The sequence below is a fragment of the Pontibacter diazotrophicus genome, from assembly GCF_003367245.1.
GTDB lineage: Bacteria > Bacteroidota > Bacteroidia > Cytophagales > Hymenobacteraceae > Pontibacter > Pontibacter diazotrophicus.
In genome coordinates this window covers 1-115,343 of record NZ_QRGR01000019.1, presented here as the reverse complement: position 1 = coordinate 115,343, position 115,343 = coordinate 1, and the positions used below count along the sequence as shown (strand labels likewise).

At 47.6% G+C, this 115,343-nt stretch carries 95 protein-coding genes and 1 pseudogene (1 of these 96 running past the window's edge); 54 read left to right on the top strand and 42 right to left on the bottom strand.

Translation table 11 applies throughout. The features are described from left to right. Window positions 1–366: the 3' portion of a ferritin-like domain-containing protein gene (locus DXT99_RS16990; RefSeq protein WP_246000795.1), read on the top strand. It extends 84 nt beyond the left edge of the window; 366 of the gene's 450 nt are visible here — the last part of the coding sequence; the start codon falls outside the window, past its left edge; its stop codon occupies window positions 364–366. A 226-nt stretch (window positions 367–592) separates the two neighbouring features. Here the strand turns inward: DXT99_RS16990 and DXT99_RS16985 are convergent, their stop codons facing one another. Then, complete coding sequence (locus DXT99_RS16985) at window positions 593–2,413, bottom strand: DEAD/DEAH box helicase (RefSeq protein ID WP_115566777.1); 1,821 nt, start codon at window positions 2,411–2,413, stop codon at window positions 593–595. 671 nt (window positions 2,414–3,084) lie between these two features. Between DXT99_RS16985 and DXT99_RS16980 the strand changes: the two genes are divergently transcribed. The 5 genes from DXT99_RS16980 (at window position 3,085) to DXT99_RS16960 (ending at window position 13,376) form a co-directional block, all read left to right on the top strand. Further along, window positions 3,085–3,621 (top strand): hypothetical protein, encoded by a 537-nt coding sequence (locus tag DXT99_RS16980; RefSeq protein WP_115566776.1) that lies wholly within the window; start codon window positions 3,085–3,087, stop codon window positions 3,619–3,621. Between the two features lie 167 nt (window positions 3,622–3,788). Then, window positions 3,789–7,190, top strand: coding sequence for a UvrD-helicase domain-containing protein (locus tag DXT99_RS16975; protein WP_115566775.1), 3,402 nt, complete (start codon window positions 3,789–3,791; stop codon window positions 7,188–7,190). Window positions 7,191–7,454: 264 nt separating this feature from the next. Next, the gene (locus tag DXT99_RS16970; protein ID WP_115566774.1) at window positions 7,455–9,692 is read left to right on the top strand and encodes an ATP-binding protein; all 2,238 of its coding nucleotides are present in this window, start codon (window positions 7,455–7,457) and stop codon (window positions 9,690–9,692) included. A gap of 130 nt (window positions 9,693–9,822) precedes the next feature. After that, a complete protein-coding gene (locus DXT99_RS16965; RefSeq protein ID WP_115566773.1) occupies window positions 9,823–10,251 on the top strand; it encodes a VOC family protein in 429 nt (142 codons plus the stop codon). A gap of 218 nt (window positions 10,252–10,469) precedes the next feature. Beyond that, window positions 10,470–13,376 carry a PD-(D/E)XK nuclease family protein gene (locus DXT99_RS16960; RefSeq protein WP_115566772.1) on the top strand — a complete coding sequence of 969 codons (2,907 nt, stop codon included), beginning with the start codon at window positions 10,470–10,472 and terminating at the stop codon, window positions 13,374–13,376. Window positions 13,377–13,539: 163 nt separating this feature from the next. On the opposite strand, the gene DXT99_RS16955 is transcribed toward DXT99_RS16960, so the two are convergent. Then, window positions 13,540–13,932 (bottom strand): hypothetical protein, encoded by a 393-nt coding sequence (locus DXT99_RS16955; RefSeq protein ID WP_115566771.1) that lies wholly within the window; start codon window positions 13,930–13,932, stop codon window positions 13,540–13,542. 277 nt (window positions 13,933–14,209) lie between these two features. Here DXT99_RS16955 and DXT99_RS16950 point away from each other — a divergent pair, with 277 nt between their 5' ends. Both DXT99_RS16950 and DXT99_RS16945 read left to right on the top strand, forming a co-directional pair. Next, window positions 14,210–15,292: an FUSC family protein gene (locus DXT99_RS16950; RefSeq protein ID WP_115566770.1), complete on the top strand. Its 1,083-nt coding sequence runs from the start codon at window positions 14,210–14,212 to the stop codon at window positions 15,290–15,292. A gap of 171 nt (window positions 15,293–15,463) precedes the next feature. Beyond that, the gene (locus tag DXT99_RS16945) at window positions 15,464–16,420 is read left to right on the top strand and encodes a CvpA family protein (protein ID WP_115566769.1); all 957 of its coding nucleotides are present in this window, start codon (window positions 15,464–15,466) and stop codon (window positions 16,418–16,420) included. Between the two features lie 38 nt (window positions 16,421–16,458). Here the strand turns inward: DXT99_RS16945 and DXT99_RS16940 are convergent, their stop codons facing one another. From DXT99_RS16940 to DXT99_RS16920, 5 genes are all read right to left on the bottom strand, one after another. Further along, complete coding sequence (locus tag DXT99_RS16940) at window positions 16,459–17,661, bottom strand: GAF domain-containing sensor histidine kinase (RefSeq protein WP_115566768.1); 1,203 nt, start codon at window positions 17,659–17,661, stop codon at window positions 16,459–16,461. Window positions 17,662–17,873: 212 nt separating this feature from the next. Next, window positions 17,874–18,698: a ZIP family metal transporter gene (locus tag DXT99_RS16935; RefSeq protein ID WP_115566767.1), complete on the bottom strand. Its 825-nt coding sequence runs from the start codon at window positions 18,696–18,698 to the stop codon at window positions 17,874–17,876. Window positions 18,699–19,124: 426 nt separating this feature from the next. Next, window positions 19,125–19,715 (bottom strand): dioxygenase family protein, encoded by a 591-nt coding sequence (locus DXT99_RS16930; protein ID WP_115566766.1) that lies wholly within the window; start codon window positions 19,713–19,715, stop codon window positions 19,125–19,127. A 78-nt stretch (window positions 19,716–19,793) separates the two neighbouring features. Next, on the bottom strand, window positions 19,794–20,465 hold the full coding sequence (locus DXT99_RS16925) for a YceI family protein (RefSeq protein WP_115566765.1): 672 nt from the start codon (window positions 20,463–20,465) through the stop codon (window positions 19,794–19,796). A 91-nt stretch (window positions 20,466–20,556) separates the two neighbouring features. Further along, a complete protein-coding gene (locus DXT99_RS16920) occupies window positions 20,557–23,514 on the bottom strand; it encodes an outer membrane beta-barrel family protein (protein WP_115566764.1) in 2,958 nt (985 codons plus the stop codon). A 266-nt stretch (window positions 23,515–23,780) separates the two neighbouring features. Here DXT99_RS16920 and DXT99_RS16915 point away from each other — a divergent pair, with 266 nt between their 5' ends. From DXT99_RS16915 to DXT99_RS16890, 6 genes are all read left to right on the top strand, one after another. Next, window positions 23,781–24,845 (top strand): sensor histidine kinase, encoded by a 1,065-nt coding sequence (locus DXT99_RS16915; protein ID WP_115566763.1) that lies wholly within the window; start codon window positions 23,781–23,783, stop codon window positions 24,843–24,845. Then, a complete protein-coding gene (locus DXT99_RS16910; RefSeq protein WP_115566762.1) occupies window positions 24,842–25,591 on the top strand; it encodes a LytR/AlgR family response regulator transcription factor in 750 nt (249 codons plus the stop codon). The genes DXT99_RS16915 and DXT99_RS16910 overlap by 4 nt, the downstream gene beginning before the upstream one ends. 305 nt (window positions 25,592–25,896) lie before the next feature. Continuing rightward, window positions 25,897–26,922 carry an N-acetylmuramoyl-L-alanine amidase family protein gene (locus DXT99_RS16905; protein ID WP_115566761.1) on the top strand — a complete coding sequence of 342 codons (1,026 nt, stop codon included), beginning with the start codon at window positions 25,897–25,899 and terminating at the stop codon, window positions 26,920–26,922. A gap of 277 nt (window positions 26,923–27,199) precedes the next feature. Continuing rightward, window positions 27,200–28,534 (top strand): cytochrome P450, encoded by a 1,335-nt coding sequence (locus tag DXT99_RS16900; protein WP_115566760.1) that lies wholly within the window; start codon window positions 27,200–27,202, stop codon window positions 28,532–28,534. 41 nt (window positions 28,535–28,575) lie between these two features. Next, entirely contained in the window at window positions 28,576–29,964 is a 1,389-nt protein-coding gene (locus DXT99_RS16895) for an MBL fold metallo-hydrolase RNA specificity domain-containing protein (RefSeq protein ID WP_115566759.1), read from the top strand. 376 nt (window positions 29,965–30,340) lie between these two features. After that, window positions 30,341–30,958: a hypothetical protein gene (locus DXT99_RS16890; RefSeq protein WP_246000793.1), complete on the top strand. Its 618-nt coding sequence runs from the start codon at window positions 30,341–30,343 to the stop codon at window positions 30,956–30,958. A 101-nt stretch (window positions 30,959–31,059) separates the two neighbouring features. On the opposite strand, the gene DXT99_RS16885 is transcribed toward DXT99_RS16890, so the two are convergent. From DXT99_RS16885 to parS, 3 genes are all read right to left on the bottom strand, one after another. Beyond that, a complete protein-coding gene (locus DXT99_RS16885; RefSeq protein WP_115566758.1) occupies window positions 31,060–32,319 on the bottom strand; it encodes an alkaline phosphatase family protein in 1,260 nt (419 codons plus the stop codon). A gap of 158 nt (window positions 32,320–32,477) precedes the next feature. Next, entirely contained in the window at window positions 32,478–32,945 is a 468-nt protein-coding gene (locus DXT99_RS16880; protein WP_115566757.1) for an RES family NAD+ phosphorylase, read from the bottom strand. Beyond that, window positions 32,942–33,364, bottom strand: coding sequence for a type II RES/Xre toxin-antitoxin system antitoxin (gene parS, locus DXT99_RS16875; protein WP_115566756.1), 423 nt, complete (start codon window positions 33,362–33,364; stop codon window positions 32,942–32,944). The genes DXT99_RS16880 and parS overlap by 4 nt, the downstream gene beginning before the upstream one ends. A 207-nt stretch (window positions 33,365–33,571) precedes the next feature. On the opposite strand from parS, the gene DXT99_RS16870 reads away from it, so the two are divergent. The 4 genes from DXT99_RS16870 (at window position 33,572) to DXT99_RS16855 (ending at window position 37,258) form a co-directional block, all read left to right on the top strand. Next, window positions 33,572–34,300 carry a tetratricopeptide repeat protein gene (locus tag DXT99_RS16870; protein WP_115566755.1) on the top strand — a complete coding sequence of 243 codons (729 nt, stop codon included), beginning with the start codon at window positions 33,572–33,574 and terminating at the stop codon, window positions 34,298–34,300. 79 nt (window positions 34,301–34,379) lie between these two features. Beyond that, on the top strand, window positions 34,380–35,099 hold the full coding sequence (locus tag DXT99_RS16865) for a tetratricopeptide repeat protein (protein WP_115566754.1): 720 nt from the start codon (window positions 34,380–34,382) through the stop codon (window positions 35,097–35,099). 101 nt (window positions 35,100–35,200) lie between these two features. Then, on the top strand, window positions 35,201–36,079 hold the full coding sequence (locus DXT99_RS16860) for a bifunctional transcriptional activator/DNA repair enzyme AdaA (RefSeq protein WP_115566753.1): 879 nt from the start codon (window positions 35,201–35,203) through the stop codon (window positions 36,077–36,079). 300 nt (window positions 36,080–36,379) lie between these two features. Further along, the gene (locus DXT99_RS16855; protein WP_115566752.1) at window positions 36,380–37,258 is read left to right on the top strand and encodes an OmpA/MotB family protein; all 879 of its coding nucleotides are present in this window, start codon (window positions 36,380–36,382) and stop codon (window positions 37,256–37,258) included. Window positions 37,259–37,367: 109 nt separating this feature from the next. On the opposite strand, the gene DXT99_RS16850 is transcribed toward DXT99_RS16855, so the two are convergent. Continuing rightward, window positions 37,368–37,862: a DUF2062 domain-containing protein gene (locus tag DXT99_RS16850; protein WP_262511367.1), complete on the bottom strand. Its 495-nt coding sequence runs from the start codon at window positions 37,860–37,862 to the stop codon at window positions 37,368–37,370. A 447-nt stretch (window positions 37,863–38,309) separates the two neighbouring features. Between DXT99_RS16850 and DXT99_RS16845 the strand changes: the two genes are divergently transcribed. Next, window positions 38,310–41,102 carry a TonB-dependent receptor gene (locus DXT99_RS16845; protein WP_115566750.1) on the top strand — a complete coding sequence of 931 codons (2,793 nt, stop codon included), beginning with the start codon at window positions 38,310–38,312 and terminating at the stop codon, window positions 41,100–41,102. A 314-nt stretch (window positions 41,103–41,416) separates the two neighbouring features. Continuing rightward, complete coding sequence (locus DXT99_RS16840; RefSeq protein ID WP_115566749.1) at window positions 41,417–42,202, top strand: hypothetical protein; 786 nt, start codon at window positions 41,417–41,419, stop codon at window positions 42,200–42,202. Window positions 42,203–42,208: 6 nt separating this feature from the next. Here the strand turns inward: DXT99_RS16840 and DXT99_RS16835 are convergent, their stop codons facing one another. Continuing rightward, on the bottom strand, window positions 42,209–43,312 hold the full coding sequence (locus DXT99_RS16835; protein ID WP_115566748.1) for an AI-2E family transporter: 1,104 nt from the start codon (window positions 43,310–43,312) through the stop codon (window positions 42,209–42,211). Between the two features lie 256 nt (window positions 43,313–43,568). Here DXT99_RS16835 and DXT99_RS16830 point away from each other — a divergent pair, with 256 nt between their 5' ends. From DXT99_RS16830 to DXT99_RS16815, 4 genes are all read left to right on the top strand, one after another. After that, the gene (locus DXT99_RS16830; RefSeq protein WP_115566747.1) at window positions 43,569–44,948 is read left to right on the top strand and encodes a DEAD/DEAH box helicase; all 1,380 of its coding nucleotides are present in this window, start codon (window positions 43,569–43,571) and stop codon (window positions 44,946–44,948) included. Between the two features lie 90 nt (window positions 44,949–45,038). Then, window positions 45,039–46,031 (top strand): zinc dependent phospholipase C family protein, encoded by a 993-nt coding sequence (locus DXT99_RS16825; protein WP_115566746.1) that lies wholly within the window; start codon window positions 45,039–45,041, stop codon window positions 46,029–46,031. A 238-nt stretch (window positions 46,032–46,269) separates the two neighbouring features. After that, window positions 46,270–47,604 (top strand): DNA recombination protein RmuC, encoded by a 1,335-nt coding sequence (gene rmuC / locus DXT99_RS16820; protein ID WP_115566745.1) that lies wholly within the window; start codon window positions 46,270–46,272, stop codon window positions 47,602–47,604. Window positions 47,605–47,759: 155 nt separating this feature from the next. Further along, the gene (locus tag DXT99_RS16815) at window positions 47,760–49,589 is read left to right on the top strand and encodes a M2 family metallopeptidase (RefSeq protein ID WP_115566744.1); all 1,830 of its coding nucleotides are present in this window, start codon (window positions 47,760–47,762) and stop codon (window positions 49,587–49,589) included. Window positions 49,590–49,721: 132 nt separating this feature from the next. Here the strand turns inward: DXT99_RS16815 and DXT99_RS16810 are convergent, their stop codons facing one another. The 10 genes from DXT99_RS16810 to DXT99_RS16765 form a co-directional block, all read right to left on the bottom strand. Then, window positions 49,722–50,990, bottom strand: a complete 1,269-nt coding sequence (locus DXT99_RS16810) for a pyridoxal phosphate-dependent aminotransferase (RefSeq protein ID WP_115566743.1) — start codon at window positions 50,988–50,990, stop codon at window positions 49,722–49,724. A gap of 121 nt (window positions 50,991–51,111) precedes the next feature. Further along, the gene (locus DXT99_RS16805; RefSeq protein ID WP_115566818.1) at window positions 51,112–51,558 is read right to left on the bottom strand and encodes a bifunctional polynucleotide phosphatase/kinase family protein; all 447 of its coding nucleotides are present in this window, start codon (window positions 51,556–51,558) and stop codon (window positions 51,112–51,114) included. A 189-nt stretch (window positions 51,559–51,747) separates the two neighbouring features. Continuing rightward, window positions 51,748–52,092 (bottom strand): 50S ribosomal protein L20, encoded by a 345-nt coding sequence (gene rplT / locus DXT99_RS16800; RefSeq protein ID WP_115566742.1) that lies wholly within the window; start codon window positions 52,090–52,092, stop codon window positions 51,748–51,750. Window positions 52,093–52,177: 85 nt separating this feature from the next. Beyond that, a complete protein-coding gene (rpmI, locus tag DXT99_RS16795; protein ID WP_115566741.1) occupies window positions 52,178–52,372 on the bottom strand; it encodes a 50S ribosomal protein L35 in 195 nt (64 codons plus the stop codon). A 24-nt stretch (window positions 52,373–52,396) separates the two neighbouring features. Next, the gene (gene infC / locus DXT99_RS16790) at window positions 52,397–52,921 is read right to left on the bottom strand and encodes a translation initiation factor IF-3 (protein ID WP_115566740.1); all 525 of its coding nucleotides are present in this window, start codon (window positions 52,919–52,921) and stop codon (window positions 52,397–52,399) included. Between the two features lie 119 nt (window positions 52,922–53,040). Then, window positions 53,041–54,978: a threonine--tRNA ligase gene (gene thrS, locus DXT99_RS16785; RefSeq protein WP_115566739.1), complete on the bottom strand. Its 1,938-nt coding sequence runs from the start codon at window positions 54,976–54,978 to the stop codon at window positions 53,041–53,043. Between the two features lie 4 nt (window positions 54,979–54,982). Then, window positions 54,983–56,056 (bottom strand): tetratricopeptide repeat protein, encoded by a 1,074-nt coding sequence (locus tag DXT99_RS16780; RefSeq protein ID WP_115566738.1) that lies wholly within the window; start codon window positions 56,054–56,056, stop codon window positions 54,983–54,985. A 163-nt stretch (window positions 56,057–56,219) separates the two neighbouring features. Continuing rightward, window positions 56,220–56,999 carry a tetratricopeptide repeat protein gene (locus DXT99_RS16775; protein WP_181885155.1) on the bottom strand — a complete coding sequence of 260 codons (780 nt, stop codon included), beginning with the start codon at window positions 56,997–56,999 and terminating at the stop codon, window positions 56,220–56,222. A gap of 83 nt (window positions 57,000–57,082) precedes the next feature. Beyond that, window positions 57,083–59,845 carry a DNA gyrase/topoisomerase IV subunit A gene (locus DXT99_RS16770; RefSeq protein WP_115566737.1) on the bottom strand — a complete coding sequence of 921 codons (2,763 nt, stop codon included), beginning with the start codon at window positions 59,843–59,845 and terminating at the stop codon, window positions 57,083–57,085. Further along, window positions 59,838–61,703 (bottom strand): DNA topoisomerase IV subunit B, encoded by a 1,866-nt coding sequence (locus DXT99_RS16765; RefSeq protein WP_115566736.1) that lies wholly within the window; start codon window positions 61,701–61,703, stop codon window positions 59,838–59,840. Before DXT99_RS16765 ends, DXT99_RS16770 begins: the two co-directional genes overlap by 8 nt. A 347-nt stretch (window positions 61,704–62,050) precedes the next feature. Between DXT99_RS16765 and DXT99_RS16760 the strand changes: the two genes are divergently transcribed. The 5 genes from DXT99_RS16760 (at window position 62,051) to fbaA (ending at window position 68,642) form a co-directional block, all read left to right on the top strand. Beyond that, window positions 62,051–63,190, top strand: a complete 1,140-nt coding sequence (locus tag DXT99_RS16760) for an AI-2E family transporter (protein ID WP_115566735.1) — start codon at window positions 62,051–62,053, stop codon at window positions 63,188–63,190. 101 nt (window positions 63,191–63,291) lie between these two features. Further along, entirely contained in the window at window positions 63,292–64,743 is a 1,452-nt protein-coding gene (locus tag DXT99_RS16755; RefSeq protein ID WP_246000791.1) for an exonuclease domain-containing protein, read from the top strand. 78 nt (window positions 64,744–64,821) lie between these two features. Further along, complete coding sequence (locus tag DXT99_RS16750) at window positions 64,822–65,799, top strand: ABC transporter ATP-binding protein (protein WP_115566734.1); 978 nt, start codon at window positions 64,822–64,824, stop codon at window positions 65,797–65,799. Beyond that, window positions 65,796–67,355: an ABC transporter permease/substrate-binding protein gene (locus tag DXT99_RS16745; protein WP_115566733.1), complete on the top strand. Its 1,560-nt coding sequence runs from the start codon at window positions 65,796–65,798 to the stop codon at window positions 67,353–67,355. The genes DXT99_RS16750 and DXT99_RS16745 overlap by 4 nt, the downstream gene beginning before the upstream one ends. Before the next feature lie 207 nt (window positions 67,356–67,562). After that, window positions 67,563–68,642 (top strand): class II fructose-bisphosphate aldolase, encoded by a 1,080-nt coding sequence (fbaA, locus tag DXT99_RS16740; protein ID WP_115566732.1) that lies wholly within the window; start codon window positions 67,563–67,565, stop codon window positions 68,640–68,642. Window positions 68,643–68,730: 88 nt separating this feature from the next. Here fbaA and DXT99_RS16735 read toward each other — a convergent pair whose 3' ends face one another. From DXT99_RS16735 to DXT99_RS16705, 6 genes are all read right to left on the bottom strand, one after another. Further along, window positions 68,731–69,693 carry a 1-phosphofructokinase family hexose kinase gene (locus DXT99_RS16735; protein WP_181885154.1) on the bottom strand — a complete coding sequence of 321 codons (963 nt, stop codon included), beginning with the start codon at window positions 69,691–69,693 and terminating at the stop codon, window positions 68,731–68,733. 70 nt (window positions 69,694–69,763) lie between these two features. After that, window positions 69,764–72,166 (bottom strand): glycoside hydrolase family 65 protein, encoded by a 2,403-nt coding sequence (locus DXT99_RS16730; protein ID WP_115566731.1) that lies wholly within the window; start codon window positions 72,164–72,166, stop codon window positions 69,764–69,766. Continuing rightward, window positions 72,159–72,992 carry a trehalose-phosphatase gene (otsB, locus tag DXT99_RS16725; protein ID WP_115566730.1) on the bottom strand — a complete coding sequence of 278 codons (834 nt, stop codon included), beginning with the start codon at window positions 72,990–72,992 and terminating at the stop codon, window positions 72,159–72,161. Before otsB ends, DXT99_RS16730 begins: the two co-directional genes overlap by 8 nt. Before the next feature lie 6 nt (window positions 72,993–72,998). After that, complete coding sequence (locus DXT99_RS16720) at window positions 72,999–73,751, bottom strand: HAD family hydrolase (RefSeq protein ID WP_115566729.1); 753 nt, start codon at window positions 73,749–73,751, stop codon at window positions 72,999–73,001. A 230-nt stretch (window positions 73,752–73,981) separates the two neighbouring features. Continuing rightward, window positions 73,982–74,761: a beta-phosphoglucomutase family hydrolase gene (locus tag DXT99_RS16715; protein WP_115566728.1), complete on the bottom strand. Its 780-nt coding sequence runs from the start codon at window positions 74,759–74,761 to the stop codon at window positions 73,982–73,984. A 614-nt stretch (window positions 74,762–75,375) separates the two neighbouring features. Beyond that, window positions 75,376–75,555 (bottom strand): hypothetical protein, encoded by a 180-nt coding sequence (locus DXT99_RS16705; RefSeq protein ID WP_115566726.1) that lies wholly within the window; start codon window positions 75,553–75,555, stop codon window positions 75,376–75,378. A 240-nt stretch (window positions 75,556–75,795) separates the two neighbouring features. On the opposite strand from DXT99_RS16705, the gene pgi reads away from it, so the two are divergent. Together pgi and DXT99_RS16695 are read left to right on the top strand one after the other, a co-directional pair. Beyond that, the gene (pgi, locus tag DXT99_RS16700) at window positions 75,796–77,442 is read left to right on the top strand and encodes a glucose-6-phosphate isomerase (RefSeq protein WP_115566725.1); all 1,647 of its coding nucleotides are present in this window, start codon (window positions 75,796–75,798) and stop codon (window positions 77,440–77,442) included. A gap of 152 nt (window positions 77,443–77,594) precedes the next feature. Further along, a complete protein-coding gene (locus tag DXT99_RS16695; protein WP_181885153.1) occupies window positions 77,595–79,145 on the top strand; it encodes a hypothetical protein in 1,551 nt (516 codons plus the stop codon). Between the two features lie 296 nt (window positions 79,146–79,441). On the opposite strand, the gene DXT99_RS16690 is transcribed toward DXT99_RS16695, so the two are convergent. Beyond that, the gene (locus tag DXT99_RS16690) at window positions 79,442–80,527 is read right to left on the bottom strand and encodes a DNA topoisomerase IB (protein ID WP_246000789.1); all 1,086 of its coding nucleotides are present in this window, start codon (window positions 80,525–80,527) and stop codon (window positions 79,442–79,444) included. A 153-nt stretch (window positions 80,528–80,680) separates the two neighbouring features. Here DXT99_RS16690 and DXT99_RS16685 point away from each other — a divergent pair, with 153 nt between their 5' ends. From DXT99_RS16685 to lepB, 5 genes are all read left to right on the top strand, one after another. Further along, the gene (locus DXT99_RS16685) at window positions 80,681–81,085 is read left to right on the top strand and encodes a hypothetical protein (RefSeq protein WP_115566723.1); all 405 of its coding nucleotides are present in this window, start codon (window positions 80,681–80,683) and stop codon (window positions 81,083–81,085) included. A gap of 83 nt (window positions 81,086–81,168) precedes the next feature. Then, on the top strand, window positions 81,169–84,018 hold the full coding sequence (locus DXT99_RS16680; protein WP_115566722.1) for a M16 family metallopeptidase: 2,850 nt from the start codon (window positions 81,169–81,171) through the stop codon (window positions 84,016–84,018). A gap of 219 nt (window positions 84,019–84,237) precedes the next feature. Further along, complete coding sequence (locus tag DXT99_RS16675; RefSeq protein WP_115566721.1) at window positions 84,238–85,071, top strand: M48 family metalloprotease; 834 nt, start codon at window positions 84,238–84,240, stop codon at window positions 85,069–85,071. A 37-nt stretch (window positions 85,072–85,108) separates the two neighbouring features. Next, window positions 85,109–86,248 (top strand): App1 family protein, encoded by a 1,140-nt coding sequence (locus tag DXT99_RS16670; protein ID WP_115566720.1) that lies wholly within the window; start codon window positions 85,109–85,111, stop codon window positions 86,246–86,248. 125 nt (window positions 86,249–86,373) lie between these two features. Continuing rightward, window positions 86,374–87,474, top strand: a complete 1,101-nt coding sequence (gene lepB / locus DXT99_RS16665) for a signal peptidase I (RefSeq protein WP_115566719.1) — start codon at window positions 86,374–86,376, stop codon at window positions 87,472–87,474. Window positions 87,475–87,526: 52 nt separating this feature from the next. Here lepB and DXT99_RS16660 read toward each other — a convergent pair whose 3' ends face one another. Then, a complete protein-coding gene (locus tag DXT99_RS16660) occupies window positions 87,527–87,982 on the bottom strand; it encodes a YybH family protein (RefSeq protein WP_115566718.1) in 456 nt (151 codons plus the stop codon). Further along, on the bottom strand, window positions 87,972–88,706 hold the full coding sequence (gene mtgA, locus DXT99_RS16655) for a monofunctional biosynthetic peptidoglycan transglycosylase (RefSeq protein WP_115566717.1): 735 nt from the start codon (window positions 88,704–88,706) through the stop codon (window positions 87,972–87,974). Before mtgA ends, DXT99_RS16660 begins: the two co-directional genes overlap by 11 nt. A gap of 129 nt (window positions 88,707–88,835) precedes the next feature. Here mtgA and DXT99_RS16650 point away from each other — a divergent pair, with 129 nt between their 5' ends. Next, window positions 88,836–89,528, top strand: a complete 693-nt coding sequence (locus DXT99_RS16650) for an LON peptidase substrate-binding domain-containing protein (RefSeq protein WP_246000787.1) — start codon at window positions 88,836–88,838, stop codon at window positions 89,526–89,528. Window positions 89,529–89,718: 190 nt separating this feature from the next. Then, a complete protein-coding gene (locus tag DXT99_RS16645) occupies window positions 89,719–90,939 on the top strand; it encodes a metallophosphoesterase family protein (RefSeq protein WP_115566716.1) in 1,221 nt (406 codons plus the stop codon). A gap of 3 nt (window positions 90,940–90,942) precedes the next feature. On the opposite strand, the gene DXT99_RS16640 is transcribed toward DXT99_RS16645, so the two are convergent. Then, complete coding sequence (locus DXT99_RS16640) at window positions 90,943–91,854, bottom strand: diacylglycerol/lipid kinase family protein (protein WP_115566812.1); 912 nt, start codon at window positions 91,852–91,854, stop codon at window positions 90,943–90,945. Between the two features lie 186 nt (window positions 91,855–92,040). Beyond that, complete coding sequence (locus DXT99_RS16635) at window positions 92,041–92,850, bottom strand: M48 family metallopeptidase (protein ID WP_115566715.1); 810 nt, start codon at window positions 92,848–92,850, stop codon at window positions 92,041–92,043. Window positions 92,851–93,119: 269 nt separating this feature from the next. Between DXT99_RS16635 and DXT99_RS16630 the strand changes: the two genes are divergently transcribed. Further along, window positions 93,120–93,317, top strand: coding sequence for a hypothetical protein (locus DXT99_RS16630; protein ID WP_246000785.1), 198 nt, complete (start codon window positions 93,120–93,122; stop codon window positions 93,315–93,317). 80 nt (window positions 93,318–93,397) lie between these two features. On the opposite strand, the gene DXT99_RS16625 is transcribed toward DXT99_RS16630, so the two are convergent. After that, window positions 93,398–94,213, bottom strand: coding sequence for a murein L,D-transpeptidase catalytic domain family protein (locus DXT99_RS16625; RefSeq protein ID WP_115566713.1), 816 nt, complete (start codon window positions 94,211–94,213; stop codon window positions 93,398–93,400). A gap of 271 nt (window positions 94,214–94,484) precedes the next feature. Between DXT99_RS16625 and DXT99_RS16620 the strand changes: the two genes are divergently transcribed. Next, window positions 94,485–94,889: a hypothetical protein gene (locus DXT99_RS16620; protein ID WP_115566712.1), complete on the top strand. Its 405-nt coding sequence runs from the start codon at window positions 94,485–94,487 to the stop codon at window positions 94,887–94,889. Between the two features lie 33 nt (window positions 94,890–94,922). Here DXT99_RS16620 and DXT99_RS16615 read toward each other — a convergent pair whose 3' ends face one another. Further along, window positions 94,923–95,321, bottom strand: coding sequence for a hypothetical protein (locus DXT99_RS16615; protein WP_147294242.1), 399 nt, complete (start codon window positions 95,319–95,321; stop codon window positions 94,923–94,925). 318 nt (window positions 95,322–95,639) lie between these two features. On the opposite strand from DXT99_RS16615, the gene DXT99_RS16610 reads away from it, so the two are divergent. Next, window positions 95,640–95,873 (top strand): hypothetical protein, encoded by a 234-nt coding sequence (locus DXT99_RS16610; protein ID WP_115566710.1) that lies wholly within the window; start codon window positions 95,640–95,642, stop codon window positions 95,871–95,873. Between the two features lie 97 nt (window positions 95,874–95,970). Here the strand turns inward: DXT99_RS16610 and DXT99_RS16605 are convergent, their stop codons facing one another. Further along, window positions 95,971–96,423 (bottom strand): DUF4199 domain-containing protein, encoded by a 453-nt coding sequence (locus DXT99_RS16605; RefSeq protein ID WP_115566709.1) that lies wholly within the window; start codon window positions 96,421–96,423, stop codon window positions 95,971–95,973. Window positions 96,424–96,477: 54 nt separating this feature from the next. Then, window positions 96,478–96,951 (bottom strand): DUF4199 domain-containing protein, encoded by a 474-nt coding sequence (locus DXT99_RS16600; RefSeq protein ID WP_115566708.1) that lies wholly within the window; start codon window positions 96,949–96,951, stop codon window positions 96,478–96,480. Window positions 96,952–97,285: 334 nt separating this feature from the next. Between DXT99_RS16600 and DXT99_RS16595 the strand changes: the two genes are divergently transcribed. Then, the gene (locus DXT99_RS16595) at window positions 97,286–98,911 is read left to right on the top strand and encodes an ABC-F family ATP-binding cassette domain-containing protein (RefSeq protein ID WP_115566707.1); all 1,626 of its coding nucleotides are present in this window, start codon (window positions 97,286–97,288) and stop codon (window positions 98,909–98,911) included. 32 nt (window positions 98,912–98,943) lie between these two features. Further along, on the top strand, window positions 98,944–99,684 hold the full coding sequence (locus DXT99_RS16590; RefSeq protein WP_246000784.1) for a hypothetical protein: 741 nt from the start codon (window positions 98,944–98,946) through the stop codon (window positions 99,682–99,684). Window positions 99,685–99,758: 74 nt separating this feature from the next. Here DXT99_RS16590 and DXT99_RS16585 read toward each other — a convergent pair whose 3' ends face one another. After that, window positions 99,759–99,908: a lmo0937 family membrane protein gene (locus DXT99_RS16585; RefSeq protein WP_115566706.1), complete on the bottom strand. Its 150-nt coding sequence runs from the start codon at window positions 99,906–99,908 to the stop codon at window positions 99,759–99,761. Between the two features lie 54 nt (window positions 99,909–99,962). Next, window positions 99,963–100,112 (bottom strand): lmo0937 family membrane protein, encoded by a 150-nt coding sequence (locus DXT99_RS16580; protein WP_115566705.1) that lies wholly within the window; start codon window positions 100,110–100,112, stop codon window positions 99,963–99,965. A 413-nt stretch (window positions 100,113–100,525) separates the two neighbouring features. Between DXT99_RS16580 and DXT99_RS16575 the strand changes: the two genes are divergently transcribed. Further along, entirely contained in the window at window positions 100,526–101,416 is an 891-nt protein-coding gene (locus tag DXT99_RS16575) for a 3-hydroxybutyryl-CoA dehydrogenase (protein WP_115566704.1), read from the top strand. Window positions 101,417–101,649: 233 nt separating this feature from the next. Here DXT99_RS16575 and DXT99_RS16570 read toward each other — a convergent pair whose 3' ends face one another. Then, the gene (locus tag DXT99_RS16570; RefSeq protein ID WP_115566703.1) at window positions 101,650–102,462 is read right to left on the bottom strand and encodes a 2,3,4,5-tetrahydropyridine-2,6-dicarboxylate N-succinyltransferase; all 813 of its coding nucleotides are present in this window, start codon (window positions 102,460–102,462) and stop codon (window positions 101,650–101,652) included. A gap of 49 nt (window positions 102,463–102,511) precedes the next feature. Here DXT99_RS16570 and DXT99_RS16565 point away from each other — a divergent pair, with 49 nt between their 5' ends. The 9 genes from DXT99_RS16565 (at window position 102,512) to mnmE (ending at window position 112,414) form a co-directional block, all read left to right on the top strand. Then, window positions 102,512–103,639: a glycosyltransferase family protein gene (locus DXT99_RS16565; RefSeq protein ID WP_115566702.1), complete on the top strand. Its 1,128-nt coding sequence runs from the start codon at window positions 102,512–102,514 to the stop codon at window positions 103,637–103,639. A gap of 81 nt (window positions 103,640–103,720) precedes the next feature. Further along, on the top strand, window positions 103,721–104,719 hold the full coding sequence (locus DXT99_RS16560; RefSeq protein WP_115566701.1) for a 3-oxoacyl-ACP synthase III family protein: 999 nt from the start codon (window positions 103,721–103,723) through the stop codon (window positions 104,717–104,719). Between the two features lie 107 nt (window positions 104,720–104,826). Further along, on the top strand, window positions 104,827–105,483 hold the full coding sequence (locus DXT99_RS16555; protein WP_115566700.1) for a metal-dependent transcriptional regulator: 657 nt from the start codon (window positions 104,827–104,829) through the stop codon (window positions 105,481–105,483). Between the two features lie 212 nt (window positions 105,484–105,695). Beyond that, on the top strand, window positions 105,696–106,622 hold the full coding sequence (locus DXT99_RS16550) for a metal ABC transporter solute-binding protein, Zn/Mn family (protein WP_115566699.1): 927 nt from the start codon (window positions 105,696–105,698) through the stop codon (window positions 106,620–106,622). Window positions 106,623–106,634: 12 nt separating this feature from the next. Further along, complete coding sequence (locus tag DXT99_RS16545; RefSeq protein WP_115566698.1) at window positions 106,635–107,429, top strand: metal ABC transporter ATP-binding protein; 795 nt, start codon at window positions 106,635–106,637, stop codon at window positions 107,427–107,429. 7 nt (window positions 107,430–107,436) lie between these two features. Beyond that, on the top strand, window positions 107,437–108,720 hold the full coding sequence (locus DXT99_RS16540) for a metal ABC transporter permease (RefSeq protein WP_115566697.1): 1,284 nt from the start codon (window positions 107,437–107,439) through the stop codon (window positions 108,718–108,720). Between the two features lie 354 nt (window positions 108,721–109,074). After that, window positions 109,075–109,986 carry a metal ABC transporter permease gene (locus DXT99_RS16535; RefSeq protein ID WP_115566696.1) on the top strand — a complete coding sequence of 304 codons (912 nt, stop codon included), beginning with the start codon at window positions 109,075–109,077 and terminating at the stop codon, window positions 109,984–109,986. 173 nt (window positions 109,987–110,159) lie between these two features. Next, window positions 110,160–110,753, top strand: coding sequence for a thioredoxin family protein (locus tag DXT99_RS16530; protein WP_115566695.1), 594 nt, complete (start codon window positions 110,160–110,162; stop codon window positions 110,751–110,753). A gap of 281 nt (window positions 110,754–111,034) precedes the next feature. Continuing rightward, window positions 111,035–112,414 (top strand): tRNA uridine-5-carboxymethylaminomethyl(34) synthesis GTPase MnmE, encoded by a 1,380-nt coding sequence (gene mnmE, locus DXT99_RS16525; RefSeq protein WP_115566694.1) that lies wholly within the window; start codon window positions 111,035–111,037, stop codon window positions 112,412–112,414. A 353-nt stretch (window positions 112,415–112,767) separates the two neighbouring features. On the opposite strand, the gene treF is transcribed toward mnmE, so the two are convergent. Beyond that, window positions 112,768–114,324, bottom strand: a complete 1,557-nt coding sequence (gene treF, locus DXT99_RS16520) for an alpha,alpha-trehalase TreF (RefSeq protein WP_115566693.1) — start codon at window positions 114,322–114,324, stop codon at window positions 112,768–112,770. A gap of 685 nt (window positions 114,325–115,009) precedes the next feature. On the opposite strand from treF, the gene DXT99_RS16515 reads away from it, so the two are divergent. Further along, window positions 115,010–115,267, top strand: a complete 258-nt coding sequence (locus tag DXT99_RS16515) for a type I restriction-modification system subunit M N-terminal domain-containing protein (protein ID WP_246000783.1) — start codon at window positions 115,010–115,012, stop codon at window positions 115,265–115,267. On the opposite strand, the pseudogene DXT99_RS28095 reads toward DXT99_RS16515, so the two are convergent. Then, window positions 115,242–115,343: pseudogene (locus DXT99_RS28095) on the bottom strand (IS982 family transposase); the annotation flags it as partial. The gene DXT99_RS16515 and the pseudogene DXT99_RS28095 sit on opposite strands and share 26 nt — an antisense overlap.

Below are 115,343 nucleotides of genomic sequence, written 5' to 3'. Positions count from 1 at the left end.
GATATCGAAGATAAAGACCTGAAAGACCTTTTCAGAAAATACGCGGTGCAGCGCGACAGCATGATTACAGAACTGCAGGACCAGTTGCACAAAATGGGCGCGACTGATGATGAGTCAAGCTCTATAGAGGGTACTATACATCGTGCCTGGATAGACATCAAATCTATTGTTACCACACAAGACCGAGCGCGTGTGCTGGAAGAGTGTGAGCGTGGCGAAGATTATGCCGTTAAAGCATACAAAGAGGCCTTAGATAAGAACCTGCCAGGTGAACTGAAGCCAATCGTACAGCAACAGTACGATGACGTAAAAAGCGCTCATGACCACATCCGCTCATTACGTGATGCTGCAAAAGCGAATAAATAAACTATTTGTATTACCAAAAAAGAAAGGAGCTTCGGCTCCTTTTTTTGTGCCCAAAGTTTTTCGAGTGTAGCAGTCGCCTGCTACGCACACCTCTAGAAAAACAAATGTAAAAACAAAAAGGCCGACGTTTCAAGTCGGCCTTTTCTAACAGTTTTATAAGCTTTTTACACTTTAAACTCTGTATGGTATTGTATACGGAGCAAAAGGGACGAAGTTTATTTTATTTTTAGAATCTTCTTTTACGGAAGCCACCGCCTCCACCACCGCGGTTTCTGTCACGGTCACCACCTCTGTCTCGATCGCCACCGCCTCTGCGGTCTCTGTCTCTGAAAGAGCCGCCGCCGCCACGGTTTCTGTCACGGTCAAAGCCGCCACCGCCTCTGCGGTCGCCTCTGTCTCCGCCACCGCTGAAGCCGAACTCATCACCGCCACGGCCACCTTCTTTCGGGCCACTGCCTTTTTTCTGCGATTTCTCTACCACCACCGAGCGGCCCTGGTATTCTACGCGTCCTAAGTTGGCAACAATCTCTGCTGTATACTCAGAAGGCACCTCCACAAAGCTGAACTTGTCGTACAGGTCGATATCTCCTACCCTGCCGGCTGGAATGCTGGCGTTCTGGGCGAGCAGGTCGATAAGGTCTTTTGGGTGTACCTGGTCTTTTTTACCAATGGTGATGAAAAGACGGTCCATGCCATCTTTTGTAGCGCTGAGTCCTTTTTCAGCCTCTGCACCTTTCTCTTTCACCTTGGCTTCCTTCATGCTCATTTTGAGCAAAGCAGACGCTACGTCAAGCGGGGTATAACCATCCGTCTCGTTCACGAAACGCTCGATACGCGCTATTTGCTTGGCTAAATGCCCTTTCTCCAGCACTTCTTTCACCTTATCAAAGAAAAGGGTGGTGCGGATTTCATTTACATCTTCCAGAGAAGGTATCTGCTGTAAAACAATCTTCGCTTTAGTAAAGCGCATGATGTCTTTTATTTTGTACCCATCTGTACGGCCTCCTACAAAAGAGAAGGCTTTACCAGACTTACCAGCACGGCCCGTGCGGCCAATGCGGTGCACGTAAGACTCTTCGTCCTGCGGCAGGTCATAGTTGATAACAGCCTCTACATTCTCCACGTCAAGACCACGAGCGGCCACATCTGTGGCTACAAGTATCTCCAGCGTGCCGTTACGGAACTTGCCCATTACATTAGAGCGCTGGTTCTGGTTTAAGTCACCGTGCAATGCATCGGCAAAGTAACCACGCGCCTGCAGGCCATCTACCAGTTCATCCACCATACGCTTGGTATTGCAGAAGACAATGGCAGACTTCAGGTTGTACATGTCAATCAGGCGCGATACTGCCTCCTGCTTGGCGCTGCTGCGCACTTCAAAATATACCTGGTCAATGTTGGTTACTGTCAGTTCCTGGTGTACCACTTTCACGATAACCGGATCTGTCTGATAACGCTTCGTCATCTCCATGATCGGCTTCGACATGGTAGCGGAGAAGAAGATTGTCTGCCGGTCTTCCGGAATACGCTCCAGCACATACTCAATGTCTTCACGGAAACCCATGTCGAGCATTTCGTCTGCTTCGTCCAGAATAATCTTTTTCACGTTGTCCAGCACCAGCGTGCCGCGCTCGATGTGATCCATCACGCGGCCTGGCGTACCGATTACAATTTGTACACCCTGCTTAAGGGCACGCAACTGGCGGTCATATGGCTGTCCGCCATAGATAGGCACCACGCTGATACCCGTTTTATATTTTGCCAGTTTCTGGATTTCACCTGAAACCTGAATAGCCAGTTCACGCGTTGGGCAAAGGATCAGCGCTTGTACGCTGCGGTCATTTGCATCAATCTGCTCAATGGTCGGAATGCCGAAGGCAGCCGTTTTACCAGTACCCGTCTGGGCCTGGCCAATAATGTCTCGTCCTTCTAATACAACCGGAATTGCCTGTGTTTGGATGGGAGAGGCTTCTTCGAAGCCCATGTCTGCGATAGCTCGCTGAACTTCCGGCGATAGCGGAAGCTCGTCAAATCTGATTTTGTTCATCTAATTTACTTAATATACCTAATAAACCTGGGCCAGCCTGCTATTCAACCTATTTCTCTGTTTTCTAAAGAGAACGACACAAAAACAATAAACAACCAGGTTAGCCTACGGTGGGAGTATCCAGTTATCAGTAATTCAGACTGTACCAAATCGGGTACAAAAGTACGCAATAAATACCAGTATAGCTAACGCTTTAGAAAAATATAATATATATAGCTTTTGTACTGTTTTGAGAGACTTGCCGTCCTCTATCTTCTATTACCATAAAACATTATACTTTGTTTAGTTCTGCACTCATTTTAGTGTTCCAACATTCGCAAAATCATAAATATTCGTTGTAAAATAGCAACATAAAAGCCGCTCACCCGTTACAAGAACCAGTTTACCAGGCATATAACACACTTGGCCATATTTAAAACAAAATCGTGAATTTTTTGGATTAAGATGTCGTAATTAACGAAACAAATAGTAGCTAAAGCTTCTTAAATAACGGCAAAAGTTACGAATAAAGTTGAACAGTTACTGTGGTGCCTCCAGGCATTTCTACACTAAACATCGTGTAACAGAACCCGTTTGCCAATCTCATTAACAGTTGATAGCCTTGCCGCAACAGTTAATCCCAGGTTTAAAAAATATGGAAAAATATACCCTAACCTTAACCACCTATTCCTATGTTACACTTTTCCAAAATTTCAACACAAGGCAAAGACTTTAACCTGATTGCTTCCGGAGCGCTTGCTTTTAAGATCCACAACAAGATTCTTAAAGATGAGGCTTTTCAACGCGGTTCTAAAATCCAACGCAACATGCTGCTCGGTAGCGCCCCGGCAAGAGCTTTGAACCAGGACCGCCGAAACGTATTCTATGTAATCATTTCTGACCTTGACAAGATGAACATCGAATCGCTCTGCAGTATGATTAGGCAGGAACGTGCAAAGGGTAGCTATGCTGTGTGCCAGGTGATACCCTTGTATTACAACGAGCCTTCTTTTAAAGCTTTGAAAACTTTGCGTCAGAATTTTGATGAAGTGATTGAACTGAATAAATTCAACCTTGGCAATAGCAAGGCGCTGATGAGTGCTGAGCAACAGCAGTGCCTGATAACCGATTATTCACTTTCCATGGCCCGCATCATGTACCACGTTTGTGTGAAAGATTTTGCGCCATTCAACAGTGAGCAGACAGGCCAGTTAGCCTACGCCAGTTAACCCCGAAAAAATCCCCCAGATAGAGCCTCTGTCCCACCAGGATAGAGGCTCTTTATTTTATGTGCCTGATGCTATAGCCTTTACAATAAATCCACTGAAAGAAATAGAGGATGATTTGCCTGCACACACTCAGAAGGTGTATCTTTATACTATAGCTCCCCTTCCTTATGCCTTCAATTTTTAAAATATACTCCGCCTCGGCCGGTTCGGGTAAAACCTATCACCTGACAAAGGAATACCTCAAACTGGCACTGCAATCCCCTGACCCGGACTATTACCGTTCTATCCTGGCTATTACATTCACAAACGATGCCGCCGCCGAGATGAAAGAGCGTATTTTGGGTGCGCTGCGCAATTTCAATGACCCTGACATTTCAGAAAAGGATAAGAAAAACAGCGAACATTTGCTGGAGGGCATTACGGCAGACTTACAGGAGGCGTATCCGGAGGACCTCGTGGACAAGGAGGAAGTGCGCAGGCGGGCAAAGACGCTCTTCCGCCAGATTCTTTACAACTACAGCGACTTCTCCGTAAGCACCATCGACAGCTTTGTGAACAAGATAGTACAGGCCTTTACAAGGGAGCTGAACATTCCGCACAATTTCGAGGTGGACCTGGACTCAAACACCCTGGTAAGTACGGCAGTATCGCTGCTGCTCGACAAGGTGAGCGACAGCAAGGGTGACCTGCTTTCGGAGACGCTGGAGCAGTATGCCCTGGAGAAAGCCCGGGAAGGCAAAAGCTGGACCATGCTGCCCGACGATCTGATGGACTTTGCCAAAAACCTGCTGAATGAGCAGGTGTATGAAGCCGTAACAGACCTGCAGCAACTCACACTCGAAGACTTTAAAAAAGTGAGGGAGGAATTGAGGCAGGTAGTGCAGGACGTGGAGGCCGCGGTGCAGGCGACTGCCAGCGAGGCCACAGCGATTATCAGGAATGCCGGCCTCTCCCCCACTGATTTTTACCAGAGCACCCGCGGCATTTGCAGCTATTTTAACACCTGGCAAAAGAACGTGGACCTGAACTATGGCAACAATTACGCACGCACCACCATCGAAGAAGATAAATGGTATGCAGGCAAAGTTAGCACAGCCACCAAAGCACAGATAGACCAGATAAAGCCGGAACTGACGGCGCTTTACCAGCAGATAGAAAATATAAAGGAGCAATATGCCGAAACTTTCACGCTTATACAGGCCATTGTACCGCACCTTTATAAGGTGTCGGTGCTGAACGAACTCGAGAAATGCCTGCAGGAAATTAAGCGCGACAAAAACACCATACATATATCGGATTTTAATAAGCGCATTATCGACATTGTGCTGCAGGAACCGGTACCGTTTATTTATGAGCGCCTGGGTGAGAAATACAACCACATCCTGATTGATGAGTTTCAGGACACGTCGGTGCTACAATGGAACAACCTGCTCCCACTCGTGGACAATGCCCTGGCCTCCGGGCACTTCAGTATGGTGGTGGGCGATGCAAAGCAAGCCATTTACAGATGGCGCGGCGGTGAAATGGAGCAAATCCTGCATCTATACAAGGAGACAACACAGCACCTGTACCAGAACCGCCGGCATGGGCACCTGATTGAGGAGCGTTATCAATCGGTGGATCATGCGCTGCAGCCGGATACACTGAAAGAGAACTACAGAAGCAGAGTAGAGATCATTGACTTCAACAACGAACTTTTTACCTATATCAGCCAGGGGCACCAGGAGTTCAAGATGTTTTCCTCCATCTATGATGATAACTTTCAGCAACAGGTACCGGTGGGCAACGACAAACGGGGTGGGCATATCCAAATCATGTTCACGCATCCGGAAGACACAAACTATAAGTATGACCTGAGCACCTGCAAACGAACCGAAGAACTTTATAATGGCTACACCCGGCCGGAGGTTTTAAGCTACGATGAGAGCACGCTGAATATGGTGTTGCAGTTGGTAGAAGAGGCACGGGCCGAAGGCTATCAGTTGCAGGACATGGCCGTGTTGTGCCGCACCAACATTAAAAGTAAGCTTATTGCCAATTTTCTGAAAGAAAGAGGATTCGATATCATTTCACAGGATTCGCTTTCCCTGCAGTTTGCAGAGGTCATCAACCTGATCGTCTCCCTGTTTCGGGTCTTCAACCGCCCCAACGATACGCTGGCGAAGTCGGAGGCGCTGTACCTGGTGTGCAAAGTGGCGCTGGAAACAATTCCGGATGTGGGCATGACGCAGCGGATTGCTGAGATTGCAAATGAGCCGGACAGCGAGCCTTTTTTTGACCAGCTGCGGGTATTCGGTTTTGATGTGCAGGAGCGCGAGACTGGCAACCTCTCTATCTATGAGCTCACAGAAAAGCTCATACGCATCTTCAGCCTGCTCGACAAAAACAACGAGAGCGAATACCTCTTCCGCTTTCTGGACCTGGTGCTGGAGTACAGCCTCAAGCACAGTAACAATCTCAATAACTTTCTGGGGTATTGGGATGTGCAGAAAGAAAAGCTGAGCATCAACACGCCAAAAAACCGTGACGCCATTACCATCACCAGCATCCATAAATCAAAAGGACTGGCATACCCTATCGTCATCATTCCTTTTGCGGATTGGGGTACAGAGCCGATGAGCCGCTCCCTTATGTGGAGCCAGCTGCCAAACGAAGTCACTGTAACGGGTAAGCTGCGGAGTGTCGCAGTTAACATAAGTTCTAAACTGGAGAAAACGATTCTGGCAGGGCAATACAATACAGAGGTAGAGAAAACCTTTATCGAGAACCTGAACATGCTGTATGTGGCCCTTACCCGCCCTATCGACCGCCTTTACCTGATTGGGAACGGCAAAGATCTGCTGGAGGATAAAAAAGCTGCGCGTGCGTTGGAGGGATCTGCCAAAAATGTAAGCCACCTGCTGTACCGCTACCTCGTGCACAAGGATATGTGGGAGCCGGGTAAGATGTGTTACCAGTTGGCGAAAGGCACTGCACAACCCTCACGAGCTACTCAACAAGACAACGACCATACCTACCACCTTGATTACCTGACAGCCACTGACTGGGAGCAGCGCCTGAAGATAAAGCAACACGCCAACAACGTATTTGATTTTGAAACGCAGGCCCTGCAGCGCCAGCAAAACCGTAAGTTGCATTATGCGCTCGCCCGCATGGCCTTTGCCACGGAACTGGACCAGGTGATGCGCCAGATGGTATACGAAGGCATCATCAGCGACCGGGACAAACCTTTACTGAGGCAGAAACTGAATGAGGTGTTGCACCACCCGAAGATGGCGCATTACTTCTCTAAAAATGTAGTGGTGGAGCATGAAAAGGAAGTGCTGGATGCCCGTGCCTACCTTTATAAACCTGACCGTATTGTGTTCGATGCCGATGCCGTGGTATTGATTGAGTTCAAAGTGCCGCCACCTGAGCCCAGCCACCGCAACCGCCTTGACCACTACGCCGTCCGCTTCCGGCAACTGGGTTATCAGAAAGTGAAATGCGTGCTTTATTATTTTGAGACGCAGCAGGTAAAGACCTGGAGCTATGGTGGTAAAACGGAGCAGCTTAAAATGGAGTTATAAGTCTATCTTTGGGCTGCAAAGATATGCGCTTCCAGAACATGGCGACGGCTGATTTCGTGTAATAGCAATGCTTTTAAATAAATCGAGCTTTGTGAGAACCTGAAATCTCCCATTCTCGCTTTCGAAAACAAAATTTAAACACACTTCCGAGTCTTCATTTTACTTGAAAAATTTAACCTTGTTTGTATTCAGCGTATAGTTTAGCCAATATTTAATAACATTAACAATAATGTAGAACGAGTCGTGCGGTCTCTTGAATGATTTATGCAAAACTATAACAACCTGAATGTCGACCTATCTAACTGTGACACTGAACCTATCCATATTATAGGCAGAATTCAGCCACATGGTTTTCTATTTATCCTGGACCAGGCTACGTTGCAGATAGAGCAGGTGAGCCAGAATGTAGAACAATACCTGCAGATCAAAGCGGAGAAGCTACTTGGAAAGCACATTACTGCTATCTGCCGGGAGGAGGAACAAGCAAAATTGGTAGAGCAGTTAAACCAGACGCACAAAGGCAGTCCGCAGCTACTGCAGCTACAGGGGCAACAGTTCTTTGGTTTTCTGCATCTGGAAGGCCAGAAATTGATGCTGGAATTTGAGCCAATGCCGCAGACAACTGCACAGGGGAGGCTGGAAAACTCCCTTGCCTTTTGCCATTTCCAGTATGAACTGAATGAGCATCATGTGCTTGAAAGCCAGGCGAACCTGCTCCTGGAATTTGTGCAGCAAACCCTGGGCTATGACAGGGTGATGCTTTATGTTTTTGATGAGGACTGGCATGGAGAAGTAATCGCTGAGAAAATAAAACCAGGAATTCGCTCTTACCTACACCACCATTTTCCGTCCACCGATATTCCGGGACCAGCCAGAGCGCTGCTGATGAAGAAACACGTAAGGCAAATCCCGGACGTGCATGCTACCGCAGTTGACATTATGCCCTATATGAATCCAACAACCGGAAAGCCTTCCAACATCATCCGGTCGGAACTACGTAACCCGTCGGAGATCCACCTGGAATACCTCCGCAACATGGAAGTAAGTGCCACCCTCTCCTTTTCCATCCTGGTCAGGAACAAATTATGGGGGCTTATTACGTGCCACCATACAACGCCACTGTTTATTGACTACTGGAAGAGAATGGCCTGTAACCTGGCTGCCATGGCCTTTTCGAACGCTATTATAGCCAGCAGCGAAAAGCGTGACGTGCACAAATTTAACAAACAGAAGCAACTGGAGGAAGCGCTGCTTGCACAAGTAAACCTCGCAGGAGACTTATTTAAAGGTCTATTCGAACAGCAACACACACTGCTCCACCTTACTTCCTGCCAGGGAGCGGCAGTCTACTTCAACAGCACGCTTCGGGCGGCAGGGAAAACGCCTTCAGACGATCAAATAAGGGGAATTATAGATTGGCTCTCAGAAAAGAAGGAAGAAAGGATATTCTCCACAAGAGAACTCTCCAAACATCTGCCAGCTGCAGTACATTACGCCGATACCGCCAGCGGCTTGCTTGCGGTTGAAATTTCCCGCTACAACAAAGAGTATATACTGTACTTTAAACCCGAAATACAGGAAAAGCGCATTTGGGCCGGGGACCCGGAAAAGCCGACTGCCAGCGCAGACCTGAGAGTGCACCCACGGAAGTCATTCAGCCGGTGGGAAGAAATTATCAAGGGCAAATCACTGCCATGGTCCCTGAATGATCTGGAAATAGCGCAGATATTACAGAAAGATATTACGGCTATCCTGCTACGGAACCAGGCAAATAAGCTCAAGGACCTGAACCAGGAAATGGAGGCATCAGCTGAAGAACTCCGGCAGAAGAATAACCGGCTGGAAGATTTCGCCCACATCATATCGCACAACCTGCGCTCCCCCATGAGTAATATGCAGGGGCTATACGCGCTTTACAAAGAGGACCCGACACAGGAAACCGTGGTTGAGGTGATGAAACGGATGAACCAGATGATACATAACATGTCCGATACCGTGCAGGACCTGAACCTGATTCTGGATGTGGCACTGGACCAGCAGCTGCAGCAGACGAAAGTGCAGGTGGCAGATGTTATCGAAAAGCAGTTGCAGAACATGCAGGCGGCCATCCTGAAAAGCAACGCGCTAATTGAAACGGACCTGCAGGTACAGGAGATACCTACCTCCAAAGTATATTTCGAAAGTATACTGCATAACCTGCTGTCGAATGCCCTTAAGTACAGCGCAGACGGCAGACGGCCAATTATCAAAATCAAAACCTGGCAGGAGGACAAGCAAATCTGCCTGGCAGTATCGGACAACGGAATGGGAATGGACCTGGAGAAAATGGGCCACAAAGTCTTCGGACTCTATAATACGTTTCATAAAGGAAAAGATTCTAAAGGCATTGGCTTGTACCTTACCAAGATGCAGGTAAAATCATTGGGAGGAGATATAGCGGTGGAGAGTGCCCCGGATCAGGGAGCTACTTTTGAGGTTAGATTCATAACAGCTCAGCATTAACCGGCACAGACGCTAAACATACCCACAGTTCGTCTTTAGCAATGTCATAAAAAGCTTGAGCTCCTAATTTACTCAAGCAAAACAAGGTTCAGGATAGCTTTAAAATTCGGAAAAGATTATATACCAGAATATGGAACAGCGATTAACTCTCATCACACTTGGCGTGACGAACCTCCAGCGTTCGAAGGCCTTTTACCAGAACGTATTTGGCTGGCAGCCCACTGCCCTTAGCACCGAAGCAGTAGTTTTTTTTCAGTTGAATGGTCTTCAACTGGCCCTGTTTCCGCAGGAGTCTTTGGCTGATGACGCAGGAGTGCCGGCAGATGGCAAGGGCTTCCGTAGATTCTCGCTGGCGTACAATGTGCAGTCAGAGCAGGAAGTGGACGAACTGGTGGCATCGCTGGAAGCGAAAGGCGCCAAAGTGCTGAAGCAACCGGAGAAAGTATTCTGGGGTGGCTACAGCAGCTATATTGCTGACCCGGACGAAAACCTGTGGGAGATCGCTTATAATCCTTTTATTCCACTGGAGAAAGATGAAGTAGGCGCTTCGATACATTGATCGCTAATTAACTGATCTGATACTTTTAATCTGTTTACAAAATAAAGAACCTACCCCTACCCCTCCCAAGAGGGAAATACTGCAAGAGTAAAAGATTCCCCTCCCTGGAGGGGGTTAGGGGTGGGTAACAGGTTTATCTGAAATGGCGCTGGTGTTATTCAGCGCCTGGTTTAGAAATCATTCCCGGAACATCGTTCACCCATACAACACAAACACCCTTGCAGACTTTCTTAGAGCTATCAGCAAAATACGTTTACGAAAAGTATAAAGAGAATATCAGTGATCTGTGCATCGTGCTGCCTTCGCGGCGTGCGAGTTTCTTTTTCAAAAATGCTTTGGCGCAGGCAGCTACAGAACCCATCTGGTCGCCGGAGGTGTCTGCGATGGAGGATTTCATCTGCCGCCTGGCGAAGACGGACGTGCTCGAGCCGATAAACCTCCAACTTGAGCTGTATGACCTGATGCGGGAGCAGGATCCGACGCTGGACTTCGACCAGTTTGTGACATGGGCCGCCACTTTGTTAGACGATTTCAGCCGCATCGATCAGAACCTGGTGCATACGGGCAAATTGTTTGAGTACCTGGGTGAAGCCAAGGCGCTGGAGCGCTGGGACCCGAAGTACCTGGGCAAGGAATTCTCCCCTACTATGCGCAAGTACTTCAGTCTCTGGGACAATATTGAAAAAACCTACCATAACCTAAAAAAGCGCCTGCTGGAGAAAAAGCAGGCTTACACCGGCATGGCCTTCCGTAAAGTGGCAGACAACATCGACCACATCGCCAAAGAATCTGACTGTGCCCAATACATCTTCATCGGCCTCAATGCCCTGACTGCTTCGGAAGAAAAGATTATCAAAACGCTACTGAAGCATGAAAAGGCCGAGGTGCTCTTTGACTCAGATGAATTTTATATGGAGGAGAATACGCCGAACCGTGCCGGGAGCTTCCTGCGGAAGTATAAGAGTACGTGGAAGTTGCCGGAGTGGCGCTGGCAACAAAACCTCCTCCTGACCGACGACAAGGAGATAAACGTAATTGGTGTGGCCAATGCCAGTATGCAGGGAAAGCTGGCGGGGCAGCTGCTGCAGGAAATACGGCAGCAGGACAAACACGCACAGGTAGCTATTGTGTTGCCCGATGAGACACTGCTCCTGCCGGTGCTGCACTCTATACCGGAAAACATTCCGAACTATAACGTGACGATGGGTTTGAGTTTTAAAGGAACTCCCCTTTTCAACCTCATCGATTTGCTGTTTGAAGTGCACCTGACAGGCATCACCCAATTGCAGGAGTCCGGTTATAAAGTCTACCAGTACCACCACCTGTCCGTCACGAAGCTGCTCACGCACCCCTTTATCAGGCGCTACGAACTTTATGTGAATGACCAGCCGGATCAGGAAAAATACCACGGCATGATACAGCGGGTGCTGGACAAGATTGTGGAAGACAACAAGGTACTGGTGTCGGCGCAGGAACTCCTGAAACTGGGCCAGCAACACCCGCTCTTCGAGGTGCTATTCAAAACCTGGCGCGACTGCGACGACATTATTGCCAGCATGTACAGGCTCATCGACTTGCTGCGCGAAGTCTACAGCCACGGCCACAACACCATTGAGACGGAATACCTCTACATTTTCTATACCCTCGTCAAACGCCTTGACACGATTTTCGACTGCCGGGAGCACAAGATATCGGTGCGCAGTTTCCGCAAGTTCCTCTACGAGCTCATCTCATCCACCCGCCTCCCCTTCAGCGGCGAACCCATCGCTGACCTGCAGATAATGGGTATGCTGGAGACGCGCGCGCTTGATTTCGAAAACCTGATCATTCTGTCGGTGAACGAGAATACGCTACCGGCACCCAAACGCCACCAATCGCTGATGCCCTACGATGTGCTGCGGGAATTTGGCCTGCCGACCTACTCCGAAACGGAAGGAGCGACAGCCTATAATTTTTACCGCCTGCTACAGCGTGCCAAGCGGGTAAACCTGCTCTACGTACTGCCCTCCGACACCTATGGCTCGGGCGAGAAGAGCCGCTTTATCCTCCAGCTGCAAAATGACCTCGCGCTGCGTAACCCTAACATTAAATTCAGGGACATGACGGCTGCCGTGGAGCAGAAAATGAAACGTGAATACCACGAGGACATCCTGATTGAGAAAGATGCCCAGACAATAGAGCAGCTTAAAAAGGAACTGCAACGGGGGCTTTATCCTTCGCACCTGAACATGTACATCAACTGCTCGCTGCAGTATTACTTCACGCGCATCGCTAAAATGCAGGAGGTAGAAGAAGTCGAGGAACAGCTGGGTGCAGATAAGTTCGGTACGCTCGTACACCAGGTGCTGGAGGATTTCTTCCGGGAGTTTGAACAGACAGCTAAGCCCATTGAAGTTGCTGATGTAGAGTTGATGCTGACGCAGCTGCCCGGGCAGGTGAAAATGGAATTCAGCCGTGTAACGCGCGGGGCAATGCCGGAACGCGGTATGAATCATCTCCTCTATAAAGTGGCGGTGCAGGTGTTGGAGAAATACCTGCAGAACCTGCTCCATTCAGACGAACTGCCACTTTACGTGCTGCGCCTCGAAGAAACACTCTCGGCCACACTACCCGTGCAAGTGGGCGACGAGGAGGTGCAGGTGCGAATAGCCGGTAAAGCCGACCGCATTGACCTGACGGGCCACAGTCTTCGGGTAATAGACTACAAAACAGGTAAGGTGGAACCGGGTCAGCTAAAGGTAAAACCGGAAGAAGTGGAGCTGCAGTTTACTACTGATCCGAAGTATGACAAAGCCCGCCAGCTCTGGCTGTACCAGTACGTGCTGCAGCGTACGCTGAAAGAGCAGCCAGAAACCATACTGCGCAATGCACAGCACGTGGAGCCCTGGAGCATTCAGCCCCATTCCGGCATTCTATCCTTCAGGAACTTAGACGCAGGTGTGATGACATCCGAATTTAATTTTACTGAAGCAGACGGCGCTACTCCTAAGGACTTTATTGCTGCTTCTGAGGCACTCCTTTCCGACTTCGTTCGCCGCATGCTGGACCCGGAGGAGCCAATCCGGAAAACAAACGACCTGGATGTATGCCAGTGGTGCCCGTATAGAGGAATTTGCGCGAGGTAAGCCTGTTAGAAACAGAGCAGTTCAATCTCTTCAAGAAAAGGAATAACATGAATTGCCTTTGGCAGTATCAAAAACAAAAAGCACAACACCGTTTATGAATTCATAAACGGTGTTGTGCTTTTTAGCTGTATATAAATAGGTGATATCTTTCTGCTGATGGCGACTATACCTGAATCTTTCGATAGTCAAACTCCAGCAGGTTCTGAATGGTATCACGGTGGGCGTCTCCCGACATCTTTTGTGCATCCGCATCCACCATTTCCTCTGTGCCTATCAATAGTTTCCGTTTGATGTTATCCGGATCTGCATCTCTGGAGAAGTAAAGCGCCACATACTCTGTTTTTCCAAAATAGCCATGAGCGCCATAGCCCATCGAATTCAGGATGCCATCCAGCTTCCCTTCCACTCCTGGCTCCGCCTCGCCTGCAAAACCGATGTATTTGAAGTTGTTGTCGTTTTCAATTTTGTGGCGTGGAAACAATTTCAGTACGCCTTCCTCAAACTGCTTTTTATTTTGCTCGTCTTCGAAATAATATAACAGAACATAATTAGTCATAAATTCTTCAATTAATGGTGAAAACAATAGGTGCTTATTTTAAAATACGTGCGCATGAGGCAATGGTTGATTCCTGCCGATGTGCTTCAAAACCGCTGTTTCTATTAAGTTTAGCCAGGTACGGGTTCTGCAACACCTGGAGCATCACTGGCTACCACGAAAGCTGATCCGCTGGATCAGACATATGTGGTTTCATCACAACAGGGCAACACGTTCGGAATAAATAGTAGCTTTGCATCCTGTAACATAAAGTATAGCAGTTTCATAGCACACCTGATTGAATAGAGTAATAGACATATTAGCACGGTATGGGCTAACGCTGCAGATTTTTAAAACAGCCCTTGCAGCTGCCCTTTCCTGGTTTGTGGCCACGAATCTGTTGCAAGCGGACTATCCTTTTTTCGCCGCTTTGGCCGCTATTCTCACCGTGCAGGTTACTGTGGCAGACTCTGTTGACAAAGCCACACAACGCTTCATAGGCATTGTGGGTGGCGTGGTGCTGAGTATGCTGATGGGGCACTGGTTTAATGTGGGGGCGATTTCTATTTTCTTCGTGATACTGCTTGGCATGGGCATTTCCAAAGCGCTCCGGATGAACCCTCAGGTAATTTCACAGGTTGCCATCAGCTCTTTTCTGGTACTTGCCTTCGGGCAAAGTGAGGAAGGTTACGCTTTTGCCAGAATCATCGAGACAATTTTAGGTTCAGGTATAGCCGTGCTGATAAATGGACTGATCGTGCCTCAGAATGCCATACCAGATGTTGAGAGAAGCATCATCACTTTTAGCAGGCTGTCTGCGACAACACTAAAGAGCCTGAATGTACTGCTAGACAACAACGGCAAAAACAGGAAAACAGGACGCTCTGAAGTAGATGCCCTTATCAAAGAAACTGATAGATGCCATCAGACACTGCAACTGGCAGAACAAAGCCTGAAGTATAACCTGTTTCTGACGCACAAAAGAACCAGGCTGAGCCGATTAGCAGTTGGCATTAGTAAGCTGGAGCATATTACGGTTCAGATCAGGGGGATGCGGAGAGGACTCTCAGATTTACAACTGAACGAAGTGTTTCAGCTGGAGTATGACAATATACGGCAGCTTAAAAGAGCCATGGGGGCAACAGCAGACTGTGTCGCTGCTTTCGGCGAAACAATGCTAGTGTCCTCAGAAGAAAACCTGTCTCTTCTCAAGCAGAACATTCTGACGGCCCGGGCAGAGCAGGCGCTTTGCCTCCAGGATTTTAAACGCATCTCTTCGCTTGAAACGCTTCGGGACGTGGGGAGCATCCTGACCGACTTAAACCGTATAGTAGCTGAAACAGAAAGGCAAAACCCGGTAAAAGAAATAAAGCTGGCTTAAGCACTCGTTTCCTACAGGTACCAGCTTTTGTTCCTCAGGTAAATATTCTTGATTGAAGACGGATACTGCCTTTGTTAAAATCCACTACAAGGGGAAAGAAGTTTCTCATACTTCCGGGAGGGCAACATACGTAAAGGGGAATGGCACCAGGCAAACACCAAAAACCTTGAGATGAACTTAATTGATATTCTGCTTCTGATAATAATCCTCTCCAGCGCCATTACCGGCTGGCACCGTGGTTTTATTCTTGGCCTGCTGGATCTGATCCGGTGGATTGGAAGTCTGCTGATTGGCCTGCGCTTTTACCCTTATGCAGCAGGCTGGCTGGAAGAGTTAGTGAACTGGAGCACCACCTGGATTTTGCCTGTAGCCTTTCTTCTCGTTACGTTTACTGCAAGCCTACTGCTACATTACCTGGGTTCACTGCTCCTGCAAAACTTACCCCACACCCTACACAAACGAAGTTTTAACAAAGCATTAGGCCTCGTGCCGGGGGTATTTAGTGGTTTGGTAACTGCAGTCATTTTAGCTGCCCTGCTACTTGCCATCCCCCTGCCACAAAGTATGGAAGCAACTGTACAAAACAGCAAACTGGCTAACAGATTTGCGGCCCACACAGAGCGTATTGAAATGGCGCTGGCCCCTGTGTTTGAAGACGCAGCACAGCGCACCCTCAACAAGCTTACCGTTCAGCCGGGCTCAGATGAATTTATTGAACTCCCCTACCGGGTGGAGCAGGCAACACCTCGCCCGGACCTGGAGGCACAGATGCTGGAATTGCTGAATGAGGAACGTCTAGAGAATGGATTGCCTCCCCTGCAGGCCGACACGGCCCTCCGCGAAGTAGCCCGCCAGCACAGCGAAGATATGTTTCGGCGCGGCTACTTCTCACATCACTCTCCCGAAGGAGACACGCCTTTTGACAGGATAAGGGAGGCAAACGTTCGTTTTCTGGCTGCCGGTGAAAACCTGGCGCTGGCTCCTACCCTTACAATTGCTCATGAAGGATTGATGAACTCACCTGGCCACAGGGCAAACATACTTCAAAGGCGGTTTGGAAGAGTGGGCATTGGCGTGCTGCAGGGAGGACCCGGAAGGCTGATGATAACACAGAATTTCCGGAACTGAGCAGAATGGATGGTTTAAAGGATGTTTCGCTTTTTTTATTATTCAACATTAAAAGCCACTACAAATTTTTTACCGCTTTCTTTGCCTGTTGGTTCCGCCCATATCCTGCCCTGGTGTAGTTCAATGATACTTTTGGCTCTGGGCAATTCCATGCCTGAAGCATCCTCATTACCCGTAGTCTTACCTGTGAGAATAGCATATTTGAAAAATACTTTACGAAGATCCTGTTTTGTCAGCACGGAAGCGTCGGAACTGACTTCCACCTTATAAATGCCATCACTTTCGTAAATGTCCAATCCGATGGAGCTGCCTTTTGGAGTAAATTTAATGGAGGTGCTTACCAGGTTACGCAGGGCCTCCCGTATCAGGTCAGGATCTACGAACAATTCGCGCCTGCTGGCCACTGTGAAAAACAATTCCTGCTGTTTAGCATTGGCCAGCGGCTCAAATTCAACAGCAACGGAACGGGCTATTTCAGAAATAGCTATCTGCTGCGGATGCATGACTAGCTCCTCCTCCTGCAACGACTCCTGCAGCATCGTTTGCAGGTTTTCCTGCAAAACGTTTACAGTTGCATGCGCCTTTCTGATAACATTGGTTCTTTCAGGTGACTTCAATGCTTCACCTAGTAGTACTTGTTGCTCTTTTAAGGGCTCAGCAATGTTATGCGCCAGATTCGTATAAAGTTCGTCATGCTTTCTGGTGGCCTTGCGAGCGAGCGACCTTAGTTCAATTTGCTCTACTACCAGATTAGCCAAATCCTTCAATATCTCCTTCTCTTCTTCCTGTACGCTCCGTGGTTCTGAATCTATAACACACACAGTACCGATGTTATAATTGTCGCGGGTGATAAGTGGGGCACCGGCATAGAACCGTATGCCACCCGGTGCACTTACATAGGGGCTTGTTAGCAGGCCCGGTACCAGGTGGGTATCTTCGAAAACTGTTACGTCTACGCCGTTGATGATAGTAAGCGAGCAAAGGCTGTCTTCACGGTCTACACATGACACTTCGAGCGTGCTGTAATTAGATTTATACCATACCCTATCCTTATCGACAAGCGAAACAAAAGCACTGGGCGCTTTCAATAATCTGGAAGCAAGTCTTGTGATTCTATCGAAAAAAGCCTCTGGCGGTGTATCCAGGAGCTCATAGCGAAACAATGCTGCTAAACGCTCTTTATCATTTAAGGGAATAATGGTATCTGGCTTTCCGGTAATAGCAATATTGGCAGAATTCAAAACGAGTAGATATAAATTAATGAGTTTTGCGACAATGTCTCCTTACTTAATTATTATAAACTAAAATTAGTTTAAAATATAACTGCAAAAGGCACAATTTTTTGTCTATTTCCCTTTCCAAATTGAGCTCAGACAACCTAAATATATCTTTTCATATGAAGGCTGTACCTATGTCTTTTATATTTCTTTAGCTTTCAGCCATTATTCCTTTCTCAACCAAAGGCAACATCCAGCACCATCATCAGCACAAAACCTCCTATCAGGCCCAACACGGCTACATCGGTGTTTTTATCGCGTTGCGTCTCAGGGATTACCTCCTCCACCACTACAAATATCATGGCTCCGGCCGCAAAAGCCAGCGCGTAAGGCAGAATGGGCTGCACCGTAATTACGGCAGCGGCTCCTATTACACCCGCAATAGGTTCTACTACGGCTGAAAGCTGACCATACCCGAAGCTTTTCATTCTGCTGACTCCCTGCCTTCGCAAGGGCATCGCCACAGCAAATCCCTCTGGAAAATTCTGCAAACCTATACCTATCGCAAGGGCAATGGCAGAAGCGTAAGTCACACCGTCTAATCCATTATGCGCTGCACCGAAAAGTACTCCCACAGCCAGGCCTTCCGGAATATTATGCAACGTAATGGCCAAGATGAGCAGTGTCGTCTTATGCCAGTTTGTTTTTAAGCCTTCGGTTTCATTTTCTTTAAAATTGATGTGCAGGTGCGGGGCCAGCTTATCCAGCCCGAAAATAAAAAGGGCACCAGCCAGAAAACCGACGGCTGCCGGCATCCAGCTAATGCCGGGGTACTCTTTTTCCGCTAAACTAATAGATGGGGCCAGCAGCGACCAGAAACTGGCTGCGAGCATCACACCTCCTGTAAAGCCCAGCATCACATCGTGCCACGCTCTGCTCATCGACCTGAACAGAAACACCATAGAGGCTCCAAGTAATGTTAAAAACCAGGTAAATAAGGTAGCAATAAGAGCGGCATAAATAGGCCCCAGTTCTCTTAGGTAATTCTCTAAACTTTCCATTCAATTTTAAAATCCTGCTTCAGGGTGCGCTAAGGCTATAGTGCCAGAACAGAACCTACGGCCAATACTTTTGTTTTGCTGACAAGCATCGTTGACTTACGCATTTGCTGCACCAAAGATTTCTGTTCGCTTCCACTTTGGGTTTGCGCCAGATGACAAAAAAGCAACTATCGATATTACATTACCCTACTCAAGCTGCAAATTGACACACTGTTAAATAGCTAGCTACTCCTCACGCCTCCGTGGAAGAGAATATGTAAGGTTATGGAAATCACTCCACAAAATCAGTTAGTATTATTAGTATTAGAAGAAGAGTATTGATTCAACATCATTAAAAAAAGAAAAACCTGGCAACAGACCAGGTTCCTCGTTTAGGTTGTATGAAATAGAAAAACTTTTAAGAAAACAGGTTAATGTTTCAGGTTGCTATGCTTTCAGCACAAAAGTAAAGCTGGCGTTTGTGCCCTGTGCGCCTTCAGAAACATTCATCAGGAGCTCTGGTTTGAAGATATAATCATGCTCATTGCCTGTTTCACCCGGAAAGTAAAGCTGCGTGGTGAGAACAGATTTACCAGGTCCTTTTACCTTTACATGAAAGTGGCGGGTGCGCCCTGTATACAGACCTGGCACAATTGTTTCCAGTTTAAAATAGCCTTGCTTGTCGGTGTATTGGTGTCCGCGCAGCTTAAAGCCCTCATTGTCATAATTGCCGTTATCATCGGCATGCCACCAATCAAGTAAAGCTCCTCCTACAGGCTGGCACTTGGTATTCAGCACCTGCCCGGTCAGCACCAAGGGGGTGCCCTTCATACCCTTTTCGCGGAGGCTACTTCTTTCAGGTGAGCTTAGAGTATAAAAGGGGCCTTCTGTTTGAGAGGGAGTAGGATCATCATGGTCATCGCATTCCGGCGTAGGCTCCAGCACGTCCATTCGTTTGAAAAAAGGAAATGCCGGAACCAGGCCAATAAGTGGCAAAGCGGACATGAATGCAAAAAAACGGCGCCGTGTGATGTTCATGTTGACTCCAGGTAAATAAAGAGAAAGTGCTAAATTTCTAATGCTTTATATCTCCCTTCTGGTACTGAAGGCTATTATTTACTTTTTACCTAGTTGATTGCCAGCACCCGCAACTAGCTTCAGGTCTATAGTAAAGGTGTCGTCAATAATTTTATCAGCTGCCGTACCCAGCATGCCGGATCGGTACTTAATGTCCCACTTAGTGCGATCCAGTTCTATCTTGGCAGCTGCCTCAGCCGATTTTCCGTCCGTTTTAACGGTAGCCGGGAAAGTGATGGCATTGGTTATGCCTTTTATGGTCAGATCACCGGTTACAGAATAATTGGGCTCTCCCGCTTTTGGTTTTGCGACAGGGCTTACGCTGGTTATTTTAAAAGTGGCATTTGGATGCTTCTCCACTGAAAAGAAATCTTCTGATTTCAGATGGTCAGTCAGCTTTTTGTTGGAGCCAGGATTGGTAATATCGGTGTCCGTGATAGAGGTCATGTCTATTACGAAATTACCTCCTACCAATTTGCGCCCGTTTACTTCCAGGCTACCATTCGCAATTTTCACGTTACCGGTATGCTCACCGCCAAATTTCTTAGCATTCCAGGTCATGGTGCTGCTGGCCGTGTTCACTGGTAAAGTGGTAGCTGCTACTGCAGTGGTAGTGGCTTTTTTAGCAGGATTGTCTGCTGCTGTTACGCTAGAGCTGTAAAGCACTGTGGCAAGCGCCAGGGTGCTTAAAAGTACTGGATAGTTTTTCATATAAAGAAAAGTTTAAGGTTTAGAAACAATGTCTGCAACTATATATATTCAAAGCACCAGGGTAGTTTCCCCTGGTGCTTTGCTTTAAGCTTTACTTTACCCGCTCCAACGTTCCTTCCACTGCGCGGCCCTGAAAGTCTACAGTAAGATACAACTTTTCGTCTTCTGTCCTGCCTTTGTAAAGAATTGTTCTTTCACCAAAGGAAAGTCTGAATGAAATAGTATCACCGGCAACCGTACCATCTGAGATAGGCAGCTGTCCCATAGGAGACTGTGCAGTACCAGTTAATGTAGTGCCATCAGCAACTAAGTTCAGTATGAAGTCTTGCTCTCCCATTTTACCCTGCCAGCGGCCGGTAACGTCGCCTGCCTGCGTCGCTGTGCTGTCTGTGGCTGCCTGCTTTGCGGCAGGTGCTCCTGCTGGTGCCTGCACGGGTTTTTCTCCTGCTCCCACGGCTGGCTTTGCAGCGCCACCCGGGGCCATGCCTGGTGCACCTCCCTGAGAGGCTCCACCTCCCTGCTGTGCACCGGCATCCTGAACACCGCCTTCACTGCCACCTTTCAAGTCGTCGTTATTAACAGATTTCTTTGTTCTGCGTGGGGCATCTGACGTCATTTTACCGATACGGTAGCTGAGGTTGATCCTAAAGTTCATGTTGTGCATTACGTTGGTGCTTGTCTGGCTGAAAGTGGGTGAGTTGAGTTCATTTCTCACTGCAATAGTCGGAGACAGGAAGTTTTCCGCACCAAAGCCAATGCTGCCCTTACCTTCGTTGAATTCTTTTTTTAAGTTCAGGCTGTAGATTCCGAAACCACCTTGCATACCTTGCAGCTGTACCTGTCGTCCACGGTAGAAGCCGAAGCCCTGTATGCCCCAGCCCTGCCCCAGTTTATAGTTACCCATTGCGCGTATATTGTACACCAGGCCACTGTTACTGGCACGCTGGGTTAAGTCATCCACGTTGTTGCTCAGAACCGCGTAGTAAACATCCCCTCCTCCGTTCAGCGTCAGTTTATTGCTCAGGTTAATGCTTCCGAACACACTACCACCATAGGCCTCTTCCTGACCGATGTTTGCAAATGTTGTCACCAACACCCCGTCATCCGCCGGTTTCCTCAAGGCCTGTATGGAGTTATTGGTATTGCGGACAAAGGTCGAGAAGTTCAGAGAAGTAGATTTAAAATACGTGCTGTACGACAATTCAAAATTGTTGGTGTATTCCGGATCCAGCTCCGGGTTACCCACCGTTGGTAAAACCTGGTTCGGGTTCTGCACGTTCGGGTTCAGGAACTGCAGAGAAGGCCTTTGTATGCGGCGGTTGTAAGCAAGTTTAATGGTGTTGCCGTCCTGCAGCCTTTTAGAGAGGTTCACACTCGGCACCAGCACACCATACGACGGAATATACACCGCCTCGTCGCCGTCCTCGAAATCAGCGTTGATGGTGGTGTACTCGTAACGGGCACCCGCCTTCATGCTGTAGTTGTTGGCAGTGGTCAGGGTGTAAGAAAAATACCCGGCCGAAATATTCTGGTTATAGTTGAACACATTGCTCAGGTTGGTGCCTTCCACTACCGTGAATGGTCCTGTTCCACCGGCAGTAAATGTCTCATAGTCGCTGGTAACCTGGCACATGATTTGCTTCGCTCCTAACTCCACCATTTGGTTCTTGCCTATCGGGTTGGTATAATCCAACTGCACAGTAGACTCCTGATTAAAGCTTTCGTTTATGTTTTTCAGGCGGCTCTCCAAATCGCTCCCGCTGCTGTTGTAAATTTCGTTCAGGAAGTCGTTGGTGCGGTTGTTTCGGCTAAACTGCGTCAGGATACTGAATTCCTGCTGCGGCTTAATGGTGTGGGTATAGTTAAGGTTTACGTCAACTGTTCCGGAGTTATCTGTTACTTCCACATCCCGAAGTGTTCTGCTGAACAAGGTGCCTTCCTGGTAACGCTGCGTGAGCAGACCGTCCTGAAAATTATGACCGTTGCGCAAGCCATACTGCACAGAGGCATTGATGTAGTTTTTCTCATTGATGTCATAGTCCCAGCCAAAAGAATAGCGCCCGAACATCATGTTGTTCCGAGTTTCCGCCTCCTGCCGTATCACATTCTGCTGATCATCTGTTACCGTCGTCTGCTCGTTCTCGAAACTGCCAGGCATGTTATAGCCGGCACGGCCAAAACCGCCCAAAGAGAAACCCATCTTGCCAACACGGTAGCTGCCGTTCAGGCCCAGGTTGGAGCCTCTTAAACCAACGCCGGTGTCAATGTTCAGGGTACCACCCTGCAGGGTATTCTTCTTGGTGACGATGTTAATGATACCGGCAGAGCCTTCCGCATCGTATTTAGCAGATGGAGACGTGATAACCTCCACAGATTTTATCATATCGGCTGGTATCTGCTTGAGGGCATCGGCCACGCTGCCGGCTGTGATGGTAGAGGGACGGTTGTTTATCAATACCCGGATATTCTGGCTGCCGCGCATTGACACGTTGCCATCTAAATCAACAGAAAGCATCGGCACTTTGCGCAGTACGTCTGCAGCATCCCCGCCCCTGTTCGACTCATCATTCTCGGCGTTGTACACCGTGCGGTCCACTTTCTCCTCAATCATGGCCCGCTGTCCTTCCACCACTACCTCCTGAAGGGCTTTAGCAGTAGAGCTGATGGTGATTTTCCCCAGGTCAACAGCTGCATTCTTCACCTCTATGTCTATGGTCTTCGCCTCATAGCCGATAAAAGAAACCGCCACCCTGTAGGTACCACTGGCTACCTTCTCCAGGGAGAACTTGCCCTGGCCGTCGGCCATCGTGCCATCCACAGGTTTGCTTGTAGCGGGGTTAACCAAGGCAATGGTGGCGTATGGTACCGGCTGCTGAGTGGCAGCGTCCACCACCGTACCTGTAATGCGGGCGGCTACATTTTTCTGTGAAGCAGCCGCATTGACCGGGCTACTGGAAGCTAAGACCCTCCCTCCGTCTGAGGGAGACTGCGCAACGGCCACCTGGCACAGGCAGGCTAGCACGAGGGCAGAGAGATATGTTTTTTTCATGGCGTCGATTTTTCAAATAGAACTGAACAAAGCAACTCTTTCTTAACCTGATAAAAAAACAGAATAGACTGGCTCCCACTAAACGCCGATGAATTACCCATGGCAGCCGATGGTTTCATATATCCGTTGAACATCCTGCCCATGTAGTAAACTATAGATGAAATAGCGGCAAGCGGTCGGTAAAATCGCCTGCTCTGCAGATAAGAGAGGCATTCGTAGTACATTAATTTTATGTTTGTCTATATTATGATAACTTAACCATTGTAATGGCAAACACCTTCATTAATCGCCACGGGTACCTCCTGATTCAACTGCTGGTACTGCTTGGCTTGCTGCTGCTCCTTTGCCAGCCCTTAGCCTGGAATATTGAGCTACCCGTTCAATTCTGGGTAAAGCAGAGCTTTGTATTTGCCCTGTGGGTCGGGCTGTTTTACCTGAACATAAAATTACTGGTGCCCCGGCTGCTGTTCCGGAACCGGATGGGTTGGTTTGTGCTTGCTATTTTGGGAGCCTTCGTTGTGGTTCTCTTTTTATTTTCAGCCATTGACTATTGGCTAAACCTGCCTGAACTGATGCACAGAACGTTCCCGGATAAAATAGAGGCGCAGTCAAATAATTTTTCATTCCGGCCACACCCTATTTTTTCTTTAACCACCCTTATGTTGTTAGGCATCAGCACCACCATCAGCGTGGTGCAGAAATGGCAAACAGATGAGGCAAGCAGACAGCGCCTGGAGAAGCAAAAAATTACTTCTGAATTGTCTTTTCTGAAGGCGCAGATAAACCCGCATTTTTTCTTTAATACCCTGCACAGCATCTACGCCCTCACGATGATCAACATCGAAACTTCACGGGAGGCCCTTCATACTTTGTCCCGGATGATGCGGTACGTGCTGTATGAAACACAATCCGGCACCACCCTGCTCAGCAAGGAAATTGAGTTTATGCAGGACTACATTAACCTGATGAAACTGCGGCTGACGGAAAAAGTAACGGTAACGTTTGATAAACCAAACCCTGTACGGGATATACCGGTTGCTCCAATGTTGTTCCTGCCTTATGTGGAGAATGCTTTTAAGCACGGCGTAAGTGCTTTGCTGCCCAGCAACATCCATATTGCCATACACCAGCAAGCGGGAATAGTAGAATTGGTTGTACGCAACACGGTACTGCCTGAAAAGCGGGTAGTGCTGGAGGAGAGCAGCGGTATAGGGCTTGCTAACACAAGCAGACGGCTTGACCTGCTGTATCCGGGTCAATACACGTTGGCCGTTACAGAAAAGACGCCGGAAAATGAATACCGGGTACACTTAAAGCTGAACTTATCATGACGCTGAAATGCATTGCCGTTGACGATGAACCCCTGGCGCTGGGCTTGATTGCAGCCTTCATTGAACAGACACCGTTCCTGCAGCTTGTAGGCCGCTATTCCAGTGCAGTGGAAGCTTTGCAGGGGCTGCATCAGCAGCCGGTGGACCTGGTGTTTCTGGATATCCAGATGCCCGACCTGAGTGGTATCGAACTGGCGCGTGTGCTGGATAAAGGCGAGTATGGTATCGGCCCCCGGATTATCTTTACGACAGCCTTCAGCCAGTATGCCCTGGAGGGGTATAAGGTGGATGCGCTGGATTACCTGGTAAAGCCTTTCAACTACGTCGATTTCCTGAAGGCGGCCAGTAAAGCTCAGGCTTATGCCGGGCTGCTACATAAGGCAGCACCCGCCCCTGTGCTGCCTCCGGCAGTTACTGCGCCTGAAGAAGAGTATCTGTTTCTAAAAGTGGAATATCAACTGGTAAGAATCGCCTTTAACGACATTTTATACATTGAGGGGCTGAAAGATTATGTAAAAGTGCACCTGGAAAGCGAAGCCAAAGCCATCCTGTCACTCACAAGCCTGAAAGCACTGGAGGAGAAACTGCCGGCAAGAAAATTCATGCGCATACACCGTTCTTTTATTGTGGCCCTGGATAAGATAAGCGCTGTTTCCCGTAACAGAGTCCAGATTGGCGAAACCAACATTGCTGTAAGTGACCAATACAAGGAGACATTCAACCAGTTTCTCAGTCGCTGGACCTGATTTCACAGGCTTTCTTTCCTATACCCCTTGAGGCCACTCCTTCCGCCATTATTATGCTTTTGCTGGGCGTTAGTTTCATAGCAGCATTCATGAGCACCTGCTATAAAATTTAAGCATCCGCTACGGCTCTGTTTTGCCTCACTCACCAACCTTACATCCTACTGATAAGCAATTTGTTATACAAGACAAGTGAGTACTTCAACTAGTAAAACAGGAACCCGACATAAAATCCCTCTATTTTCCTTCCTTGATTTTTTTTAGTATTATCGCCTGAAATATGTCGTGTGCCGAAAAAGTCTGATGTTTTGAAAACATATTTAACGCTGTTATTTCTGCTTGTTACCAGCCTGACAACCTATGGCCAGGACTCTTATCTAAAGGTTGTTGCTAAAAAAGGGGATGGAATTTACACCCTGCTTCGCCGGCATGGGCTGGACTTTTCGAATCACCTCAATTCTTTTCTGGAGCTAAACCAGAAAAATATAGGAAAAGACAACAGCCTCTTTGCCGGGAAAACATATTTGCTGCCATCAGTTTCCTCTGAGACAGCTGCCAATGCCCCTGCTACAGCAACAAGCAAAGCAGCAGTGCCAAAAGGGATGGACGTTTCGCTGTTCGGCAAAAAATATGCGAATGTAGAAATTAAAGACCAGCAACTAAAAGGGGCGGTTTATTACTTGTCTTCCGGGCATGGCGGCCCCGATCCGGGCGCTGTCGGAAAATACGGCTCTTATCAGCTGGCCGAAGATGAATATGCCTATGATGTCACCATCCGGCTGGCCCGTGTGCTGATGGAGCATGGCGCGACTGTATACATGATTGTGCAGGACCCGAATGATGGCATCCGGGATGAAAATGTGCTGTTGATGGATACCGATGAAATCAATTACCCGAACGAGAAAGTAGCCCATGGCCAGACAGCTCGTCTCCGCCAGCGCACCCGGGCCATCAACAACCTGTACGCACAGCATAAAGGTGCCTATCAGCGCATGCTCGCGATACACGTAGACAGCCGCAGCAAGAGCCAGAACATTGATGTGTTCTTTTACCACCACGAGAACAGTGCACTGGGCCAGAAAATGGCAGAAGCAATACACCAGACCTTTACTTCAAAGTATAAACGCTATCAGCCAAACCGCGACTACTTCGGTAATGTGTCGCATCGCAGCAGCCTGTACGTCATCAAATACACGCATCCGCCTACCGTGTTTATTGAGCTTGGCAATATTCGCAACGATTTAGACCAAAGGCGATTCGTCATCGCAAACAACCGGCAGGCACTTGCCAACTGGATTTGCGATGGCATTATTTCTGACTATAAGTCACGGTAAAAAGCAGATGGGTAGCTCAAAAAGAGCTGCCCATCTGCTTTTTACTATCATAATTTCGCAAAGCTACTGCAACTATCCTTTTCTGCTCCATAATTCATTTAGCCAGCTATACCAGGCTAATCCTTCAGCTTTAAGAAACGCTTTTAAATAAGCGACGATGGTTTTAGGCCATAACCTCCCCCCCTGCCGTCCGTAGTTAACTTTACAAGTCTCCTCCCCACTGTATTGCTGGGAAGTGGCATTGTATCAGCGCCCCTTACACTACTATTCTTTAGCTATGACAAACATTCCGAAAGAGAAAACCTTAGACAGTTCCGTAAAGCTACTTCTGGAGGGCTTTCCATTCCTGCAGAGACGGTTCCGGAAATTTAACTCAGACATCTTTGAAACAAGGCTTCTGCTTCAGAAGGTGGTCTGCCTGCACGGCCCGGAGGGAGCAGCACTCTTCTACGATAATGAGTACTTCAAGCGCAATGGTGCTGTGCCCAAGAGGGTGCAGAAAACATTGACAGGGGAAAACGCCTTGCATACTATGGACGATGCCGCACACCGGCACCGGAAGGAAATGTTTATGTCGGTGATGTCGCAGGAAAGTATAAAGCGGCTACTAGACCTGATGGCGGCACAATGGCAGGCTTATACCCTTGAATGGGAGACGATGGACCGGGTGGTACTGTTTGATGAGGTGCGGGAAATTATGTGCCGGGGCGCCTGTGCCTGGACCGGCGTACCACTTAAGGAGTCGGAGGTTAGCAAACGTGCGGATGACTTTGTTGCCAGAGTAGATGCCTTTGGCGCTGTAGGCCCCAGGCACTGGCGCGGCAGATTTGCCCGTATCAGAAGTGAGAAATGGATCGCCCGTATTATAGAGCAGGTAAGAAACGGTGAACTGCAGGTACAGGAAGGAACACCCGCTCATACTGTCGCCTGGCACCGTGACCTCAACGGAGAGCTGTTGGACCAGCACATGGCCGCCGTAGAACTCATCAACCTGATCCGCCCGATTGTGGCTATTGCCCGATACATCACATTTTCCGCCCTGGCTCTGCACCAGTTTCCGGTGTACCGGCAAAGAATACTGGCCGGTGAAGAAAACTATGTGGAATATTTTGTGCAGGAAGTAAGAAGATACTATCCTTTTGCTCCCTTCTTAGGCGCTCGTGCACGATCCGATTTTGAGTGGCAGGGGTATGAATTTGAAGAAGGTCAGTTGGTGCTGCTGGACGTGTACGGCACCTTGCACGATGAACGGCTGTGGGAACGGCCGACTGCTTTTTCACCCGAAAGGTTTAAGTACTGGAAAGGCAGTAAGTTCGACTTTATACCACAGGGCGGCGGTGACTACGATAGCGGCCACCGATGCGCCGGAGAATGGATTACGATTGAAGTGATGAAACAGGCCGTTGCCTTTCTGACAGAAGCCATTGAATACAGAGTGCCGAACCAGGACCTGCACTACAGCCTCAGAAGAATGCCAACTTACCCAAAGAGTGGCTTTGTCATCAGCAATGTGAGGAGAACAGGTAAGTTGCCTGCTGCTTTTGCGTCTGTTCCACCAGCAGCATCACACGCTGCAACCGCTGCACCACAACGCTGTCCATTTCTTGGATAATTATAAAGAGAAGGTACAGAATCATTTTAGCAACAGCTTCTATGGCAAAAGATAAACCCTCTGTTCAGCTGCAGTTTATTGGCGCAGCAGGCACCGTGACAGGCTCAAAAACGTTAGTGCAAACAGCTAAACGCAAGCTGCTTATTGACTGTGGCCTGTTCCAAGGCAACAAGTCAGAGCGGAAACTGAACAAGCTCAGGATGCTCCCGTTCAAACCTTCCGAGCTGGATGCTATTATCCTCACACATGGCCACCTTGACCACTGTGGCTACCTTCCTGTGATGGTGAAGAAAGGCTTTAGCGGCCCCATTTACGCCACCACCCCCACCCGTGACATCACAGAAGTGATTCTGCAGGACAGTGCGCGCATACAGGAAGAAGATGCCAGGGAAGCCAACAAGAGACGCAGCGAAAGCAAAAAACCACTGAAGCCGCTTTACAGGGAAGAGCATGTGAACCGCACGATAACTCTTTTCCAGACACACCCTGCTAATGAGTGGGTTCAGGTGGATGACGACCTGCGGTTCCGGTTTCAGAAAAGCGGACACATATTAGGTTCTGCCATGGTAGAGCTGGAAGTGGAGGGGCATCGGTTTGTTTTCTCCGGAGATGTGGGGCAGCGTGTACCCCTTATCCTGGATGCTCCCACTTCCATTGATGAAACAGATTACCTCATACTCGAGTCTACGTATGGCGATAAGCTGCACGATGACACCGTGTCTCCTTACCAGGCTTTGGAAGAGGTAGTGAACAGAACCTTCGAAAAAGGCGGCACATTGGTTATCCCCAGCTTTGCGGTGGAACGGGCTCAGGAAATTATCCTGATTCTGAACAACCTGATGGACGAAAAGAGCATTCCCTCTATTCCTATATATCTTGACTCACCGATGGGAGCCGATGTTACCAGGATTTTCCAGCAGCACCGCGATTGGCACAATCTCTCTGAAGATGAATGCGATAGCCTGACGAAGAATGTAAACATCGTGCAAAGCTTTGAAGAAACGTTAAATGTGCTGGACGAGGACGGACCCAAAAACAAAATCATAATTGCAGGCAGCGGTATGATTACGGGAGGCCGCGTGCTGTATTACCTGAAGCAACTGGTGGGCGACAGCAAAAACACAGTACTGCTGGTGGGGCACCAGGCTTTCGGTACGCGCGGCCATCAGTTAAGCAATGGTGCACATGAAATAAAGATTGACGAGGAGAAATTCCAGGTCCATGCTGAGATCAGCCAGATAGGCTCTCTTTCTGCACACGCCGACCAGGGAGATCTGCTCTGGTGGTTAGGCCATTTTAAGGAAACACCCAAACACATCTTTCTCAACCATGGAGAGAAAGAGGCTACAGAAGCTCTTAAAAAGAAAGTAGAAGGCACCTACGACTGCGCTGTAACCGCAACAGAGCTAAACAAGGTGTATGAGCTTTGATTGGCGTTAGTTTAAGTAGCTTGTACTGTTAACCAGGCCTGCGCATGAAGTATAAAAAACAATTCCTGCACAAGGCAAGGTTTCAAAGCAAAGCCTCAGCGGACGTAGTTTTATTGTCCTCAATTAGATCAATAACATCGCCAGCTTTCTCCTGTAAAGCCTCTATCCTTTGTTATGATCCAAACCAACCCCTCGGTAGCAGCGGCATTTGTTTCATGCAATTGACTTTTAGAAACCACCTATCCTGTAGCCTCTGATTTACAGGCTTAAAACACTTGAAAATAGTCGTATTACCCATTTTTCCGAACAATTATGCTTCTATGGCGTTTACATATATGTATTGTAAATAAAAAATATTGATACAATTTTTAAACCTATGAAAGAGAAAACTATGAAACGTTTATTTTTACTTCCAGCATTATTGCTTGCACTAACATTTGGTGCAACTGCGCAAAGCGTACAAGACCTCCCGAGGCCTCAGACAACTGCTCCTGTATCAAGTGACGCTATACAGCAGGGTAACTGGCTTGTTGGGGCAGACATCGGTAACATCGGCTTTAATTTTAAATCAACCACTTTCAATTTTGACATTGCGCCGAGAGCAGGTTATTTCATAAGTGACAATGCCGTTATTGGTGCGTCGGCTCAGCTTGGCTTATCCATCTACAACGGTGGTGAAAACTGGCGCTATGGCCTGACGCCGTTTGTGCGTTACTACTTCCCGGAAGGTGCAGCACCGACGCACAGATGGTTTGGTGAGGCTGTTCTTGGTTTTGCGGGTAGCTCGGACGAAGACAGTGAAGATGATGCCTTTCTCTCGCGGGTATATGGCGTAAGAGCAGGTTATGCTCACTTTGTGGCCAGCAATGTGGCTTTGGAAGGAACGCTTAACTTAATCAGAAGCAGTGCTAATATCGATGTTGATAACAATACTGGTACTGGATTGTCAGTAGCAATAGGTCTTCAGATTTACCTGCCAGGCAGAAACAACTAGTAACAAAAATTCTATCTTTTTAAATTAAAGCCTGCTCCATTATTTTATGGAGCAGGCTTTTTTATGCATTGGCACTAAACTTCCGAGGCTGTTGCCTTACATTACTGCAACACTTCCTTTGCCAGCTTCTTTTTACCGTCTATCTTGTGGCTATACTTTAAGCCTAGTATCTCCGTCACTACCGGGTAAACATGTATATTCTGGAAAGACGGAATTCTTTCTCCTTTCTTAAAGGCCGGCCCCCATGCATAAAAGATTGCATGCATGTCCTTTACCGATACCGGATCATAACCATGCGTTCCCGGTGCTGGCTTGTGCGTTGAAAAATGAAACACCTTTGGCGCTTCTGCCAGCAGCAGGATATCCCCCACCCGGTTGTATACATCGTCTTTGGCTCCATAATGCAGGTGGGCGGGCATGTTTGTTTTGCGGTATACTTTATAATCCTTTGCTTCCTGCTTTAGCTTTCTGTACATGCTTTTGATGGCGCTCTTATCTTTCGCGTGAAGTTCCACCACCATACCACCACCCGATACCAGGAACTTCGCCGTATCCACGGCAGCAGGCAAAGGCAAAGTAATTTCAGTATCAATTTGTGTCATACCATGATCTGACACGAAGATATAGTTTACCGGCAGGCCTGTTGATGCTACTGCATCTGTTAGCTTTTTAATGTTTTCATCCATTTCCTGCACGGCTGCTCTTGTTTCCGGGGCGTCGGGGCCATAGCGGTGGCCAGCATGATCCACTTCCGGCATATAAAATGTTATCAGGTGCGGCCGCTCAGTTTCCGGCAGGTTCAGCCAATCCAGCACCACCTGCACTCTTTCTCCGAAAGGAATAGCCTCATTGTACTGGTAATGGTACGTTGGCAACACACCTTGTATCGGGGCCTCAGAACCAACCCAGTAGAAACTGGCGCTCAGCATTTGCTGCTGTTCCGCCAGTACCCAGAGTGGCACACCGCCGTACCAGCTTTCGTCCTCTACCTTATCTCTGTCCCGCATAGAATAGCTTTCCTTACGCTGGGGATCATAGAAGTAATTGTTGATGAGGCCATGCGTGGCCGGGTACATACCCGTGACGATGGTATAATGGTTTGGGAAAGTCTTGGAAGGAAATGATGGCAACATCGATTCCGCCTGCACGCCCTGCTCCCGCAAAGCCAACAGGTTTTGCGCCTGATATTTGTCGGCATAGTCGTACCGGAAGCCATCTGCCGAAATCATTATTACGTATGGCTTCTGCTGTTGCTCCGGGCTGTTCTGCCTGTTGGAAACTACTTTCTGAGTGATGTCTACCTGTGCGGAGGCGGTGGCTACCCCTGCTAAGATGCACAAAAGGAGGAGGTACTTTTTCATAAGACAAAGGTAATTCCAAAATCCATTGCAAAACTGCACCCCGTATTATTTTAGAATTAAGTTCGCAAGGCAGTGAATTTGAAATATCGTGCAGGCAATGGCGGAGTAGCAATAGCATACTTATAATAAAGCACGCTGTCTTTCCAAATAGCAGTTAATCAGGTTTCTTTCACAAACAGGCGCTTGTCAAACTCAAATGGCACGGCCTCTATTGTTGCTACTTTTCCGAAATCTGCGTGACGGGGGTTCACCAGGTAGTTATAGGTGCCCTGTACAGTGGCCGAAGGGACTTTCAGCACCAGGTGTTCGCTCTCCAATACAAAAGCATCCCCTATTTCCTGTGTACTGTTAGCGTGCGGAAAGCTCTTCCAGTCTGTGGGTAGTTCTTCGGTAGCAAGTTCTTTGATGGGGGCGTCATCCGGAATATGGATGCGCACGAGATAGTAATCAGCGGGTACAATGCCTAAGGGCATGTGTACGGCTATTTCAACGGTACAAAGGGCAATGGATTCGCTCGTATACAGGATAGCAATACCTTTGCTGTTCCAGCGGCCACCTGCCAGTTCGGCCCCACGGCCAGAAAGATCATTCCTGAATTTACCCCTGCTGAGGCGGTACACGATCATGCCAATACGCCGTGTTCAATTCGTGTCAGTTCATCCTTCAGCAACCCGATGCCGAAGGTACTGTCTAAAAGCTCTTTTGGCTTAATGCCTCCTAAAGCCACATTCTTCGCACCGAGCCAGGCATCGAAGTTTGCTTTGTCGCCAAACACTTCTACTCCTTTATTATATACCAGCGTAATCTCCAGTATTTTCTCGGAGTGCAACGGGTCGAACGTGCGCTTGTCTTTCTTATAGCGCTGGAACGTACGCTCCGACAGGTGCAGGAAATTAGACCATTCTGTGGTGCTGAAAGGGCTTTTGTCGGCTATGTACTGAAATAAGGCATATTTGATTCCTTCCCGTACTGTGCTGATAAGCATAAATACGTCCCGGTCGTCAATTTGCTTGTAGCTTATATCGCTGGTGAGTGCCTGTCCCATGGTTTAATTCGTTTATGTCTCAAATATAAGAAACTTGTCATAATTAAAACGACAATTGTCGCAAAATAGTTTTACAGGGAACCCAATTGTGCGGTTAAAACATGTCTTATGCGCCACCTCATCCTGCCGGTATAGGTTTGTTTTTAATTGAAAAAGCACTATTTCTGCTGGTCAGACGTTACGTAGGCCAAACAACCAGTAGTATCAATGCGAAAATATATGGTGGCGGCAGTTGGCCTTGCTTTAGGTATAAGTGCCTGCAACACCCAGAATGCACTAACAGAAAGTAATAATACGCCTAAGCACCCCACACTCTCCATGGCCGACGTAGTGCCGGTAATGGAGCCGGAAACACCGGAAGCGAAGGCAAAGCAGGAAAAATTTCTGCAGGAGAACGTGGACCGGTTCAAGAGCCGTGAACTGGCTAGTGAGTATTATGTGCTGCAAGCCCAGCGTGCTTTCAACGACGAAAAACTGGATTCAGCCTCCTACTTGTTTGGCCGTGCTTACCTGATGGATAGCACCAACAACGATATCTTCTGGGGATACGGCATCGTGTATGGGCGGGAACAAAAGTATGACGAAGCGTTGTTCCTGCTTTACCGCGCGCTGGAGAATGACAAGGAAAACCCGCGCCTGCTCAACGATGTAGCCACCAGCCATCTGAGCCGCTTTTATGTGAAAGCGGACCCGGAGGACCTGGTGCAAAGCAAAAAGCTACTGGAGCAGGCCGTGCAACTTTCTCCCAACGAGGCGGATGCTTATTACAAGTTAGCCATTAACTGTTATTACCTTCGGGAGTATGGCAACGCCTGGAGCTATCTGCACAAGAGCATCCAACGCGACAAAGATATAGCAGATAAAGCCTTTATTGCTGCCCTGTTAGAAAAGCAACAAGATCCACAGGGCCTGTATACAGCGCAACAGGTGCTGTAGCTTGCGAAATAGTAGACATTAACTTACTTTTATATTTCAGCAGCCTTATTAACTGCTTTACATCGAATAAATCCTGAAGATGAAAAAACTACTTTTAGCCGCCGTCGCCATTTTTTGTGCCACCTCCATGAGCTTTGCGCAGGAGCAGCCAGCTGAGCAGAACCCGCAGGTGCTTCCAATGTTTGGAGGAAAAGCGAAAACAGAAGAGCAGCAGAAAAAGGATGAGAAGTTCCTGACCAGCTGCGACAAGAGCTTTGCCAGCCGACAGGAAGCCAGCAGCTTCTTTATGGAGCGCGGCTGGGAATATATGAACGAAGGGCAGATTGATACCGCCGTGTACCGTTTTAACCTGGCCTGGCTCCTGAACCCGGACAACAAAGACACCCACTGGGCTTTTGGATTGGTTACTTCAGCCAAAGGGCAAAACGAAGAGGCAATCAAACATTATGAGAAAGCGCTTGGGTATGATCCGAAAAACTCTTTACTGCTTTCAGATATCGCTGCCACTTACCTGAAAGTATACGGTGAAGGCAAAAAGAAAAAGAAAGATCTCAAAAAAGCCACTAAGTATCTCTCTGAAGCCATCACGGCAGACACGGCGAATGCTTTTGCGCTTTACAACCTCTCGAAAGTGAAGTTCTATGAGAAGAAGTACAGCGATGCCTGGGATTACCTGCACCAGAGCCGCGCAATAAACATGACGCAGATTGACTATAACTTCATAACGGAATTGTCGGACCAGATGCCGGATCCGAAAGGCTTCTTCCGGTCTGGCGTACCAACCAGCAGCAACGAATAAACAGCAAAGCCTCTGCACACAAGCAGGGGCTTTTTTTATAGTGTCCCGAAATCAGCAAGAATCGGGTTGACAGTGATGCACGGTTTTCGGTACTTCACAGCATGAACCACTATGAAACAGTCGCCAGGGCCCTGACCTATATTCGGGCACAGGCAAAGGGGCAGCCTGACCTGGACGAGATAGCTACACATGTCTGTATGAGCCCCTTCCATTTTCAGCGTGTGTTTACTGCGTGGGCAGGCGTAAGCCCTAAAAAATTTCTGCAGTACCTCACACTGCACCATGCCAAAGCAGCACTGGCGCAATCAGCCACGCTTGCAGAGGCGGCAGACAGTAGCGGTCTCTCCGGCACCAGCCGCCTGCACGACCTTTTTCTACAGATAGAAGGCATTACCCCGGGCCATTTTAAAAGGCAAGGCGAGGCTTTGCAGATCAGTTACAGCCTGGGCAGCTGCCAGTTCGGGGATTATATCATAGCCTCCACCGCAAAGGGAATATGCCACCTTCACTTCTACAAGTCCGAACAGGATGCGCTGGCGGACCTACAGGCACAATGGCCAAAAGCGGCTTTACACCTCCGGCAGGAGGCTTTGCACCAGCAGGTGCATCAATTCTTCCAGCATCAGCTTAAGCCACAGCAGAAACTGCCATTGCACCTGCAGGGCACTCCTTTTCAACTCAAAGTATGGGAGGCGTTGCTGCGCATACCGGAAGGGCAGCTTACCTCCTACTCCACTCTCGCCCGGGAAGTCGGAAACCCAGCCGCCAGCAGAGCAGTTGGAACCGCCATCGGCAGTAACCCCATTGCTTTCCTCATCCCCTGCCACAGGGTTATTAAAAGCGTGGGCGGCATTGGCGAGTACCGTTGGGGCAGCGAGCGCAAGATGGCTATGATTGGCTGGGAAGCAGCGCAGCACCGGGAGGAAATACCAGAAATTATAGCAAGTCAGCAGTTACCCCTCTTTGAGGAAAGTACTTAAGCAAAATGAAGTAAAGACTAATCTTCTGCAGTCCAATTTCGCCGCTGTTGTTTGTTCTATATAACAACTTGCTGATTAGTGTATTGGTCCGGGAGCCCTAAAGTTAAGTAGTACAAGAAACTACTTTATAATTGTGCAGGAGCTATAGACCATGCCTCTGGCACAGGCAGTTTCACGCCCGCCCGCAGGCTTGACACTAGCTTGGAGGGAAATATAAATTATTGAAAACCTTCCTGATCAGGTGTATCATATTTTACTATATTTGTTCATCATCCTTTGATAAACTTTTAGCCAAAATATATGAAACAGAATCTACTGAGAGTGTCTGTCTACCTGCTGGCAGGTAGCATGGCCCTATCCTCTTGTGTGGTATCGAAAAAGAAGTACGAGGACCTGATGGCCCGGAAAAATGCCCTGGAGGTCGACAAGTCTGGCCTGGAAACGGAGAAAGCAACGCTGGAGCAGCAGAAAGCATCTCTTGAGGAGGCTAAAGCAGACCTGGAGCAGGAGCGTGCGCTGCTGGAGCAGGAAAAAGCGGAGTACCAGCAAAGCCTGGCTCAGGCTCTGAAAGAGGGGAAAACGCTGGGAGAAAACCTTAACATGAGCAAGTCTCAGATCGAACGGCTGAATGCAGACCTGCAGGCACGCGAGCAGCGCCTGGCAGAGTTGCAGCGCATCCTGGATGAAAAGGACAAAGCCGTGGCCAACCTACGCAGCAGAGTGAGCAACGCCCTCCTAGGCTTCAACGACAAAGACCTGACCATCGACGTACGCAACGGAAAAGTATATGTGTCTTTGGCAGAGCAACTGCTGTTTAACTCCGGTTCTACCAAAGTGGACCCGAAGGGAGTAGATGCCCTTAAAAAGCTGGCGGTTGTGCTTAAAGAGCAGAAAGACGTGAATGTGTTGGTGGAAGGCCATACAGACGATGTGCCGATTTCAAAAGGAACCGTAGGCATGCAGGACAACTGGGACCTGAGCGTGCTTCGCGCCACTGAAATAACGCGCATACTGGCTACTGCCGGTGTTGACCCACAGCGCGTAACGCCATCTGGCCGTTCCAAATATATACCGCTCGACGGAGCCACCACCAAAGAAGCACGTCAGAAAAACCGCCGCACAGAAATCATCCTCACTCCTAAACTGGATGAGCTGTTCCAGATTCTGGAGACGACATGATATAAGAGAAGACTTATGTCTCCTGAAAGCAAAGGCCGGCTTACGTGTAGCCGGCCTTTGCTTTTGCTAAGCTTTAATTATCTGACTCACAATAATTCCGTTCCTCTTCCTAAACAACTGACTCCTGTGGTTTTGGCAGCACACGCTTAAAGACAGGCAATAGCAACACATACAGTAGTCCTCCCAGAGGCAATGCCATAAGTCCCCACACTGAAACACCGGCTAAACAGGCCTGCCAAAGTTTATTTAAAGCATACAACCAGTCTGCTTTGAACATAGCCTGCATCTCAGTTATAGAAAGCCGAAGTTCAGATAAACCAAACAGGCTGATGCCCATCCGGATAAAAGGAAGCGCCAACAGCAACTGCAGCGGCTGCACCAGATAACTCACCAGAACAGTAGCGGCTATGTTAAGCCGGAAGCGTGCTGCAACGGCAGTACAGAGTATGGTGGTAAGCCCCAGTGCCGGCATGATTCCAATCACTGTGCCTGCAGCTACTGTGGCAGCCAGTTTGCGTGGCGTCATGCCCTGTCTTAGCAGGTTAAGTACAGGTTGACTAACCCTCCGCTTAAAAAAATTTGATATAACGCCTGAAATGGACAAAGGAGTTAGATTGATTAATACGACACTTAAACGGCAATCTTGATGAGAAATTACAAAAAAGCCGTGGCATTCAAATTATGCCGGTATAGCAACTATTATACTATATCAGCACAAAAGTAACCTGTCAGCATTCAGGTTATTTTACCAACAGTACATTTACTTTAAAAGTTGAAAGGCTGGTAAAAAACCTGCGTAAAGTGATTTTTCAAATAAGTATGAGCTGATATTTAAAAAAGAGTACGCTTTTATACGCTCGCCCTAACAAAAACCTCCCCCCACCACACCCAAACCACATAGTCATATTGATTTGATAATCAAGTAATTACAAGAACAAAAGACTTCATTCAGAGTCAAAAAATATTATTTTCTATAATATTTTGGAACCAAATTAAACTTTTATGAAAACGGCATGTCTAAAAATAAACAAACAGATAAACACCAGTCTGCATGAAAAAATTATTACTTACCCTCCTTTTGATTAGCGCTATTGTAAATGCGTATGCGCAGAGTGCCGCCGTATTTGGAACAGTTAAAAGTGCATCCGACGCCACAGCATTGCCAGGCGCCACTGTTATTCTTGAAGGTGATTCAGATACACCTAACACAACTATAACGGATTCAGAGGGTAAGTTTCGGTTTGAACGTGTCCCGGCGGGGGATTATACACTTAGAATAAATTACCTGGGCTTTCAGAACTTCACGCGCGCCGTGCAGCAACAGGGAAAATCGGTTGATTTGGGTACACTTTCTTTGCAGGAGGAAGCCACGGCTATAAAAGAGGTACAGGTTGTGGGACGGGTTCCGCTGGGTGACCAGAAGGGAGATACGTCACAGTACAACGCAGGAGCCTTTAAAACTGCTCCCGATGCCAGCGCCGAGGACCTGGTTACTAAAATGCCCGGCGTAACCATACAGGATGGTAAGGTACAGGCACAGGGAGAGGACGTACAGCAGGTGTTTGTGGACGGAAAACGCTACTTCGGGCAGGATGCAGACGCTGCCCTGCGCAACCTACCTGCCGAGGTAATTGAAAGCGTGCAGATTTTTGACAGAAGAAGCGATGCTTCAGAGATGAGTGGCTTTGACGATGGCAACCGCGAAAAAACGATGAATATTGTCACAAAGCCAGACAAGAGAAAAGGTCAGTTTGGTAAAGTGTCGGCTGGTTATGGCACCGATGACAGGTATATGGTGGGAGCCGCTGTTAACTTCTTCAACGAAGACAGGCGCTTTACGGTAACAGGGCTTTCCAACAACATTAACATGCTTGATTTCTCCGTAGGTGAAACGCCCGGTGGTGGCATGCGTGGGCGAAGAGGCGGCTGGGGTGGCCGAACGCCAAATGGTATCATTTCCACTAACATGGTTGGTGTGAACTATAGCGACATGTGGAGTGACAAAATGGAGGTAAGCGGCAACTATTCATTTATGAACAGAGAATTCGATGAGAGACGCTACAGCTTTCAGGACTTCACGCAGCCTATATTCCCTGGTCAGACTTACACCGAAAACAGAAGCAACATCACTGTAGAAAATTCGCATCGTTTTAATATGCGCCTCGACTATAAAATAAATGAAAGAAACAGGTTGCTGATTACGCCGAACATAACAGTTCAGCAGAATAGATCCAATACTAGCCTCTTTGGTACAACAAACTGGGATGAAGGACTGCTAAACGAGACGCAGGACATTTCTAATTCAGACAATGCGAGTATTAACCTAAACAATAACATCTTCTACAGCCACAGCTTCACGAAGCCCGGGCGCGTTTTCTCTACAAGGCTCAGAACAGACTACAGCTCCAACAACGGAGACTATTACAGGGTGTCTAATACGACTTACTTTGATGGTGAAAGCAGAAACGTTGACTTGAGACAGTATTCTGATACAGACAGAAGAGGCTTCTCCTGGGAAGGAAACGTTTCTTACACAGAGCCAATAGGTGAAAACAGCCGGGTACAGCTGGAGTATGAAATCGGAAACAGGGACAATGACTCTGACAGAAGAACTTACAGCTTCGAAGAGCAGACAGGCAGGTACAGCGAATTGGATACTATCTTCACCAGTACGTTTAAAAGTCAGTACCTGACGCAGGAAGCAGAACTGGGCTATCAGTACAACACAGAGCAAATGAGGTTGCAGGTGGAAGTGGAGTACCAGCATGCGCAGCTGCAAAATGACCAGCAGTTCCCAAGGGTTTTGAACTTTGACCGTACTTTCCACAGCATTCTACCATCAGCACAACTGGAGTATAAATTCTCCAAAACCAGAACCCTTTTCCTCGATTACCGCGCCAATACCGATGCCCCTTCTGTAGAACAACTGCAGGATGTGTATGACCCGTCTAACTCGGTGCAGGCCCGCATCGGTAATCCAAACCTGGATCAGTCGTTCCAGAACAGGCTGATGATGCGCTACAGAAACTTCGATCCGGAAACAAATAAAGTATTCTTTGTCTTCTTGATGAGTTCTATCACGCAGAACTACATTGCCAACAGCACATTTACCCTGCGGGATGAGATAAGGCTGAGCGATGACTTTGCCTTAGGACAGGGTGCACGTTTAACCCGGCCGGTTAATTTAGATGGCTACTACAATGTTCGGTCATTCTTTAATTACGGTCAGCCGGTAAGCTTTATAAATGCAAACTTCAATGTAAACGGTGGCTTAGGCTATGCCAGAATACCGGGCTTGAACAACGATCAGCTGAATTATGCCAACTCTACCAACATGAGGTTAGGCTTATCGCTTAGCAGCAACATCAGTGAGAAAATCGATTTTAACATCTCCACAAGTTCCAGCTATAACATCATAGAGAACACACAGCTAACGAACCAGGATAATAACTACTTCAACCAGTCAACGCAACTGCGCTATAACTGGATCTTTTGGAAAGGGATGGTTTACCGTACAGAGTTAAACCACCAGTATAACTCCGGATTATCTGCCGGTCTTGATCCGAACTACCTGCTCTGGAATATGAGCATCAGCAAGAAAGTATTCAAGAACCAGAAAGGCGAAGTTAGTTTAAGTGTAAACGACCTGCTGAACCAGAACGTAAGCGTGCAGCGTAACGTGCGCTCCGACTATATAGAAGATGTGCAGACAAACGTACTGCAGCGCTACTTCATGCTGACCTTTACCTACAACATCCGCAATTACTCCGGTAAGCTGCCTGAAAACATGGATGGAAACCAGAACGAGCGCGGCAACTGGAGAGGTGGCCGACCAGGTAACTAAGAATTTTACTTCGATTCATCAAAAGCAAATGCCCGGTATAACAGCCGGGCATTTGCTTTATAGTGCCTTCCACTTTAAGTGCAGCGTATTGGTTACCAGCTAACTATTCATTGTAATTCATCTTGATTTTCTATACATTAGCTATAGCAATGTACTACCGGAAAATACAGCAGCTTTTCAGGAGATGATAGCTGAAGCAAAGGTAAATGCTGAAACATTTTTACCACTTTAGACAAATTGAGGACCAATTGCGGTAATACTTTATATCAGTAGCAGGTTGTATCCAAGTTTACTATACTCAACTATAAAAAGCGATGGAATCCATTTATTTCACTGTTGCCCGGGCAGGATTTGTGGTGCTGACTGCTATCTGCCTTGCCCTGATTATTTATGGAGCAAGACAAACGCTCCTGCGTATGGGCTGGGAGGCTGAGAGAGCAAACAGACGCACCCTTCTGATAGCTGCCCTTCTCTTTTCCTGGGTGGTGTTTTCCAGTGCACTGGCGCTGCAAAGTATACTTGGTGATTTTTCCGCTACTCCTCCCCGCCTGCTGCTCATCATTTTGCCTCCGCTCATCGCTATTGTCTGGCTCACATTCAGTTCTTCGTTCCGGCAATTCCTGGCCCATGTACCAAGCTACTGGCTCATTATGCTGCAGGTATTCCGGGTGCCGGTAGAAATCTTCCTGTGGCTACAGTTCATTGCGGGGCTCACACCAGTTCAGATGACGTTTGAGGGGCGAAACTGGGATGTGCTCACGGGACTGACAGCACCTGTTGTTGCCTGGCTCTGCTACGGCCGGGGACGTAACCTGAAAGGCGTAGCTATTGTCTGGAATATCTTTGGCCTGACTTTGCTGCTCAACATCGTGGCAACCGCTATACTATCCACCCCATCCCCATTCCGGGTGTTCATGAACGAGCCTGCAAATACGCTTGTTGCACAGTTCCCTATCGTGTTTTTACCAGCAGTGCTGGTTCCCCTGGCTTATGCACTGCACCTGTTTTCGCTGCGCAAAATATTCCTTAGCAGCGGAACCACTGCCGCTTCCACACCAGTTCATGCGGCAGTTACTCCTTCAGGTTCTTCCGGAGTATAGTTTATCCTAAAATTTTGACTTAAACCATTTCTTGATTTTCCCAATAGTAAGGGCGTGTTCTTCTGTTCCTTCTGAACCCAACATATACGACCAAGCTTTCATATCATCCTGGTTATCGCAGTATACTTTAAACATACCCAAAAAAGGAACAACGACAAACATACCGGGCAGGCCCCAAATCATGGCTCCTATCACAATACTCAAGATAGTGACCATCGGATTGATGTTTACCTGGCTACCTGTGATGTTGGGTGTAAGAATGTTATTTTCTGTGAACTGCACCAGCAGGAAAAACAGCAATACCCAAAGTGCTTTTTGAGGAGAGCCTTGCACCAGCAGCGTATAGGTTAAAGGAATAGCACCTCCAATCAATGTGCCGAAATAGGGTATAAAGTTCATGATAGCAGACATTATCCCTAGCATGACGGCATATTCTACTCCTATCAGCAGCAGACCGGATGTGTTGATGACGCACAGAATAAGAATTACAATGACGATCCCCCGCATATAATTCTTCGTCACATGTGAAATTTCATCTATGATGCGCTTTGCCTTCGTGTGCTTGTAAGACGGCAACTGGCGATAAATGACATTTTCGAACTTATTCCGGTAATACAGCATCAGGAAAATGTATACGGGCATCAGGCCAATCTTCGTAATAGTGCTGGTCATTGTCATTAGTACGTCTGCAATAAAGCCACCACTCAATTCCAAAGCCTGGTTTACCTGATGTCGTAGCCACTGTTCATCTTCTGGATCGCTGGCCCCAAACTTTTCTTCTAAGTTTTGCTGAAGTATATCAACGTTTTGCATCGCATTTTGCTGCAGTGCAGGAAAGTCACTCAAAAATGTTGTCAGCTGCCTGTAGAGAAAAAACAATAACCCTACAAAAACAGCCATGGCCGTGATTACGGTGATAAAATTAGCAAGGATACGAGGCACTCCCCAGTCCTCCAGCTTCTTCTCGGCAGGGTACAGCAGGTACGCAAACAGCACAGCGATAAATACCGGGTAAAGGAAATCCCGGGCCTCTACCAGCACATAGACCAGCAGAAGGCCGAATAGCAATATTATGGTGAGTTGCTGCAGTCGGCTTTGCTTTTTTTCCATATCCCTTACTACTGCTTTTAGTAGTGTTTTTGTTATATATATTTTTTAACGAGTTTAAGAAATGTAGAAAAGAAAAGCGATGCACAACAATAAAGGAGGCTGAAAACCACAAAATTTGTTGACAGGAACTGTAACATGAAATTAAAAAAATATAAACTCTGCTGTTCAGTCTGCTGATGAAGAACAGATGCTTTGATGCTTCGTACCCGTAGATACGCCGCTTAAATGCGTACCTTTGCGCTTATATACAATCCATATGGCCTCTTTCAAAGATTTAGCGCTTAAACCGGAGTTGCTGCAAAGCCTCCAGGACCTGAACTTCACAGCACCTACTCCTATTCAGGAAAGCGCTGTTCCTGCGCTTTTGCAGGGGCAGGATGTGGCGGGGCAGGCCGAAACAGGCAGCGGCAAGACAGCAGCCTTCGGACTGCCTATACTCCACAACATCGACACTACCTTGCAGCAGGTGCAGGCCTTGGTTATTGTGCCCACCCGTGAACTGGCCGTGCAGGTGCGCCTGGAACTCAAGCAGCTGGGCAAAAATATAGAGAACCTTAAGATAAGCGCCTTTTACGGTGGCCATGCTTTTTCTCAGGAACGGGCTTCACTTGCCCATCCGCCGCAAGTATTGATTGGCACGCCCGGTCGCCTTACAGATCACCTCAACCGCAGAACTTTAGATTTAACTCATACCAAACAAGTCGTTTTAGATGAGGGAGATAAGTTGCTGGAAATGGGCTTTGAAGAAGAAATAGATCAGGTTATCGGCTCCTTGCCCGGCAGGCGCCAAACGATACTTTTTTCGGCTACCATGCCGGAAGGCGTAAAAGCTTTGATTGCCAATTCACTTCGCAACCCACAGTTTATAAAAGCCACCTCCACCACCATTCCAGACCAGGTAAAGCTCATCGGCATCAAAGTAGAGCAGGGCCAACGGCAGGAGGTTGTTTCAAAGCTTTTACGCAGTACGAAAGCAGGAGGCACTGTCGTTTTTGTGAACACGCGTGCCACTGCCGATGAACTCACTGCAAAATTGCAGGCGCAGGGACTTTCGGCCAGGGCACTGCACGGCGGAATGGAACAGCCAGACCGCGATAAGGCGATGACGCTATTCCGTAACGGCAGCACCCGGATTCTGGTGGCTACAGATTTGGCAGCACGGGGACTGGACATTGACGTGCTGCAAAACATCATCCATGTAGAGCTTCCTGATGACGCTGCCTCTTATCTGCACCGGAGCGGTCGCACAGGGAGGGCAGGAAAGGGAGGTACTGTCTATACCATCATCACCTCGCGTGATGAGCAAAAACTGCGGGAATGGAACCTGCAGCAAGTAGACGAATGGCTTTCTGTGGCTGCACTGGAAAAGTCTTCAGCAAAGCCCTCATCAGAAAAAGCAGCGGCTTTTGCAACCATCTACATCAATGGCGGCCGCAAAGACAAAATAAGCCCGAAAGATATTGTAGGAGCCCTCATAGCCGAGGCAGGCCTGAAAGCTGACCAGATCGGCAAAATTGAAGTACAGGATCGGCAAAGCTTTGTTGCTGTTCCTGCCAACGTTGCTCAACCAGCCATTGAAAGTTTGGGCAAGGGCAAAATTAAAGGCCGTAAGTATAAAGTGGGAATTGTGAAATAGCCAATAGTTTAACAATTGTTTTGCACGGCTTTTGCTCTCTTTTCAAAGCGGATGCATTATTTTTGCACCTGATTTATACAACCAACTTAAATGAAAAAGATTTCACTCCTTGCTATAACCCTTCTGGTTTGCAGTGCCCTCTCCTACGGGTGGGGCTTTTTTGGACATAAGGTCGTGCACCAGCTTGCTATTTACAACCTGCCAAAGCAGCTACAGGGTTTTTATTACAAGCATCAAAATTATATGATAGCTAAATCCATACGTCCTGACGAGCGCAGAAATGATGATCCGACGGAGGCACCGCGCCACTTTATTGATATTGATGTATTTGGGGAAGAAGCAATCAACACCATGCCCGAAGCCTGGGAAGCCGCAGCCGAGCAGTACTCCGTTGATACCCTGCTGAAATATGGCATTGTGCCGTGGCACGTAGTAGTGATGCAGGAACGGTTAACAAATGCATTTAAGCAGCAAAATGTAGACAGCATCCTGTACTACTCTGCTGATTTAGGGCATTACATCGCGGATGCTCATGTGCCCTTGCATACCACTGTTAACTACGATGGCCAGCTGACAGAGCAGAAAGGCATGCACAGCCTGTGGGAATCTAAACTACCAGAGATGTTTGCCCAGACCTATAAGTTGAATGCAAAACAAGCTGAATACCTGCCAAATGCTGAAAAGCAGATCTGGAAAGTAGTGCGCAATACTTATTCGTTAATCCCAAACACGTTGGAATATGAGCGTGAGGTGAGTAAAAACTTTACCGACGAAACTAAATATGATCGGGTGGAGCGTTACGGCAAAATGCGCCAGTACTATTCCGACGACTTCGCAAAGGCGTATCAGCAGAGACTAGGAAGTATGGTAGAACAACAGATGAGTGCCGCCGCACAAGAGGTAGCCAACTTCTGGTACACAGCCTGGGTAGACGGTGGCAAGCCGGACATGGACAAGCTCATGTACCAGCAACTCACTAAGGCTGAGAAGAAACAACTGAAGCAGGAGAAGAAAGCCTTTAAGAGAGGAGAGTTGTTTGAGAAAGATCTTGTTATCGCAGCCAAGAAAGCAGATAAGGAATAATTTTTTCGCTGTATGAAATATGGAGCGGCTATACCCAGATAGGTATAGCCGCTTTTTTGTGCCCTACAATTTATCTAGGCTGTAAAAGCTCCCCTGACTCCTACCCCTGCCTCTCATCATTCAATGGTCATTTTCTGTTTTGCTAACCCGCTGCTATCTGAAAATATGCTTACCTACCTAAACTAATAACATTAGCAAATCTTTAGCAGCGAATACTAAAATCACTTACCTTTACACTATGGAGATACTCATTGGAATAGCTGCGTTTTTAGGAGGACTGGTGGTAGCCTACATGGCGCTGAAGGGGAAACAGCAAGCACTGCAGCAAACAGCCAACCAGGCGGCTGTAACGCAGGGCGTGCTGGAGGCGCAGGCAAAGCAACAGGCAGAAGAACTGGCGCAGTTGAAAGTGCTGCTGCGTGAAGCACAGACGGAGACACTGGAGCTAACCAATGCCCTTACTAAAACAGAGACAGACTACGAACACCTGAAATCCCGCCTTCAGGAACAGGGCCGGGAACTGGAACAATTGCGTGAAAAATTCCTGCAGCAGTTCCAGAGCATCTCCAATCAGGTGCTGATGACGAACGCCGAGCACTTCAACAAATCCTCCTCCGAAAACCTGGAGCGCATCCTGATGCCGCTGAAAGAGCGCATCAAAGATTTTGAAGCAAAGGTTGACCAGACGTATGAGAAAACACTGAAAGACAGTATTTCATTAAAGGAACAGATAACACAACTTGCTTCCCTGAACCAGCAAATGAGCCAGGATGCCATCAACCTGACCCGTGCGCTGAAAGGCGAAAACAAAACGCAGGGGAACTGGGGCGAATACCTGCTGGAAAGCCTGCTGGAAAAGTCCGGCCTGCGCAAAGGAGTGCATTATGAGCGCGAGGAAGTACGCCAGAACGACGACAGCAAAGTCTACCGCCCAGACGTGATTGTGCGCCTGCCCGACAGTAAGCACCTTATTATCGATTCTAAGATGTCGCTGATGGCTTACGAAGCCTATTGCAGCTGTGAGGATGAAGACCAGCAGGAAGTATACCTGCGCAGCCATATCAATTCGGTACGCACCCACTTCACAGATTTGGGCCGGAAGAACTACCACCGCCTCAGCGGCATTAATTCCCCTGATTTTGTGATGATGTACATCCCGCTGGAACCCGCTTTCAGTCTGGCGCTACAGCACGACCACGACCTTTTTACCGATGCGTTTGACCGGAACATTGTACTTGTCACCACCTCTACCCTGCTGGCAACGCTACGCACCGTAGCCGGTGTCTGGCGCCAGGAAGACCAGAAGCGCAATGTGATTAGAATAGCAGAGGAAAGCGGCAAGCTATACGATAAATTTGTGGGCTTTGTAGACGACCTGAAGACTATCGGCAAGCACCTGGATAACAGCCAAAGCTCCTACAATGCCGCTATGAACAAACTCACCGAAGGCAAAGGCAACTTAGTACGCCGTGTGGAGATTCTGCGCGAGTTGGGTGCTAAGACAAGCAAGACAATTGATGATCACCTGCTGCAGGAAGCGCAGGTAACAGAATTGCCAAACGAAGTTGAATAAAAGCAGGAAAATTATCTGTTCTTTGTTCAGCACCACTACTACTGTTTTGATTAACCCTTAAACCCATTACAGGCAGACACAATAGCTGCTGCATGATTTTTGCACTACCTATACAAGAATTGTATATTTAGTTCGACTAACGACAAAAGCACTTCATGAAAAAATTTATTTTCACCGGCCTCACCGCCGCTATAATATTCTCTTCCTGCTCCAGCCAGAAAACTGAAACAGCTGGTACAGAATTAACTGCAGAAGCAACCGCTGTGCAGCAGGATGCACAGGCTTTCTTAGACCAGTACTCCCAAACATACCAGGACCTTTATACTAAATCTGCTGAAGCAGAATGGGCCTCTAATACCCGCATTGTAGAAGGAGATACAACCAATGCAGCGGCCACGCGTCGTGCCAACGAAGCTTTTGCCACTTACACAGGAAGTGCGGAAAACATACAGAAAGCCCAGGCTTTACTTGATCAGAAAGACCAACTGACAGCACTGCAGGTAAAGCAACTGGAGGCTATTCTTTATACAGGTGCCAATAACCCGCAGATAATACCGGACGTGGTAAAAGCCCGCATCAAGGCAGAAACAGAGCAGACAGAAAAGCTATATGGCTTCAACTATCGTGTGTTTGAGCAGGAAGTAAGCACGAACGACATTGATAACATGCTTCGGAACGAGAATGACGTGAAGCGGCGCCAGGCTGCATGGGAAGCAAGTAAAGAAGTTGGACCGGGGCTAAGAGAAGGCCTGCTTAACCTGCGCCAGTTGCGCAACCAAACGGTACAAAGCCTCGGCTACGACGACTATTTCTCTTATCAGGCCTCTGACTATGGCATGACACGCGAAGAGATGATGGACCTGATGCAGCAGGTAAATGAAGAGTTGCGCCCACTATACCGCGAGCTGCACACCTATGCCCGTTACGAACTGGCAAAGCAGTACGGCGTAAAGGAGGTGCCGGAGTACCTGCCCGCTCACTGGCTGCCAAACCGCTGGGGCCAGGATTGGAGCGCGATGATAAATGTGGAAGGCATTGACCTGGATGCAGCCCTGAAGCCGAAGGGTGCCGAGTGGCTGGTGCAGCAGGGGGAGCGGTTCTATACCAGCTTAGGCTTCCCTGCTATGCCTGAAACTTTCTACATTAAATCAAGCTTGTATCCGCTGCCGGAGGGGGTGAATTACAAAAAGAACAACCACGCTTCTGCCTGGCACCTGGACCTGGACAAGGATGTACGCAGCCTCATGAGCGTTGAACCTAATTCGGAGTGGTATGAGACAACGCACCACGAACTGGGACACATCTACTATTATATGACATATACGAACCCTGATGTGCCTGTGCTGCTGCGTGGTGGTGCCAACCGTGCCTACCACGAAGCCATCGGTAGTTTAATGGGGCTGGCGGCAATGCAAAAACCTTTCCTGGCTGAGCTGAACCTGATAGAAAAAGATGCGCAGACCGATGAGGTGCAGGCGCTGCTGAAAGAAGCATTGAGTTATGTTACGTTCATTCCTTTCTCCGCCGGTGTTATGAGTGAGTGGGAGCATGACTTTTATGCTGAGAACCTGCCGGCTGACCAACTGAACAAGCGTTGGTGGGAGCTGGCAAAAAAATACCAGGGCATTGTACCGCCGACTGAGCGTGGAGAGCAGTACCTGGATCCTGCCACTAAAACACATATAAACGATGATGCAGCGCAGTATTATGACTATGCCCTTAGCTATGTTATCCTGTTCCAGTTGCATGACCACATCGCCAAGAACATTCTGAACCAGGACCCGCACGCCACCAACTATTACGGTAAGAAAGAAGTGGGTGATTTCCTCCGTGACATTATGTACCCGGGTGCCTCAGCAGACTGGCGCCAGATGCTGAAGGAGAAAACCGGCGAAGAACTTAGCGCCCGTGCCATGGTAGATTACTTCCAGCCGCTGATGGATTATCTGAAAGAGCAGAACAAAGGCAGGAAGTACACGATTTAATTTAATTATGAGTTAGGAATGCTGAATTATGAATGGTTCAGCAACATTTATCATTAGAAACAAGAAGCCTCACAACGGATTTTATATATCCAGCGGTGAGGCTTCTTGATTTTAGACAGTATCTTAAGATGCTTAATCTGATAACTGCACTGATAAAGTGAGCACGGGCTCCTTTTCAGAGGCCGACTTGGGTGCCTGCTTATAGGTGGAAAAGAAAAGGGAGAGTTTATCTATTGTCTTATCGAGCACCTCTACCTCCGGAAGATATACTATTCTGAAATGGTCAGGCTTATGCCAGTTAAAGCCGCTCCCCTGCACAACAAAAACATGTTGTGCCGCCAGCAAGTCCAGCACAAGCTGCTGGTCGTTGTGGACATCAAACCTTTTGGCATCTATCTTCGGGAACATGTAAAAGGCTCCCATCGGCTTTACACAGGTAATTCCGGGGATGGCTGTCAGCTTCTCATAACACGCATTCCGCTGTTTCCCTAGCCTGCCTGTTGGCAACACCAGGTCCTGCACCGATGGCACACCTTCCAGCGCTACCTGTATGGCATACTGAGCAGGCACATTGCTACACACCCGCAGGCTGGCCAAGGTATTTAGCCCATCAATATAATCTGCCGCCTTCGACTTGGCCCCACTTATAAGCATCCACCCAGCGCGGAAACCGGCTGCAAGATAGTTTTTGGAGAGACCGCTCATGGTTATACAAACTGCTGAATCTGAGAGGGTAGCCGTCGGAATGTGCTCAACGCCGTCATACAGGATTTTATCATAGATCTCATCAGAGAAAATAATCAGCTCGTGCTCCTCGGCCAAGGCCACTATCTCCGTTAAAATATCCTTAGAGTAAACGGCACCCGTCGGGTTATTCGGGTTGATGATAACAATGGCACGTGTTTTAGATGTAATCTTGCTTTTGATATCGGCTACATCAGGATACCAGTCAGACGCCTCATCGCACAGGTAATGCACTGCTTTACCGCCCGAGAAATTAACAGCGGCTGTCCAAAGCGGATAATCCGGTGAAGGCACCAGCATCTCATCCCCGTTATTCACCAGCGCCTGCACCGACTGCATGATCAGTTCGCTCAGGCCATTCCCTAAAAAAATGTCATCAACATGAATGTGCGCTACTCCCGCCTTCTCATAATAGGTTTTTACAGCCTCTCTGGCACTTAACAGACCCTTATGATCTGAATAGCCCTGTGCCAGACTCAGATTTTCCACTATCTGCTGCAACACTGCCTGCGGTGCATTAAATCCAAATGGTGCCGGGTTGCCAATATTCAGGTTGGTAACTTTATGTCCCTGCAATTCAAGCTCTTTCGCCTTCTCATATACCGGCCCCCGCAGTTCGTAAGAAACATTGTGGAGCCTGTCGCTTCGTTGTATCATACTCTTAAAATTTGCTCAATATAACATTGCTGCCGTTATAAATTACCTCTTACTGGCGAACAATTTTCATATTGAAACTTGTTCTTCTTTATTAAAATGAAAAAAATGAGTACTATCTACCTCACAATTCCGCTACTAGTTTTATACTATAGGTGCTATCAGGCTGTAGCCTTACATGGTAGAGCATATCAAAACCCTCTGCCAGGGAGGGCTTCAGCAGTCTTTTATGAGTACCATAAATTCCCTTCTCCGGAATCAGGAAACGGCCACTTCGCAGGCTGTTACGGGCTAAAGCATCTTTGGTAGTAGATTCAAAATAATACCCTATTACTTCATAGCGCGCCGCCTTCGCCAGTTCAATATACTTTTGTCGTTCAGCCGCTGTAGGATTGGTATTGTCTACCACAAAACGCATCTGAGAACGGATACATGCCTCCAGAAAAAGCCGCTCCCGGTTGCGTGTCCGCAGCAGATCCATGCTGATGCGCATATGGGTATCAAAGAAGTGTTCTTTGTAAAAAGTAGATTTACCGCTTGCTTGAATTCCGCAGAAGATAATGGCTTGCATATTTACTTTATACTTCTCAGACCGTGTAGTAGATACAGCAAGGAGAAACCAATCTGTGTGAAGTGTAGAAACAGCTGTAGGTACTAATGTCAGAAAGGTAGATTTCAAGCTTCGAAAGCCAATCCCTTTATTAAAACAAAAAGGGCTTAGCGTTAGCCAAGCCCTTCTGTTCTATATGTTCAAGTAAATTTACTTTACTTTCTCAACGATTGATCTGAACGCTTCCGGGTGGTTCATTGCTAAGTCAGCAAGTACCTTTCTGTTCAGGTCGATGTTAGCCTTTTTCAAAGCGCCCATCAGCACAGAGTAAGACAAGCCATGCTCACGTGCACCCGCGTTAATACGCTGGATCCACAGTGCTCTGAAGTCTCTCTTCTTTGCTTTTCTGTCGCGGTACGCATAGGTTAAACCTTTTTCAACTGCGTTTTTCGCAACTGTCCAAACGTTCTTGCGACGGCCAAAGTAACCTTTGGCCATTTTCATTATTTTTTTTCTTCTGTGTCGTGCTGCTACGACATTGACCGATCTAGGCATTTCTTTTGAGTTTTAGCGACTGGTGATTGTAAAATCTTTAAAAAGACCAGGCACTGGGTTCGTACTAATAGTTAACCTTAAATAATTAAATGTTGAGCATAAGTTTTACTCTGTCCGTATCAGCTGAGCTAACAAGGCCTGTTTGAGTAAGGTTACGCTTCTGCTTTGTCGTCTTCTTCGTCAGGATGTGGCTCTTAAAAGCGTGCTTGCGCTTAATTTTGCCAGTACCTGTCAAAGTAAAACGCTTCTTTGCACCAGATTTTGTTTTTACTTTTGGCATGGTTATAAAAATTGAATAAAAAAATTACTTCTTGGTGGCAGGAGCAACTTTAGGAGAAAGGATAAGAAACATTCGCTTTCCTTCCAGCTTCGGCAGCTGTTCTACCTTGGCCACTTCTTCCAATGCTTGTGCAAACTTCAGAAGCAGGATCTCTCCTCTTTCCTTGAACACAATAGACCTACCCACAAAGTGAACGTATGATTTCACTTTGAAACCGCTCTCCAGGAAGCCTTTCGCGTGCTTCAGCTTGAACTCAAAATCGTGATCATCTGTGTTCGGGCCGAAACGGATCTCTTTGATGACAACTTTCTGAGCTTTTGCCTTCATCTCGCGTGTCTTCTTCTTCTGCTCGTACTTGAATTTCGAGTAGTCGATGATGCGACATACGGGAGGATTGGCTGTAGGCGAGATCTCAACCAGGTCAAGATTCTGCTCGTTGGCCATTCGCTGCGCATCTCTTGTTGAGAACACACCTTGCTCTACATTGTCTCCAACTACCCGGACTTCTCTGGCAGTTATTTTTTCATTGACTTTGTAAGGCTCCTCCACTTTTCCTCGTGGGATGTAGCGCCTGTTTTGAGTAGCTATAGTATTACCTCCTTTAAATTAGTTTTTACAATCAAGGTGCGAATATCGCACTTTTTATATCAAAAAGAAAATTACTTTCCTTATTTGTTCAATACCTCGGCAATTTTATTCTGAAAGAAGCTGATATACTCCTCTACAGACATAGTGCCTAAATCTCCTTCACCGTGTTTACGCACCGATACAGCATCGTTTTCCTGTTCCTTCTCTCCTACAATCAGCATGTAAGGTACCTTCTGCACTTCTGCATCGCGTATTTTACGGCCGATTTTCTCATCCCGGTTGTCTACAAAGCCACGGATATCGTGCTGCTGCAGGCGGTGATACACTTCCTGCGCAAAATCCTGATACTTCTCAGAAATGGGCAGGATGGCGAACTGGTCCGGGCTTAGCCACAGCGGGAAATTACCGCCGCAATGCTCAATCAGCACGGCCACAAAACGCTCCAGTGAACCGAAAGGCGCACGGTGTATCATTACCGGGCGATGTTTCTGGTTATCAGCACCAATGTATTCCAACTGGAAACGTTCTGGTAACTGGTAATCCACTTGGATAGTTCCGAGCTGCCATTTACGGCCAAGGGCATCCTTTACCATAAAGTCGAGCTTAGGTCCATAGAACGCAGCCTCTCCCAGTTCGGTTACAGTACGTAGGCCTTTCTCTGCGGCAGCCTCGATAATAGCAGTCTCTGCTTTTTCCCAAGCTTCGTCGCCACCGATGTATTTTTTCTTGTTCTCCGGGTCACGAAGGGATATCTGTGCCGTATAGTCTTCGAAGCCAAGTGCATTAAACACATAAAGCACCAGATCAATTACTTTGATAAACTCTTCCTTCACCTGGTCCGGTCGGCAGAAAATGTGCGCGTCGTCTTGCGTAAAGCCCCGCACGCGTGTTAAGCCGTGCAGCTCCCCGCTCTGCTCGTAACGGTATACAGTACCAAACTCTGCCAGGCGTACGGGCAGCTCCTTGTATGAGCGCGGACGAGTCTTATAAATTTCGCAGTGATGCGGGCAGTTCATCGGCTTCAGGAAGAACTCCTCCCCTTCATTCGGCGTCTTGATTGGCTGGAAGGAATCCGCTCCATACTTCTCGTAGTGTCCGGAAGTAATGTAAAGCTCTTTGCTGCCAATGTGCGGCGTTACCACCGGCTGATAACCGGCACGCATCTGTGCCTTGCGCATAAACTGCTCCAGGCGCTCACGTAGCAGAGTACCTTTTGGCAACCAAAGTGGCAGCCCCATCCCTACCTTTTCAGAAAAGGCGAACAGCTCCAGTTCTTTTCCCAGCTTGCGGTGGTCACGCTTCTTGGCTTCTTCGAGGCGCTGCAGGTGTTCTGTCAGCTCTTTTTGTTTCGGGAAAGTAACCCCGTAAATACGTGTCAGCTGCTTGTTCTTTTCGTCGCCACGCCAGTAGGCACCGGCCACGTTCATGATTTTCGCAGCCTTTATATGGCCTGTATTCGGGATGTGCGGTCCACGGCAAAGATCCACGAAGTTACCCTGCTCATAAAAAGAGATGGTACCATCCGCCAGGTCCTTTATGAGATCCAGCTTGTACTCGTCCCCTTTCTGAGTGAAATACTCTATGGCTTCTGCTTTGGAAACATCACGTCTTTTGAACTCATTTTTATTTCGGGCCAGCTCCAGCATCTTCTGCTCTACCTTGGCAAAGTCTTCCTGCGAGAAAGAACGCTCGCCCAGGTCCACATCATAATAAAAACCGTTCTCTACCGGAGGCCCTATGCCGAACTTCACGCCCGGATAAAGCTCTTCCAGTGCCTCTGCCAGCAAGTGCGCCGACGAGTGCCAGAAAGCGTTCTTTCCCAGGTCATCATTCCAGGTGAGCAGCTGTACCCTTGCATCTTCTGTGATAGGGCGCGAGAGGTCCCAAACAGTGTCATTTACTTTAGCAGCTAGCACGTTACGCGCCAGGCCTTCGCTGATGCTCTGAGCCACTTCAAAGCTTGTTACGCCTTGTTCATACTGGCGTACAGAGCCATCTGGCAGTGTGATGTTGATCATGTTTTTATTGTTGTATCTGTACCTGCCGCACTGCTGTGCTGTCAGGTTTCGGTTTTACTAATTTACTTTTAATGCGGCTGATAGCCTGGTAAGCGTACGTATACGTTGGCTCTGCCTCCACCAAACGCTGATAAGTGGCCAGGGACAATCCATTCTGCCCCGTGCGCTCATAAGCACTGGCCAAATTTGTCATGTACTTAAGCTCTCCCTTGTAGCTGGCAGCTCTCTGCAAATGGGAAATAGCTGCCTCATTATTGCCTAACTTATGCTGCTGTATCCCCAACCAGTAATGTGCGCCCTGTATAGTATCATTCAAACTTACTGCCCGGCTAAAGGCCTGCAACGCACTGTCCGGTTTCTGCTCTGCCTTTTGTACAAGCCCTTTGTAGTACCATAGAACCCCATCCTTAGGGGCCGCTTTCAAGGCACTTGCCAGGAAAGGTTTTGCTGCAGTAAAGTCTCCTTCAGCCACAAGCAAGCCAGCCAACTCACGCTGTGCCTCCACAAAGGCAGGCGCCTGCTCAAGCGCATTCCTGTAATTCTGCATAGCCCTCGCAGTATCCCCTGTTGCTTCCTGAACCCTTCCTTTATAATAAAAAGCGAATTCATCATCAGGCGACAGCTCCTGCGCCTTGTTCAGGTAAGCCTGTGCCTGCTGATAGTCGTTGCGCTGGAGGTACAAATCGCCCAGAAGCACGTAAAGCGAGGAACTCTGATACGAGTTCCGCTCTGCCTGCAGCGCTAGCGGCAGCGCCTCCTCCGGTTTGCCCATGGTGCGGAGCACCTGCGCCTTTACAAAAAGGCTGGAGGGCTCATTACGGGTAAGCTTTACCGCCTTGTTCGCATCATTCAATGCCTGCTCCAGTTCTCCTTTACGCAACAGTACTACCGATCTGCGGGCATACAAACTGCCGTCGCTTCCCGTTTGTTCTATTGCCGCATTCAGGTTTACAAGCTGCGCCTCAGGGTTATCCTTCACTTGCTGCAGATTCACCATCTGCTCCCTGTTATCCTCTTCGAGGCTGCAGGAAGCAAAAAAGAAAGGCAACAGGAACAGCAAACGCGGTAAATAAGCCATTATTCGCTTAAAAAGGAACTTGTAATAGAGGTACCGTAACACTTGCGCGCTAAATTAAGACATTTTAAGAAATTTGAAATAACCTTCACACGACAGCCTTGAAAACTAAAAGCCTGCCACCGTTTGGAAGCAGGCTTTGAAAGCATAATATATGCTCAATTTATTATTTCTCTTGAAGCATAATCTTACAGCGCCTGCTTAGTTCCAGTTCCTCCTTCGTCTCATAGGTGAGCGAGATGGCTTTCTCCAACGTTGTATTCCTAGCTGCTGTATCCTTCATTTCATCATAGATGCAGGCAAGATCGTAATAGTAACGGATATTATCCGGATCATAAGCAACTGCTTTTTCAAGTGCTATTGCAGCCTGGGAGTTTGTAGCCTCATCACATACTCCACCAAACAGCATTTTAGAAGCCACCTTTTCTATTAGGTTGAGATTTGCCATTTTGAAATACCAGCGGCCCATGATATGCCAAGCACCCGCATGCTGGTCATCAGAAGCCAGGGCTGCATCCAGAAAAGTTTTCACTTCATTAATACCTACCAAACGGTTCTTAGCTCCGGAGGCCATCGCTTCAGCACTAATAGAAAGCGCCATGACAAAGTTGGACTCAGCATCCACATGATCTATTTCATAGGCTTTCTGCGCGTAGCTCTTTGCTTTAGAAAAATGCTGCATCTTAGACGTCTCATCAGTGCTATAGCGTTCGCCAATGCGGCAATGGAGCATGCTTGCTTTGCAAAGTGCCTCATAATTGTCTGGTGCAGCAGCAAGCACCTGCTCATACAAAAGCAGCGCTTCGCTGTCTTTGTACCTGTTCAAAAGCTGCTTTGCCTGCTGCAGCAATTGCTCATTCCCTGAGAAGGAAGCGCCTGCCATAGCAGCAGGCGTTCCTCCACAGAGTATGCTTACTATCAGAAATATTTTAAAAAGTCTTCTCATATATACTTACTCACCCTACAATCTACATATTGCAGAAGACTTTAGCAAGAGGAAGCTAACAGAAAAGAAGAACTTCTTATAACCTAAAAAAGATCAAGTTGCTTTTTTCTTCTGAGTGCTTCTTTTTCTGAGATTTCCTCACCATCGTCTACCCCTTTTTCTACGAATTCTGACTCGTGATGTTGGATAGCACTTAATTTGGCGGCCTCTTCAGCAAGTTCTTTCAACTCAGAGGGAACCGTAGCGGGAGCCTTCCTCGGAGCAGATTTCTTGCTCTTGGTTTTATCATCGTCTGGCTGCTCCACTGCCTCCATCTTTGGCAGCGACACATCCAGCACCTTGTAGTAATTGAGCTTATTACCTAAAGCTTTCCATCCTTTCACGTCGATGAACTCACTCAGCAGCAGCTTCTCTGTCTCCTTCTCACTACGGCGGTCGCGTTTGAAAGAAATAGTTGCCAGTGGCTCCGGATGCGTGGAAACAGCCTCTAGGCGGGAACCCTTCGTTTCAGGAATGAACGGAAAGCGTTTGCCCACTGTAGAGGTTTCTACTTTGAAGCGCTTCACATAATAGATCTTGTTCTCGCCTTCATAATAGATAGAGGAAACAACCAGCTCCGGATCAAACTTCTGCAGTACCTTTATCTTCTCAACGGTATAGTGGTTGGCCAGGTCAAACGATGTTAACTCATAGCTGCCGTCTTCATACACCACCAGGATGGTATCATCGGTATTGAAAGAGCCAAGGTAGCGGCCACGGCCTTCGGTGTTTAGTCGCCCAATCACTTCGTCGTAGAATATCTCACGGCCACCAAGCGTTGATTCGCCCAGGCTCTTTTGCACGACTTTCTTCACCGGGTACTTCGTCACGATATTGCCGTTTGAGCCTTTGCCTTTTATCATCAGCTCCGAAAAGTCATAATCAAGAACTTTAACACGCGCTGTGGCTTGAGGTGACAATGAGATGGTTACGACTTCTGATTCAGAATTCGGGTTGGCTGTCAGGTAATGTACTTTAGAGCCTTTGTTGCCTTTGGTCAGGTCATACTCTTTGTCACGGGTGATAGACTTCACGGAGAAACGTTTGGCATAAGAGACGCCTGATTTACCATCCAGGTAAATCATGTTGTACACCATGTGCTCATCGTTCTTGTTATACACCCCGGCCAGAATGATGTCTTTGCCTACGAATGTCTTCTCTGCCACCTTTGTAACCGTGAACTTACCGTCTTTGCGGAACACGATGATATCGTCCATGTCGGAGCAGTCGCACACAAACTCATCTTTGCGCAGCCCGGTTCCGATAAAGCCGTCTTTGGCATTCATGTAAAGCTTCTGATTCGCTATGGCAACATTCTGTGCATTAATAACATCAAAAGTCTTTAACTGTGTTTTACGTTCACGCCCTTGCCCATACTTCTTCAATAGTGACTCAAAGTAGGAAATAGCATAGCGGATAAGGTGGGCCAGGTTGTCATCGACCTCGGCCATCTCCTCTTCCAGCTTCCGGATATATTCGTCTGCCTTAAAGGAGTCATACTTGGATATGCGCTTGATCCTGATCTCTGTCAGCCTGACAATATCCTCTTCTGTCACCTCGCGGCGCAGCAGGGGCTTGTAAGGGTCCAGCCCTTTATCAATTGCCTCCAGCACGGCCTCCCACGTCTCACATTCTTCAATATCGCGGTAAATGCGGTTCTCTATAAATATTTTCTCAAGGGAAGAGTTATGCCACTTGTCTTCCAGTTCTGCCCGACGTATTTCCAACTCACGCTTCAACAGATCTACTGTTTTAAAGGTAGAGATGCGCAGCAGTTCATCCACACTCAGGAAGTGTGGTTTGTCGTCAATAATCACACAGGTATTCGGGGAGATAGATACCTCGCAGTCAGTGAAGGCGTAAAGGGCATCAATGGTAAGGTCAGGTGACACACCGGCGGGCAAATGCACCTGTATCTCTACATCAGCCGCTGTATTATCAATTACCTTCTTAATCTTGATCTTGTTGTTCTCACTTGCCTTCACGATCGACTCCATCAGGCCGGTGGTCGTAATGCCGTAAGGAACGTCCCGTATGATGAGCATGGTCTTGTCGACCTTTTCAATGGTGGCGCGCACGCGGATACGACCGCCACGCATGCCGGAGTTGTAATTGGTTACGTCTACCAGGCCGCCATTCGGGAAGTCTGGCAGGAGCTGTGTAGAACGGCCTTTCAGCACATCAATAGAACCTTTTATCAACTCGCGGAAGTTGTGCGGCATAATCTTCGTAGACAAACCCACGGCTATACCTTCAACACCCTGCGCCAGCAGCAGCGGGAACTTCACGGGCAGTGTCACCGGCTCGTTTTTACGTCCGTCATACGACAGCTGCCACAAGGTTGTCTGCGGGTTAAACACCACATCCAAGGCAAACTTAGAAAGGCGTGCCTCGATGTAACGCGGAGCAGCAGCGCTGTCGCCGGTGCGTACATCACCCCAGTTACCCTGCGTCTCTATCAGCAAATCTTTCTGCCCCAGGTTCACCATGGCGTCCCCGATGGAGGCGTCACCGTGCGGGTGGTACTGCATGGTCTGCCCTATCACGTTGGCTACTTTGTTAAAGCGGCCATCGTCCATTTCTTTCATGGCGTGCAGTATGCGTCGCTGCACCGGCTTCAGGCCGTCTTCGATGGCTGGCACCGCACGCTCCAGAATTACATAAGAAGCATAGTCGAGGAACCAGGTTTCATAAAGGCCGGCTACAGGCGTTACGTTATGGATCAGTTCTCCTTCCCCATCGTTGAAGGTTACTTCCAGCTCGTCTTCGTGATTTAATTCTTCGTTATTCAACTCGTCGTTATGCATAAATTTCCTCTACTATGTCTTTTTCGATCTTCAGGTTATCGATAATAAAACCCTGACGCTCCGGCGTGTTTTTGCCCATAAAGTAGCTCAGCATTTTCTGTATCGTCGTGTCTTTGTGCAGGATAACCGGCTTCAGCTTGATGTTGTCACCAATAAACTTGCCGAACTCATCCGGAGAGATCTCACCCAAACCCTTGAAGCGGGTAATCTCCGGGCGCTTGCCTAACTTTTGGATTGCCTCCTGCTTCTCTGTCTCGTTGTAGCAATAAATGGTTTCCTTCTTATTGCGCACCCGGAAAAGCGGTGTCTCCAATATATACACGTGGCCGTTCTTCACCAGGTCCGGGAAAAACTGCAGGAAAAACGTCAGCAGCAGCAAGCGGATGTGCATTCCGTCCACGTCGGCATCAGTGGCTACTACCACGCGGTTATAGCGCAGCCCTTCCAGGCCTTCTTCAATGTTCAGGGCGTGCTGCAGCAGGTTAAACTCTTCGTTTTCGTACACCACTTTTTTCTTCAGGCCATAGCAGTTGAGCGGCTTACCTCTTAAACTGAATACCGCCTCTGTATCCACATTGCGGGATTTAGTGATAGAACCACTCGCCGAGTCACCCTCTGTAATGAAGAGGGTAGAAAGCAGGGCGTTCTCATGCTTGTCCTCGTTAAAGTGCATGCGGCAGTCGCGGAGCTTGCGGTTGTGCAGGTTCGCTTTTTTAGCGCGCTGGTTAGCCAGCTTTTTCACGCCAGCCATATCCTTACGCTCACGCTCACTCTGCTCAATGCGCTTCTTCAGTGCCTCGGCTGTCGTTGCGTTCCTGTGCAGGTAGTTGTCGAGGTGCTCTTTTACAAAGTCGTTTATAAAGGCTCGAACGGCAGGACCGTCAGGCCCCATATCAATAGAGCCCAGCTTTGTTTTGGTCTGCGACTCAAACACCGGCTCCTGCACCCGGATACTGATGGCTCCCACGATAGAGCCACGGATATCGGCTGCATCGTAGTCTTTTTTGTAGAAGTCACGCACCGTCTTCACCACCGCCTCGCGGAAGGCTGCCAGGTGCGTACCACCCATCGTGGTGTACTGTCCGTTTACAAACGAGTAATACTCTTCGCCGTAGTCGTTGCCGTGTGTGAGTGCAAGTTCGATATCCTCTCCCTTCAGGTGGATGATTGGATAGCGCATGCTTTCTTCGTCAGCCTTATTGCGCAACAGGTCCAGCAGGCCGTTCTCTGAGTAAAACTTCTTACCGTTAAAGTTCACCGTAAGGCCGGCATTCAGGTACACATAGTTCCAAATCTGGTTCTCCAGGTAATCCGGGTTAAACTGGAAGTTCTTAAAGATGGCCTCGTCCGGCACAAAGGAAGTAAGCGTACCATTGCGCTGGCTCGTCTCCTGCAGATCGTAATCCTGCGTTAGTACCCCCTGCTCAAACTCTGCCACCTTCATCTGTCCGTCGCGTACCGACTGTACCCTGAAGTGGCTGGATAGCGCGTTCACTGCTTTCGTACCCACACCATTCAGACCAACCGATTTCTGGAAGGCTTTGCTATCGTATTTACCGCCCGTATTTATCTTGCTCACACAGTCAACTACCTTACCCAGCGGAATGCCCCGGCCATAGTCACGCACTTGTACTTTATGGTCAGAAATTTTAATATCAATGGTTTTGCCATGCCCCATCACGTGTTCGTCAATGGAGTTGTCAACCACCTCTTTCACCAGGATATAAATACCGTCATCAGCCGATGAACCATCGCCCAATTTGCCAATGTACATACCAGGACGCAACCTGATGTGCTCCCGCGGCTCCAGCGACCGAATACTGTCTTCGTTGTAGTTATTTTGAACTAACTCTGCCATTCTTTAAGCGTAAGTGTAGATGTTTTGGTAAATTCAACCGGAAATATAGAAAATTATAAGAGTATAGACACCATCTAAAGTTCCAACTCCTATTCTATACAACCTATTCTGTTTCAGAAATACTAAAAATATTAGTCAAATATACAAATTTGTAGGCTAATAGTCAATTAATAACTCCTGTTTAGGGGTAGAAGTTCATCTAAAGAAAGAAAAACAACAGTTAATTAAGCTAATTTTTTTAGCATATAAATATACAACTTATTAAATCCTGTTACCTTACATTTGCTATCAATTGATACAATAACTGTACCTCAGGAGCTTATGAAAGGAGAAGACAGCACAATTAAATGGAAATAAAATTACCCAAGTACTTTAAATTTACAATTATACTACTGGCGCTGGCGCTGTTAATTTTAGGGCTGCAGACATTCAAGCCTATTTTAATGCCACTGGCTTTCGCTTTGCTCTTCTCCCTCCTGCTGCTGCCTATTAACCGGGATATGGAAAGGTGGGGATTACCACGCCCACTGGCTATTCTGTTGAGCATTGTGCTGGTGATTGTTGTGCTCAGTCTGGTTATCTGGTTCTTATCGATGCAGTTAATAAGCCTTACGTCGGAGTTGGATACGGTGGGCCAAAACCTGGAAGCACTCCTTGCAAACGTGCAGGACTTTCTGTACACGCATTTTGAGATACCGCCTTCCAACAGAAACCAGATCATCCGCAATGCCATTGGCAGCATACAGGACATCTCCACCACTTTCCTGGGCAGTACCATTTCCGTTACCACCGGTGCACTAACACTCGTTACTATCGTGCCCATTTTTGTGTTCTGCCTGCTCTATTACCGCGACCACCTCGAGCAGTTTATATTTAAATTCACCACTAAAGATCACAGGGGAGACTTTACCAGGGCCATGTCAAACATACAGCATGTGGTGCAGAGCTATATCTCCGGTTTGATGATAGTGATTGTAGTAGTGGCGCTGTTAAACTCAGCGGGTTTACTTATAGTGGGCGTGAAGTATGCTATTTTCTTTGGTGTATTTGCCTCTATCCTGACCATTATCCCTTATATCGGTATCTTAATCGGAGCCTCTCTGCCTGCTGTGTTTATTCTGGCCACCACAGGCAATTTCTTCAATGCGGTAGTAGTCGTGCTCATCTTCATGTTCGTGCAGTTCCTGGAGGGTAATTTCATTACTCCGTTTGTAGTGGGCTCAAAAGTGAGTATCAACCCTTTTGCTGCCATCATTGCTTTATTGATCGGTGGAGAGATATGGGGTGCAGCAGGTATGATTATTTCTATTCCTGTAATTGCCATGTTAAAGGTTATTTTTGATGCTTACCCCCCAACGCGGCCTTTCGGGTATTTACTGGCTGACATAGACGATCTGAAACCTAAGAAGCCCGGACGCATTAAGAACTGGTTTGATGAGATTGTGAACGGACTTGGCCGGGGAAAAAAAGACGACGACATCACGTAAACAGGTTTTGCTAATACAGTTTGCTTATTTGCTTTAGAAAGGGCTGATTTGAAACATAATACTAAAATTATTGGTTGTAGAGGAAGCTTATGGCACCTGCCATGGCACCTAACCTACAAGCATTTAATTTTAGCATTTTGTACGCTATCATAGACATTGAAACCACAGGTGGACAGCCTGCTCAGGATAAAATAACGGAAATCGCCATTTTCATCCACGACGGGGAGAAAATAGTCGACAAGTACAATACACTCATTAACCCACAGCGCCCTATCCCCTACTTTATCTCCAACCTGACGGGCATCACAGACGAGATGGTAAAGGATGCACCTAAGTTTTATGAGGTAGCCAAAGAGATTGTAGAATTTACCGAGGGCAAAGTCTTCGTGGCTCATAACGTGCGCTTCGACTACTCCTTTATAAAGAAAGAATTTGCTGACTTAGGCTTCACCTTTCAGCGCAAAACTCTTTGCACGGTGCGCCTGAGTCGTGCCCTTATACCGGGCCTGCCCTCCTATAGTTTAGGCAAACTCTGCAAAAGCATCGATATTGAACTGACGCAACGCCACCGCGCCATTGGCGATGCCGAAGCGACGGCTGTCCTTTTCGACAAGCTCATCAAAATAAACAGGCCTGTTGTGGATGGCAACATGAACATGGCCGCCGACAACACCACGCAGGTGTTAAAGGAGGAAATTAAAACATCCTTACTCCCCCCAAACATCAGGAAAGAGCAGGTGGATGCGCTGCCAATGGTGCCGGGTGTCTACTACTTTTATAATGAAGCCGGCGAGGTTATCTATGTTGGCAAGAGCATCAACATCAAAAAGCGCATCATTCAGCATTTTAACATCGACTATAAAAGCAGGAAATCGCTCGATTTCAAGAACAGCATCTCCGACATCACCTATGAGACCATGGGCAATGAACTGGTGGCGCTGCTGTTTGAGTCTGCTGAAATAAAGCGGATGAAACCGCAGTACAACCGGCAACAGCGCCGCTCCGTGTTTAATACTGGCATCTATGTATATGAAGACGGGAACGGCTACAAGCGCCTGACTTTCGGTAGCGTAAATAAAGCCGATAACGTGAACATGACACCTATCATCGCTTTATCGAACCAGTTCAAGGCAAAAGGTTTCCTGTACCATAAAGTGGGTAAATACAACCTCTGCCAGAAACTCTGCGACCTGTACAAGACAAATGGTGCCTGCTTCGATTACCAGGTGCACCAGTGCCAGGGCGCCTGCGTGGGCAAGGAGAGTCCGGAGGAGTATAACAAGCGGGTGGATGCCGCAATCGAATCCTTTACATTTGAGCATAACAGCTTTGTGATTATAGGCAAAGGCCGTGAACCCGGAGAAAAATCAGTAGTAGTGATAGAGCATGGCACCTACCTTGGCTTTGGATTTGTCGATGAGACTTTCTCTGCCCATAACCTGGAGGATTTCAAAGGAGCCATCAAGCGCTATAACGACAACAAAGACGTGCAACAGATTATCCGGGGCCATTTGCGCAGCAAGCACAAGGATAAGGTGATTGTGTTTGATTAGGTGCTAAATGCGAAGGTCAGCTAAAATGGTATGGTTTCGTAGAAGGAGCATGATGACCAAAGAAGCACCTAAAGTACCATGATCCGCCTCCGTAACGTAACAAAAAGATTTGGCGGCTTGCTGGCAGTTGATGACGTGACACTGGATGTGAAAGAAGGTGAAACACTTGTGCTGCTGGGCACCAGCGGCTGCGGCAAAACGACCACCCTCAAACTCATCAATCGCTTGGAGGAACTTACTGCAGGCACTATTGAAGTAGCGGGAACAAACATACAGCAACAGAAACCGGAAGATCTGCGGCGAAAGATGGGCTATGTGATACAGGGCGCAGGGCTTTTTCCGCACTATACCGTTCAGGAGAATATTGCAGTGGTGCCGCGCCTGCTGCACTGGAGTAAAGAGAAAATTGATAAACGCACACATGAGGTGCTGGAACTACTCAGAATATCCCCGCAGCAGTACCTCTCAAAGTATCCGCACGAATTAAGCGGTGGACAGCAGCAACGGGTCGGCTTGGCCCGCGCGCTTATTTCGGACCCGCCTGTGATACTGATGGATGAACCTTTCGGGGCTCTGGACCCCATTACGCGCATCAGCATCCGGCGTGAATTCAAAAATATAGAGGCACTGCGGCATAAAACCAAGGTACTGGTGACGCACGACGTACTGGAGGCTTTTGAACTGGGCGACCGCATCTGCCTGATGGACAACGGAAAAATTCAACAACTCGGCACAACCCAAGAGCTGGTATTCCGCCCTGCCAACGAATTCGTAATGCGCTTCCTGCAAGATCACCTTTTCCAGCTACAGCTACAGGTGCTGCAACTGCACCAGCTTAGGCCTTACCTGCCTGCCGTTTCTCCTGCTAATGCTACCGATGCGATCGTTTTTCCCGAATCGGAAAGTGTGCTGGAGGCCATCCAAATACTAACAGCCACTGGCGCACCACAACAAAGCCTCACCTTAGAGGCAAATACTGAAACGCCGCCACAGGCCGCCACCGTGGCCGATCTTATGGCTGCTGTAGAACAATTAACCCCCTCGCTACGCGCATGAATGACATTCAAGACTTTTGGGATTTTTTGCAGCTACAAGGTGACAAACTGCTGGAGCAGACCCTGGAACACATTAGCCTTACCTTTATATCGCTTGCACTGGCCATACTTATCGGGCTACCGGTGGGCCTGCTCATCACCAGGTATAAAAAAGGCGTTGGACCTGCGTTTGGCATTACAGGCATACTGCAAACCATCCCGAGCATAGCGCTGCTGGGTTTCCTGATTCCGGTGCTGGGCATTGGCCCTAAGCCCGCCATTTTTGCGCTGTTTCTATACTCGCTGCTTCCGATTATCCGCAATGCTTTTACAGGCGTCATGCAGGTCGATGCAAAGGTGAAAGAAGCAGCGCGCGGCATGGGCATGACCGACTGGCAACTGCTGACACGAGTGGAACTACCGCTGGCGCTGCCGGTGCTTTTTGCCGGTATCCGGACGGCAGCAGTACTGAATGTGGGCGTGGCGACTTTGGCAGCTTATATAGCGGCGGGCGGTTTGGGCGAGTTTATCTTTGGCGGCATTGCCCTGAATAATACGCCTATGATTCTGGCTGGAGCTGTTCCTGCTGCGCTGCTGGCTGTGGGCATCGATTTTTTACTGGCACGTCTCCAGCACCTGCGGCTGCCCCTGCTGCGCCCAGCAGCGTTGCTGCTGTTTCTGGCTTTGCCCCTGTTATCTTCGTTTTACCTGTTACCGAATCGCAGTGGCTTCCAGGCAGGGCTAAGTCCGGAATTTGCCGGAAGGGCTGACGGGTATCCCGGACTGAAAGCAACCTACGGGCTTGACCTGAACACCGTTATCATGGCCCCAGCACTGGTTTACAAGGCGGTATATGAAGGAGATGTGGATGTAATTGACGGCTACTCCACAGACGGCAAAATCAAAACGTACAGCCTACGGGTGCTGGAGGATGATCAGAACTCCTTCCCACCCTATCACGCGGCTTTTCTGATACGGGAGCCGGTGCTGTTGCGGCATCCGGAGCTGCGGGAGGTGCTGGAAATGCTCAGCGGCACTATCAACGATTCTACCATGACAGCCCTTAATTACCATGTAGATTTTGATAAAGCTGCACCGGCAGAGGTGGCGCAAGCTTTTCTGGAGCAACAGGGGCTTTGGCGGCCTCCGCAGAATGGTACTGGCGAAACCATACAACTTGGCTCGAAGATCTTTACTGAGCAATACATTCTCACAGAGATGCTTTCCCAACTGATCCGGGGCTACACTAACCTGCAGGTGTCAGCGCGAACAGGCTTGGGCGGAACTAAAATCTGCTTTGATGCGCTGGCTGCTGGCGAAATAGATATTTACCCGGAGTACACGGGTACCGGCCTGCAGGTAATCCTGAACACACCTCAACCGGTGGCAGATAAATTATCTAAAGAAAATGATAAGGTTTTCCGGTATGTAGCTGACCGATTTCACGAGCAGTATCACATTTTGTGGCTACCGCCACTTGGTTTTAACAACACCTACGCGCTGATGATGCGGGAAGAGCAGGCTGTAAAACTGAAGATCCGCAGCATTTCTGATTTAAAAGAACACCTCGCCCATTAAGTCAGCCACTGCTGATAATAGTTCTTTAGCTTACTGGGTATGTTCTTGCTTCAACGGATGAAGTACAGCTACTTACAATATATATCGTGTGCTGATTTTCTTAATTCTAAACTATATAGTAAATTTACTGATAGATGGTTTTATCTCAGCCTCGTAAAGAAGCTTGAGATAAGATTAAAATGTAAGTAAATTAAATTAAGATAAACTGTGAGCGAAACTAAAACAAGATTCAGAGCTGGCGTATTGCACGGTGATGAAGTAACAGAGCTTTTTAAGTATGCCAACGAAAATAACTTTGCCCTTCCGGCTGTTAACGTAATTGGTTCAAACTCAATCAATGCTGTGCTGGAAACAGCAAGAGATGTAAACTCCCCTGTCATCATCCAGTTCTCCCATAGCGGTGCGCAATTTAATGCGGGCAAAGGCCTGGCAAACGAACTACAGAAATCTGCTATTGCAGGAGCCGTTGCGGGTGCGCGCCACGTGCATATTATGGCGGAGGCTTACGGTGTACCTGTTGTGTTGCACACCGACCACGCAGCTAAAAAGTTACTGCCCTGGATTGATGGACTTTTAGACGCCGGTGAGAAATACTTCGCTGAGCATGGTAAGCCATTGTTCAGCTCCCACATGCTGGATTTATCAGAAGAGGATCTACAGGAAAACATCGAGACCTGCGCCGAATATCTAAGACGTATGGACAAAATGGGGATGACTGTTGAAATCGAGCTGGGTGTAACTGGTGGCGAGGAAGACGGTGTAGACAACTCTGATGTAGATAGTGCCCGCCTGTACACACAGCCGGAGGAAGTGGCTTACGCCTACGAAGTGCTAAACCAGATTAGCCACCGCTTCACCATCGCAGCTGCTTTCGGTAACGTGCATGGCGTTTACAAGCCAGGTAACGTGGAGCTTCGCCCTGAAATCCTAAAGAACTCGCAGGAGTTTATTCAGCAGAAATACAATACTGTTGAAAATCCGGTTCATTTCGTTTTCCACGGTGGTTCCGGCTCTGAAAAGGCGAAGATCACAGAAGCAATCGAATACGGTGCCATCAAAATGAATATTGATACGGACATGCAGTGGGCATTCTGGGAAGGTATCAGAGACTATTATGAGTCTAAGAAGGATTATCTGCAAACCCAGCTAGGCAACCCGGAAGGCGATGATGTGCCTAACAAGAAGTTTTATGACCCACGCGTTTGGCTGCGTGAAGGAGAGAAAACTTTCACGAAGCGCCTGAAAGAAGCGTTTGAAGATTTGAACGCTATCAACCGCAACGCGTAATATTAACCATACCAAAACAAAAAAGGTGGAGCCAGTTGGTTCCACCTTTTTTGTTTCTATTCTGTTGATGATTTTAAATTATTGCTTACTAGATGTTTGTAAGTTCTCGATGCTCAAGGAGCCACTGGTAAATTTTTTCTGTGTCTTCTTTTTTACAGAGCTCCGAGCCTGGAGTCATGGTTGCGGCTGTACCGGCTGCCACGCCGTAACGCACTACTTCATCTATGTTCATGTTGCCCTTCAGCAGACTCATGACCATGGCTCCTACCATGCTGTCGCCGGCGCCCACTGCACTTTTCTGCTTTACGGGAGGCGTCATAATATAACTTATACCGGCTTCTTTAGACGCTACCATGGCACCACGAGGTCCCAGCGACACCACCAGCACCTTACATTTTCCTTCTTCCAGTATCTGCACTGCAATCTGCTCCTGTTCCAGTGCCGACACCTCCTCTTTTCCAACTAATGCAGCAAATTCATTTTGGTTTGGCTTCAGCAGGTAAACACCCTCTCCTGCCGCTTTCAGGAGAGCGTCTCCTGAAGTGTCCACTATCAACCTGAAACCACGCCGGTTTGCCATTTGAGCCAGTTGCAGATAAAAATCATCTGGAACACCCGGTGGCAAGCTCCCGCTGGCTACTACATATTTTGGCAGCTCCTTATTGGGAATTTCCTCTAACTTCTCCAGGCACTGCTTCCACTCCTCCTCGGACGTTTCAGGGCCAGGCATGCCAAAGCGAAACTGGTTACCGGTATTTTCCTCCATCACCATGAGGTTCTCACGGGTCCAGTTTTTGGCTTTCATAGCCTTGAAATTGATACCTTCTTCCTTCAATAAGCTGCAAAGTTTCTCACCTGAAGGCCCACCTGATAAAAACCAGGCACAGGAATTTCCGCCTAATTTTTTGATGGCGCGGGAAACGTTAATGCCTCCCCCACCCGGTTCATAGTAAGGAGTACTGCATCGTATTTTTCTCTCAGGCTGTACCCGGTTTGTATAAGTGCTCTTATCTAAAGCAGGATTGAGTGTTATAGTGAGTATATCGTGCATAATGTTATATTTTTTGAGATGCAGCAATGCAAATGTTTTTAGTATTGCTTACTGATTATATATTCAAGTTTTATCGGCTTATATTGAATTCACGCCGGTCACCTGTCTGAAAAGTAAATACGTTGCCGTTGACACCGATTTGTACTTCCTTCAGCCATCCCTTGTCGACGACAATCAACAGTTTATCGTGGGTGAACTGGAGAGAAATCCAGTGGCTGCGGTAGCGTAGCTGGAAATTAAGGCAGCCTATCTCTTCTGGTAAAACAGGTGCCAGCCACAGCACATTATCCCGAATCTCCAATCCTGTAAACCCCCGCTGTACCAGGTCCACCGTGCCTGCCATGGCTCCCAAATGGATGCCCTCCTGCGTGGTGCCCCCCTGCACATCCTCTACGTCACTTACCAAGGCCATTTTAAAGTTATTATATGCCCGCTTACGGTCTGACCGTGCCAACACCCATGAGTGTACAATCTTACTCAGCGTAGAGCCATGGGAGGTGCGCTCTTCATAATAGGCGATGTTTTCGTGTATATGTTCTGGCTTAAAGGGGTACCCAAGCAAGTCAAAAACATGAATCAGTTCCTCTGCAGAAAACAGGTAAAAGAGCATGAGCACATCGGCCTGTTTGCTGGCCTTATACCTGTTTACGTTGTCGCCTTCACTTTCTAGAATACGGTCCAGGCGCATCGACTCCCCATACTTTTCCTTATACTCCTGCCAAGGGAAATCCTCAAGCTGCTCATACCCTTCAAACTGCGCCATGATGTTGCTCTGATCGATAAACGGAACATACATCTTATGGCTGATATCGCGCCAGCGTGCTATGTCTGCCTCCGAAATGGTTAGCTTCTGGAGTAGCTCCTCCACACGCGAGTCATCCAACATTTGAAACAGTTGCAGCGCCCGCTGAATCACCCACACTGCCATAACGTTGGTATAGGCGTTGTTGCTGAGGCCAGGTTCGTCAGAGTCCGGATAATCGGCGTGGTATTCGTCAGGGCCAACCACATGATGAATTTCATAACGACCTGTTTTCGTGTTCTCCTCAGCTATAGTAGACCAGAACTGGGCAATGTCTAAGATCATCTCGGCTCCCACAAAAGTGAGAAACTCCATATCCTCTGTCGCCTGGAAGTATTGCCAAACGTTGTAGACAATAGCGCCATTTATGTGCCGCTGCAGGTGCGTATTATCTATCAGCCAGTTTCCTGATTGTGGATTCAGGTGAACCTGCTGTGTTTCTTCGCGCCCATTGCTGCCACTCTGCCACGGAAACATAGCCCCACGGTATCCTGCCTGAGCGGCAGCATAACGCGCTTCGGGCAAACGACGGTAACGGTAGAAAAGCAGTTCGCGTGTTAACTCCGGCAGGTGCATGTTCAGGAAAGGAAAAATGAAAAGCTCATCCCAGAAAATATGCCCCCGGTAAGCCTCGCCGTGAAGCCCCCGTGCCGGCACTCCTACATCCATTCCTATAGTATTGGCAGAAACTGTTTGCAGCAGGTGGAATATGTGCAGCCGAAGGATGGACTGGGCTTTGCTATTGCAGGCTATCTGCAATTCTGTACGGTTCCAGAGGCGTTGCCATGCCAGCCTGTGTTTTTCCAGCAAATGAGTAAAGCTACCCTGCCTTCCGCTGTTTATGCAGGCATCCTGCAGCGGCTCCGAAATAGCCTTATCCCGGGAGGTTTGCAGTTGCACCACTTTTTCGACGCGGAGGGGCCGCTTCTGCTCACATTTTAGTTTGAAGTGATGCGCCACATAGCCATCCTCTGTCTGCAGCGTGCGCTCTACTTCGTTGCCTTTAGGCTCCATGTAAATGCGCGTGCGTGCTGCCTGGGCCATCTGGATCTTAGATTGCACCGTTTGAACTTTCAGAAAAATGGTTTCTTCGTTATGCTGCCCCTGCTGGAGTGGCTCGAGGTGCTGGCTTTCATAGTCACGGTAACGGGACACGCCGCTATTGGTAACCCGTCCATCCAGCGCAGACTTTATCTCTATCTCGCCAGACCAGTTTTGCGGTGTCAGTTCCCACTCCATTGCTGCCACATGGGGGTTTGCCATACTAACCAATCGCCTGCTGTAGAGCGTGCTTTCGCGACCGCTGCCATCGCGGAAGCGCATTCTGCGTTCCAGCAGACCTTGCCGCATATCCAGCTCCTGCCTGAATGTGATGACTTCTACCCGGCTCACACCAAACCATTCTTCGTTTGTGTGGCGGAAGGTAAGCGGCAGCCAGTTCGGCCAGTTTACCAGGTCCTCGTTCTCAACCTGCCTGCCTGCTATCTCAGATACAAGCCTGTTATAGCCACCTGCCAGGTAGGTACCGGGATAATGCTCCTGCAGGTCCGCATCGGCCTCTTCAAAGGCCCCACGTGTGGCAAAGTAGCCATTGCCTAAAGTGCAGAGTGCCTCCCGTAGTGGCTGCTCTTCCGGCGCCCAGTTGTCATATGCAACTTTCCAATCATACATCCTGCTGACTTTTTATTGTTTGCGTAAGCGCTTCTAAAAAAGCGAGTACGTCTGTTACGTCCTCCAGTCTATATTCAGCAGCTGTTTTGTCATCGTGCTCGCCCACCATGATACCAATGCCCTCGCCTTGCAGCTCAGCAAAAGCATCCTCGTCTGTGATATCATCGCCGATGTAAAGCGGCACAATATCCGGTTTGTTTAAGTCCAGCTCATTCATCAGCCAGCGAACAGCTTTGCCCTTGTGCCAGTCCAGGTTTGGCTTCAGCTCCATGATTTTTTTGCCGGGTCCTTTTTTGAGCTCCGGGTGTTCGGCTATTACGCCCTCCGTTACCTGCAGCACCTTACTTACCTGGTCATCGGGCACGTTGCGGTAATGCACGGCAATAGCATAGCGCTTTCGCTCTACCAGCACGCCCTCCACATCCTTCAGCCGCTCATCAAGTGTTTTCTGGGCTTTGTCCAGCGCTGGCACTGCTTCACTGGCACCACCCGGTTCTGTGTGCATGTTATTCGGACCGGAAATATCAAAGCCATGGGAGCCGGCATAGTAGAGATTGTCCAGCTGCACCAGCTTTTCTACGTTGGCGCGGTCGCGGCCACTTACCACGGCAACGCTGCATACACTAGCCAGACGCTGCAGGGTATCCCGCATCTCCTGCGTCATCACCGCTTTGTCAGGATCCTTTACGATAGGGCTCAGGCAGCCATCATAATCCAGGAAAACAGCGGGCTTTTTGCCGTTAATCAGTTGGGGTATATCTATCAAGGCAGAAGGAAGATCTGTTGCCTCGTGCTTCTGAATCGTTTTGGTTGATTGGTTCTTCATAGGTTTTTATTCTGTTGGAAATTTATCCAGCACCAGGTCGGCACCGTGTTTCAAAAGTTCTGATGTTTCGTCTGTTCTGTTGATGCCCACTACCAGGGCAAAGCCGCCTGCTTTGCCAGCCTCCACACCCGCCAGTGCGTCCTCAAAAATTGCAGCCTCCTGTGGCTGCACGCCTAATTGCCGTGCGGCCTCCGTGAACACGTCCGGCGCAGGCTTCCCTTTCAGCCCCAGCTCGACGGATACTACGCCATCCACCCGCACCTCAAACAACTCCTCCAGGCCGGCAGCAGCAAGTATAGGCTGGCAGTTTTTACTGGCAGAAATGACTGCTGTGCGGAAGCCCTGGGCGATTTTATTTTGTAGAAAAGCGACCGTATCAGGATATACCTGTACACCGCCCTGCTCTATCAGCTTCTTAAAGTAATTGTTTTTCAGGTTACCCAAGCCAGCAACAGTTTCTTTACCAGGGGCATCAGTCGCTGTTCCCTCCGGGAGCACAATATTGCGCGACGCCAGAAAATTACGCACGCCATCGTAGCGGGGTATACCGTCTATATAGTCTCTATAATCTGTGGCTATTTCCAGTGGCTTGTACACTACACTCTCCTGTTCTCCCCGCTGCAGCAGATAATCATCAAACATCTTCTTCCAGGCATTTGCATGCACCTTCGCTGTCTGCGTTATCACCCCATCCAGATCCAGGATCAGAGCTTTGATTTTTCTTTCTGAAAGCAGTTGTGAGAGTGTGGATGGAGGCATATGGTGATCTTGGCTGGTAAATTTCTTTACATTCACTTTAGATAGTTAGTACCTGATTTATGCCCTTAAAGTTGTTGCAAGCTATTTTCCTCACTACAGACAGTACCATGCAAACAGCTTTCACCTTGTTAGTCAATTGCCCTTAAACAGACAAAGCCTCTTTATAAAAGGAGGCTTTGTCTGTTTTTGTATAGTGCTTTCTTTTTACTCAGAAAGCAGTGAAATATCTTCTAAGAATTGATAGCTGTCTCGTCTTCTACTTTTACCTCAGAGGCAAAGCCCTTGATAACGAGGTCAGCGCCACTTTCCTCAAGCGATTCTTTTCTGTAACCATGGTCCACGGCCACTACCAATCCGAAGCCACCTGCTTTAGCGCCTTCTATACCGGCAAAGGCATCTTCGAAAACAGCGGCCTCCTGTGGCTGCACTCCTAACTTCCGCGCCGCCTCCAGAAAGATATCCGGATTAGGTTTGTTTTTTAGCTTTAGCTCATTGGCCACTACTTTGTCAACCCGCACCTCAAAAAGCCTTTCCAGGTTAGCACGCCGGATAATGGTCAGGCAGTTTCTACTGGCAGAGACAATGGCTGTTTTCATGCCCTTTTCCTGTTGTTCCTTTATCCACTTCACCGCATTTTCAAAAACCACAACACCGCTTTGCTTCAGCAGTTCATGGAAATACAGGTCTTTACGCTCTCCCAATCCCACTATGGTGTTCTGGTTCTCATCATCATCCGGATTTCCTTCAGGCACATCAACACCGCGTGACTTCATGAAATTACGCATCGCATCCAGGCGAGGTACGCCGTCAACAAAAGTGCGGTAATCCTCCATAAAGTTGAATGGCTCATAATTTTTACCATCCTGCTCGCCCCGTTGCCTCAAATAAGAATCACACAGCTTCTTCCATGCTTCAGCATGTAAAGCAGCCGTGTTTGTAACAACACCATCCATGTCAAGGATAAGGGCCTTGATGTTTTTTTCTTTTATAAGATTGCTCAGATTACTCATATTTGTCTATTTTTTCTTTTCCAATCAATTTCGCTCCTTGTAAAACAATCTCTTTGTAAGTTAGCCTCACCAGGTGGCGCACGATGAACATCATACAAACAGGAGGCTTGCGATTTAGCCTTGTTTTGATGCTTTACATCAATTCCTTTATTAGGTTGCTCGCAGAGGTGGTAGAAGAAAAGGCTCTGCTATCCCTCCAACTAAAGCACCTGGTATCTCTTCCGATTATACTCCGGCTGCTTTGTCGTAAAGAAGATGGAGGGTTGTGCCTCCTTTGCGTGCAAACCAAATATAAGCAGATATTAATTTAAATGTGGCTTTGTTCCATAGAAAATAAGCGACCTACAACATGTTTTTGAGATATAGACATTAAACAATTAATAGCCAGACCACTTTCCCTTTGCTTAATGTTCATAAATAGTTGCACCGTTTTACTGTCAAAACAAAAGCTTTCAAAAGAAACGATTTGCAGTAGCAAGGCAGAACAATACAGGTTGTGAATTTTAAATGTATTGAATACTTCTGATCGCGTAGAGACGAAGAATTTTGCCTCACACGCCAATATTGTAACTTATAGCAGGCAAAATGTATAAGAAAAGGGCGAAGAGGGCAAATCAGGGATTCCCCTTGGTCTGCTCATCCGGGGGAGTATCAACTGTGTGATCAGGAAGCCTTGCAGTATCATCACTACTGGTGATGTTGCCAACCGGTGTCTCAGGCTGTGTGGGCACTTTCTCCTCCTTCTGTACGCTTGCTTTCCCCTTCCCCTCACGATGCTTCTTATTTTCCTCCATCTTTATACTTTTATCTCTTTTTCCTGTATACCTTATATCTACGGGACGTGCTTTATTTTGATAATGCTACTGACAAAGCACTATCGGGAAGATGCATTGAATATTTTAAATACCGAATTTTGATTCTTTATTCTTATAAACCTATCATTGCAGACAAGAACTTATAATACCCGGCACAATCTCCTGAAATAGAACAGGCTAGTGAAGGGCAATCTGTAGTAACATTGAAAAAGAAAAATTATGCTGAAAAACTATTCCCCCACCCAGGCAAAGGCCTGGCAGAAACTGGAAAAGCATTACAAGGAGATAGCACCAAAGCACCTGCGGGAGCTCTTTGCGCAGGAACCGCAACGCTTTGAGAAATTTTCGCTGCAGCTGGACGACATGCTGTTCGACCTTTCAAAAAACCGCATCACGGAAGAAACGCTCTCTTTATTAACGGAACTGGCGGAGGAAATGGAATTGCCTGCCGCTATAGAAAGTATGTTCCAGGGTGAGCCAATCAATGCAACAGAGGGCCGCGCCGTGTTGCACACTGCGCTGCGGAATTTCTCTGACGAATCTTTAGAAGTTGACGGAGAGAACATTCTGCCAGAGGTGCGTGAAGTGCAGCAGCAAATGAAAACTTTCTGCCAGAAGCTGCACAGCGGAGAGTGGACAGGTTATACGGGTAAGCCAATCAATCATGTGGTAAACATTGGCATCGGCGGTTCAGACCTGGGCCCACAGATGATTTGTGAAGCCCTGAAGAGCTACAAAAAGGAAAACATAGAAATCAGCTTTATCTCGAATGTAGATGGCACGGATGCAGCCGAAACACTGCGCCACCTAAACCCGGAGACGACACTTTTCATCATCGCTTCTAAAACATTCACCACAAAAGAAACTATCACCAACGCAAACACTGCCCGTGAGTGGTTCCTGAAAAAGGCAGAAGATAAAGAGCACGTCAAAAAGCATTTTGTGGCCTTGTCTACTAATGTGGAGGCAGTGGTGGAATTTGGTATTGCCTCTGAAAATATTTTCCGTTTCTGGGATTGGGTAGGCGGCCGTTTCTCCTTATGGTCTGCCATTGGCCTTTCCATTGCCTGCGCCTTAGGCTACGACAGGTTTGAGGAACTGCTGAAAGGCGCCGAAGCCATGGACAAGCACTTCCGCCAAGCACCGCTGCGCCAGAACATACCCGCACAACTAGCCCTGCTAAGTATCTGGTATACAAACTTCTTCGGCTGCCAGACACACGCCGTGCTGCCTTACGACCAGTACCTGCGCCTGCTGCCTGACTACCTGCAGCAGCTGATGATGGAAAGTAACGGTAAGAGCACCGACCGAAATGGCAAGACTGTTACGTACGAGACGCAGCCCGTGGTCTGGGGCGCTGCCGGCACCAACAGCCAGCACTCCTTTTTCCAGCTCATTCACCAGGGCACAGTGCTGATTCCTTCCGATTTTATTGCGCCTGCCATAAGCCAGAATCCACTTGGCCAGCACCACGCGCTGCTGCTCTCTAACTTCTTTGCTCAGACAGAGGCTTTGATGAAAGGTAAAACAGAGGAAGAAGTGCGTGAAGAGCTAAGCAAGAAAAACATGAGCAGCGAAGAACTGGAGCAACTGGTGCCGCACAAGGTGTTTGAAGGAAATAAGCCTTCCACTTCAATCATGTTTAAGCAACTTTCACCCTATACTTTAGGTAACCTGGTGGCGATGTATGAGCACAAGACGTTTGTGCAGGGCGTTATCTGGAACGTATACAGTTTCGACCAGTGGGGTGTTGAACTAGGCAAGCAGCTGGCAGGCACTATCGAAGGAGAGCTGTTGCAGGACAAGCAAGCCAGCCACGACAGCTCTACAGCAGGATTGATTGATTACTACCGGAATAACCGCTAACAAGTATTGCCGTGACACGTTATAAGCGAGGTATGCTACGAAAGCTGGCATACCTCGCTTATATGTTTCAAACCAACCTTAACAGTGCTTTAACACATCCTCTGCGGAAGAAGATGCAATACCTGGTCCTGCTATTCATACTAATTGTATGTATGAGTGGCTGCGCTAACGAGGATTATTTCCAGGAAGATGCGCTGGTAACAGAAACTGAACTGGAAGGCAAAGCCCCGGCAGGTCCTGATAGTGTGTGGGTAATACCAGGTCGCCACTATGACCGCAGTGGTTTTCACCGCTTTTTTTGGGGCGACCACAACCGTGAAATTTGGGCTACGCCGGTAAAGCTTCCTGTTTTTAAATTGGACTCCATAAAAGGAGGACTCCAGGTAGTTGATAAAGGCGGCGGGTTTCAAACAACCAGCTTTGAATTACAAGACAGTGCCGGACGCCTGTGGGCTTTTCGTTCTGTAGATAAAGATCCCGTTGAAGTAGTGCCACCATTCTGGCGCAGGACCTTTGTTGCCAATGTGCTGCGTGACCAGATGTCCTCAGCAAACCCTTATGGGGCACTTGTAGTACCCGTTCTGGCGGAGGCAGTAGGTGTGCACCACTCCCATCCTGAGATGTACTACGTCCCCCGCCAAGATACAAGCTTCGGTGAATATGCACCCGATGTACAGGGGACGGTTTTTATGCTGGAGGAGAAGTATAAAAAGCCGCCTGATATTACAGCTGACTTTCCAAAGGCGGAGGATTTTGTAGGAACTGAAAAAGCGCTACGCCTTCGTTTCGAGTCTAACACACACCACTTTGCTCAGATAGAATTTGCGCGGGCCCGGCTTCTGGACCTGCTCGTGGGGGACTGGGATCGCCATAAAGGGCAGTGGGAATGGGCTGTTCAAAAAAAAGGGGTTGAAACGTATTATGTACCTATTCCGAAAGACCGTGACCAGGTTTTCCTGGAGATGGGTGGTGGTTTGATTCCCGCTATTGTCACCAGCAAGCTGCTGGTACGCAAGTTTCATTCTTTTGATGATGATTTCAGCGATGTAAAGGCCTATATGATCAATGCTGCGTTCATGGATGAACGGTTACTGAATGAACTTTCTCTGCAGGAGTGGCAGCATATAGCCAAAGACATGCAAGCGGCGCTAACGGATGAGGTGATAGAAAAGGCCGTTCGCCAGCTTCCTGTCCCTATTTACAGCCTTACCGGAGAAAGCCTTCAGCACAACCTGAAAAGCCGGCGTGATCTGCTCCTACAAGCTGCCAACAGCATGTACAGCATTTTAGCAAAAGAAGTAACTGTGCCAGGCTCTGATGACAAGGAACATTTCATAATAAGTCGGCTCGACAACAGCCGGACTGAAGTTACTGTGAGGCGGCCTGCTTCCAACCGAATCCCTCCCAAACAGCTTTACCACCGCATCTTCTACCGGAAAGAAACAGATCAGATTACACTTCGCGGACTGGCAGACGATGACATTTTTATAGTAAAAGGAAACGTGAATAACGCTATTCCGCTCAAAATATACGGAGGCTTAGGTGAAGACATTATCGCAGACAGCTCCTCAGTAGCAGGCTTAAAAAAGAAGACCCGTATCTACGACACCGAGCGCGGCAACGAAATATACTTCGGCTCCGAGGCGCAAGACCGCACCACCCGTGATGTACGGGTACACGCCTATGACAGGGAAGGAAATTGATTTTGAGTTAGAGAGTTAGAGAGTTAGAGAGTTAGAGAGTTAGAGAGTTAGAGAGTTAGAGAGTTAGAGAGTTAGAGGTTGTACATTTCTTGCCCGCCAGAGGTTACTGCAGCTACTGCTGCCTTAGAAAAAATCGCCAGAATTGTACTCTTCATACTTGCCTTGATTATGAGCCTCTGTTATCATTGGGGTATTTCTATGAATTCGGCGGGAGCAGTTACCCCACAAGAACAGCTCAAAATCAACTGCAAATCCCGCTTTAAAAAATAACTTTCTAACCCTTTAACTTTTTAACTTCAACTGGCTTTCTTCTCCTTTGCAACGCGTTTTAGCATTTTCAGGACCAGCTCTTCGGTAGCAGAGATATATTTTGTTTCCGATTCTTCGGCATCATGCCGCTTCAGGTACTTCAGGAGCTTATCTTCGCGAAACAGGTTGACAACTTCCGGGTGAATGTAATATTTATTGCAGACGCTGGGAGTATTACCCAATCCTCTGGCTACTTCTTTCACGGCTTCTTTGATACTTTTTTCCTTAGTCAGTTCCGGTTTTTCTTCCAACACATTTTCAAGGCACTCGACCATTCGCACAGTGCCACCCCAGGTACGAAAGTCCTTGGCTGTAAAATCCTCCTCCGTTGCTTCCCGCAGGTACTCGTTTACGTCTCCTGATTCCACCGTCTGCCGATCCCCGTTTTCATCATAATACTGGAACAGGTCATAACCCGGAATGTCGCGGCATTTTTTTACGAGCCGTGCCATCGTGCGGTCCTCTAATTCTATCTCGTGCTCCACTCCTTTTTTACCTCTGAAGGCAAACCGCATATTGCTGCCGTTAATCTTCACATGCTTATCACGCAGTGTGGTGAGACCATAGGATTTGTTAGACTTGGCGTAATGGCGGTTACCAATACGGATAAGCGCGTTGTCCATAAGCGTAAGGACTAGTGCTGTTACTTTGCGCCGGTTCAGTTTAGGGGATTTGATGTCCTTCTGAATACGCTCCCGCAGCTTTGGCAACTGCTCCCCAAATTCGATCATGCGGCCAAACTTGGTCAGGCTGCGGGCCTTCTGCCAGTCCGGGTGGTAAATGTACTGCTTCCGCCCTTTTTCATCGCGCCCTGTCACCTGCAGGTGTCCTTTTGGTGATTTGCAGATCCATACATCTGTCCAGGCCGGCGGGATAACCAGCGCCTTCAGGCGCTCCAGTATTTTCTCGTCAGTGATCCGCTCTCCTTTTTCATCCAGAAAAAAATATCCTTTTCCGGCGCCCTTGCGGGTATAGCCAGGTTTTTCATCTGTGGTATAACGCAGACCGGCCCATGCTGCAGATTTAGAAGGGTCGGCGTATAATTCGTGAAATTCATTCTTCTTTGCCATCATATGAGGCTTCCTCTTCTCTCTCACCCCTGCACATCATACTTTACTTTCGGGCAAAAGTTGTGCAATTTCGTCGGCTTTCGCTTTGCAGGTACAACATGTCTTAGTTTCTGCCTTATCTTTGTTGCACCTCATACCATTTGTATTGCTGATACCATGCACAAAAACATATCTTACCTCTATGCCTTCTTCGGCTTTTTTATGCTTGCCTGCGGTGTTGTGGCCGTAGACCTGGCTGGTGAACAAGCCAATACCGCCCTGATTACGGGTGCAGCCGGCGGACTTATAGGTCTTACCGCCGGCCATTTCCTGAACAGGGGCAAACGCTGGGGATTTATTTTAGGTGCCACAGAAGCCGGCCTGTTAACGCTGATTCTTGGCTGGCGATCAGCCACATACTTCCTGAGTCTGCTAGGCATGATGCAGCAGCCTCAGAATACCCTATCCACGGAAACAGCAGGCATGGCTTTTCTCCTGACCACCGCCATGCTGGTTATCGCGTTCCTCACATTAGCTGTTTCTGTTATGTTCGGAAAACAGGTGTTAAGAGAGACAAAGTAGGCGTTCGTCTATATAATTTTCTATTTTGCAACTCAAAGCCTATCTTGTTTTGTTAATTCAACTCTACTCTTAACAAAGCAAACATGATTCAGAAAATAGGTTTGAGTATGGTACTTACAGCAAGTCTGGTAAGTGCGGCTGAAGCTCAGACAAAACTCGTAGAAAAGGTGACCAGGCAAGGCGACGAACTGGTGATTCCCTACAATAAGTATAAACTGGCGAACGGCCTCACACTAATTGTACACGAAGATCATTCTGATCCGGTAGTGCATGTGGATGTGACTTACCACGTTGGCTCCGCCCGCGAAGAAGTAGGCAAGTCTGGTTTCGCACACTTCTTTGAGCACATGATGTTCCAGGGATCCGACAACGTGGCTGACGAGGAGCATTTTAAGATTGTATCTGAGTCTGGCGGAACGCTGAACGGCTCTACCAACCGCGACCGCACCAACTACTATGAGACAGTACCGAGCAATCAGTTGGAGACTGCACTGTGGCTGGAGGCAGATCGCATGGGCTTTCTACTGGATGCCGTAACGCAGCAAAAGTTTGAGGTGCAGCGCGAGACGGTTAAAAATGAGCGTGGCCAGAACTACGACAACCGCCCGTACGGCCTGGTGTACGAGATGACGTCTAAAAACCTTTACCCTTACGGCCACCCTTACTCCTGGACCACCATCGGCTACCTGGAAGATTTGAACCGGGGAGACCTGAATGATCTGAAAAATTTCTTCCTGCGCTGGTACGGCCCGAACAACGCTACCTTAACAGTAGGAGGCGATGTGAAGCCGGAAGAAGTAGTAAAGCTGGCAGAAAAATATTTCGGCTCTATACCTGCAGGCCCTGCCGTGGAAGACATGAAGCCGGTGATGCCTAACTTAACGCAGGACCGTTATGTGTCTTATGAAGATAACATCCGGTTCCCGATGCTGCGCATGACTTTCCCGACACCAGAAGCCGGGCATAAGGACGAGCCGGCGCTGGATGTGTTGGCAGAAGTGCTGGGGCAGGGTAAAAACTCCATCTTTTATAAAAACCTGGTGAAGGAGCAGAAGGCAATGAATGCCTCTACCTTCAACTCGACGTCTGAACTGGCGGGCGAGTTTGGCGTGTCGGTTATGGCCTACCCTAACACTAGTTTAGCAGAAACAGAAAAACTGGTGCGCCAGTCTTTGGCTGAGTTTGAAACGCGCGGCATCAATGAGGAGGACATGACGCGCTTTAAGGCGTCTGCAGAATCAAGCCTTATCAACCGCATGGCGAGCGTGAGTGGAAAAGTTTCGCAGCTTGCTTATTATGAAACCTTCCGCAACAACCCGAACTATATTCAGGAAGAGTTGAAGCGCATTCAGTCGGTAACGAAGGAGGATGTGATTCGGGTGTACAACCAGTACATCAAAGACAAAAACAGCGTTATCCTGAGTGTAGTGCCGAAGGGTGAAACCGATCTGCTAGCCAAAGAAAATAACTACACTATTTCAGAAGAAGGCTATACGCCTGGCGCGGATGAGTATAGCGGCCTGCAGTACACCAAAGCAGTGGATACTTTCGACCGTAAAGTACGTCCTGCCGCTGGTGCTAACCCGGTAATTAATGTGCCGAACTTCTATACCAACAAACTTAAGAATGGCTTAGAAATAATCGGTAGCAAGTCAGATGAAATACCAACTGTAACGCTGCAACTTACGATTAAGGGCGGCCACCGCTTATCAGCTACAGACCCGGGCAAAGCAGGCATCAGCTCCCTGACTGCCGATATGATGAACGAGGATACAGAGAAGTATACTTCTGAGGAGTTTAGCAACGAGCTCGATAAGTTGGGGTCTTCTATCCGCATTGGTTCAGGCACAGAAGAAACGTACATACAAGTACAGTCGCTGAAGAAGAACCTGGACAAGACATTGGTGCTGCTGCAGGAGCGCTTATTCAAGCCGAAATTCAACCAGGACGATTTTGACCGCCTGAAGAAGCAGCAACTGGAAGGCATTGCCAACCAGTCGACACAGCCGACTGCTATTGCCAGCAAAGTATACAACAAGTTGCTTTATGGAGAAGGCAATATCATGGCCGTACCTACGTCAGGCACAGCTGAGACAGTAGAAAATATTACGCTGCAGGACGTGCAGAACTTTTACGAGAAGAACTATTCTCCAACTGTATCTAACCTGGTGGTAGTGGGTGACATCTCTGAAAAAGAGATCATGAAAAAGCTCGCTTTCCTGAAGAACTGGAAGAAGAAAGACGTAAAGCTTCCTGCTGATAAAACAGCACCTCAGATCGAAAAGACCCGCATCTACTTTGTTGACAAGCCGGATGCAGCGCAATCTGAAATCAGAATCGGTTACCTGGCCATGCCATTCGACGCAACGGGTGAGTATTACAAAACTGGTTTGATGAACTACGTTTTAGGAGGTGCTTTCAACAGCCGTATTAACCTGAACCTGCGGGAAGATAAAGGCTATACTTACGGTGCCCGCTCCTACTTTGGTGGCAGCCAGTATGCCGGTCCTTTCACAGCCTCTGCCGGTGTGCGTGCCGATGCTTCTGCTGAGTCAGTAACCGAATTTATGAAGGAACTGACGAACTTTAAAAACGAAGGGATTTCCGAGGATGAAATCAAGTTCATGAGGAGCTCTATCGGGCAGTCTGATGCCCGGAAGTACGAAACGCCTTACCAGAAAGCAGGTTTCCTGGGCAACATTATAGAGTATAACCTGGAGAAGGACTTTGTTAAAAAGCAGACAACTATCCTGAACAACATCACTAAAAGTGAAATTGATGCACTGGCAGCCAAGAACCTGCCTGTAAACAACATGCACATTGTAGTGGTGGGCGACAAGAAAACAGTCCTGCCTAAGTTAGAGGCCCTTCAGTATGAGGTTGTTGAACTGGACGCGGATGGCAACCCCATTGGAAGTTCATCAGTGAAATAATTCACACTTACATCATTTAAAAATAGCCCTTGTTATCGCAAGGGCTATTTTTTTGAACAGCATAGGCTACAGCGCCAGGAACGCAGTTGTAACCATTCAGGCGTAAACCGGCGTATTGCAGGAAGCACGTTCTGCTATTACCGTTTAGCTACAAATTAATGACTAAAACTATAAGAGCAAAGGCATGCGGAACGTTGCACTAAAACACGCCTAAAAATTATGATTAAAAATAAAACGAATCCTTTCTATCTTCTCGCTATCCTGACCATGTGCCTGTTCAGCAGTTGCGGAGACAATGACGGTGTCATTTTTTCGATACAGGATGATTTAAATCTGGGCCAGCAGGTATCGGAGGAAGTAGACTCCACCTACCGTGCGCAGGGCAAGCTTTTAGAACGCAACAGCAGCAATGCCCAGGCTTACCAGAACCTTGATCGCATCGTGAATCGCATCCTTACTTCCGGAGCTGTAAAGTATCAACAGGAGTTTCCATGGACGGTAAAGATTATCAGGGAAGATGAAACGCTCAATGCCTTTGCCACACCAGGGGGATATATTTACGTTTACACCGGACTGATACAATATTTAGAGGATGAAGACCATTTTGCCGGTGTACTCGCCCACGAAATTGCCCACGCTGATAGGCGACACAGTATAAAACAACTGCAGCGCGACTATGGCATATCGCTGCTGCTCTCTGTAGCCCTGGGTAACGACCCCGGGACGCTGCAACAGATAGCGGCCCAGCTGGCAGGCAACCTAACCGGTCTTAAATTTGGACGTGACGCTGAAACGGAAGCCGATAACATGTCTGTAGAATACCTCGGAGGCACAGATTACTATGCCTGTGATGGCGCAGCCGGTTTCTTTGTTAAGTTAGAACAGGAGGCACAGCAGCAAGCGGGAATACCAGAGTTCCTGAGTACACACCCTAACCCTGGCAACCGCATCCAGAACATTGAACAGATGGCGGAGCAAAAAGGATGTAAGACAAGCTCTGCACCTGACAATGATTTCAACAAACTGAAAAACGCACTGAACCTTAAACTATAAATGCCTGCATGACCTGCAGGCATTTATTTTAAAAAACATGAAGAACATAAAGAAAAAAGCGATCCAGACCATACTGAAGGCAGAAGAAAAAATAGATCACCTCACCTTCGAACTTAAGAACAGGCTGGGCTTAAACCGCCCGCTGCACATCGTGACGTACCGGAGCTACGGCACTCCCACCAGGCTTTATGTAAAGGGACGTGTGCTGGTGAACAAAGGCATCACCCGATCCGAAGAAAACGATACGCTCTGGGAGAATATTCTGAACATGTACCGACGGTTTGAAAGTGATGAGATTCCGAATGCGCGGGTACAGCTTACACAAGAGGAACAGCACTACGAAATAACCACTGATATGGAAGGTTATTTTGTGCTGAACATAGAACCAAAGGTGCCCCTGCAGTTAGATGATATCTGGCATAAGATTGACATCAAACTGATTGACGCACCGGTTGAATTTGAAGGAGAAATAAGCGAGCCCGCCTATGTGCTGGTGCCGCCCCCTGACGCCGAGTATGGCATCATCTCCGACATTGACGATACAATCATCCGCACCGGGGCAACCAGCTTGCTGGAGACAGGGCGAAACGTGCTGCTGAACAATGCCCACACCCGTATTCCATTTCATGGAGTTTCGCAGTTTTACCGCTCGCTGCAGCTGGGCCGCAACGGCAAACGGAATAATCCCTTTTTCTACGTGTCCAGCAGCCCCTGGAACACTTACGATTTACTTTACCACTTCCTAGAGCTGAATGAAATACCGCAGGGTCCGCTCCTGCTCCGGGATTTTGGTATTGATGAAAAGAAGTTCCTGTCTTCAGACCACATGAGCCATAAGTATAAAGAGATTGCAAACCTACTGGTAACCTATCCAAAGCTCAACTTTATTCTGATTGGAGACAGCGGACAGCAGGACGCTCAGATTTACAGCGAGGTAGTTAAAAACCACCCGGGCCGCATTATGGCCATTTATATCCGGGACGTGAAAATTGCCACCCGAACCGAAATTGTCACAACGATAGTAGACGAGCTAAAGCAGAGTGGTGAAGTAGAGATGTTACTGGTAAAAGACACTGCCGCCGCAGCTGAGCACGCCGCTGAAAATGGCTTCATATTCACAGAACAGGTGCAGGAGGTGAAACGGGAAGTAGAGATAGACGAAGAAGGCGATGTATAGCCCTTCCCGATGCAGAAAGTACGTAGCAGAGAAGAAATAAATTATCTTCAGCGGCATATACTTTAGCAGGAGCAAAAGCTGTTATATATAAAAATCATATATCGTTAAACCCACATCCTTTATCTATGAAACTAACTTTCCGCAAGAAAAAGTCTGCAACTACAGCGTCTGCGACAAAGAGTGTAGCAAGAGAGTGGGGTGACGCCATTATGTTTGCAGTGGTTTTTGCCAGCATCATCCGGTGGGCTACTTTTGAGGCCTATGCCATCCCAACTTCCTCCATGGAGAAATCGCTGCTGGTGGGGGATTATCTTTTTGTGAGTAAGCTGCATTACGGCTCCCGCACCCCCGGCACACCCCTGCAGGTGCCGCTCACACACCAGACTATTTGGGGCACCGATATTCCCTCCTATTCTGATGCTATTCAATTGGAAACCTTCCGCCTGCCAGGCTTTTCAGAGGTAAAAAATAACGATGCTGTTGTCTTCAATTATCCTGCTGAGAAAGCTCGCCCTACCGATTTAAAAACTTACTATATCAAGCGCTGTGTAGGTGTTGCCGGGGACTCCATCGCTATTCGTAACACACAGGTTTACATCAACGGCAAAGCCTTGGAAAACTCCGGGGAGCGGCAATTCGCTTATCTTTTTGAAACAAAAAGGATATTAAACGATAGTTTCTTCAGGGAACGTAACATAACAGAGGTATACCGGACGCAGGAAGGATATATAGCTTTCTTAAGCCCTGAAAAAGCAAAGCAACTGGCCTCGCTGGATTTCATAGAAAAGGTGACACTACAGCAGGAACTTCCGGGAGTAGCAGAACCTGGTGTATTTCCGAATAAACCCGCACTTTACAGTTGGAACAAAGATAACTTTGGTCCTTTATACATCCCTGAAAAAGGAGCTACAGTTGCCATCACACCAGAAACGCTTCCCTTGTACAAGCAAATCATTCTGACGTATGAGCAGCATGAAGATGCAAAGCTACAGGATGGAAAACTGTATATTGATGGCAAAGAAATCAGCCAGTATACCTTTCGGCAAAACTATTATTTCATGATGGGCGACAACCGCCACAACTCGCTCGATTCCCGCTATTGGGGTTTTGTACCGGAAGATCATGTGGTGGGAAAGGCGGTGTTCGTCTGGATGTCGATGAATCCGGAGGGTGATGGGTTATTTGATAAAGTCCGGTGGAGCCGCCTGTTCAGTGCCATCAATTAATTCAGCGCTTTTGATAGTTCCGCCTGCGGTGAAAGAAATACAGGATCTATTTTTAGCTGGAGTGATCGGCAATGATTTTCCAGCCTTCACTAAACTTCCTGAATATAACGGAGAAATGACCTTCCAGATCCCCCGCAGCTACATTGCGTTTCAGGTGCCACTTCCCTACCACCAGCATCGTCTCCGGCGAGAGCTGCCGCATTTCTTTTACGTCGAACGTGAGGTGCCCCATAGCGGAGGCATCGGGGTAGCCGCGCTTGTAGTTTTCCAAAGTCTGCTGCCAGCCATAGGTTAAACCACGGGAGCCTATAAACAAGAGGGAATCTGATTTCCAGTAGCCCTGCATGTAGCACTCCAGATCGCCGCGGCTCCAGCAGGTGCTCTGCTCCTCCAATACACCGCGTATGTCTGTTTTAGCAGCAGCGGAGGCCTGAGGTGTTTGGTTGCGGGTGCAGGCAGTTGTAAAGGCGAGGCCAAGGCCAAGCAAAAGCAGCAGGTTATTTTTCATCTTTCTCCGGAAGAATAGCTTTCACATACACGGTTCCGCCCAGCGCCCCCATGGCACGAGCAATGCGGCCACGGCGTTTCCGGATGTAAGCTGATGGATTCTGTGCTGAATAGCGGATAGGGTTCGGAAGCACAGCCGCTAACAAGGCCGCTTCCTGGCGACCAACATCTTTCGCCGGCTTTTTAAAGTACTTTTGTGAAGCAGCCTCTACGCCAAACACGCCATCCCCCATTTCCGCTATGTTCAGGTACACTTCTATGATGCGCTCCTTCCCCCAAAGCACTTCTATCAGCATAGTAAAATAAGCTTCAACAGCTTTTCTGAAATAACTGCGCCCATGCCACAGGAAAACATTCTTGGCCACCTGCTGGCTGATGGTGCTGCCGCCCCGTATGTTACCGCCTTTGCGGTTCCGCTGGAAAGCATCCAGAATGGCATCCACATCAAAGCCAATGTGTATCAGGAAACGCTGATCTTCTGAGGCCACCACTGCCAGAGGCAGCTGTTCCGACATCTCCTCCAGGGTTACAAACCTGTAGCGGAGCTGCGGGTCCTCTTTGCTGGCCAAGCCTGCCTCTGCGCGGCGTTGCAGCATGTGTAAGGTAGCTGGCGGCGCTACCCACCGGTATAACAGTACCCACACCACACTGAGCAGGAACAGGCACAGCACCAGCTTCACGAAAAGCAACTTCACCGCCCTGAACCCAAAACGCTTTTTAGCCATTTTTGCACAATTTTTCTAAAGCCGCAAAGGTAATGAGTTTAGCATACTAATCAAGCCGGATAGGGCGAATGCCATTTGCATTTCGCTAACACTACCGCCCTGAGTGCGTAAGGAATTTAAAACCCTAGCATGGCAAACACTAAGGCCAATGCTTTGTTACAGTTCAAGATTAAGTATATAGCAAACATGACCAAGTACCTCCCACTTTTTCCGTTAAGTATTGTCGTGTTTCCGGGCGAGAAACTGAACCTGCATATTTTTGAACCACGTTACAAGCAACTGGTGCTGGACTGTGTGGAGAATGAGAAAACTTTCGGTATACCTACCTATATCCAAAGCGGCGTAGGTGTGTATGGCACCGAAGTAGAAATCCTCAACATCGAAAAGAAGTATGACAACGGAGAAATGGATATTCGCACAAAGGGTTTAAAAATTTTCAAGATTCTGCACTTCGACAGAATGGCACCGGGCAGGTTGTATGCCGGCGGCGAAGTGGAGGAAGTGGAGAATAAGGATGACGGAGACATCATCACAAAGTTAAACATTACAGAGAGCCTGAAGGAATTGTACGATGCCCTTGGTATCAGTAAATTATTCCTGGAGCTGCCTGAAAACTATAAAAGCTTTGATATCGCACACCACCTTGGCCTTACAACGGAGCAGGAATACGCTCTGCTGCAGCTGGAAAATGAAACTGAGCGCCAGGAGGCTATTTTCCTGCACCTGCAACAGATTTTACCTGTAGTACAGCAAACCGAGCAGTTAAAAGACAGGGTGAAGCTAAACGGCCACTTTAAGCACCTGATGCCACCTGACTTTTAGAGAAAGGATAAAAGACATTAGATAAAAGAAAAAAATCAATCTATGTTCAAAGGCACAGGGACGTCTCTTTTGCTACTATCACAGAATCAAGTTCACAATTCTTTGTCAGTGGGTCCTTTGTCCTTCATCTAATGTCCTTCATCATTTCAACCTCTGCCTGGTAGCTTCTTGCCGTACAACATAAAAAAATATGCTGACATACTTTCTTATCATTATCCCGACACTGATTTTCTTCTTCATAGCGTTCAGCTATTGGCAGGAGCGAAAGTACCGGCGTAAGCCTTTTTATAAATTAGCAGATGTAGGCTGGCACCGCTATACGCCGCCCGCTGATGATACACTGGTACACTCTGTGGCGATGGTAGGAGATCCGGGGGCTGTGGCCATCGATGGCAGCGACCCTGTACTACAGTTACTGGATGTATGGAAAGACAGAACCGGGGAAGCGGGAACAATCGTTTATTTAGGTGATATCCTCTATCCTATCGGCTTACCAGCACCGGGACACCGCTTACGTGAGACCGCTGCCAAACGTCTTGATGTGCTGCTGGATACTGTCATTGATTTTCCGGGCAATGGTATTTTCCTGAGCGGTAACCACGACTGGCTGAAAGGGCGGGAAGGAGGATATGAGCAGATGCTGCGCCAGGAGCGTTACGTATTGGAAAAAACACAGGACGAAAACAGTTATCTGCCCCGGAACGGCTGCCCCGGCCCCATTAGCATGCAATTGGCCGAAGGGCTGCTGCTGGTCATCATCAACACTCAGTGGTTTGTGCAGCGGGGCGAAAAACCCTTGGGAAACAAATACGACTGCCCTTATTCTGACATAGAAGAGTTCTTTATCAGCTTTAACGACGTACTTCGCAAAAACAAGCACCAGCGGGTGTTGGTAGCTGCCCACCATCCGCTCTACAGCAATGCCATGCATGGCGGCAAGTTTACCATGAAGCAGCACATATTCCCGCTTACGGCAGCACATAAACGTTTCTACATCCCTTTACCTGTTTTTGGATCACTGTACCCTTTTTACCGCAAATTATTCGGGGCATACGAAGACATGTCGCACCGCACCTATAAAAAAATGCGGAAGCGGTTGGTGCGTATCATGAACAGGTACAGTAACGTGATCTATGTAGCTGGCCACGACCATAACCTGCAACATTTCGAGATACAGCAAAATCATTATATCGTAAGCGGTTCAGGCAGTAAAACAGCCTTTGTAAAAAAAGGAGGCAGAGCAACCTTTGCCTTAGAAGAGCTTGGTTTTTTTGTGATAAACTACTACAGCAATGGGGAAATATGGATGGAAGCGCTTGCCGTGGCTGAGCCCGACGAAGAAATGGTTGTTTTCCGAAAGAAACTTAACAGCGTATTGCAGCCAAAGCCGCAAATAACAGCCGATGCCTAGCTTTTAAATCTCCTTTTCATCCTGGTATACTGGTAGTATGACCTTCAGGCTTTTAGGGTGCATCTGCACAACAACCTTATCTCCCAGGTCTACAGGCTCCCCATCGATGTGCATAACTTCATGTTCGAGGTTATAGATGGTAGCGGTTTTACAGGAAAGACGGCGGGTGTAAACGGAAGTATCAATGCTGTCGGTATACAGTTTATAAAGAATAGCAATTCCTGCCGCTTTTGGAAAAGGCTCTATCAGGCAAATTTCGAAACGGCCGTCGTTCAGTACACCATTCGGGTTGATGTTGGCGTTGCTCCCGAAGGCATTGGCATTGGCAATGGTCACCATAAAAGCCTTCCCTTCAAAAGTCTCTATATCTGTTTCTATACGGTACGTTTTAGACTCATATGCAAGATATTCCTGCAATGCAACACGTGCATATGCCCCAGGGCCACGGGTGCCGCCCTCACAAAAGCCTTTCACAACAAGGGCATTGAACCCAAGGTCACTCAAGTGAATAGAAGGATATCCATTTAACGTAATGGTGTCGATATTACGAATGATGTTGTGATGTATCAGCTCCAGCGCCTCTTCTGTATCCTGTGGTATGTCTAAATCCTTGGAAAGACCATTTCCTGAACCAAGCGGTATCAGACCCAGTGGAGTAGTTGTTCCGATTAGTAACGAAGCCACAATGCTAACTGTTCCGTCTCCTCCTGCAGCAAAAACACCATCATACTTGCTTTCTGCCATTTTGGCTTTTATGACTTCCTTGTCATTCTCACCGGTTGTCCGATAGATATCATAGGTTATACCATGATCTTTGCAGATAGACACAATTTCTTCCTCCAGCTCTTCTTTTTCTATATCGCCGGCAATAGGGTTGATAACGAAGAGAAGGTTCCTGAGCTTTTGTATTTCCATAGTCTGCTTATTGTACTTGTGTACGTGCCTCTTGATACGGTAAAACGCAAATAAAGTGATTGTGTAAATGAAGGACTTTTGCATCATGGCCGAATATCCGAAGCCTACGTAAAGCAGTGCGTTGAGGAACAATTGCTGTTCCAGACACAGCAGAAGGTTACCATAAACTGTTGAACTCTGAACTGTTTATTGTCTTAGATTTTCCGGTAAGCCGTTGGGGTACTCTTCCTGAATAGCCTGCTCAATCTGGCTGATACGGTTGCCCGGATTAGGGTGGGTCTGTAAAAACTCAGGACCACCCGCCCCGCCACTGGCTTCCTCTAAAATCCGCATTACCTCCATCATGGCTCTTGGGTCGTAGCCAGCTGAACCTGTCAGCTGCACCGCTAGTCTGTCTGATTCCAGTTCATCATTACGTCCGTACCGCATGTTCAGCAATTTACCCACCATAGCCGCCACAACGGCTCCTCCGCGGCTGGCAGGGTTCTCTGGGTCGTAGGTGGCGATGGCGGCGGCACCTGTCAGTCCCTGCGTCAGCTTTGCTTTTGCCAACTGCTCGGCAGAGTGCCTTGCTACTACATGCCCGATTTCATGCCCCAGTATTCCTGCTAACTGCGCCTCGGAGTTCAGTCGTTTCAGCAAACCGCCTGTGATAAATATCTGGCCTCCCGGTAAAGCAAACGCATTAACAGTCTGATCATCCGCCAACAAATGAAATTCGAAATTATAAGGCGTGTTGCTTACCCGGGAGTTCTGCACAAGCTGCTGGCCTATATCCTTTACTGCCTGCGCCGCCTCCCTGTCCGGGTGGAGGCCGCCATATTGTTCTGCCATCTCCGGGGCCGCCTGCAGCCCGAGCGCTATCTCCTGCTCCACCGTCATGTCCACATGTTGCTTCTCGCCTGTAAACTCATTCTCCTGTGTGTTACACCAGTATGTAACCAGCGACACTGCCGCCAGCAGCAATCCCACAATAAACTTTAGAATCCCTTTCATTAACAAAATACTTTCTAGCATGTACAGCAGTTTGCTGTAGTATGAGAGAGAACGGTACAGTGATACAGGAGGTTATAGGTATGTGCCGCAAGTGCTACCAATGGCTCACAAGACCTGAAGTTTCGGATTCAAAAGCGGCATGTGAGCATCTTAAATTTGTACATATTTTAGCTCATTCAGCGAAATACATCCTTTTAATTGTAATATCGTAACAGAAAGATAATTTCTGCCTGTAGAGCAGTATATTTTAAAACTAAAAATAAATGAATATGAAGCGAACATTCGGTGCTGTGCTGACCATTTTAGGAATCATCGGCATCATATGGGGAGCATATGCCTTTGTGATGGGAGGCGACGGAGCCATGATAGGCAAATTTACTTCTGCCGTACCATTTTTAATTGGGTTGATCTTTTTCTTTGCAGGCATCAACCTGGTAAAAACAATAAAAGATTCAGACAGCAGATAAAACACACTATAACCAGTATAAACAGAAAGCCCCTGCTTTAGCTAAAGCAGGGGCTTTCTGTTTATACTGGTTATGATAAGCTATAAAGTAGCAACTGTACCTGACATGGCTTCGGGAGTAAAAGCCTCTACGGCCAAAGTTGCATTCAGGTAATCAGATTTGTAGCTGCTGTCGTTGCCATGAATGTACATGACAGTTTTATCTTTGATAGCCATGATAATTTCCTTTGAAAGTTCCTGAGGCACCGCTGGGCACCCTAAGCTTCTGCCTAAGCGTCCATGTCGTTTTGCGAAAGCAGGAGTTGCATAATCTGCTCCATGCATTACAATGGCACGTGCCATGGCATTTGAGTTGAAAGCACCATCCTTGCCACTTAAACGTAACGACAGGCCATGCTTGCCAAAGTATGTAGCATCAGTCAAATAAAAGCCAAGGCTGCTCATATAGGAGTTTGGCCTGTTAGAAAACTTAATAGCTTTGTCCTCACCGGTATTGCGGCCATGTGCCACTACCGTATTAAAAAGAACTTTTTTTGAAGCCAGATCAATAATCCACAGACGCTTATCCCTGCTCGACTTGGTAAAATCGATCACTGTAAGGATGGATTTAGCAGGAGCTATTAAACCTTTTTGTTTGAAATTATGAAAACCAACCATGCCTTTCTCAAAGACTTCAAAAGCAAGTCCTTTTTTCTTTAGATCGGCATCATTGTAAATGCTAAGCAGATGATCATTAAAAGCCGCCTGCTTTTCAGCGAACGAAAGGGCTGTCGTCCGTGTCGTGGCCATTTCTGGCACTGCCGTTGCAGTTTTAAGTGCAGTTTCGCCAGAACTAGAACCTGGCGAGGTAAAGGATAGTAGACCGAGGGCTAATGAAGTTAGGGTTACTCTTAACATGGGTTTCTTTGGCTTCAGTTGATACGATAAACTCTGCAACAGGCAAGCAGAAGAAAATTGTTCCACCTTTTTTGAACAAAATGCTATTTTTTAAGTTGCAGCTACTCGCAAAGTAAAGGCAAACATCCATTAAAACAAACCTTATCCGGCTTTTAATCAATATTTTAGAGCCTGAATATTTTAAACTTATTGCTTGAAGTGGATACTATTTTAACTCAAGGCTTGTGTGGCAAATTTTCAGGCTGCAACTTTATGGTATCAAATCAAACCTATGTTAAAGCACCAATTTATTTTACCGGCATTAGTTGTATTGGGGTTCTTAAGCTCCTGCAGTACACCGGAAAGTCTGAGAAGTTTTGATAGCGAAACCTGGAAAGAAGACAGATATGGCTGTGAGGGTAAACGCGGAGAACTGGCAGATGACTTTGAGGAGATTAGGAAGGAACTTTACGGCCAGAAAGAATATGTACTACGGAATTTATTAGGCAAACCTGACAGTGAAGAATTGCTGGAGCGCAGCCAGCGGATTTACTTTTATTACCTTGAACCCGGTACGCAATGCGCTGACAGATCCGCTTTATCGGAAGCAAACCGTGTAGAGGTACGCATTAATTCTTTGGGCAAAGTATCGGAAGTAACCTATAAAGAACCCTTTAAAGCAGCAAAGGCCGATTGAATCGGCCTTTGCTGCTTGATACCTGATTAAAGCTTATTCTTCGTTTTCAGAAACAAGCTGCATATGGAAGCGGCCTTCCAGTTCCATGAACTGACGCATCTGCTGTTCGTCCAGCACCTCTTTCAGCGTTTGATCGCATTGAATGTTTATTTTTCGTACAGAGTTCGAACGCAGCACATCATTGGCAGCGTAGGTATGCTCTGCCTCTACCATTTTGGTGAAACGCAGCTCATTTAAGGCAGCCACTTTGCTATACTGGTCCTCTGTTAGCTTTAACTCCTGCTTCATCTCAAGGTTTGCCATAGCAAGACCATCCAGGTCCACAGCGAGCACCACCTTATCAAGGCCGTCGTCTGTCACGCTCATCGCCTGGGCATAACTTTCTGTAGCAGTAGCAAGAGCCAGAAATAATAATAGTAAAGTATTTTTCATATTTCGCGTTAAGGTTAACTCATGTCAGCACAAACCTTCTTCTCCAACTCTAGTCTTAAACGGAATTTGATGTGACAAGTTAATAAACTTTAAAATATATTTTATATTATTCAAACATATTATTTCACCAGCCATTATATTGACCAAATAAAATATATGATTAAAGCACTCTTAAGCGTTTTTTGCCAGGAATAGCCCTTCTCCTGCAACAATAGCCGTTCTGCGGGGTATACTTATTTAGAAAACTAAATTGAATTTCAGATAATTAAGAACTGCAGAACCCAAAACAGAAGGCGGTTCTGATTTAAATAAACCAATATGAGAACAACGTATTACAACCCGAGTATACTTGAAGTTAAATTTGCACAGGCACTGGAAGAACTAACCCCACAACTTGAGGGAAAGCTGGATGAAGGAGAGCGGGTTATCGACATAGAATCGGTACTTGACGCCGATAACCCAATGGTCATTTACAGGTTAGAAGACAAAGAAGGTGACATACATGAGGTTGTTGTACAAGTTATACAAAGGCCTGACCATATTATTAAATAACTTATAAGTTTACCTATAAAGAAAGCCGGCTGCATAACAAATGCAGCCGGCTTTCTTTATAGGTAATATGTTCGTGCAACCAAAGATAAATTACAGGCTATTGCGGGGTTTTGTAGTCGTTCCGTTTAAAATACTGCATTGCAATGAAAGAAATCAGAAACCCGGAAATAAGCCCCTCCAGCATCAGCACAGAGAAGATCACGATACCGGGAGTCTCCTCTACCCTTCCACCAAAATAGCGCTCTGACCTTAGCATGCCAGTCATTTCATCACCTGCTATGTTAACATAACTCACCATAAAGGCAGCAAAAAGCACAGTCCCTGCCACAGCTGTAATAACGCCGGTTCCAAGACCTTTAAAGTAGCTGAAATCTCCTGCTGCAACCGCTTTATAGGCTCTGATGGCAAGTACAACCCCAACAGCCATAATAACCCCATTCAGGAAGCGTAGCTCCGTAATATGAATGACACCTATCAGCTTCATTAAAAAAAAGTAAAGGATTAAGCCAATAGCTGTAAGTAAGCCAAATTTCAGGCCTATTTTTTCCATAGTAATAAGTAAGTTCTTGACTAAGTGTGCTTTTAAGGTTGATTTATATAAGCACTAGTCCTGGCTTGGCATCGTATTATGATCCTCACGTTTAAACCATTGCATGGCGATAAAACCAATTAAAGCGCCTGGTATAGTTCCATACAAAATGGTTAATACAAATAGCAAGACTATAGAAAGACCCTCTGGGAACAAAGCGCTTGCCTGAAGACTCGCAAGATATTCTGTGTTCAGGGTACTGAGGAAAATCACTAGAAAGAGCGCTAAAACAGCGGATGATACCACCCCTACTGTAGCTCCAATGCCGAATCCTTCTAAATACCTTATCCCGCCACTCCTCGCTCGCTTATACCTGGAGATTGCGACCACTATACCTATAACTAAGAAGAGGCCGCTGATAAAAGAAAGCTCTACGATTTCGATTACTCCGAGTGCCCACATGAGCAGGAAATAAACGATATAAACAACTCCTACCAAGATGCCATACTTTACTGCCACACTTTGGTAAGATACGTTAGATGATGCCATATAATGTTCAATTTAAGTTTTATCAATAGTTTATTTAGAATGAACAGATTAGCTGCATAATTGGTTAAGACTATATAATGCAAAGTGGCTGGTGCATCCTATCCTATTCACTATCTGTATATTACTAAAACTATATACTAAAGAATGAGGCTTGGTGTTGTGCTTTGCCGAATGTTTTTTAAAGCAGGGCGCTCAAGCTCCTGAATGTTAAACATATGCGAAGCATTAAAAGTGATGCCTCCGGAATAGAGGAAGTGGGCTTTCATGCCAAACCACACTTTTATTTCGTAGCTTTGCATGCGAATCTAATTTTCATATTCATACATAAACCTTTATGATCAGTACGAACAATGTCAGCTTGGCATACGGCAAGCGCACATTATTTGAAGATGTAACAATAAAGTTTGTTCCTGGTAACTGCTATGGCCTGATTGGTGCCAACGGTGCCGGTAAATCTACTTTCCTAAAAATACTCTCCGGAGAAATCGACCCAAACACCGGTACTGTAGATATTCCTGCCAACGCCCGTTTGGCTGTGCTAAAGCAGAACCATTTCGAGTATGATGAAACGCAGGTGCTGCAAACGGTTATTATGGGCCACAAGCGCCTGTTTGGCATCATGCAGGAGAAAGACCTCATTTACGCAAAGCCTGACTTCTCAGAAGCTGATGGTTTGCGTGCTGCCGAACTGGAAGGTGAATTCGCCGACCTGGAAGGCTGGAATGCAGAGTACGAGGCAGCTGAATTGCTGAGCGGCCTTGGCATCAGCGAGAGCCTTCACTATGCTTTGATGAAGGATTTGAGCGGTAGCGAGAAAGTACGTGTGTTGCTGGCACAGGCCCTGTTCGGAAACCCGGATATCCTGCTGCTCGATGAGCCTACCAACCACCTGGACGCAGAGTCTATTATATGGCTGGAGAACTTCCTCGATAATTTCCAGAACACAGTGATTGTGGTGTCTCACGACCGCCACTTCCTGGATTCAGTTTGTACGCATGTGGCTGATATTGACTTTGGAAAAATACAGCTGTATGCCGGTAACTATAGTTTCTGGTACGAATCCAGCCAACTGGCCCTGAAGCAGCGCTCAGACGCAAACAAGAAAACGGAAGACAAGCGCAAAGAGCTGGAGGAGTTTATCCGCCGTTTCAGCGCCAATGCCTCCAAGTCGAAGCAGGCTACCTCACGTGCCAAGCTCCTGGAGAAATTAACAGTAGACGATATCAGGCCTTCGTCCCGCAAGTACCCTTACATTGCCTTTAAGCCGGAGCGCGAAGCAGGTAATCAATTGCTGAACATAGAGAACCTGAGCAAAACTGTTGACGGGGTAACTATTTTCAGCGACGTAAACCTGATGGTGAACAAAGGTGATAAAATCGCGGTGATTGGCCGTAACGATATTGCAGCCTCCACTTTCTTCAAGGTTGTAATGGGTGAGGAAAAGCCAGACACAGGAGAATATACCTGGGGAACCACCATAACCGCTTCTCTATTCCCGAAAGACAATCAGGAGTTCTTCGACACAAACCTGAACCTGGTAGACTGGCTTCGTCAGTACTCCACAGAGAAAGACGAGAGCTTTATCCGCGGCTTTCTTGGCCGTATGCTCTTCTCTGGAGAAGAGTCTCTGAAGCAGGCCAATGTGCTGTCGGGTGGTGAGAAAGTGCGTTGCATGTTCTCGAGAATGATGCTTCAGTCCGGAAACGTGCTGCTGTTTGACGAGCCTACCAACCACCTGGACCTGGAGTCCATTACGGCCCTGAACAATGCGTTGAGAGAGTTTGACGGCACCATCCTTTTCTCCTCGCATGACCTGCAGTTCGTGGATACAATTGCAAACCGAATTCTTGAGTTAACGCCTAATGGCATCATCGATAAGCGTATGACATATGAGGAGTATTTGTCTGATGACACAATAAGGGAGTTGCGCAAGAAGATGTATGCCACTGAAATGGTATAATTAATAAACTTGTCATACCTCTAAACCTGAATATGCTAAAACATCAGCGCTTATTTTATAGCATCCTCTGCTCACTCCTGTTCTTGTTGCTCTCCAGCAATACAGCACAGGCGCAGGTCGAACCCGACACAACAGAACGTACCAAGCCTGTGTTGCCCACAGGGCCTCCTATGCCTACAGAACGGCCACGCCCTACCGAAGAGCAACAGGAGCGAAAGCCAACTGTGCAGCCACGGCCAACACAGCAACAGCAACAAGCGCCACTGCCTTTTCCAGGAGAGCAGGAACCAGTAGTGGAGCAAGCCCTCCGGCCAATTGACCGCATGTATTTTGGAGGCAGCTTCGGTTTGCAGTTTGGCACTTACACAAATATATCGCTGCTGCCTATACTGGGGTACAGGCTCACGGATAAATTCAGTGTGGGTGTGGGTGCTGTTTACCACTACTCTAAATTCAGAGGATTTTCCTATAGCAGCTATGGCGGCCGTGCTTTTACGCAGTTAGAGCTCTTTAACATAGGGGACGGTGCGATTTTAGGACATGCGGAGGTCGAACTTCTGAACACCAGGTACGAAGACATCTACGGGGGCCTCAGTAACGACCGCGCCAACATCACGCTTCCTTTGGTGGGTGTAGGTTACAGGCAGCGCATCAGCGACAAAGCATCCGTGGATATGCTGCTTTTGTATAACGTGAACGACAATGTGATCGGTAATCCATACAATAACCCTGTATTCAGGGTAGGATTCAACATACCTTTCACCAATAGGTAAGAAAGAGTATTAACATAAAAAAAGCGGTTGCCAGAAATTGGCAACCGCTTTTTTTATGTTCTACATAGGTATTATCAGCCTCGTATGAGTCTCAACAACACCACAATAATCGCAATTACAAGTAGTATGTGGATCAGACCACCTACAGCGTCAGGGAATCCTAAGAAACCAATCAGCCAGATAATCACAAGTACCACTGCTATAATATACAATAAATTTCCCATAGTTTTATTTGTTTAGTGTGTTCAAAAAGATATTACGCAAATCGTTTATTGAGGTTAACCCCGAATAAGACGAAGCAATACTGCGATAACAGCTAGCACCAATAGTACGTGAATGATACCACCAACGGCACTCGGAAATCCCAGAAAGCCAATCAGCCAGAAAATAACAAGTACTACAGCTATTAAATAAAGTAAATTTCCCATTGTTCTATTTTTTTAGTTTTTGTTCAGAATAACTGTCTGCTTTCACACTTTATCAGCCAAGTAACAGCCAGTATTTCTTGTACTTTAAATTAATAAGGCTTTTTACGGGACACTTATATAAAAGATTTGTAATTTTCAATTCGTTTATATAACATTTAAATCAAAGTAATAAACCACAGCCTGAGCCATTCAACTTTTTAACTGATTTACAGTAGCTTACATACTACCACTCCACCTTAAAAATTTCACGGTCGGAAAATAATTCTATTCCAGCAGCTCTCCTTTATTGATTTCATTAGTTGCACGGGATAACACTGAATTAAAGATTTCAAAGAAGCCTTAGCCTTAGCCACAGAATACCTCTATTTCTGTTAGCTTTGTATACATAACCAAACCTAATTATATAGAGCAATATGAAGAAAGTTGCAGTTATTGGATCTGGAACCATGGGGAACGGTATCGCACATGTGTTTGCACAGAATGGTTTTCCTGTTTCACTCATAGATATTTCTGAAGAGGCACTGCAAAAGGCAGTCGGTACTATCTCAAAAAACCTTGATCGCATCATTTCAAAGGGCAACCTGACGGAAGAACAAAAAGAGCAGACGCTACAAAACATTACCACCTATACCACTATGCAGGAAGGCGTACAGGAGGTGGACTTGGTAGTGGAAGCCGCCACCGAAAATATTGACCTGAAGCTAAAGATTTTCCGCGACCTCAACAGCTTCACCAAGCCAGAGACCATACTTGCTTCCAATACCTCTTCTATCTCAATCACCAAAATAGCATCAGTGACGGATCGCCCTGACAAGGTGATTGGCATGCATTTCATGAACCCGGTGCCGGTGATGAAGCTGGTGGAGGTAATCCGTGGCTACTCTACTTCTGATGAGGTAACAAACAAAATTCTGGAACTGTCGAAGCAATTGGGCAAAGTACCAGCGGAGGCAAACGACTACCCAGGCTTTGTGGCAAACCGCATCCTGATGCCAATGATTAACGAGGCTATCTATAGCTTATATGAAGGAGTGGCTGGTGTAGAGGAAATAGACACCATCATGAAGTTAGGAATGGCACACCCGATGGGCCCGCTGCAGTTGGCCGACTTCATTGGCCTGGATGTATGCCTGTCTATCCTGAACGTGCTGCACGAAGGCTTTGGCAACCCGAAATACGCACCATGCCCGCTGCTGGTAAACATGGTACAGGCCGGCCACAAAGGCATTAAATCCGGCAATGGATTCTACTCCTGGTCCCACGGCACAAAAGAACTCGTGGTGGCAGACAGATTTAAGAAATAATTATCTGAATCAGGATTTTCAGAATGATTAGGATTCTCAGGATTAAAGTTTCAGGATAAATAAGATTAGCAGGACGGATAGCAACAAATACAAATATTTTTCAATCCTTAATCCTGTATATTCATTTTAATCCTGAAAATCCTGATTCAGACAATAAAGAAGCCTCTGCCGAACCATCAGCAGAGGCTTCTTATTTATTATATTTCTAACAACGAATAACGCTCAACGAATAATTACACTGCTACCGCATGGTCGCGCAGTACGTCGTTCAGAGATGTCTTCAGGTCCGTGCTCTCCTTGCGCTGACCGATGATGAGGGCACATGGCACCTGGAACTCTCCTGCAGGAAATTTCTTGGTGTAAGAACCTGGAATAACAACAGAGCGCGGCGGCACATAGCCTTTGTAAATTTTTTCCTCAGTACCTGTCACGTCGAAAATTTTGGAGCTGCCGGTAATGGTAACACCAGCGCCGATTACCGCTTCTTTGCCAATGTGGCAGCCTTCTACCAGAATACTTCTGGAGCCAATGAAGGCACCATCCTCTACAATAACCGGAGCAGCCTGCACCGGCTCCAATACACCACCAAGACCAACACCACCACTCAGGTGCACATTCTTGCCTACCTGCGCACAACTGCCTACCGTAGCCCACGTGTCCACCATGGTTCCTGAATCAACATAAGCACCGATGTTTACATAAGAAGGCATCATGACAACACCCTTGGCCAGGAAAGCACCATAGCGTGCCACCGCATGCGGCACTACCCGCACACCAAGCTGCTCATAATTGCGCTTCAGGTCCATCTTGTCATGAAACTCAAACGGGCCCACTTCAATGGTTTTCATCTGCTGGATAGGGAAGTAAAGCAACACAGCCTTTTTCACCCACTCGTTAACCTGCCACTCCTCGCCTTTTGGCTCAGCTACACGCAGACGGCCTTTGTCAAGTTCTTCGATAACAGACCGAATTGCTTCTACTGTATTGCTTTCTTTCAGTAACTCCCGGTTGTCCCAGGCTTGCTCTATTATTTGTCTAAGCTCCATATCTGGTTGTTTTGGTAAAGAATAAGGGCAAAAGTATTAAATTTAAGCGATGTCTGAAAAGAGAATCCTGATTGCTTCGCTGCTGAAGCCCATTAACGACACCCGCATGTACGAAAAACTGGCGGTGTCGCTGAGCAAGCTTTCGGGGGTGCAGGTGCATGTCTGCGGTTATAAAGCCCCTGTTCCCCCTGATGCTCCTGCTACCGTTGCGTTTCATCCTCTTTTTCACTTTAACCGCCTCAGCCTTGGCAGGGTAAAAGCACAGGTTTTCTACTACCAATTACTACAGGAGCTACAGCCCGATTTGATCATTGCCTGTACGCACGAACTGCTGCTGGCAAGTCATCTTTATTGCCGCCAGCATAGCTGTAAACTGGTGTATGATGTGCAAGAGAATTACGCTCTGAATATCAAAGCACAGGATAATTATCCGCCTCTGCTCAAACAAGGTATGGCTCTCGGACTTCGTAGCATAGAAAAAAGCCTTGCCAGCCAGATTGCTCACTTTATGGTAGCCGAACGTAGTTATGTAGAGGAGCTGCCTTTTTTGGGAAGTAAATATACTGTCATCGAAAACAAGTATCAGCCAGCAGCAGGATACACGCCGCCCGCCACTCCGGTCGTGCTGCAGCACGAGCCCCTTCGCCTCCTCTACTCTGGCACTATAGGCCGTGTGTATGGCATCTTCGAAGCCATTGCCTTAGCAGAACAATTACACCAGCTAGAGCCCCAGACAACCCTCACCATTATTGGGTATTGCGCAGATAAGGCAACATACCAGGAAGTCTTGCGCCAGTTGCAGCATAAGCCTTACATTTCATTAATTGGAGGCGACCGGCTTGTGCCACACCAGCAGATTATTGCAGCTATAGAAGAAAGTAATCTAGGATTGCTGCCGTATCAGCCCAACGAAAGCACTTTCCGCTGTATCCCGACAAAATTGTATGAATATACAGCACATGCCCTACCCATGGTGGTACAACACAACCCACTGTGGCATGCCTTTTTGCAGCAACACCAGGCAGGAGTTTCGATTGATTACATGCGCACGGCCCCATCTCAGCTACTCCAGGAAATCAGGAATCTTCAATTTTATAAACCCGGAGTGCCTGCAGGCGTATTTTGGGAGAGCGAAGAAACAAAACTGCTCCAGCTTATTAAAGGCATCTTAACTTAATTTCAGCGCTAAAATAATTAATTTTTAGGCTTGCCTAAAACCATTTTTAATCATTATATTTGTATTATTAATCAAACCCATATGCGTAATTCTAAAATTGCAGGTGTAGGCCACTATGTACCTGAAAACGTGGTAACCAACAAGGATCTGGAGAAAATCATGGATACTTCGGATGAGTGGATCCGGGAGCGAACAGGCATTGTGGAGCGTCGCTATTTTCAGGAAGGTATAGACACAACTGCTAACATGGGAGCCGAGGCTGCCCGTAGAGCTTTGAAAAATGCAGGCGTTGAGGCAGAGGATATTGACATGATTGTTTTCGCCACCCTTAGCCCTGACTATATTTTCCCAGGCTCCGGTGTACTAATGCAGCGTGAGCTGGGCCTGAAGGAAATTCCGGCGCTGGATGTGCGCAATCAGTGCTCGGGCTTTATCTATGCCTTGTCTGTTGGTGATCAGTTTATCAAAACAGGGATGTATAACAAAGTGCTGGTGGTAGGCGCTGAAATCCACTCCAGCGGCCTTGACTTCTCTACGCGTGGCCGTGGCGTATCTGTGATATTCGGTGACGGTGCCGGAGCTGTGGTGCTAACGCCCGCTGAGAGCAACGATAAAGGAATCCTGTCAACGCACCTGCATGCAGACGGAGAGTTTGCCGAAGAGCTGGCTGTGCTAGCTCCTGACACAAACAAAAAAGAGCGACTGACACACGAAATGATCGACAGCGGCGCCATTTACCCTTACATGAACGGTAATACAGTGTTCAAGCATGCCGTTACACGCTTTCCGGAGGTGATAGAGGAAGCCCTCAAAAAGAACGGCTATAAGCCGGAAGACATTGACATGCTGGTGCCGCACCAGGCAAACCTGCGTATCACGTCCTACATACAGCAGAAAATGGGGCTGCCCTCTGAAAAAGTAATGAGCAACATCCACAAGTATGGCAACACAACCGCTGCTTCTGTGCCTATTGCCTTAAGCGAAGCTGTAGAGGAAGGCCGCATAAAGGACGGTGACCTGGTGTGCCTGGCTGCTTTCGGTAGCGGCTTCACCTGGGCCTCTGCTCTGATTCGTTGGTAGTTCTTATTAAGTATGAATGTAGAATTATGAATTATGAATTGTGGATGTACCTCCTTATGAAAGAGTCATTCATCATTTATAATTCATAATTCATAATTGCAGCAACCTTGCACAGTTTTACAGAAGAGAATTATATCAAGGCTATTTACAAGCTCTCTGCCAACGGAACGCAGGAGGTAAATACGAATGCCATAGCCGAAGCAATGGATACCAAAGCGGCATCCGTTACAGACATGCTCCGCAAGCTGAACACAAAGAGCCTGGTGCATTATATAAAGTACCGTGGCGTGTCGCTGACGAAAGAAGGGGAGCGAGTTGCTTTACAGGTTATCCGGAAGCACCGGCTCTGGGAAGTATTCCTGGTGGAGAAACTGAAATTTAACTGGGACGAGGTACACGAGGTGGCGGAGGAGCTCGAACATATAGGTTCTCCCCTGCTTACCCAACGACTCGATGAGTTCCTGGGCCACCCCCGGTTCGATCCCCACGGAGACCCCATCCCCTCTGAGAATGGGGAGATAAAACAGAAAAAACAGCGGCTGTTGGCTGAAATGGATGTGAACGAGGATGGCGTAGTGGTGGGCGTGAACGATTCGCAACCGCTTTTCCTGCAATACCTGGATAAGATGGGTATCTCCCTCGGCTCCAGGATCAAGGTAATCGACCGGATTGCCTACGACAACTCCTTTGAGATCATCCTGGAAGATGATAGAAACCTGCTGCTCTCCAGCGAAGTGACCAAGAACATTTTTTTATCAGCCTGAGGAAAAAGAATATTAAAGACTTTACGATAAAGCATGTGAGAAAAAGCCGCCCATTGAAGGGGCAGGGGGATGAAAAGTAATCCGCGAACGAAAATGCCTAACATATTTAGTAGCAGCTTTAAACTCTAATGATTAAAAAAACTCCACAGATATCACCATCCGCCTACTCCCTTTGAAGGAAGACTACAAAAAAAAATGTATCAGCACCTAATATGAAAACAACTTACGTCCTACTGCTACTCATCTGCCTGTTCTGTGGAGCCTGTATGCAAACAGACAATAAAGCACCTATTCCTGCCGGTACACGCATGAAGGTGGTCACCACCACCAGCATTCTGGGAGATGCAGTGCAGCATATCGTAGGAGATGCGGCCGATGTGGTTTCCATCATGGGGAGCGGCGTGGATCCGCACTTGTACAAAGCGACGCAGGGAGACCTGCAAAAGCTGACAGATGCTGACGTCATAGTATTCAATGGCCTCCACCTGGAAGGCAAGATGGGAGAAGTAATGGAGAAACTGGGCCGCCAGAAAACAATCGTGACAGCTACGGCGGGCATACCGGAAGCATCACTGCACAGGTCGCCGCAGTTCCAGAGCAGCCACGATCCGCACGTGTGGTTTGACGTGGAACTCTGGCAGGAGGTGGTACAGCACCTGAGCCAGGAACTACAGCGAAAAGACACTGCCAATGCCACACGCTACCAGCAGAACACGCAGACTTATTTACAGGAACTGGAGGAACTGGATACATGGGTAACACAGCAGATACAATCTATTCCTGAGCAGCAGCGCATTCTCATCACAGCCCACGACGCTTTCGGCTATTTTGGCGATGCTTATGGCATTGACGTGCGGGGGCTGCAGGGCATCTCTACTGTTTCGGAGTTTGGTCTGCAGGATGTTTCCTCGCTCGTGAATTTTATTGTAGACAATAAGGTGAAGGCTGTATTTGTAGAGTCTTCTGTATCCCCAAAAGCCATAGAAGCGGTGGTGATAGGTAGTGAGCAAAAGGGCCACCAGCTAAAAATCGGGGGAACCTTATACTCCGATGCTTTAGGTGAGGCGGGCACACCTGAAGGCACATTTACAGGTATGGTCCGGCACAACGTGAATACGATTGCATCTTCCTTAAAATAAAAATATTGCATCATGATACTTCAAGTAGAAAATCCGGTAGTAGAGGTTCATGACCTCACCGTGAGTTACGACCGCAAGCCGGTGCTCTGGGGTATTGACCTGACACTACCTGCCGGATCGCTGGTAGGTGTTATAGGACCAAACGGCGCCGGCAAATCCACTTTGGTTAAAGCTATGATGGACCTGCTGCCAACGGGCAGTGGCTATGTGCGCATTTTTGGCCAGCCGATAAATGAAGTGCGCAAGCGCATCAGCTATGTACCGCAGCGGGAGTCGGTGGATTGGGACTTTCCGGCGTCTGTTTTCGATGTGGTCCTCATGGGACGCTACGGCAAGTTAGGGCTTTTCAGTCGCCCCCGTAAAGCAGACAAAGACGCTGCCATGGAAGCGCTTGAGAAGGTAGGTATGGAATCCTTTGCCAAACGCCAGATCTCCCAGCTCTCTGGTGGGCAGCAGCAACGTGTTTTCCTGGCAAGGGCCCTGGCCCAGAACGCGGACATCTATTTTATGGATGAGCCTTTTGCAGGAGTAGACATCGCCACCGAAACAGCCATCATAGAACTGCTCCGCATTATGCGGGAACAGGGTAAGACCGTAATTGTAGTGCACCACGACCTGCAGTCCGCCGCTGAATATTTCGACTGGGTCGTGCTCCTGAACATGCGCCTCGTAGCCTCCGGCCCTACAGAGCTCGCCCTTACTCAGGAGTTACTGGAGCAAACGTACGGTGGCAAACTGACGGTGCTGTCCAAAGTTGGGGATCTGCTGCGGAAGCAGGAGTTCCCTTCCAGAGAGGTAAAAAGCTGATACAGCCATGGAAGCGTTTTTAGAATTCTTTTCCTTTGCAGATGCCAATGTGCGGTATGTCACCATCGGCTCTGTGCTGCTGGCTGCCAGCTCCGCCGTGGTGGGCTGCTTTACGTACCTCCGGAAGAGAGCGCTGGTTGGTGATGCCGTTGCCCATGCCGTGCTGCCGGGCGTATGCCTAGCCTTTATACTATCCGGTACCAAAAACCCTTTTATTCTGCTCATCGGTGCCTTTATCACCGGCTGGCTCTCTCTTATTTGTATTGACTTTATCACCTCCCGCTCCCGCATAAAAGAAGACACGGCCATTGGCCTGGTGCTATCCGTATTTTTTGGCATTGGCATACTTCTGCTCACTGCCATACAACACTCTGGTAACGCGGCACAAAGCGGTTTAGACAAGTTCCTGTTCGGAAAAGCGGCCTCCCTTGTCGGGGAAGACCTGATAGCCTTCAGTGTTGTGGCGGTAGTGCTGCTGGTATCCACCATCGTCTTTTATAAAGAGCTGACACTGCTTTGCTTTGACCAGGCCTACGCCCGAACAATTGGTTTCCCGGTGCGGGCACTCGAACTGCTGCTCACTACGCTTACTGTGTTTGCCGTAGTAGTCGGCATACAGGCGGTAGGCGTGGTACTGATGGCTGCTATGCTCATTACCCCGGCTGCCGCCGCCCGCTTCTGGACCGACAGGCTCCCGGTGATGCTTGTTCTTGCAGCGCTGATGGGTGCCTTTTCAGGAATAGCAGGCGCCTTTGTTTCGTATACTGCCCCGGCCATGCCAACGGGCCCCTGGATTGTGCTCATCATCTCCATGATCGCCATCCTTTCTTTCGCACTGGCACCTGGTAAAGGCTGGGTAGCCCGGATTATCAGGCAGCGCCGCAACCGCACCTTGGTGCTGGAAGAGAACCTGCTAAAGCTGCTCTACCACTTAGGAGAACAAAAGCAGGCATACACCGCAACTCACTCCTTACATGATCTATTGCAACGTCGTGCCATACCAGAAAAACAAGCCAAAGCAGGTTTACATAAGCTCAGAAGCCAGGGCTATGTAACAAAATCACGAGAAGGCTGGCAGCTCACCACCCAGGGCCAGCGGCGCGGGCAACGCGTCGTCCGGCTGCACCGCCTCTGGGAGCTCTACCTGACACAGTACCTGCACCTTGCCTCCGATCATGTACACGAAGACGCCGAAACTATCGAGCACATCATCACACCGGAGCTGGAGCAAAAACTCATGGAAGAATTAAGTTTCCCGGTCCTGGACCCACACAGCTCGCGGATTCCGTGAGGGAAGTGGTGAGTTTTTGTTGAAGGAAAGATTGATAGCCAACTAAACTGAAAGCATAAATGAACCCACCCTACCCCTCCGAGGAGGGAATTTGAGCAAATTTCGCTGCCGTTGTTGTGCGTTTTCACCAACAATTTGCTTGCTAGTCAAAAGACACAGCAAGGGCGAAGGGTTACGATACAAAAGGGCAATAGGCAAATAAAAAGCAGCTCCCCTCCTTAGGCTCCAGAGGAAACCTCTGCACCCCAAGGAGGGATCAGAAGTGGTTGGACGCGGTAAAACAGAAGCAGCGACAACAGCTTTCTGATATCAAACCCATATTGATAAATGATTAATGTTAACTGTTAAATGTAAATGAACGCATTCTGGATCATATTAACCGGTTCGTTAGTAGCCACCTGCTGTAGTCTGCTGGGCTGCTACCTGATACTGCGCCGCATGGCCATGGTCGGCGATGCTATTTCGCATGCCGTGCTGCCAGGCATCGTCATAGCCTTTCTATTAACAGGTTCCAGAGACACGGTGCCGATGCTGATTGGCGCAGGTCTCTTAGGTGTGCTCACCACCCTCCTAATAGAATTCTTCCACCGCTATGCCCGTGTGCAGGCAGATGCTTCCATTGGTGTCACCTTTACCTGGCTTTTCGCCATCGGCATCATCCTGCTCTCTGTTTTTGCAGGCCAGGTAGATCTCGACCAGGATTGCGTACTCTACGGAGAAATTGCCTACGTACCCCTCGACCTCTGGATTACGGAAAGCGGCCTGAGTTTTGGGCCCCGCACCGTCTGGACACTGGGTGTGGTCGCACTGCTTATCCTGCTGTTTATCGTGTTGGGTTATAAAGAGCTTTTCCTTACCGCATTCGACCCAGCTTATGCCGCAGCCATTGGCATTTCCACCTCCGCCTGGTACTATGCCCTCATGACGGCTGTGTCCCTTACAACAGTGGCATCTTTTGAGTCAGTGGGAGCTATCCTGGTGGTTGCGCTGCTGGTAGGCCCTCCTGCCACAGCCTATCTCTTAACCGACAATTTTAAAACCATGCTGGTGCTTTCTGTGTTAGCTGGTATCCTGGCTTCCTTTGCGGGATATTACCTCGCTGTCTGGATGGATGGCTCTATTGCAGGAGCGATTGCTACCTTTATAGGGTTTGAGTTTCTGCTGGCGTTTTTGTTTTCACCAGCAAGAGGCATACTGCTAAGACGAAGACAGGTACAGCCTGTCAACATCAATCAATCTGATTCCGTAGGCAAAGTTCTTTCCTAATGGCTTCAGGCATGATTTATGAATAAAGTGAGAAGTGATTCGTTATCTTTAAAGCAGCCTTTACCGTGAGAGCTGTAAATTAGAATTTATCTATTAATGTGGCAGCTTAATTTTCAATCGTGTCGTGTTTGATTTTTAAATAGCAAGAAGACATAATAGCCTAAAACAAACTTATGTTAAAAAAGACATTCCTACTTCCCCTATTAGCCACCCTTCTTTTTTCGGCTTGTCAGCAGCAAGCACAGCCAACAGCAGGTTTAGCTGCTGCAGTAAATACAACTGTACCAGCTGTCTTTACTGCAGCAGCTAAAGCCAGTACACCCGCAGAAAAAATACAGTGGCTAACGATAGAACAAGCAGCTGAGAAAATGAAGCAGGAGCCTCGTAAAGTACTAGTGGACGTGTATACAGACTGGTGTGGTTGGTGTAAGAAGATGGACAAGAACACCTTCACCGATCCGGAAGTAGCCGCCATCATCAACAAGCACTACTATGCCGTAAAACTTGATGCAGAAGGCATGCAACCCATAACGTTAAAAGGCCATACCTTCAAATTTAAGCCCGAGTATAAAACCCACGAACTGGCGGTAGCGCTGCTAAACGGTCAGATGAGCTTCCCTACTACGGTATACCTGGACGAACAGATGAACATGCTCACACCCGTACCCGGTTACCTCGACGCCAAAAGCATCACCCCCATCCTGCGCTACTTCGGCGAAGATCACCATAAGAAGATGACCTGGCAGGAGTATGAGAAGAAGAAGTAACCTCTTCCCGACCCTCTCCTAAAAACAGGAGAGGGTGTTATCACTTACTTATACAGGTGCAAGTAAGTGTAGTATTTTACTTAAGAAGTCAACAACATACTACACATATGAAACAAATGGCCTGCTAAACCAATAGCAGGCTCCCCTCCTTTGACAAGGAGGGGCAGGGGTGGTTGACCCGGTAGTACAAACCCCTCATAAAACCTCAACACGCTTCTCCCCTATTATATCCCCTATTAAAATCCTAAATTTGCACTTCAACTGAAGAATACTATACTGATTTGATAAACCAACATTTTTCCAGCGATACAATAGTAGCCGTGGCGACTGCACCGGGTGTGGGCGCGATTGCTGTGATTAGGCTTTCCGGCCCAGAGGCCATTACAATAACGAATAAGGTTTTCAAAGGAAAAGACCTGAGCAGGCAAGCCAGCCACACCATCCACTTCGGCACCATCCGCGACGAAGACAAGGTGCTGGACGAGGTGCTGGTGTCGCTGTTTGTGGCGCCTCACTCCTACACCAAAGAAAACGTGGTGGAGATTTCCTGCCACGGCTCCGACTTTATCGTGCAGCAGATAGTCCGGCTGCTGCTGAAACAGGGTGCCCGCCTGGCCAATGCCGGGGAGTTTACGAAACGTGCTTTCCTGAACGGGCAGTTCGACCTGGCACAGGCCGAAGCCGTAGCTGATTTGATTGCATCCGACTCTGCCCTCTCCCACGAGGTAGCCATGAAGCAGATGCGCGGCGGCTTTTCACAGGAAATCAAACGCCTGCGGGGGGAGCTGGTACATTTTGCCTCTATGATAGAGCTGGAGCTGGACTTTGGCGAAGAAGACGTGGAGTTTGCCGACCGCGACCAGCTGCGCTCACTCATTTTTAATATCCAGGCAATTATCCGGGAACTGCTGAAGTCCTTTGAACTGGGCAATGTCATAAAGAATGGTGTGCCGACCGTGATAGTGGGAAATCCCAATGCCGGTAAATCTACGCTCCTGAACAAGCTGCTGAACGAGGAGAAAGCTATTGTATCGGATGTGCCCGGCACAACCCGCGATTTTATTGAAGATGAAATCAACATCGAAGGCATCACCTTCCGCTTCATTGACACTGCCGGCCTACGTGAGACCACCGACAAAGTGGAGGCCATGGGCGTGGAGCGCACGATGCAGAAGCTCAGCCAGTCGTCGCTGATTATTTACCTGTTCGATATTACAGAAGTAACAGCCAAAGAAGTACAGGCAGAACTAGACAGGCTGAACCCGAAGAAGCTGCCGTTGGTGGCCGTGGCCAATAAGATAGACCGTGCCCCGGCTAATAAAGTAGCTGCCTTCGAAAGTATAGAAGGATTGGTGACCATCTCCGCCGCCGAAGGTGCCAACCTGGAGGAACTGAAGCAGGCGCTGGTAGAAAAAGTGAACTTAGGCAGGCTGAACACCCAAAGCCAGACCATCGTCACCAACCTCCGCCACGTCGACAGCCTGAATAAAACCTACGCTGCCCTGGATGACGTGCTCAACGGCCTCGGCCTCGGCGTCAGCAACGACCTCGTAGCCGCTGATATACGCCGCGCCCTTTATACTCTAGGTGAAATAACCGGCGAAATTACAACAGATGATCTGCTGGAAAATATTTTTACGAAGTTTTGTATTGGCAAATAAATTTATGTGAAAAATACTGAGAATGCGCTCTTTGGAAATGATTTAGTAGTACATATTAAAATATATGCCCTTTTTTTAAGGTTTGATTTTCTTCGACTTCCTCCATTCTAACAGGTGATTAATTTTATTTAAAGGCAGGTAAGAATTTTTATCTTCAGTGGTAAGAGCATGTTTAAATTTTATTTTTGAAAGCGAAAATGGGTGATTTTAGGTTCTGACAAGGCTCGTTTTGAGGGTAATAGCAGCGCTATTGCACGAAAAACAGCCGTAGTCAGGTTCTCAAAGCGCACATTTGCAGCTCAAAGAATAAATTTTAAACATGCTCTAAGATTCAAACTCCGTCAAATCCGCTTTTATGGATTATTTGTCATCCAAAGATATATGCCGTTCGTCCACCCAAAGCCATCCTGATTTGGATATTCTCCTCCTCCGGCGGGCAAATCAATATCTACAACATTATATTTTTCCATCATCTTGCCAGTTTCTTTAAATACTTTATCATTAAGGGTTATCCATCTCTTTTTCAGTTCTTCTGCTGTATCATAAAACCCATAGTTGCGAAGCCCCTCATAGGTTAAATATTGCATAGGAGCCCAACCGTTAGGAAAGTCCCACTGTTGCCCACTCTTGTGGAGAGAAGAAACCACGCCCCCTTTTTTCAAAAAACTGCTGACGATATGCTCGTGAACATGATGTGCTTGCTGGTTAGTGGCAATCTTGAAGAATAGCGGAAATATTCCTGCCAGCGACATTACTGGCGTTGATTTATTTAAGGATAAATCATAGTCCATGAAAAACTTCTTATCATCATTCCAAAAATATTTCATCATTGCTTTTTTTCGTTTCTCTGCCTTCTGAAGGAAATAGATAGAAGGATGTGAAAATGAACTGTGCTTATAAGCATCAGATAACGTTAGTTCAAGTTCGTACAAAAGGCAATTCAGATCTACAGGTATAATATCGGTTGTATGAATGGTTTCCATATGATTAACATCTCTGAACCATCGGCAAGTAAAGTCCCAGCCAGATTCACAAGCTGCCCTTATATGTCTGTAAAATATGCCAGGCTCCACACCAAATGGGGCGGAGTAATGCGCCATTTCAACATCTTCATGATAAGATTCAGGACGAGGGGCAGGAAGGTCATCCCAGTAACGATTTAAAATACTGCCGTCTGGCAGTATGGCGACTCTACGAAAAGAAGTTTCCCTATCCGAGAGGCGAAAGTACCCGTCCATCCAGTAATTATATTCTTTTTGCATATGTGGAAGATATTTGGCGAGAACTTCCGGTCCATCTATTTCAGCAAGAAGACGTATCATTAAAGCGAAAAAAGGAGGCTGTGAGCGGGTAAGGTAATAACTGCGATTTGCATTTGGAATATGGCCATAAACATCAATAAGATAGGCGAAATTATGGACCATTTCTCTTATCAGTTCATACTTTCCTGCCGATTGTAAACCTAACATCGTAAAGTAGCTGTCCCAGTAATATAGTTCTCTAAATCGACCTCCAGGAACAATATATGATTTTGGAACAGGCAACATGGAGCAATTCGATTCTGCCCCCCATGTTAACAATGGCCAAAGCAGCTTGATATGCTCCGTAGCCGGTAACAACTGGTTACTTGTATAATCAGTTGTTATAGGCTCCGGAATATGAAAATACGCTGAGACAAAATCAAAAAGGTCAAAATCCTCCGTATGCTTTTCAATTTCATATAAACTTAGAATTTCTTCCGGAGATCGCCTGGGGTAACAGTCTGCAAAGGTTTTTGAATCAGGAAAAACATGATGCATCTGAACATCGTGGAATAGCGGTCCAAATAATTGGTCAGGTGGTAAAATGGCTGGAACTACACTGTAAATCTGAGGGGGTTCTATAGGTCTCATTTCTTTTATGCTTTTCATTGTTCACGCATTTCCGGCTTTTAAGTTAAAAACTTTTATTATTCAAAGCTTTTAGCGTTGTGAGCTCCTCCCCATAGGAAATGATGAAATATTGCAAGGGTGCTTTTTTACTTGCCTATTCTTACATCTGCAAAAGGATGATGTGGCACAAGTGTCTCTTCGGTTCGGCATTATATGCCCACATGCCTTTTTCATCTCCAAAAAGCCATGCACGCAGATTCTCAACAAAGTCTGCACCGTCAGCCTTTGAGTAAGAGATAAAAACATTGTCTGTTGTATGCTGCATATTCAGCTATAGCTACAGAAATACAAAATGTACCGCTACCAGTAGTATGATCAGACGAAAAGCCATGTGAAAGAAATTATTTAAGGATTTTTATGCTATAGCTTATTCAGAACTCATCTTTGAGAGGCAGGTTTTCTCAGCAGAGCCTGTTACAGCTTATAGTATAACTATACTTATTTTCATGAAGACTTCCCCTTGTGCGACAGCCTCTACTGCAAAGAATTAACACCAGTACATCAGGTCCCACCAAAAGTTTAAGCTGTTATAAGCCCGGCAGCTCTGAAAGCCTCGCCGCCTTTTCTGTTTTTCCAGTACATTAAAATATTTCTATATCTTCTCCCCTGCTTTTAGGCGCATTTTCACTACCTTACCCCTACGCTTGAACACAGAGTATATTACATGAAGAATACTACCCCTACCGCCAAACCCAAGGCGGATATAGATTTTGAAAACGAACTCTGGAACGCTGCCAACGAACTGCGTGGCGCTGTAGCCGAAAACCAGTACAAGGATTATGTGCTCTCGCTGCTGTTTGTGAAGCACCTCTCTGAGCGCTACGAAGTGCGCAAGCAGGAGCTGCAGCTTTCCTTCTTCGACCCCGAAAGTGATTACTATAACGTGAACTCGGGAATTAAGCCAATGTTCTGGCGGGGTTGAACCTTTTGTTTTTGTGGTCGAGAAAGGTGTAGGCTGTCAGGCCGGAGAGGATGTGAACCAGTGCGTTAAGGGGGTT

Excerpts from the sequence above, each read along its gene's own strand:
- DXT99_RS16845 (WP_115566750.1), top strand. The coding sequence starts at position 38,310 with ATGAAAAAATTATTACTTACCCTCCTTTTGATTAGCGCTATTGTAAAT.
- treF (WP_115566693.1), bottom strand. The coding sequence starts at position 114,324 with ATGAAAAGCATAAAAGAAATGAGACCTATAGAACCCCCTCAGATTTAC.
- DXT99_RS16935 (WP_115566767.1), bottom strand. The coding sequence starts at position 18,698 with ATGGAAAGTTTAGAGAATTACCTAAGAGAACTGGGGCCTATTTATGCC.
- DXT99_RS16715 (WP_115566728.1), bottom strand. The coding sequence starts at position 74,761 with ATGAGTAATCTGAGCAATCTTATAAAAGAAAAAAACATCAAGGCCCTT.
- DXT99_RS16840 (WP_115566749.1), top strand. The coding sequence starts at position 41,417 with ATGGAATCCATTTATTTCACTGTTGCCCGGGCAGGATTTGTGGTGCTG.
- DXT99_RS16540 (WP_115566697.1), top strand. The coding sequence starts at position 107,437 with ATGGAAGCGTTTTTAGAATTCTTTTCCTTTGCAGATGCCAATGTGCGG.
- DXT99_RS16730 (WP_115566731.1), bottom strand. The coding sequence starts at position 72,166 with ATGTATGATTGGAAAGTTGCATATGACAACTGGGCGCCGGAAGAGCAG.
- DXT99_RS16600 (WP_115566708.1), bottom strand. The coding sequence starts at position 96,951 with ATGGCATCATCTAACGTATCTTACCAAAGTGTGGCAGTAAAGTATGGC.
- DXT99_RS16975 (WP_115566775.1), top strand. The coding sequence starts at position 3,789 with ATGCCTTCAATTTTTAAAATATACTCCGCCTCGGCCGGTTCGGGTAAA.
- thrS (WP_115566739.1), bottom strand. The coding sequence starts at position 54,978 with ATGATCAACATCACACTGCCAGATGGCTCTGTACGCCAGTATGAACAA.
- DXT99_RS16590 (WP_246000784.1), top strand. The coding sequence starts at position 98,944 with ATGCTAAAACATCAGCGCTTATTTTATAGCATCCTCTGCTCACTCCTG.
- DXT99_RS16530 (WP_115566695.1), top strand. The coding sequence starts at position 110,160 with ATGTTAAAAAAGACATTCCTACTTCCCCTATTAGCCACCCTTCTTTTT.
- DXT99_RS16885 (WP_115566758.1), bottom strand. The coding sequence starts at position 32,319 with ATGAAAAAGTACCTCCTCCTTTTGTGCATCTTAGCAGGGGTAGCCACC.
- DXT99_RS16920 (WP_115566764.1), bottom strand. The coding sequence starts at position 23,514 with ATGAAAAAAACATATCTCTCTGCCCTCGTGCTAGCCTGCCTGTGCCAG.
- DXT99_RS16615 (WP_147294242.1), bottom strand. The coding sequence starts at position 95,321 with ATGAAAAATACTTTACTATTATTATTTCTGGCTCTTGCTACTGCTACA.
- otsB (WP_115566730.1), bottom strand. The coding sequence starts at position 72,992 with ATGAAGAACCAATCAACCAAAACGATTCAGAAGCACGAGGCAACAGAT.
- DXT99_RS16675 (WP_115566721.1), top strand. The coding sequence starts at position 84,238 with ATGATTAAAAATAAAACGAATCCTTTCTATCTTCTCGCTATCCTGACC.
- DXT99_RS16870 (WP_115566755.1), top strand. The coding sequence starts at position 33,572 with ATGCGAAAATATATGGTGGCGGCAGTTGGCCTTGCTTTAGGTATAAGT.
- DXT99_RS16670 (WP_115566720.1), top strand. The coding sequence starts at position 85,109 with ATGAAGAACATAAAGAAAAAAGCGATCCAGACCATACTGAAGGCAGAA.
- rmuC (WP_115566745.1), top strand. The coding sequence starts at position 46,270 with ATGGAGATACTCATTGGAATAGCTGCGTTTTTAGGAGGACTGGTGGTA.
- DXT99_RS16855 (WP_115566752.1), top strand. The coding sequence starts at position 36,380 with ATGAAACAGAATCTACTGAGAGTGTCTGTCTACCTGCTGGCAGGTAGC.
- rpmI (WP_115566741.1), bottom strand. The coding sequence starts at position 52,372 with ATGCCAAAAGTAAAAACAAAATCTGGTGCAAAGAAGCGTTTTACTTTG.
- DXT99_RS16915 (WP_115566763.1), top strand. The coding sequence starts at position 23,781 with ATGGCAAACACCTTCATTAATCGCCACGGGTACCTCCTGATTCAACTG.
- DXT99_RS16830 (WP_115566747.1), top strand. The coding sequence starts at position 43,569 with ATGGCCTCTTTCAAAGATTTAGCGCTTAAACCGGAGTTGCTGCAAAGC.
- parS (WP_115566756.1), bottom strand. The coding sequence starts at position 33,364 with ATGGGACAGGCACTCACCAGCGATATAAGCTACAAGCAAATTGACGAC.
- DXT99_RS16765 (WP_115566736.1), bottom strand. The coding sequence starts at position 61,703 with ATGGCAGAGTTAGTTCAAAATAACTACAACGAAGACAGTATTCGGTCG.
- DXT99_RS16575 (WP_115566704.1), top strand. The coding sequence starts at position 100,526 with ATGAAGAAAGTTGCAGTTATTGGATCTGGAACCATGGGGAACGGTATC.
- DXT99_RS16780 (WP_115566738.1), bottom strand. The coding sequence starts at position 56,056 with ATGGCTTATTTACCGCGTTTGCTGTTCCTGTTGCCTTTCTTTTTTGCT.
- DXT99_RS16535 (WP_115566696.1), top strand. The coding sequence starts at position 109,075 with ATGAACGCATTCTGGATCATATTAACCGGTTCGTTAGTAGCCACCTGC.
- DXT99_RS16980 (WP_115566776.1), top strand. The coding sequence starts at position 3,085 with ATGTTACACTTTTCCAAAATTTCAACACAAGGCAAAGACTTTAACCTG.
- DXT99_RS16645 (WP_115566716.1), top strand. The coding sequence starts at position 89,719 with ATGCTGACATACTTTCTTATCATTATCCCGACACTGATTTTCTTCTTC.
- DXT99_RS16745 (WP_115566733.1), top strand. The coding sequence starts at position 65,796 with ATGAATGACATTCAAGACTTTTGGGATTTTTTGCAGCTACAAGGTGAC.
- DXT99_RS16825 (WP_115566746.1), top strand. The coding sequence starts at position 45,039 with ATGAAAAAGATTTCACTCCTTGCTATAACCCTTCTGGTTTGCAGTGCC.
- DXT99_RS16680 (WP_115566722.1), top strand. The coding sequence starts at position 81,169 with ATGATTCAGAAAATAGGTTTGAGTATGGTACTTACAGCAAGTCTGGTA.
- DXT99_RS16515 (WP_246000783.1), top strand. The coding sequence starts at position 115,010 with ATGAAGAATACTACCCCTACCGCCAAACCCAAGGCGGATATAGATTTT.
- DXT99_RS16955 (WP_115566771.1), bottom strand. The coding sequence starts at position 13,932 with ATGACTAATTATGTTCTGTTATATTATTTCGAAGACGAGCAAAATAAA.
- DXT99_RS16695 (WP_181885153.1), top strand. The coding sequence starts at position 77,595 with ATGAGTGGCTGCGCTAACGAGGATTATTTCCAGGAAGATGCGCTGGTA.
- DXT99_RS16815 (WP_115566744.1), top strand. The coding sequence starts at position 47,760 with ATGAAAAAATTTATTTTCACCGGCCTCACCGCCGCTATAATATTCTCT.
- DXT99_RS16660 (WP_115566718.1), bottom strand. The coding sequence starts at position 87,982 with ATGAAAAATAACCTGCTGCTTTTGCTTGGCCTTGGCCTCGCCTTTACA.
- DXT99_RS16560 (WP_115566701.1), top strand. The coding sequence starts at position 103,721 with ATGCGTAATTCTAAAATTGCAGGTGTAGGCCACTATGTACCTGAAAAC.
- DXT99_RS16880 (WP_115566757.1), bottom strand. The coding sequence starts at position 32,945 with ATGATCGTGTACCGCCTCAGCAGGGGTAAATTCAGGAATGATCTTTCT.
- DXT99_RS16755 (WP_246000791.1), top strand. The coding sequence starts at position 63,292 with ATGGCACCTAACCTACAAGCATTTAATTTTAGCATTTTGTACGCTATC.
- mtgA (WP_115566717.1), bottom strand. The coding sequence starts at position 88,706 with ATGGCTAAAAAGCGTTTTGGGTTCAGGGCGGTGAAGTTGCTTTTCGTG.
- DXT99_RS16965 (WP_115566773.1), top strand. The coding sequence starts at position 9,823 with ATGGAACAGCGATTAACTCTCATCACACTTGGCGTGACGAACCTCCAG.
- DXT99_RS16930 (WP_115566766.1), bottom strand. The coding sequence starts at position 19,715 with ATGAACATCACACGGCGCCGTTTTTTTGCATTCATGTCCGCTTTGCCA.
- DXT99_RS16550 (WP_115566699.1), top strand. The coding sequence starts at position 105,696 with ATGAAAACAACTTACGTCCTACTGCTACTCATCTGCCTGTTCTGTGGA.
- DXT99_RS16625 (WP_115566713.1), bottom strand. The coding sequence starts at position 94,213 with ATGTTAAGAGTAACCCTAACTTCATTAGCCCTCGGTCTACTATCCTTT.
- lepB (WP_115566719.1), top strand. The coding sequence starts at position 86,374 with ATGAAACTAACTTTCCGCAAGAAAAAGTCTGCAACTACAGCGTCTGCG.
- DXT99_RS16585 (WP_115566706.1), bottom strand. The coding sequence starts at position 99,908 with ATGGGAAATTTATTGTATATTATAGCAGTGGTACTTGTGATTATCTGG.
- DXT99_RS16735 (WP_181885154.1), bottom strand. The coding sequence starts at position 69,693 with ATGCACGATATACTCACTATAACACTCAATCCTGCTTTAGATAAGAGC.
- DXT99_RS16630 (WP_246000785.1), top strand. The coding sequence starts at position 93,120 with ATGAAGCGAACATTCGGTGCTGTGCTGACCATTTTAGGAATCATCGGC.
- DXT99_RS16545 (WP_115566698.1), top strand. The coding sequence starts at position 106,635 with ATGATACTTCAAGTAGAAAATCCGGTAGTAGAGGTTCATGACCTCACC.
- DXT99_RS16760 (WP_115566735.1), top strand. The coding sequence starts at position 62,051 with ATGGAAATAAAATTACCCAAGTACTTTAAATTTACAATTATACTACTG.
- DXT99_RS16685 (WP_115566723.1), top strand. The coding sequence starts at position 80,681 with ATGCACAAAAACATATCTTACCTCTATGCCTTCTTCGGCTTTTTTATG.
- DXT99_RS16945 (WP_115566769.1), top strand. The coding sequence starts at position 15,464 with ATGAACTTAATTGATATTCTGCTTCTGATAATAATCCTCTCCAGCGCC.
- DXT99_RS16690 (WP_246000789.1), bottom strand. The coding sequence starts at position 80,527 with ATGATGGCAAAGAAGAATGAATTTCACGAATTATACGCCGACCCTTCT.
- pgi (WP_115566725.1), top strand. The coding sequence starts at position 75,796 with ATGCTGAAAAACTATTCCCCCACCCAGGCAAAGGCCTGGCAGAAACTG.
- DXT99_RS16605 (WP_115566709.1), bottom strand. The coding sequence starts at position 96,423 with ATGGAAAAAATAGGCCTGAAATTTGGCTTACTTACAGCTATTGGCTTA.
- DXT99_RS16570 (WP_115566703.1), bottom strand. The coding sequence starts at position 102,462 with ATGGAGCTTAGACAAATAATAGAGCAAGCCTGGGACAACCGGGAGTTA.
- DXT99_RS16890 (WP_246000793.1), top strand. The coding sequence starts at position 30,341 with ATGAAAGAGAAAACTATGAAACGTTTATTTTTACTTCCAGCATTATTG.
- DXT99_RS16640 (WP_115566812.1), bottom strand. The coding sequence starts at position 91,854 with ATGGAAATACAAAAGCTCAGGAACCTTCTCTTCGTTATCAACCCTATT.
- DXT99_RS16650 (WP_246000787.1), top strand. The coding sequence starts at position 88,836 with ATGGCAAACACTAAGGCCAATGCTTTGTTACAGTTCAAGATTAAGTAT.
- DXT99_RS16610 (WP_115566710.1), top strand. The coding sequence starts at position 95,640 with ATGAGAACAACGTATTACAACCCGAGTATACTTGAAGTTAAATTTGCA.
- DXT99_RS16635 (WP_115566715.1), bottom strand. The coding sequence starts at position 92,850 with ATGAAAGGGATTCTAAAGTTTATTGTGGGATTGCTGCTGGCGGCAGTG.
- DXT99_RS16805 (WP_115566818.1), bottom strand. The coding sequence starts at position 51,558 with ATGCAAGCCATTATCTTCTGCGGAATTCAAGCAAGCGGTAAATCTACT.
- DXT99_RS16895 (WP_115566759.1), top strand. The coding sequence starts at position 28,576 with ATGGCAAAAGATAAACCCTCTGTTCAGCTGCAGTTTATTGGCGCAGCA.
- DXT99_RS16720 (WP_115566729.1), bottom strand. The coding sequence starts at position 73,751 with ATGCCTCCATCCACACTCTCACAACTGCTTTCAGAAAGAAAAATCAAA.
- DXT99_RS16925 (WP_115566765.1), bottom strand. The coding sequence starts at position 20,465 with ATGAAAAACTATCCAGTACTTTTAAGCACCCTGGCGCTTGCCACAGTG.
- DXT99_RS16865 (WP_115566754.1), top strand. The coding sequence starts at position 34,380 with ATGAAAAAACTACTTTTAGCCGCCGTCGCCATTTTTTGTGCCACCTCC.
- DXT99_RS16900 (WP_115566760.1), top strand. The coding sequence starts at position 27,200 with ATGACAAACATTCCGAAAGAGAAAACCTTAGACAGTTCCGTAAAGCTA.
- rplT (WP_115566742.1), bottom strand. The coding sequence starts at position 52,092 with ATGCCTAGATCGGTCAATGTCGTAGCAGCACGACACAGAAGAAAAAAA.
- DXT99_RS16985 (WP_115566777.1), bottom strand. The coding sequence starts at position 2,413 with ATGAACAAAATCAGATTTGACGAGCTTCCGCTATCGCCGGAAGTTCAG.
- DXT99_RS16860 (WP_115566753.1), top strand. The coding sequence starts at position 35,201 with ATGAACCACTATGAAACAGTCGCCAGGGCCCTGACCTATATTCGGGCA.
- DXT99_RS16810 (WP_115566743.1), bottom strand. The coding sequence starts at position 50,990 with ATGATACAACGAAGCGACAGGCTCCACAATGTTTCTTACGAACTGCGG.
- DXT99_RS16910 (WP_115566762.1), top strand. The coding sequence starts at position 24,842 with ATGACGCTGAAATGCATTGCCGTTGACGATGAACCCCTGGCGCTGGGC.
- DXT99_RS16595 (WP_115566707.1), top strand. The coding sequence starts at position 97,286 with ATGATCAGTACGAACAATGTCAGCTTGGCATACGGCAAGCGCACATTA.
- DXT99_RS16580 (WP_115566705.1), bottom strand. The coding sequence starts at position 100,112 with ATGGGAAATTTACTTTATTTAATAGCTGTAGTACTTGTTATTTTCTGG.
- DXT99_RS16770 (WP_115566737.1), bottom strand. The coding sequence starts at position 59,845 with ATGCATAACGACGAGTTGAATAACGAAGAATTAAATCACGAAGACGAG.
- DXT99_RS16620 (WP_115566712.1), top strand. The coding sequence starts at position 94,485 with ATGTTAAAGCACCAATTTATTTTACCGGCATTAGTTGTATTGGGGTTC.
- DXT99_RS16970 (WP_115566774.1), top strand. The coding sequence starts at position 7,455 with ATGCAAAACTATAACAACCTGAATGTCGACCTATCTAACTGTGACACT.
- DXT99_RS16750 (WP_115566734.1), top strand. The coding sequence starts at position 64,822 with ATGATCCGCCTCCGTAACGTAACAAAAAGATTTGGCGGCTTGCTGGCA.
- DXT99_RS16705 (WP_115566726.1), bottom strand. The coding sequence starts at position 75,555 with ATGGAGGAAAATAAGAAGCATCGTGAGGGGAAGGGGAAAGCAAGCGTA.
- DXT99_RS16775 (WP_181885155.1), bottom strand. The coding sequence starts at position 56,999 with ATGAGAAGACTTTTTAAAATATTTCTGATAGTAAGCATACTCTGTGGA.
- DXT99_RS16565 (WP_115566702.1), top strand. The coding sequence starts at position 102,512 with ATGTCTGAAAAGAGAATCCTGATTGCTTCGCTGCTGAAGCCCATTAAC.
- DXT99_RS16835 (WP_115566748.1), bottom strand. The coding sequence starts at position 43,312 with ATGGAAAAAAAGCAAAGCCGACTGCAGCAACTCACCATAATATTGCTA.